Below are 115,343 nucleotides of genomic sequence, written 5' to 3'. Positions count from 1 at the left end.
GGTATTGCTATTATCGTTATGACGATTTCGATTAAATTAATCATGTCATTTGTGCAATACAAGCAATTCTTGTCTCAGGCAAAAATGAAGGTGTTAAAACCAGAATTAGACGCTATTCGTGAGAAGTACAAGGACAATAAAATGAAAGCGCAACAAGAAACCTTAGCCTTACAAACCAAGGCAGGCGCAAGCCCAATGGCAGGATGTTTACCAGCGTTAATTCAGTTACCGGTATTCTATGCGTTATTCCAGTTCTTCCCTTCGGCTTTCGATTTACGTCAAAAAAGTTTCCTTTGGGCAGAGGATTTATCGTCTTACGATACGATTTTAGAATTACCATTTAAGATTCCATTTTATGGAGATCACGTAAGTTTATTCCCGTTATTAGCGTCTATAGCAATTTTCTTCTATATGCGTTTAACTACAGGGCAGCAAGTGGCAACACAACCACAACAAGAGGGTATGCCAGACATGGGTAAAATGATGAAATATATGATGTATTTCTCACCAATCATGATGTTATTCTTCTTTAATAACTATGCGTCAGGATTAAGTTTATATTATTTTGTGTCTAACTTAATTAGTATTGGTATTATCTTAGTGATTAAAAATTATATTCTTGATGAAGATAAAATTCATGCTCAGATTCAAGAAAATAAGAAGAAGCCTAAGAAGGAAAACCGTTTTCAGCAAAAGATGAAACAAATGATGGAGGAAGCTGAAAAACAAAAGCAAATGCAACAAAAACGTAAATAATCATTTGTATAGATATTTTGAAAAGCTGTCATAATTTTATGGCAGCTTTTTTTGTTTGATAATAAGAGCAAAAAACAATACTTTCGTTTTTTTGTAGTTATTTCAATAACCCCAAAATCTACTATAATTAAATTTAGAATTATGAAATTATTACACTCTATCTTAGGTTTGCTTTTAACCTCAATTGTTTCTGCGCAAAGCATAAATCAGTTCGATGCCAATGGCAAACGCGATGGTGTCTGGAAGAAAAATTTTGAAGATACTAATGTGTTGCGCTACGAAGGTGAATTTAACCATGGTAAGGAAACAGGTCTTTTTAAATTTTACAAAAACATTAGAAGCAGAGCGGTTCTAACTGCGACTAAACAATTCAATCCTGAAAACAATATTGCAGAAGTAAAGTTTTATGCCTCTACCGGAAAAGTGATTAGCGAAGGCAAAATGGATGGTAAACTCTATATTGGCGAGTGGAAATATTATCAAAAAAACAACGATAACCTTTTAATTCTGGAGCATTATAACTCTAAAGGAGAATTGGATGGCGATCGTATTGTTTATTATAATAATGGTAATATGGCTGAAAAGGAAACCTATAGGGCAGGTAAACTTGATGGAGAGTCGTTGTCTTACGCAGAGAATAATAAGTTAATTAGTAGAGCTAATTACCTAAATGGTGAAATGCACGGTAAATACGTGGTTTATTTCTTAGATGGCACTCCTGAAGTAGAAGGGCAGTTTAAGAACGGACAAAAATCTGGAGTTTGGAAGTATTACGAAAAAGGAGTTTTAAAAGAACAAAAGAATTTCGATTAAAATACAAAAGCCCCTTCGTAATGAAGGAGCTTTTTTTTGATAATATGTTTTATTATCTCATCTATTAATCAAATTGTATTAGTTTAAATCAGGAAGTATCACATTGTCAATAACGTGAACAACACCATTGGTAGCCTGTATATCGACTAACGATGTTACAATATTACTCACACGACCGTTTGCATCGGTTAAGGTAAAGGCAGAGGCATCAGCTGTAATATCACCTCCAATTGTAGAGACTGTGCCACTCACCAACTGAGAAGATTGTACGTTCGCATTTACAATATGATGTAATAACACCGCATCAACAGTTTCCGTTGGAATATCGGTTAGAGCAGAAACTTTTAAGAAGTCTAACAAGGAAGTAAAAGCATCGTTAGTAGGTGCAAAAACCGTGAAAGGTCCAGCTTCTGGGTTTGATACGGTTTCAATATATGGTACAGTCGGAGTTCCGGTATCGGCATAAGCTAAAACATCAACTAGTGTCGATAATGCTGCATTCGATGTCGCGAATGTAGCTATTGTTGGTAAATCTATTACAGCATCAACAACATGAATAATACCGTTAGATGCAACAATATCTGGAACTGTAACCGTAGAGCTTCCGTTAAACATAACTCCTGATGTGCCGTCATAATACAAACTTAATTTTGTGCTATTTGGTCCATCCGCTAGAGTGTTCGTGTATCCCATGTTTCCTATTAGGGCAGAAGACGTAATATTTGCTCCACCTATAACATGGTTTAATAGAATTTGCGTTAAAACATCGTTCGGAACTTCCGATAAGCTAGCAAACCCTTTGGCATTTAAAAATGCTGAAAAGGCAGTGTTTGTTGGTGCCATCACGGTCATTTGACCATCTGCAGATAAGGCACCAACTAAATCTGCTTGAATAACTGCTTCAACCAAAAGACTTAATTCTGGTGTGTTCTGAGCAATTTCAACGATGTTTAATTGTTCTTGAATGTTGTCATCATCGTCGTCACTACACGATGAAAACACCACAACAGCCAGTAATAACATAAGTACTTTTAATGTTTTTAAATTTCTCATTTTCGTTAGGATTTTGGATTTGTTTAACAAATATAAGAAATAATTAAACAAAAAATATTAATCTAGTTTAATTTTTATGTGTAAAAGTTAAACAAAATGATTTTCACAGACTTCATGAGAATAATAATTGGCTAAAGAAATTGATTATTATGCGTATCTTTGTGCCTTCATTTTTTGTAAATGATTTTAATAGGTTTTCAACCTTGAATATTATAAGTTAATTTAAAAACGAATGAAACGAGTTATTATAGGGCTTTCTGGTGGTGTAGATTCAAGCGTTGCTGCGTATTTATTACAGGAGCAAGGTTATGAAGTTATTGGCTTGTTTATGAAGAATTGGCATGACGATTCTGTAACCATATCTAACGAATGTCCTTGGCTTGACGATAGTAATGATGCCATGCTTGTAGCAGAGAAATTAGGTATTCCTTTTCAAACGGTCGATTTAAGCGAGCAGTATAAAGAGCGCATTGTCGATTATATGTTTCAGGAATATGAAAAAGGTCGTACGCCAAACCCAGATGTATTATGTAACCGTGAAATTAAGTTCGATGTTTTTATGGATATCGCCCTTGGTTTAGGTGCAGACTATGTGGCAACCGGACATTACTGTAGAAAAGGCACCATTGAAAAGGATGGAGAAGAAGTTTACCAACTTCTTGCTGGAGTAGATAATAATAAAGACCAGTCCTATTTCTTATGTCAGCTGTCGCAAGAGCAGTTGGCAAAATCGCTGTTTCCAATTGGGGAGTTAACAAAACCTCAGGTACGTGAAATCGCTACCAAATTAGATTTGGTGACGGCAGAAAAGAAAGATTCACAAGGATTATGTTTCATTGGTAAGGTGAAGCTGCCCGATTTTCTTCAGCAGCAATTAAAGCCTAAAGAAGGTGTTATTGTAGAAGTGCCTAAAGAGCAGCCAATATTCAATGAGGAGATACCAGAGTTTCAGTCGGAAGAAGAGAAACTAGAGTTTTTATCTCGTAAATTAGATTATAAAGTAGACTACGGAAAAGTGGTTGGTAAGCACCAAGGCGCACATTACTTCACCAAAGGGCAGCGTAAGGGCTTAGGTGTTGGTGGTACAGTTGAACCATTGTTTGTTATTGATACCGATGTAGATGAAAATGTGATATATACAGGTCAAGGTAAAGCGCATCCCGGGTTATTAAAAAAAGCCTTATTTGTTTCCAATGAAGAATTACACTGGATTCGTAAAGATTTAGCTTTAAAAACCGATGAAACGATGCAGGTGATGGCTCGTATTCGTTACAGACAGCCGTTACAAAAAGCTACATTACATAAAGTTGATAGTGGACTGTATGTTGAGTTTGAGGAATTTCAATCGGCAATTACAGAGGGGCAATTCGTAGCTTGGTATTTAAATGATGAGTTGGTAGGTTCTGGGGTAATTTCGTAAATTGCAGTAACTAAATTACTGCTACAATGAAAAACTACCTACTATTTCTGCTGTTTTTGGGCTATTCATTTACATCATTAGCTCAGCAGGATGCGTGGGTGTATCTTAACGATAAAGCCAATGTACAGGCTAGTTTAGATAATCCAATTTCTATACTTACCCAAAAAGCAATTGATAGAAAGAACAGGCATGGTGTAGCTATAGATGAGCGCGATGTTCCTGTTAACGAAGCTTACATTAGTCAGCTTAAAAGTGCTACCGGAATTACCGTTATGGCGAAATCGAAGTGGTTTAATGCGGTTCACGTTCGTGGTAGCCAAGCCGATATTAATAATTTAATTGACCCAATAGCATATCCTTTTGTAGAATCCATAGATTTTGCCGATAAAAGTCTGAATACTTCAAAATTGGCTAAAGAAAAAACAACAAGTAAGTTGGAGTCTATGTCTACAGCTTTTGTTTACGGAAATTCATCCAATCAAGTAGAAATGATTAATGCCAATAACCTACATTTGGCAGATTATACAGGATCAGGCATGACTGTGGCTGTTATGGATGCCGGGTTTCCTGGAGTGAGCACTATTGGTGGATTCCAGCGGTTAAGAGATGCCAATGGCATTTTAGATACTTACGATTTTGTTGAAAGAGATGTAGATGTTTATACGAATACATCAAGTAATCATGGTACTTTAGTACTAAGTACAATGGCAGGTTATCTAGAAAACCAGTTTGTAGGTACAGCTCCTGATGCTTCCTATTATTTGTTTATTACCGAAGACGGGCCCAACGAAAACCCTGTAGAAGAAAGCTACTGGGTGGAAGCTGCGGAACGCGCGGATAGTTTAGGAGTTGATGTTATTAATACGTCCTTAGGTTACGGCGCCTTTTACGATAATATAAATTATAATTATTCAGCAGCTGAATACGACGGACAAACTATTTACATTACTAAAGGTGCAACTATAGCTTATGAAAAAGGGATGTTATTGGTAAATTCTGCAGGGAATGAAGGTTCTGCTGGAGTAAATGCACCAGCTGATGCACCAGGTGTTTTTACAGTAGGAGCTGTTGATGGTTCTGGAACGATAGCTGATTTTAGTTCCGTTGGAAGCCCTGTGCAACCTACCCAAAAACCCGATGTTATAGCACAGGGGCAAGGAAGCGCTGTCATTACGGAAAATAATGCTTTGGCGAGTGCTAGTGGTACATCTTTTAGTTCACCCATATTAGCTGGAGGATTAACCTGTTTATGGCAGGCCTTACCTGATAAAACGAATGCTGAGATTATGCAAATGGTTCGTGAGTCGGCATCTCAATATAACAATCCTAATTATCAATATGGTTACGGTATTCCAGATTTGTATGAAACCTTAAATAAAGTGTTATCCATGCATGAGGACGATGTTAACCAAATAAAGATTTTTCCTAATCCGGTTCATAATAAGTTATTTGTACAATTACCCTTAAACAATCAGGTGTGCGCGGTTTCCATCTTCGATGTATTAGGGAAACTAGTGTTGGAAACCTCAGTGTCTTCAAATAACAATCAAATTGATTTGTCTTCAATATCAAAAGGGGTTTATGTTATGAAAGTAAAAGGAGAAGAAAAAAGCATCACACTTAAAATAATCAAGCAATAATGTCAAATAGAATTACCGAATTATTCCAAGTTAAATATCCAATAGTTCAGGCTGGAATGGTGTGGAACAGTGGCTGGCGACTGGCATCAGCGGCTAGTAATGCAGGAATTTTGGGTTTAATAGGGGCAGGGTCGATGTACCCTGAGGTATTGCGTGAGCACATTCAAAAATGCAAGCAAGCTACCGATAATCCATTTGGTGTAAATGTTCCTATGTTATATCCCAACATAGAAGACATTATGAACATAATTGTGGATGAAGGTGTAAAAATCGTTTTTACTTCGGCTGGAAATCCAAAAACATGGACGTCCTGGTTACAGGAACGTGGCATTACTGTTGTTCATGTGGTAAGTAGTGTAAAGTTTGCTTTAAAAGCTCAGGAAGCCGGAGTAGATGCTATTGTTGCGGAAGGTTTTGAGGCTGGAGGCCATAACGGAAGAGATGAAACGACAACCTTAACGTTAATACCCATGGTTAAAGAACAAATAACCATTCCGTTAATTGCAGCAGGAGGCATCGCAACAGGAAAAGCCATGTTAGCGACCATGATTTTAGGAGCCGATGGAGTACAAGTGGGAAGCCGTTTTGTAGCCAGTGAAGAAAGCTCGGCACACCAGACATTCAAGCAATTGGTGGTTGATGCCAAAGAAGGAGATACGCAACTAACCTTAAAAGAATTAGCACCGGTACGTTTGATAAAAAACAAATTTTATAACGATGTACAGGAGTTATATAAGCAATCACCAACAGTTGAAGATTTAAAAACGTTATTAGGACGTGCCAGAGCTAAACGCGGTATGTTTGAAGGCGATTTGGAAGAAGGCGAACTGGAAATTGGTCAGATCGCCGGACTCATTCATGATATAAAACCTGTCGCTACTATTGTAAATGATATTATTTCAGAATTTGAAGAAGCTAAACAGAACTTAAATAATATTTAAATTCAATAAAAAAGGGAAACGAGAGTTTCCCTTTAATATATTGAAACGTGAAGTATTAAATTTTTTAAATCCCAATAAAAATAAAAGCTAAATGTTTCAATATGCTGTAAATTCTTAAGTGAGAGGTCCTGTTAAGGAGCTGCTAATTTACGAAATAACAGAGGTTTACACGTAAAAAAAGACTTGTAAGTTATTAACAAATGTTAATAAATGTCTTTCCTAAAAATCATTTTTAAAAGTTAGTCTATGCTGATTGTAAAGATTATTTTTGCCGTATGAAATTAGTAGACTATACCAAGGAGTTTAAATACAACTGGAAACTGGCGGCTCCCGTAATGCTAGGTATGCTTGGGCATACCTTTGTAAGTTTTATAGATAACATTATGGTTGGTCAGTTAGGAACAGCAGAACTGGCAGCTGTATCCCTTGGAAATAGTTTTATGTTCATTGCCATGTCCTTAGGTATTGGTTTTTCTACAGCTATCACACCATTAATCGCAGAAGCCGATGCTGCCAAAAATTTTGTTGATGGAAAATCATCATTTAAACATGGTTTGTTTTTATGTACGGTTATAGGGATTATATTGTTTTTGCTGTTACTTTTAGCAAAACCGCTTATGTATCTCATGAAACAACCGGTTGAAGTAGTAGAACTGGCTATTCCGTATTTAGATTTAGTAGCCTTTTCGTTAATTCCTTTAATTGTATTCCAGGGGTTTAAGCAATTTAGTGATGGCTTATCCATGACCCGCTATCCTATGTATGCCACGATAATAGCAAATGTGGTTAATGTCGTTTTAAACTATCTCTTAATCTTTGGTAAATTCGGTTTTCCAGAATTAGGCATTGTTGGTGCGGCTTATGGAACCTTAATTTCCAGGTTTGTTATGGTTGCTTACATTTACCTTTTATTAAAAGGGAATGATAAATCTAAAGGATATGTGACTCAAATCAAGTTATTTGTTTTAGATAAACTGGAATTGAAGAAAATATTGAATCTGGGGGCACCCAGTGCCATGCAAATGTTTTTTGAAGTTGCCATATTTACAGCTGCAATCTGGCTAAGTGGTCTTTTAGGAAAGAATCCGCAGGCAGCAAATCAGGTAGCTTTAAATTTATCGTCTATGACGTTTATGGTGGCGACTGGATTAAGTGTGGCGGCTATGATTAGAGTAGGAAACCAAAAGGGATTAAAGCATTACATCGATTTACGTCGTATTGCTTTTTCTATCTTTTTATTAGGAAGTATACTTGCGTTCTGTTTCGGACTCATGTTTTTCGCATTACACAACCATTTGCCAAAATTGTATGTCGATTTTGATGATGTAAAAAATCTGGCCGACAATACCGAAGTAGTCTCCATAGCGTCAAAACTATTAATAGCAGCTGCCATTTTTCAAATTAGTGATAGTGTACAGGTGATTTTTTTAGGAGCGCTGCGAGGCTTACAAGATGTTAAAATACCGACGATTATAACGTTCATATCGTACTGGCTTATTGGATTTCCAATAAGTTGGTTTTTGGGTAAGGAAGATGTTTATGGTAGTTTTGGAATCTGGCTAGGTTTATTAGCTGGATTAACTACAGCCGCTATTTTATTATATATTCGGTTTAATTATTTAACGAAAACCTTAATTTTGTCTAATAACTAAAAATATACCATGTCTCTACCTAAATTTATACTTGGCGATAATACAGAATACCCGAATGCTATTTTTGTAATTCATACCGAATTTCCTAGATTTATCATAAATCTGGAGAATGATGAAGTTGAGTGGTTCGAAGAGTTTGATGCCGAAGATCAAAAAGAATTAGAAGCTGAAACAGAAAACGCTATTAAATTAGCTACCGATTTTTACGACAACGAAATTGCTAAATACGAAGAATAATCGCGTTAAGGGTAGCAGTCGTATCCTTTACTTTTTCAAGTAGCCATGCTTAATATCAAGCTAGGGATAAAGGATTGCTTTAAAACTAAGTTTCGGGGTTTTTAGATCTCGATTGTCGAGTAAAGATTACGAATGCCCAAACCAATGCGAAGTATTAGTAACAACCCAAATACACATTAATGATCGATAAACTTGTACAGTTAGACACCGAGTTATTTTTATTTTTAAATAATTTAGGAACACCAGCTTGGGATGCACTTTGGTTAGCCATTACGGCTAAATTAACCTTTGTACCGTTGTATGCTATTCTATTGTATTTATTATATAAAAAGTTTGGCTTGCGTTCGTTATTAATCTTCGTCGTGGTAATTGCCTTGATGATTACCTTTACCGATCAGGTGACTAATTTATTTAAACGTACCTTTGAGCGCCCTAGACCTTGTCGTGCCGATGGTGTTATTGATCAAATGAGATTTATTGCCGTACGTTGTGGTAAGTATGGTTTCTTCTCCGGACATTCGTCAAATTCTATGGCAGCAGCTGTTTTTGCTGGCTTAATGCTTAGAACCTATTATAAAAACTTAATTTTTATTCTGTTGTTTTGGAGCGCCATCGTAGCCTACAGTAGAATTTATGTAGGCGTACATTATCCGTTAGATATTATTTGCGGATTGGCCTTTGGTGCTATTTCAGGATTTATGTACTATAAGTTGTCTCTTTATTTACTGAAGCGTTTTGGAAAGACTGAAAACTAATTTTTAGTCTTAATATTCAAGATATATTCGGCGGCGGCAAAGGGTGTTGTTTTGTTTTGCTCAATCAGTTTTAACTGTTGTTCTAATTCCTTTTTTACGGTTTCATTATTAAAGAACGTACTAGTTAATGAGTTTTTTATAGTTTCCGTAAGCCAAAATGTATTTTGTTCGTTTCTTTTTATAGTGAAAAAATCATTTTTGGAAGCTACTTGAAGATATTCCTGAATAATTAACCAAACGTTTTCTATACCTTTGTTTTCAATAGCACTGCATGTGCTTACTTTGGGTATCCATCCCGAAGGCTTTTCGCTGTATAAATGAAGTGTTTTTTTAAAATCTGAAGCTGTAGATTTTGCCAAGTTTAGGTTTGCCCTGTCGGCTTTATTGATAATTACAGCATCAGCCATTTCAAGAATACCACGTTTCATACCTTGCAATTCGTCGCCTGCTCCGGTAAGTTGTAAAAGCAGAAAGAAATCAACCATGCTGTGAACGGTAGTTTCACTTTGTCCGACGCCTACCGTTTCAATTAAAATAACATCGAAACCTGCAGCTTCACAAAGAACAATGCTTTCTCTAGTTTTTCGTGCAACGCCTCCCAGTGTGTCGCTTGCAGCCGACGGACGTATAAATGCATTTTTGTTTTTTACCAACGTTTCCATTCGGGTTTTATCACCTAAAATACTACCTTTATTCATACTGCTACTCGGGTCTACAGCCAATACAGCCACACGTTTACCAATTGAAGTTAAAAATGAACCAAAAACTTCAATAAAGGTACTTTTGCCAACACCGGGAACACCGGTTATACCAATTCTAATAGACTTATTGGCATGTGATAAACATTTTTTTAAAAGTTCATTGGATTTTTGAGCGTGCTCAGGGAGGGTGCTTTCAATAAGGGTAATACTTTGGCTTAAACTCGTAATATCGCGGTTTAAAATACCCGATAATAAAGAGTCTACATCAGTAGTGTTTTTTCGGTTGCTTTTAATTTTAGCAATAGCAGAAGCATTAGTAATTTCAGAATTTGAAACTCCTTGATTTTCTTGTAACGCCGATGTTTTGTGTTTTACCAAAATTGAACAATTAAGGTATAAGTTACAAAAAGGGAATCAATTTTTGAGAAATTATTCTTTTAAAGGGACCTGTATTTTTACATCATCCCAGGCCATAGTTAAAAACAGGTTGTCGGTAGAATTATCGAAGGCAATTGTAAATTGCTCTACAACAGAATCAAGATTTTTTACCGGAACATCAATATTAATCACATCGTAATTAGGGTCCCACATGGGTTTCATTTCAGAATTTACACCCCATGAATATTGTTTCGAATTGAAAATAACAGTCCAAACACTGTCTTTTGGAACAGTCCATAAGGTATATTTTCCTGCGGGTAATGAAAATCCATCTACATGCAAAGCTGCGTTAGTTTCAAAAGTGGTAGCCTCATTTGCACCTGTACGCCAAACCTGATTGTAAGGTACTAAGGCACCAAATATATCACGTCCCTTTTTATACGGTCTGTTATAAAACACTTCTAATTCTAAATCGTTAAGTTTAAATTCTACTGTATCTTTAGGACTCAGACGTTTAGCGAAAATATTTTCTACAAATACAGTGTACAGAAGTAAACCTAGGGCAATAATCGAAAAAAGAATTAAAACGCGTTTTAAAAAGATGTTCATGAAATAAATTGTATTTGAAAATCAAATATACTTTAAAAAGTAATAATTAATAAAAATTAAAACGCACATTTCTGTCTTTTAGTTTTATTTTAAGAAAAATATTTAATGTTTTTTGCAACACTTTAACTTTTTAGTCGTCTTTATAAATGAACTAACTTAAACCAAAAGTCAAAACTAGCATGTTTCAAGCCGATATCATTGAACAATGCAAACAAAACAATCGTAAGGCACAACTGCAGTTGTACAACCAGTACTGCGATGGTATGTATATTGTTGCCAAACGATTTTTAAAAGATGCTAGCGATGCTGAAGATGTGGTTCAGGAAGCTTTTATAAAGGCTTTTTCAAAATTACATCAGTATAAAGCAGAAGTGACTTTTGGTGCATGGTTAAAACGTATTGTCGTAAATAAGAGTATCGACTTTTTAAAATCTAAGAAACAACAATTGGTTGAATTAGAAGACGTCCATTTAAAAGTAGTTGATGCTCCGCAAGACGACAAATGGTTCGTAGACGACGCTATTACATTATGCGATGTAAAACGCGCCATTAGCAATTTACCGGATAAATACCAGTATGTGGTGATGCTTTACTTGATAGAAGGATATGATCATCAGGAAATTTCAGAGATTTTAGATATATCCGAAGTAGCATCACGAACACAACTATCCAGAGGAAAAGTAAAATTACAAGAACTATTAACACTTAAACAAAATGGCACGAGACATTAGAGATTTATTTAGAGAAGAAGAGGTTGTAAAAACGTCTATGCCTGAAAATCACGAGGCTCGCTTTTTAGAAAAGTTAGATCAAGCTATGCCAGTATCAAAACCTAAATACAATTGGTTTGGTATTGCAGCCAGTGTTATTGTTCTGTTAGGCTTCAGTTTCTTGACGTTTCAGATTTATAATTCTAATGAAATACAAGTTGAAAATACTCTCGAAACTATGGTGAGTTCAACAACTACAGAAGTTAAAACTTTGGGAGATGTCTCACCAGGTCTTAAAAAAGTAGAGGACTATTATTTAGCAAGTATCAATTTAGAGTTGGCAAAAATTAAATATACACCAGATACTAAAGAACTTTTCGATGGTTACGTAAAACAATTGGAAGAGCTCGATAACGAATATCAGCGCTTGTCTGAAGAATTAACCAATTCTGGTCCGAGTGAATTAACCGTTAATGCGCTAATTGATAATTTAAAATTTCGTTTAAACCTGTTGTATCGACTTAGAGCACAGTTACAGGAATTAAACTCATCAAATGAATTTGACAATCAAAATCAATCCATCTAAAAATCAAAAAATGAACAAATCAATTATAAACAAGGCGCTTTTCCTATTAAGCTTTTTTATTGCAGGTCATGTGGTTGCTCAGGAAAAGCAGACCAAGTTATCGCAATCCATTAATGTCGATAAAGACGTTACAGTGAATTTAAATACCAGTTACAGTAATATTATTATTGATACCTGGAATAAAGATGTTGTAGAAATTGAAGCTTATATTGAAGGAGAAAAATTAAGTAAGGAAGAGTTAGCAAAAGCTTTAAAAGCTTGGAATGTAGATGTAGATGCAACAAAAAGTGAGGTTACCATTTCGACCAAAGGAAATGCGCCTCAGGTGTGGGCATACAAATACAGTACAGGAGATGACAATGAAGCCATTCATACCGTAATTAAAGAATTAAAATTCGAGCTGGCAGATATGCCGGAAGTTCCAAAATTTGTGGTTATACCAGAGATTCCGGAAATTCCGCCATTACCGGAGATGCCTGAAATGCCTGAATTACCAGTATTGCCAGAAGGTGTGGGTAAAGTACATTTCGATTATGAAGCTTATAAGAAAGATGGCGAGAAATATTTAAAGGAATATACCAAGCAGTTTGAAAAAACATTCGGAAAGGATTATGAAAAGAAAATGGAAGCATGGGGAGAAAAATTTGAAAAAGAATGGGGAGAAAAATATGCGAAACAAATGGAAGAATGGGGAGACCGTTTAGCTTTAAAAATAGAACATGAAGTTAATAGAGAAGCTCTTAACGAAGAACGCCGTGTTATTATAGAAGAACGTATTAAAGAGCGCGAAGAGCATATGAAGGAGAGAGAAAAGCATATGGCCGAGCGTGAAAAACATTTGCAGGAGCGTGAACGATTGGCTGACGAAAGACGTGTGGTTATAGAGAAAATGGTGACCGATAAAAATAGGTCTGGTGTTAAAAAAACTATAAAAATTAAGTTGCCTAAAAAAGCAAAATTAAAAGTTAATGTTAGACATGGTGAAATTGAGTTTGCTTCGGCAGTAGATAATTTAAAAGCGAATTTAGAATATACCAAATTTAAAGCTAATAGCATTAATGGAAGTCAAACTTCCATTAATGCTTCTTATTCGCCTGTTGTGGTTACGGATTGGAATGTTGGTAACTTAAATTTAAATTATGTGAAGAAGGCTAGTATCAATAATGCGAAGCAATTGGTGATAAATTCAAACTCATCTAATGTGGTTATCGATAATTTGGAAGGTAGTGCTATTATTAACGGATCGATTGGAGATTTAAAGATTGTTAAAATTGATGATTCCTTTTCTAATTTAAATGTAATGCTTCAAAATAGTGATGCCACAATTGTGTTGCCCAACGTAGAGTATAGTTTGCAATATGTTGGTAATCATTCACGATTTAGTCACCCCAAAAAAACAACTCCAAACAATGTATCTAGCTTCTCGACAGGAAACCTAAGTAGCGGAAAAAATATTGTTGTTAATGCGAAGTACAGTACTGTAGATATGAAGTAAGACCTACTTATTCTTCCATTTCCTTTTCACAAGAGTTTATAATTTGTTTTACATCGGTTTTATAATCAAACCACAAGGCATTTTCGGTTTTTTTAAACCAGGTAAGTTGTCGCTTTGCAAAGCGTCTGCTATTCTTTTTTATCTCAGAAACAGCAAAGTCTAAATTCCATTCACCTTCTAAATAGTTGAAAATTTCTTTATAGCCAACGGTATTTAAGGCGTTTAAATCTTTGTACTTTAATAGATTTTTAACTTCATCCAATAAGCCTTCTTTCATCATAATATCAACGCGTTGGTTTATACGATCGTAAATAATTTCTCTATCGGCAGTTAATCCAACGGTGATGGTTTTAAAAGGTCTTTTGTTTTTTTCTTTATTTAAAAATGAAGAGTAGGGTTGTTCGGTACCCATGCAAATTTCCAGTGCTCGAATCACACGGTGAGGATTATCAATAGCAATAGTATTATAAGCAACAGGATCTAATAATTTTAATTGTTCCTGTAAAGTTTGCAGACCTTTAGTTTCTAAATCAGTGTTTAGTGATGCTCTAATGGAAGGGTCTACATCCGGGAAATCGTCTAAGCCTTTTATTACGGCATCTACATAAAGTCCAGAACCACCGACCATAATAACTACATTGTGCGTTTTAAAAAGGTTTTCTAAACAGGATAGAGCATCTTTTTCAAAAGAACCAACACTGTAATTGTCTTGAATGGATTTATGATGGATAAAATGATGCTTTGCAGCGGCCAATTCTTCTGAGGTTGGAGCCGCGGTACCAATCTGCATTTCTTTAAAAAACTGCCTAGAGTCTGCTGAGATAATTTCCGTATTAAAATGATTAGCCAGTTTAATACTTAGTGCGGTTTTCCCAATGGCTGTCGGCCCGATTATAGAAATTAAAAATTTACTCATCGTTTAATTTATGACCGCAATGATAACAAAATTCGGCGTCATCTCTATGGTTTTCTGTAGAGCAGTTTTCACAAACTTGTGTGTTTAAGTGTAAAGGGGTTTTTACTTTATCTTTCTCTTTTTTATCTTTTTTACTTTGACTGGTGTATTCGGCAGAAACAATTCCGGTTGGTACAGCAATAATGCCATAACCCAAAATCATGACCAGAGATGCAATAAATTGCCCAAGAGGGGTCTGTGGTGCAATATCTCCAAAACCAACTGTGGTAAGCGTTACAATACACCAATACACACTTTTAGGGATATTTGTAAAGCCGTTTTCCTCACCTTCAACCAAATACATTATTGTGCCAAGAATAATTGCAATAATAACAACTGTAAATAGAAATACAGAAATTTTAGCACGGCTTGAACGTAATGCAGAAAGTAAACGTAAGGAGGCTCCTAAATAGCGCGCTAATTTTAAGATTCTAAAAATACGTAATAGACGCAATGCTCTTAAGGCCGCCAAGGCGTGAATGCCTCCAAAAAACAGTGAAATATATTTTGGGATGGTGGATAACAAATCGATGATACCATAAAAGCTAAAAATATATTTAAATGGTTTTCTAACGGTTATAATTCTGGCTATATATTCAATACTGAATAATATAGTGATAATCCATTCTGAGATATTTAGGATATTATGGTATTTACTATCAATACTTTTAACACTTTCCAGCATCACCAATAAAATACTCGCCAGAATAACAATGAGTAAAACCACATCGAATAGTTTTCCGGCAGGCGTATCGGCTTCATATATAATTTCATGAAGTTTGGTGCGCCATTTTTTATCTTGTGGTTTATCCATAGAATTAAAGATAAGAAAAGAAAGTTTATGATTTTTGTAATAGAATCATAGTGTTCTTTTGAGTGTTTACAATTTTATTCATGAATTCTTTTAAATACGGATAGTATTCGGTAGGGTAAAATGAGGAATTAAAGTTTAATCTCATTAACATATGAACTTCATTATTAAATACTTTTGATGATAAATTTAATCGGCCAGAATTATTAGGTAGCGCTACATTAATATCGTCGGGCAATTCTACTAAATTATAATTGTCGCCTATATTGAGTTTAAGAATATACAAATAACTGTCCTTAAATCCAAAGTCAATAGGGTAGGTGCGTTCCTGTAGTTTAAAAGGGTTTTCATTAAAAAAGGCAATGATAAACGGATTTAAATAAATTGAATTCTGAACTTGATCAAAACCGTATTGCAGTTTAAAGTTTTCTGAAAAATTCATTCCATTAATATCGCCATCTTCAACATTAAACTCTGAAATTTCCATATCGGCCAGCTTATTTTTTAAATTGCTTTCGTAGCTACTTTTGTTAATGAAGAAGTCTTTTTTAGAATTTAGAGCATAATATCCCGTTTTTTTAATTTTAACATCACCGCTCATGGTCTCGTCCGGGTTTAATTGCAGGGATACGCTGTATAAAATTGAGGACGTGTTTTCTTCATTAATATCAATCCACTTGCTACCATTTTCAAAATCTAATAAACGCCCATATTGATTTAAACACCTAAAGGGTAGTTGCCCGAAATATAAGTACTTATCGGTAGCGTCCAGTAAATAAGTCTTGCCATTTATTTCGGCCTGAACAATTAGGTAATTGAAATCTGAAATCACCGGATATAGTTTGGTGGCAAATCCATTATTTCTTGTAGAAAGTAATACAGGTTTTACCGAAATACCAGCTGTTTCCAAAAGGTTATGTAATAAAATGTTTATTGACGACACATTTCCCGATTTTTCTTTGATGAGCTCTTTTACCGAAACATTTCTGAAAATTTTATAATCGCCGTTCCAGGTATATTGCTCCTGAACGTAGTCGTAAATGGCCTTTGCTTTTAATGAAAGGTTAGTCTCATTAATAATATCCTCACTAAGTAAGTTTTCTACATCTACCGATTTTAGAATTTGACGACCAATATTTTTATCAGTTTTTAGTTCATCATCAACTGTTTCCCAGGTTTTAGAGTAATCAGATGTTATACCTCTAAAGTCTTCAAATGTTTGTAGTTCGTAATCGATTCGAGCTAGATAGTTCGACTTACATGTCATATAGTCCTCTTCAATAAAGGCAGGTATATTTTTCATGGCGTATTTCGATACTGAGCAATCGGCTTGACCACCATTACCGCCACTAAGACAGTCCTTTTTTATGTCAGATTCGTTAACAAATAGTTTTTCGCTTCCTACCAATTTTATATTATACTTCCAGTTTGCAGGAATACTGGCATTATATTCACTGTACAATTTAGGTAAATCCCCTTGAAATTCCCAGCCATGGTATTTAAACATAAAAGGAGATACGGTAGTATAGCTATAAGTTATTACCGACCCGACTTTTACATTAGGCAGTGTAAATTTCGCCAGGTGATGGTTTTCATCGTATTCAATCTTGTGAATGTCCTTTTTGTTTAGTTTAGTGGTAATTACCTGATCGCCATCTAAAGTATAGGTAGTCGCAATTATATCCTCAACCTGTTCAAAACTATTCCTGTCGCTGTGGTATAAGTTAATAGTGATATTTGCATGATCAAATCCTTCTTTATTGAAGATTTTTATTTTGTGCTTTTCTTCTGTATATAATTTATAATCACTAGGGCTTACGTAACTTTTTCCTGATTCGTACAATACCAAAGCGTTGGCTGTAGAATCTTGAGGATAAGCAGTCATTTTTAAATCTTTTAGAGAAACTCTGAAAACAGAAGTATTATCGGTATTTTGAGCAAATGTAGCAGAGGAAAAGATAAAAAAAAGGAATGAACAAAGGATAATTCTAGTCATGAATGTCGTTTAAAGATATAGGGTGTTTTTGTTATTTTAAATAAAAAGAAAGATATTTCTTTAAATATTATTAATCAAAATTTACAACCTTTAATTTCTTATTTTTTCTTAAATAACTTTGAATTATGTGTTGGGTATCTCTATTATTCTGCATGGGCGTTATAATAGATTGAAGAATTTCTATATTATTTATCTGGTAGTTTAGATTAAAAAATCCAATACCTTTAAATACTCCGTTTTCAATTAAAATAGCACTGCGTTCATCAATATCACGGCCTCTGTCAATGATGACCATATTTTGGTTAGCATAGCTGTTTTTTGTTATTAATTTAGAAACACGTTCGTTATAACTTTCAGGTGATTCTTTACCTATACAAGCACCGTTACATGCTTTAATATCGTAATTAAAACAACTGGTTTTAGTTTGGTAAATTCCGGTTAGTTTTTGGCATAGATTGTAGTCTTCAACCGCATGATTGATAAAACTTTTACCGCTATCCCTGTTGCTAAATGTAGTAATAGGTTTTTTGCGACCATCGGCAATATCAATTTTTAGGTTGATGTAGCCGTTATCATCTGTAAAACTATAAAGCGCATGCGTAAAACGGGTTCGACGAAGCGCCCGGTTAAATTTAGGCTTGATGGTTTTTATCGCTTCACTTTCCTTTAAAAGCGCAACGAGTTCACTACCGGTAGTTTCGTAACTTACCGAATCGACTAAATTCTGTATTTGTTTAGATTTACGATTGGTGTTTGTAAAGTGCTGATTAATCCGCTTTTTTATGTTTTTACTCTTTCCGATGTAAATAATGTTACCCTCAGCATTATGAATGTAGTACACTCCGGTTTCAGAAGGTAAGTCGGCTAAAATATCTAAATGACGTGGTTCGAGCTGATGCTTAGGATTTAGTTTAATAGATTGCTGAATAATACTTTTAGAGCTGTCTTTATCCAGCAATAATTTGAAAAGTTTAAGCGTAGCCAGTGCATCACCGGATGCTCTGTGACGATCGCTTACCGGAATCCCCAAAGACCTTACTAATTTACCTAAACTATACGAAGGTTGCCCCGGAATAAGCTGTTTAGAAAGTTCTACAGAACACAGAGACGGACGAATGTAGTCGAACCCTAAGCGTCTGAACTCTGTTCCTAAAATGCGGTAATCGAATTGCGCATTATGAGCCACCAGAATGCAATCTTCGGTAATTTCCACAATACGTTTCGCTATTTCGTAAAACTTTGGCGCGTTACGCAGCATGTTGCTATTAATACCTGTAAGGTTAACGACGAAAGGTTGAATTTCTCGCTCCGGATTTACAAGACTTATAAATTGATCGACAACTTGATGACCATCGTATTTATAGATTGCAATTTCGGTAATGCCTTCCTCATTATACTTACCGCCAGTAGTTTCTATGTCTAATATCGCGTACAAATACTCTCCTTAAGTTTTAAGCTTGAAATGTCTTAGTTGTAGTTTCGTTCTCCAAATATACTACTTCCAACCCGAATCATGGTACTTCCGCAGTCAATTGCTAATTTATAATCGCCGCTCATGCCCATACTAATGATTTCTAATTTGCAATTTGGTGCCTCAATAGTTTTTAATTCATTAAAAGTTTCTTTTAAGCTGGTGAATTCTTTTTGTATTTGGGCCGTGTCATCGGTAAATGTGGCCATACCCATAACACCAACAACTTTTATATTTTGTAATTCTGAAAAAGCTTCCGATTGTAATATTTCCGACGCTTCCGTTGCCGTCATTCCAAACTTACTATCTTCATCAGCAATTTTTATTTGAAGTAAGCAGTTTATGGTTCGTCGGTACCTGGCCGCTTGTCGGTTTATTTCATTAAGCAGTTTAAAATTGTCTACACCGTGAATTAAACTAACAAAAGGTGCCATGTACTTTACTTTATTACGTTGTACATGACCAATCATATGCCATTGAATATCTTTAGGCATAACGTCGTGTTTTTCGACCATCTCCTGAATTTTATTTTCACCAAATATGCGTTGTCCTGCATTATAAGCCTCCATTAAATCAGGAACAGGCTTGGTTTTCGATACTGCTACAAGGGTAACGTGTTCAGGTAAACTCGATTTTATATGATTTAAATTTTGTGGTATTGACATTTTTAAAACAATAAATTATTTTGAGAATTGTGCCGATATGGTTTCGGCCTTTTTGCTTTGAGAATAATCGTAAAATCCTTCACCAGATTTTACACCCAATTTTCCGGCACGAACCATATTCACTAATAATGGACATGGCGCATATTTCGGGTTTTTAAATCCGTCGTACATGACATTTAAAATGGATAAACAAACGTCCAGTCCGATAAAGTCGGCCAATTGTAATGGCCCCATTGGGTGTGCCATGCCTAACTTCATAACGGTATCAATTTCAGAAACGCCAGCAACACCATTATATAGTGTTTCTATAGATTCGTTAATCATGGGCATTAAAATGCGATTAGCTACAAACCCAGGATAATCGTTAACTTCAACAGGAGTCTTTCCTAAATTTCCTGAAAGTTCCATAACGGTTTTGGTTACAGAATCACTAGTGTTGTAACCGCGAATCACTTCAACCAATTTCATAATAGGTACAGGATTCATAAAGTGCATACCAATAACTTTATCTGGTCTTGATGTTACTGCAGCAATTTGAGTAATAGAAATCGATGAGGTATTGGTTGCCAGAATTGTTTCTTCCGCGCAGGCGTCATCTAATTGTTTAAAAATGTTAAGTTTTAAGTCGATGTTTTCAGTCGCCGCTTCAACCACTAAATCGGTTTGTTTTACGCCTTCTTCAATACTTAAAAAGGTGGAGATGTTTGATAACGTTTCACTTTTTTCACCTTCAGAAATAACGTCTTTAGCAATCATTCTGTCTAAATTCTTTGAAATGGTCGTTAAACCTCTTTCTAAGGAGGCTTTATTGATATCTATAAGATTAACTTTATAACCGTTTTGAGCGAAGGTGTGTGCAATACCATTGCCCATAGTACCGGCACCAATAACTGCAATATGTTTCATTTTTAAAGGGTTTGTTATCTGTTAAATACATAAATAGTTTGATATTAATAATACCAAACTATTTATGATTATAAGAACGATGCTTAATTAAAAACAGTTTATAATTTGAGTTGCCACGCGCAATGCTTCGGTGCCATCATGTAATGTTACAATCGGTGCTCTGTCATTATTTATAGCATCGGCGAAGGTATTTAGTTCGTCTAAAATAGAATTGTTATTATCAACATGAGGATTGTCGAAATAGATTTGCTTTTTCTCGCCTTCGGCATTTTGAAGCACCATATCGAAATCACCCGGATGTTCCGGGGCGTCTTTCATTTTTACGACTTCACATTTTTTCTCAAGAAAGTCTACTGAGATATAAGCATCTTTCTGGAAGAATCGTGCTTTACGCATTTTCTTTAGTGAAATTCTACTTGCTGTTAGGTTAGCAACACAGCCGTTTTCGAATTCTATACGGGCATTGGCAATATCAGGGGAATTGCTGATCACTGCTACGCCGCTGGCACTAATATGTTTTACTTTAGATTTTACCACACTCAAGATGATGTCGATATCGTGAATCATTAAATCTAGAACCACAGGTACGTCTGTTCCTCTTGGGTTAAACTCCGCCAAACGATGTGATTCAATGAACATCGGAGCGTTAATTTCATCTTTAACGGCTAAAAAGGCTGGGTTAAAACGCTCTACGTGTCCTACCTGACCTCTTAGTTTATTTTCAGCTAAAAGCTCGCGGATATGCTCGGCTTCTTCAACTGTATTGGTAATGGGCTTTTCTATAAAAATGTGCTTACCTTTAGCAATGGCTTGTTTGGCACAGTCGTAGTGAGATAGGGTAGGCGTTACAATATCGACCATATCAACTGCATCGATTAGCGCATCGACAGAATTGAAAAATTTATATCCGAATTCGGCTTCTACTTTTTTGCCGTTTTCTTCGTTGGCATCATAAAAACCAACAAGTTCATATTTATCTGATTGATTTAGAAGTTTTAAATGTATTTTTCCTAGGTGACCAGCACCAAGTACACCGGCTTTTAGCATAATAGTAATAGGTTTTCAACAAAAATAAGATAATTAAAGTATGAATATCATTATTCGTGGCTAAAATTTTCTTCTGAATTATTTCAGGGGAAATTCTATAAAAATAATTTTCAGCTTTAAAATGTTTGACTAATTTTAGCCTTGACAAACACCAGCAAATATTGAACGATACTTTTAGACATAAGGGATTACGCCAGCAATTGGTTAATGTATTAATAGACAAAGGAATAAAAAACGAAGCCGTTTTAAAGGCTATTGGTAAGATACCGAGGCATCGTTTTATGGATTCTGGTTTTTTAGATCATGCTTATGTAGATAAGGCCTTTCCTATTGCTGCTGATCAAACTATTTCACAACCTTATACGGTAGCCTTTCAAACCGAATTATTGAATGTAAAGCGAGAAGATAAAATTCTTGAAATAGGTACGGGTAGTGGGTATCAAACCGCTGTATTACTGGAATTGGGAGCACGTGTTTACACTATTGAGCGCCAAAAAGAGTTGTTTAAAAAAACCAGTAAGTTTCTGCCTGAATTGGGCTACCGCGCCAAGAGTTTTATTTTTGGAGACGGTTATAAAGGTTTACCTCAGGAAGCGCCATATGATGGTATTATTGTCACGGCTGGAGCACCTTTTGTACCAAAACCATTATTGAGTCAGTTGAAAGTAGGAGGCAGGTTAGTGATTCCTGTTGGTGAAGATGTTCAAATTATGAATTTGTTTATTAGAAAAGGTCCCAAAGAGTTTGAACAGCACGAATTTGGTGAATTCCGTTTTGTGCCATTATTAGAGGATAAAAACTAGATATAAAAAAGGCTGTTAAAATAAGTTTTAATAGCCTTTTTTTTATACTTGTCGAATTCGATTAATGTGCTGTGGCAGTGTTAAAAGTATCAATACCACCAACAACCGGTAATGTTAACGTTGTTCCATCTAAGTCAACTGTTAATTCAGTACCTGGTTTTGGGTGCAATGTAAATTCTTTATCACTTGAGAATATCATTAATCCGATTTGCTGCCCAGCTCTGATAATTTGGTCATCGGGCATTAAATCGAAAGTTACTTCGTAAAACTTCCCCGGTTTTAACGGCTTACTTTCTCTAATAGATTTATGGTTCTGAGGGTCTGCCCAACCACGGGTAATAATGTTATCTGTAATTTTTACTTTTCCTTCATCCCAGGGTAATGATACCAGCCAAACCGATAAATTTGCAGCAGGTTTACTACTCGCCAGTTTAACGGTAATTTCTGGGACACCTGAAATGTGAACGTCTTTAGTTAGTTTCGGAGTAACGTAAAGCAAACGGTTTTTAGAGCTTTCAGCTTTTGCTAATGAGGCGCCATCAATATTAACATCGTCAATTAAAGTTTCTTTACCTTGTTTTTTTGAAGAGTCGGCACTTAAACCTCCTTTAGAGGGATTACCCTTTACTAAATGCAAAGTTACTGGCTTAGCTTCCGGATTTGGAAAATCGGCATACGACGTAGGTGCAGATTGTTTGTCGTTTTCTCTAACAATCCATGCTTTATTAGTTTCCTGTTCCACACCATTATCAATACCGAATAAATAATGTGTAAACCAACGGTTCATCATCTCTACAGGAGGTGGCCCACCATGCCCGTTTTGATGATAATAGATTTGGGTTTCCAAGCCCATGTCTTTAGCCTTTTTATAAATTCGGTAACTATGCTCAGGCATCACGTTCCAGTCGTTAAATCCGTGAGACATTAGTAAGGCAGCTTTCATTGGTTCCATATCGTTTAAATAATCACGACCAGCCCAAAAATCGTTGTAATCACCGGTTATTCTATCCTGATATTTTCTAAGAATAGAATCTCTAACAAATTGATTGTTATGCGCTCTTTTGGCTTCATCACCACTGTGAATAAATTCATAAAGCACATCAATATCTTCACCTAAATAACCTCCTGGTGAGCGTACAAGTCCGTTAGAACGGTAATAATGATAGTATGATGTATTCGGTGCTACAGGAATAATAACCTCTAAACCTTCAACACCTGTTGTCGCAGCCGCTAAAGGAAGGGTGCCGTTATATGAAGTTCCGGTCATACCAACCTTTCCTGTTGACCAGTACGCTTCAACGGTTTCGTTTCCATAAGGTTCGGTATAGCCTTTTGCACGACCGTTTAACCAATCGATTACTGCTTTAGGGGCTAAGGACTCATTGTCGCCACCAACTGTTGGTGAGCCTTGTGATAAGCCGGTTCCAGGGGATGAAGAGTGCACTACAATGTATCCACGAGGTACCCAGGTTCTAATCTGAGAGTTCGATATGACAGGACGTTCACCAATTCTGGTAACTACCGGATGAACATGATCTTTTGGGGTTTCACCTAACTCATGGTTTACATCCCAAAAAATACCGTCAATATCAGGTGCTACACCGGCATAATATGGGCTGGACTCATAAATAACGGGAAGTTTTAATCCTTCGGTTTCTGTTTGAGAAGGTCTAGTAACATCTACATGCATACGGTCAAGTTTACCATCACCATCGGAGTCAAAAGTTGTTTCTACCCATAAATCGTGACGAATCCAATTACGAGGGTTGCTAAAAGCTTCATTAATTTGAGCTTCACCATCTTTAAAAACAGGTTCAGCTTTTTGACCATAAGTCAGAGATGCCGAAAAAAAAATGCTCATAAGGATAGAGCATTTTAAGGCGTTGTTTAATTTCAACATGTATTAAGATTTTTGTTTTGGTAAGTATGTTCTTGGTATTGGTGTTCTTCGGGTTTCTTGTGCCCAGTATACATTTAATATCCACCAGCGCTTGCCATCATTGTATAACTGAATGCTGTTAATACCTCTCATAAAAGGCTCTTCGTCTTCCTTGCTTTTAAAGGCTTCATAGGTGCTGAACACCTGAGACATATTGCCGAAGGTATTTGAAGTGCGATGAATTTCTCTTTCATGAAAACCATGTTCCACCATCCATTTTCCTGAGTTTTTTATGTAGTCTCCGGGATTCATATAATTCACCATAGCCTCACGCATTTGGTTTTTACCTGAGGCGATTAATTTCGCATTAGGGTAGAATAAGAATTTAAAAAGATCCCAGTTGCGTTCTTCACCTTGGTCTCCTGAAATGACATCGTATAAAGTACGTACAATATTATCTATGGTTTGTACATTTTGAGTGTAATCAGGGGCTGTGTTTTCTTCTTCTGAAGCTTCGTCTTGAGCAAATAATGAAATGGATAGGGCGCTAAAAAGAGCGAACAATATGAGTTTTTTCATTCTATTGGGTATAAAATCAAGCCTAAATATAGACCTTTGGTTTTTAATATGTTGTTAAACGCTTCTTAAAAGTTTTAAGTACTATCTAAGTGGTTTTTACTTATAAGCTTTCTTAATTCTATCTAGATTACGCTTATTATCACGGTCTTTAATGGTCTCGCGTTTATCGAATAGTTTTTTACCTCTGGCAAGGGCGATATCCATTTTAGCAAAACCTTTGTCGTTGATGAACAAACGCAGCGGTACAATTGTAAGTCCGGTGCTTTGAACTTCTTTTTGTAGTTTCTTTAGTTCGCGTTTATTTAAAAGTAACTTACGTTCTGCTTTTGGTCTGTGATTGTAATAGTTCCCAAAGGCATATTCTTCAATGGTCATATTAATAACAAAAAGCTCACCACGATCGTTAAATTCGCAAAAACTTTCAGCAATAGAAGCTTTGCTGTTTCTAATAGATTTTATTTCGGTACCCGTAAGTACAATTCCTGCGGTGTACTTGTCCAGTATTTCGTATAGGAAACGGGCTTTCTTATTTTGTATGTTAATCTTTTTCTGCATCACGCACAAAACTACATAATTTTACTTGAAAAATGTGATAAGAAAAGGCATCAAAGATTACCAAAAGTATAAATTATATTATCTTTTTTATGGTATCGATTTATGAAGAAGTGTTCTATTAAGAATTCATTGTAAAACCGACTTTTAAGGTTACTTGCCACATGGCTACCTGTCCGTCTTCTATGTTCCCTCGTGTCTCAATAACTTCAAACCATCTTAAATTATGTATTGATCTTGAAGCTTTTTCTAAAGCATTTTGTATGGCATCGTCACTCGATTTATCTGATGTACCAACGATTTCTATCTTCTTGTAGATATGTGCATCCATGATTATTTATTGTTTTAAGATTATCTATATAAGATACAAAAAATGAACGAATCAATTGCTTTATTAAGTATTGTTACTTAATTGATACTTAGTTTTTATTAAGTTTTGTTTGAATAAAAGTAGTACAGTTATTGTTTTTTTGAAATATTGATAATTAGTGTTATAAAAATGATAAAATCACCTTATAAAGGATTGTTTTTTATTGTCTTCCCATAAAACATTTGTACTTTTGTTTCTCGACTTTTAAATAAACGATTATCAAAATAATTTTATGAATTCATACGATGTAGCCGTTATCGGCTCGGGTCCTGGAGGATATGTTGCAGCTATCCGTTGCGCACAATTAGGCATGAAAACTGCCCTTATAGAAAAGTATAGTACATTAGGCGGAACTTGTTTAAATGTAGGTTGTATTCCAAGTAAAGCATTATTAGATTCGTCTCATCACTACGAAGATGCGATTAAGCATTTTGAAGAGCACGGTATTGAAATCCCTGGAGATGTCAAGGTGAATTTAGAGAAAATGATTGCGCGTAAGCAAGCAGTTGTTGATCAAACTACAGGAGGTATTGATTTCTTAATGAAGAAAAATAATATCGATGTGTACCATGGTTTAGGAAGTTTTAAAGATGCTACGCATATCACTATTGCTGGCGAAGAGCCTACTGAAATCGAGGCGAAAAACAGTATCATCGCTACGGGAAGTAAGCCGTCAAGCTTACCATTTATCAATATCGATAAAGAGCGTATCATTACCTCTACCGAGGCTTTAAAACTTAAAGAAATTCCAAAACACTTAATCGTTATTGGTGGTGGTGTTATTGGTTTAGAATTAGGTCAGGTATACAAGCGTTTAGGTGCTGAGGTATCTGTGGTTGAGTTTATGGATCGTATCATCCCAACTATGGATGGTGGTTTATCGAAAGAACTGAACAAAGTTTTAAAGAAACAAAAATTCAAAATCAATACCTCTCATAAAGTAAAATCTGTAGAGCGTGTTGGCGATGAGGTTATCGTAAAAGCAGATAATAAAAAAGGAGAAGAAGTTGAATTTAAAGGTGATTACTGTTTAGTATCTGTTGGACGTCGTCCATATACAGATGGATTAAACGCTGAAGCTGCAGGCGTAAAATTAACAGACCGCGGACAGATAGAAGTTAACGATCACTTACAAACCAGCGCTTCAAACATCTACGCAATTGGAGATGTTGTTAAAGGGGCGATGTTAGCGCACAAAGCTGAAGAAGAAGGTGTATTTGTTGCTGAAACATTAGCAGGACAAAAACCACATATCGATTACAACTTAATTCCTGGTGTAGTTTACACATGGCCGGAAGTTGCTGCTGTTGGTAAAACAGAAGAGCAATTAAAAGAGGCAGGTGTAGCGTACAAAGCAGGTTCGTTCCCTATGCGTGCTTTAGGTCGTGCCAGAGCAAGTATGGATATCGACGGATTTGTTAAAGTATTAGCCGATAAAGAAACCGATGAAATTCTTGGGGTACACATGGTAGGCGCTCGTGCAGCTGATATGATTGCGGAGGCCGTAGTTGCTATGGAGTTCAGAGCATCGGCTGAAGATGTATCTCGTATGTCTCATGCACACCCTACATTTACAGAGGCTATTAAAGAAGCGGCTTTAGCGGCGACTGAAGATAGAGCCTTACATATGTAATTGTATAGTTATCAATATAGATTAAACCCTTTTACGTTTTAGTGAAAGGGTTTTTTGTTTTAAAGACAGTTTACAGCCTCTTAAAATTAAATAAATAGTTTCTCACAGTTTGTGTAAGAACAAGGTGTGGTAAATTGATATATGTCAACAGATAGGTGAAAAAGAAAGCGACTTTTATTGAGGTTGCTTTTTTTTTGTACTTTTTTTAAAAAAATGTGACTTATCTGTTTGGGTTGTGTCTCAATAAAAAAGAAAGTAATAAAATAGCAGCAAGCATACCTTGAAAATCACCAATATTAGTACCGGTTTATCTGATGAGGATCTTGTTAGCGCCATTGTTAAAACCAATGACACCCTATTATTTGAAGTGCTCTATGATAGATATGCGATGCTAGTTTATAATAAATGTTTAAGTTTTTCAAAAGATGAAGATGAAGCAAAGGATTTAACCCAGGATGTATTCTTAAAGCTTTTTGTAAAGTTGTCTAGTTTTAAAGGAACCGCAAAATTTTCGACCTGGTTATATGCTTTTACCTATAACCATTGTGTAAATTATGTAACGAGAAATACGGCTAAAAAAATAGAGAAGCAGGCAGTAGATCATTACGATATTGAAAATATTACCGATGATCACTACGATGAAGACTTTAGTCAGTTAAAAGTAGATAAACTAAAAGATGCATTGAACTTAATTTCTCCTGATGAGAAAATGATTTTACTCCTAAAATATCAAGATTTTTTAACCATAAAAGAAATTGAGAGTGTATTAGGAATTGGTGAAAGTGCGGTTAAAATGAGAATTAAACGTGCCAAGGAAAAGCTTTTAACAGTATATAATAACCTTTGATAATGGATAATCCGTTTCAATATATTAACAAGCCCCTAAAGGAAGTCCCCCCAGAACTCAAATCTAAGGTGATGAATGATATTGCCGTAGCTAAACTACTTATGGAAATGGCGAGTTTGTTCTCTTTCGATATAGCGAAGGTTATAGAGCATACCGTAAAACAACGTAAAAAATAATGTAACAAACATAACACCTAAAAAACCTAACGCTAAAAATAAACATGGATAAACTAATGGAATGGAATGATAATGTGATGCATTCATTATCGACTATGACAAACGAAGTAGCCAAGGTGGTGCCTAATTTACTTGGTGCTCTTGCGGTTTTAATTATAGGATGGTTAAGTATAAAATTAATCGTATTTGTAGTTAGACGAGGACTAAAGTTTGCTAAAGCTGATAAATTAGACGATAAACTAAACGAAATACAATTTCTTGGAAACAGTAGCCTCAATTTCGATGTTATTAATATCATTACCAAATTCGTCAAATGGGTGATGTATTTAATTATCGTTATCGTCATAACCGATATTTTAAATCTTACCATTGTTTCCGAAGAGATTAGAAACTTTTTACGATACATTCCGCAGTTATTTTCTGCATTAATCATTTTTACCATTGGGCTTTTACTGGCTAATTTCATAAAAAAGGGAATTCAATCCTTTTTTGATTCTATGGATCTGTCGGGGGCGAAGTTCATCAGTCAGGTTGTGTTTTTAGTGTTATTGGTTTTTATATCTATTACCGCTTTAAATCAAGCTGGTGTAGATACCGAGATTGTAACAAGTAATATTACATTAATATTAGGAGCGTTTTTACTGGCATTTGCTATTGCTTTTGGTTTGGGGGCGCAACGTGTAGTAAACGATTTACTAAGGGCTTTTTATGCCAGAAAAACCTATGAAGTAGGGCAGGTAATAGAATTCAACGATATAAAAGGTGAGATAGAGCGTATAGATAATACCTCAATCACGCTAAAAACATTAACAGGGAAATTGGTTATACCAATAAAAGATATAGTAGAGAGTCAAGTAAGAATACGGGAATAACTTTAAGTTAGGGTTAAAATTTGGTTGGTTACTTTTCTGTAATCCGAACGTTCTTTGCTTATCCCTTTCCATTTATTTGGAAAGGGATTTTTTATTGGTATTAATTAGTAAATTAGCCTTACTATTTATGTATATATGAACAGGTCGTATTTAGAATTGCATATAGCTATTGTATTAGCAGGATTTACCGGGTTGTTTGGTAAGTTAGTAACACTAAATGAAATGTTACTGGTGTTTTATAGGGTTTTATTTTCTTCTGTAGTGTTGTTGGTGCTTTTAAAGTATATCCAACGCCATAAATCCACGGTGTCATTCTGGAGTAAAACAAACGGTCTGATGTTGGCTAATGGTGTGTTGCTAGCCTTACACTGGGTATTCTTTTTCGGTAGCATAAAAGCCTCTACAGTGTCCTTGGGGATTTTGTGTTTCTGTCTGACCAGTTTTTTCACAGCGTTGTTAGAGCCTTTGTTGAACAAAAAACGTTTGTCTATTCGGAATCTGGCTTTGAGTGCTTTGAGTTTAGTAGGTATTGCGTTAATATTTGGTTTCGATAGTTCCTACCGCTTGGGCATTGCACTTGGGGTTATTTCTTCGGTGTTTATTTCGTTGTTTACAATTTTCAATGAGCGTTTCATTCACAGGCACGATACCATAAAAGTCACTACTTTTCAAATGGTTGGAGGGGTAATAGGGCTGGGGATCATTATGCTTCTGTTTTCACAGTTTACAGATTTTGTATTTCAATTACCAAACACGTCAGATTTAGGTTATTTACTAATCTTGTCGTTGTTCTGTACGGTACTCCTGTGTTTATTGCTTAATAATGCCTTACGTCACATCAGCTCGTTTACGGTTAACCTGAGTTTTAATTTAGAGCCTATTTACACGATAATTCTTTCCGCGATTCTGTTTAATGAAGCAGCCGATTTTACGCTCTCTTTCTGGTTTGGTTTAAGCCTGATACTTTTATCTATTGTTTTGCAAACCCTGTTTGCCAGAAGGCATCGTAAGCGTATTAAATCTGAATCTTTAGCTAATATTTCAAGCTGAGGTATTTTGTTTTAGATGCTGTTATTTGTTTTTCTACGTATTAATTACGTATTCTGTTGGTTTTTTATGGGCTAAATCTATTGTTTTTACTGCGTTTTCGCAGGTCTTTCTAATTTTATACTTAAAAAATATTTAATTTATCTTTGTTTCTAAGTAAATATACTTATATATTTGCTTCCGTAACGTAATAATTACGTATTTCTGTTTTAGGTTTTAAAATACATTGGTATGAAAGTGACACAAGGCGCAAATAAAACGTTGTTTATTAATACTCTGGCATTTACATTTTGTTTTGCAGCGTGGCTATTGAATGGTATTCTAGTAACGTTTCTCGCAGATAATCAGGTGTTTGATTGGAGCGCTGTAGAAATAGGATGGTTAATAGGTATTCCGGTGTTAACAGGGGCTATTTTTCGTTTACCGGCAGGAATTTTAACAGATAAGTTAGGTGGCAAGCCTGTGTTTGCCGGCTTACTTATTATTTGCGCCATACCAATGTATCTTCTGTCTTATGCCAATGGGTTTTGGTCGTTTGCCTTATGTAGTCTTGGATTTGGAATTACAGGAGCTAGTTTTGCTGTAGGAATAGCGTTTTCCTCTATCTGGTACCCAAAAGAAAAACAAGGTATTGCTTTGGGGATTTTTGGAGCAGGTAACGCAGGAGCTGCCATAACAACACTTATAGGACCTAAACTATTGAATTATTTAACCGACGACAAAACCAATCTGGATGGATGGCGTATGATGCCAAAACTGTATGCAGGGTGTTTGGTGCTCATGGCTATTATTTTCTATTTATCAACAACCAATAAGAAGCCGGCATCCAGTACTAAGAGTTTATCAGGCATGTTACAGCCATTAAAAAGTGTTCGTGTATGGCGATTCGGGTTGTATTACTTTTTAGTCTTTGGTTGTTTCGTAGCTTTTGCTGGGTGGCTCGTACCATATTATACAAACGTATATGCTTTAGATTTGGCTACAGCCGGATTGCTGGCCTCATGTTTTAGTTTGCCCTCAGGTGTGATTAGAGCCTTTGGTGGGTGGCTATCGGATAAGTTTGGAGCAAGGAAGGTCATGTATTGGGTGTTAGGTACATCGGTGGTGTTAAGTTCGGCATTAATTATACCCAGAATGGATATATATGCTGCAGGAAAAGGTATTATGGCAAAGGCATCGGGTGAAGTTACTGAAGTTACAGATACGTATATAAAGGTAAATGATAAGACTTATCCTGTGCGTCAACGTAGCAATGGGTTAGCAGAGGAGAATGAAGCCTTTCATGTGTTTCCTGTAAAGGAATCGTGGCAACAGGTGCGAGTAAAAGCAGGTGATCAGGTGAATAAAAAAGAATTGTTAGCTGAAGGAAAAACCCATATTTACTTTCAGGCTAACGTTTGGATTTTCGCAATAGTAGCTATTATAATAGGATCGGTTTGGGGTATAGGCAAAGCTGCTGTGTATAAACACATTCCAGATTATTTTCCTGAGGAAGTTGGCGTTGTAGGCGGTATGGTTGGCGTGCTTGGCGGTTTAGGCGGATTCTTTTGTCCAATACTGTTTGGTTATCTTTTAGAAGGTACAGGGCTTTGGTCGAGTTGTTGGATATTAATGTTAGTCTTGTCTTCGGTATGTTTAATATGGATGCATAATGTAATACGAAAAATGACAAATAAAGCAACACCATCATTGGTTAATAAATTTGAGAATAATGTAGATTAAAGTTGTTTCTGGTGTTGCGGAATAAAAAGTCATCTTGTTGGGTTAGTCCAAGATGGCTTTTTGTGTTTTGTGCTTTTTGTTCCTCGACTGGGCTCAGGGTGACAAAGAGGAGAGAGGGTTATTCATTAAATTGTAAACGCTGTTTGCTCATCTAATATCAAATGCTTAGGGTGCTTGTAATAATGATATCATGTGATCCTGAAACAAGTTCAGGATGACAAGGTGGTTGTGTTTTTTTAGAGATGGCTTTTTGTGTTTTGTGCTTTTTGTTCCTCTACTGCGCTCAGGGTGACAAAGCGGCGAGAGGGGTATTCATTAAATTGTAAACGCTGTTTGCCCATCTAATATCAAATGCTTAGGGTACTGGTAATAATAATATCATGTAATCCTGAAACAAGTTCAGGATGACAAGATGGTTGTGTTTTTTAGAGATGGCTTTTTGTGTTTTGTGCTTTTTGTTCCTCGACTGTGCTCAGGGTGACAAAGAGGAGAGAGGGGTATTCATTAAATTGTAAACGCTGTTTGCCCATCTAATATCAAATGCTTAGGGTGCTGGTAATAATGATATCATGTGATCCTGAAACAAGTTCAGGATGACAAGGTGGTTGTGTTTTTTAGAGATGGCTTTTTGTGTTTTGTGCTTTTTGTTCCTCGACTGGGCTCAGGGTGACAAAGAGGAGAGAGGGGTATTCATTAAATCGTAAACGCTGTTTGCCCATCTAATATCAAATGCTTAGGGTGCTGGTAATCATGATATCATGTGATCCTGAAACAAGTTCAGGATGACAAGGTGGTAGTGTTTTTAGAGATGGCTTTTTGTGTTTTTAGGAGGTTTAAGAAGTGTATTGCGTATCTGATAGCTCACATAAAATAAATAGCCGTTTCTTATTCAAGAAACGGCTATTAAGTTCTGTTAAGTATAGTTTGTTTAAAAAATATCGTTTAAGACTTTGGCTAAGCGGATGCCAGCAATTTGTAACTGACTTCTAACGGTTGTAAAATGATTGTAAGAGTAGCGGTATCTTAAGTTTTCGTTAGGTTCTACTGAAGCATAAACCTCTTTGGTGATGTCATGCGTTTCGTTTACCCAGTCTACAATAGAGCCTTCTTGAATGGCTTTTATTTGTTTTTTAGATAATACATCTGCATTATCGGCAAGTTCATCATAGCCCATATTATATTCTTCAATCATATCAGAATCCCAAACGCGGTGTAGGTTGGTATCTTTGTAAAACCATTGTAATTTAACATCATTTCCGCCTTTATCTTCAGCTAAACCAACATGCATAGGCTGGTGTAAATCTCCCATTAAGTGAATAAGCATTTTTAGGTGGAAGGCTTTATCTTCATCAGTAGCATTTTTATCTAATAGCACCGCTTTACAGGCTTCAATTCCTGTTACTAAGTCGCCTTCCGGATTTTTTTCTGAAGTTTCATAGCTTTGGTCGAAAGGCATATTTACATAATGCCAGGTGTAGTATTTGTTGTAGGCTTTATCAGATTTAATTTCATCCCCATAGGTAGAAGCAAAAGCCAGAGAATGTTGTTTTAGCAGACGTTTTACTTCTCGTTTGGCTTTTCCTTTTAAGTATTTCTGAGCAATTTCTCCAACCACACGGTGACCGGTAGCTCCCCAGTCATCAACAGTTGAAGCATTAAGGTTAACTGTATGCACGCATAGTATTGCGGTAATAAAATAAAGAGCAAGGGATTTCATAGATATCTGGATTTTGTATTGTTATTTGGGTTTATTCTGGTCGCGTCGGTCTTCAACATCTGATAGATGTAAACCTTTTTCACGTATGTAATAGTTGTTTTTAGGGCTTCCTATAATTTGTGACGCATATACTCCCGAATGTCCGGAGAACAGGTATGCTGTGCTACAGGCTAAGGCAATAAATACCCCAGATTCGATTCCGAAAAGTTCTATACCCATTATGGTACACGCAATAGGGGTGTTGGTCGCTCCGGCAAATACGGCTACAAATCCCATACCGGCCAGTAAGCCCATGGGCAATGGAATAAACCATATTAAGGCATTACCAAGCGTAGCGCCTATATAAAATAAAGGGGTTACTTCTCCGCCTTTAAAGCCAGCGCCCAGTGTGAACGAGGTAAACAGGACTTTTAACAGGAAATCATATGAGTTTAAGTCGACACTAAAGGCATCTACAATGGTTGGAATACCTAAACCAATATATTTTGTAGTTCCCATAAGGTAAATGGCAATCGCTAATACGATACCACCAATAACCGGACGTAACGGCGGATAGCTAATATATTTTTTAAACAGGTCTCCCCAGAAATGGGTGGATTTGGAGAATAACATGGCTACCAGCCCAAATATAATTCCTGCTAACAAGGCCCATAAAAGGTTTAAAGGTGTCATTTCGGCAACGCTATCTATATGATAATGCGTGTGGGGTACACCCCAGACACGACAAAAATAATCGGCAAAAACGGCAGCCATAAAACTGGGTATGATGGCATCTAAGCGTAAACGCCCTAAAATAAGGACTTCCAAAGCAAAAATACCACCTGCTAAAGGTGTACCAAATACCGAAGCAAAACCGGCACTAATACCGGCGATTAAAATTATTTTTCTATCGCGTTTAGAGAGTTTTAAAATTTTAGTGAACTGGTCTGCAATCGCGCCACCAATCTGTACAGCGGTTCCCTCGCGACCGGCCGATCCACCAAATAAGTGGGTAACAATGGTCCCGAAGAGTACCAAAGGCGCCATTTTAAACGGGATAATTTTTTTTGGGGTATGGAATTCTTCCAATAAGAGGTTATTGCCTTTTACCACGCTGCTGCCAAAAAGGTGATAAGACAGTCCGATAATGAATCCACCCAAAGGTAATAACCAGATAATCCATAGATTCGATTCTCTGTAATTGGTAGCCCACTCTAATGCGGTGAGGAAAAAGGCTGAAACACTACCGGCCAGCGCTCCCAGAACCAAACAAATGAATAACCATTTGATAAGATAGAGAAGCGAAGGAATCTGTTCGAAGGCAAAAAGCTGTTTCTTAATATGGGTTAGGTTCATACGTTGCAATAAGACACAAATATAAATGAAATAATACATTATTATAAACCAAAGCAGGTTAGGGTTTTTATTTATTTCGGTTAAAGCACTGTAAAAATGTAATTTTTGTTGGTTTTGTTCATTTTTGTTGAATTTGTGCATAATTGTTGTTTTCGTGCATTTTAGTTGATTTTGCGTTTTTTATCCAGTTTTGTCAAATGCTGTGTTTTTAACACGGCCATACTTTAAGGTGGGCTTTGCTACGCTTTAACTACGGCTTTGCTATGCCTTTGATAGCATAAATCGCGTAATCGTGAGGTGTGAACTGTGAGCGGTTATGATTAAGAATTGGTTATGGAGGACTATTAATTGAAATGCTTTGTTATGAGTGCTTTATATTTTGAAATACTCTCTTTTAAGCAAATCAAAAAAGAAGGGTAGTTAACCGTTAACCAGATAGTTATGGTTAAGACATATGGCTTTTAAGAGCGTAAAATCTTAGTTTTTGCGTTTATTTGTAGGATTTTACATGTGTAATTAATCGTTTACAGGGGTTTGATTCGGGTTTCCTTCGGGAATAGTTCGGGTTTTCTCCGTAAAATAAGGGTTTTACCGAAGGATTCCCGAAGGAATATCGAACATGACTCGAAGGAAACCCCTAAAATAGGTTTTCAATTGAATGTGTATTTTCTTAAAGAAAAGTGCTTTTTTGTAGGTATTTATATATATTTGATTGTATGTTGGCAATAATTATGAAAAGAACAATAATCATAATAACATTACTTTTTAGTTTTTCTTTAATAGCTCAAGAAAAGCTTGTTGGAGAATTTTGCACAATTCCTATTGGCGAATCTAATGTAGCTTGCTATAATTTTATCGAAAACAACAATTTCGAATTCATGGTGTCTGGTTGTTTAGGAATATCAACTTATGGAAAAGGAAAGTATATATTAAACAACGATAAATTATTACTCAATTTTGATAGCGGAAAAGGAATTGAAAATAGCAGTATAACTTTTAAAAACTTAAGTGAAATTTCAAAAGACTCTGTTACGGTAAAACTAAAAGTTACCGACCTAAATGGCATAGGTATTGCTGCAAAAATTTATCCGAAAGAAATGGATTTAATGGATTTCGACTTTGAAAAAAATTACGCCGATGTTGACGGTAATTGGATTTTGAAAGATAAAAAGGGCAATGGATTAAAGTACTTTGTAATTTCAGAGGTTGGGTATGTTGAACTTGAATTTGCAATTGATATGGCAAAAAGTCAAGAAATCAACATTGTACTAGCTCCACCAAGTCCAGATTCAATTTCATCAAAAGAATTATTCAAAAAAATCAAAATTGTAGATTCAGATATTCTGGAAATTGACGGAATAAAATTTAAAAGAATAAAATAAGTATCGTTAACAAAGATTTATAAAAATAATTGCTCAATTTTAGGCTTAACCAAAGTTCGTTTCGAGTTTACTATTTCTGATTTTCCTGCGGAAAATCCTCGGACTCAAAACCGCACTATTTTTATACAAACACGTAGACAAACGTATGAAAAACAACTACTTAATCATATTATTTCTAATCCCAATCATTGGATTTTCTCAAATACGAGAACGCTTAAACTCAACTGATTTAGAAAAACACGGACTTACTGGAAAAGTGAAAAAAGTAATTCATAAAGAATATGAACCAAGGTTTTCAAATGACTCTACTTATACGCTTGAACTGTATGATTTTCTTGCTCCTCATAATTACAAACTAGAATTTAATTATAATGGAAATTTAAACATTAAAACAGAATTACGAAAAGAGAATGATTCTTTAAAAACTGTTGCTATTTGGAAGTATAAATACGATTATAATAATCGGATTTTAAAAGAAAAACGAATATCATTTCAATATTCAAAAGACACGATGATATGGAATTATGAGTATAAAGGAGACTCTATCATCAATGTTAACCAACTTGACAAAACTTATAAAATTCTTTATTACAGTTATAAACAGGAAGGAAATAAGGAGTATTTGAATCTCGCAAATTCAGATAGTTCGCACATCACTAAAAAGCTCTTTACATACGACAAACAAAATCGAATGACTCGCTATGAGGATTATGCAGACAAAGATTATATACAAGATTTAAGAATAACAACCTATAAAGACACAATTTAAAAAAATAAGTTCACAGAAATAATAGTTTGGACTAAATATAATAGTAGTTTCTATAATGAATTTGAATATGACGAAAATGGAAATGTTATCACGATGAAAATTGGAAATTTCATTGGTAAAGAACCATCAATCAACAGATATGAATATGTTTATGATAAAAAGGGAAATTGGATTGAGAAAAAACATATAGGATGGAGAGGAAAATTATCAACTGTATTCCGAAGAGAAATTGAATACTATGAATAAATATAATATGGATAAAATAGTTAATGATTTCTCAATTGGACTTTTTATATGGCAAGCTTTAATTGTATTATCAATTGGGCTTTGGATTTATTGCTTGATTGACATTTTAAAAAATAAGTTTGCTCAAAATGACAAAATAATTTGGGTTTTAGTAGTTATTTTGATTCCATTTGTAGGTTCGTTATTGTACTTATTTATTGGAAGAAACAAGAAACTGAAATTAGACTAAAAAAAGCACTAAAAGCTAACACTATATAACCGCAATTACGGCGGATTCGACTACCCTTCGACTACGCTCAGGGCAGGCTAGAATCCACTCGGAATTGCTAACACCAATGCTAAACCGAAAAACAGAGTAAACCAAACCAATACAGACAGTTATACAAACCTTTATGTAGTGTTTGACGCAACGTTTTATATAAAGAAGCATCTACTTAATAAATATAAAGTATGAAATCAAAAAATTTAATTTTAATCGGACTCATGTTTGTCATTCTATCATGTAACAACGATGATGAAAGTCAGCAGGCTGAAATTAATGGAGAATACGTTGGAATTTTTGAACGAGGCGATAATAATTCTAATGTTGAATTAACTTTTAATAATGGAAATTGGAGTGGTGAAAGTGAAGTTGTAAAATTTCCAGCTTTGTGTAATGGCACGTATTCAAGCTCAGGAAATGTAATTGCCTTTGAAAATGCCTGTCCTTGGACTGCTGAATTTGATTGGAGTCTGATTTTAACTGGTGAATGGAATTATAGTCTGGATGGAAATTCGTTGATTTTGACAAAGACAAATGGCGATAAATACACTCTGACGAAACAATAAAAAATGCACTACAACAATGCTAACGCCAGTGCTAAACCGAAAAAATAAAGTAAAACAAATCAATACAGACGGTTGTGAGAGGCGTTGGTAATAATTATGAAAAGAACAGTCCTATATATAGTCTTTTTGTCAATAAACATTGGTTTTTGTCAATATCAACAAAAGGCTGGACAACCTTATGCTGAACCTGACTTGTTATTATGGAAAAATGATACAATTCAAATTCAAACCTTCCCTCTATATTGTTGGTCTAAATTTGACCAAAACAAACTTTTTGGTAGCGAAAATGTAAAACCAGAGTGTTGGGGCTGTTTGAAAAATTATACTGCGGAATGGAAAATAATAAATGACAAGCTCTACTTATCAAATATTTATAGTTTCAACTTTAAAAGAGACAATATAAAAGCTGATTTAAACAAACTCTTTCCTGATAAAATGGAAAATAATTTGGTTTTAGCAGACTGGTATTCTGGAAATCTTTTTGTTCCAAAAGGGAAAAATATTTGGATGAGCCAAAGTCCTGGTTTCCCTATTTATGAGTCAGAATGGAATTTGACTTTCAAAAAAGGAAAAATGGAAAATAAGGTTTTTAAAACTGGTAATTATCATAAATCAATTTATTCTCAAGACCCAAAAGAAATTGTGAGTTTTATTGATAATAAATTAGACCAAGAAACGAGAACTAAATTGAAAAACAAACGGATTTCAATTCTATTCAAAACTGGGAAATCAAAAAACGATTACTCTGTTTTTATAAAGGGTGTTGATGATAAAAACTTAGAAGCTAAATTAATTAACACATTAAAAATGTTACCGGATTTTGACTATTATTATAGACATGGAGAAGAATTAAACTTGACTATTCCTTTTACCTATGTAGATAATCGACATTAGTAAATACGCATGCTTAAGCCGTAAAAATATAATGCGTAGTTCATTGCTTCTGACTTTCCTATCCGAAAGTCTTCGCAAATTTGCTATCTTCGGTTTACGGCGGAAAATCCTTGCGGATTTTCACGTAACAAAACCATAACCCAACCGTTGGGGGCGATTTGACCCAACAATTTTTAAATCATAGAACAACAAACTAATTTAATTCAATGAAACTTAAAAATATAATTCTATTCTCAATAGTCTTATTGCTTACATCTTGTGCTTTAAAACCGATTACCTCTAATTACACTTTTATCAAAACTGACTTGGAAAAAGTTCAACTTGATAATTTAGGAAACGGAACTATACTCATATATAACGGGGCCGACATTTTACATAAAATTGATAACACAGCAAGATTAAACATTTGGATTGACGACAAGGCTTTAGGACAAATTAGACCGAGTGAATATGTTATTATTAATCTCAAAACGGGAAAACACCAATTTAAAGCCCTACATATTGACCTTGTAAATATGAGAAGTGAACACGATGTTGAAATTGACGACAAAACTAAAGTTATTAAAATTAAACCGAATATTACATCTAACCGATTGACAGTAACAAATGAATTACCAGAGAAATTCGAAAAATTTAAATATGCTGAAAAAAGATAATTAAAACTACATCCAACACCGTAAAAATATAATGCGTAATTTAGTAGACAACTACACTATTGTTAAACGAGCCCTTATGGTGTATTCCGCGTAACGAAACCATAGCACATCCGTTGTGAGCAAACTCTAAAACTCAATTGACGTAAATTATATCAATTATGAAAAAAATAATATATTTCTTTTTAGCTTTTACTTTTTTGACAAACTGCAAGTCTGATGATGATAACGGTTGTGGAGCATTATTTGGATATTGTTGTGAAGATTGCAAATTTGTTAATCTATTGGATTCTTGTGACAATACTTCAAGTAGAAGGATTGAAATATCTTGTAATGAATTTGAAAGACTTAAAACTATTAGACAGAATAATACAACTGCATGCATTGCAATTTCAGTTAATCCTGCTGATGGAGGAGAAGCAATTGATGGATTTGGTAGAGATTGGTTTTTTGACTGCGATTAATAATACTATAATTTTAAAAACAAAAAAGTCAGCTCACAACACCGGCAATAGTTCATTGCTTCCGGATTTCCCTTTCGGAAAGTCCTCTCAAATTTGCTATATTAGTTATTTAATTTCAATAGGATACAGTGCTGTGCAAGGTGTATCTTTACAATTAGACTTAATCTTTTAAATATTGACCAATATGGCATTCTACAACAAGTTAAAGTGGATACTCGGAATTTTAATGATTTTTGTTTTAATCATTGCCACTAATTTAATTGATAAAAACAATTTTATTAGAGTACGTGATTCAGTCGTTACAATTTATGAGGACAGATTAATCGCTAACGATTTAATTTTTGAAATGCTAAAGTCGGTTCAGCAAAAGGAATTAGCTGTATCATTATCAGATTCTACGTTCTTTCAAAATGAAAATGCTCTGGTTAATGATAAGTTACAATCTTTAATTTCTAGATTTGAGCAAACTAAATTGACATCGGAAGAGGCGAAAGTTTTTCAAGATTTAAAACGTAATGTTCAGTTGTTAATAACGGCCGAAAACGAGTTTTTAAATTCCGATTATAGCGATAATTCTCAAATGGTTAATCACATTGAAAGTTTAAAGTCTAACCTTAATGACTTGTCCAAAATTCAGCTTACCGAAGGCAATAGACAAATGTCGATAAGCAAACGCGCTGTTGATACCGTTGAGTTATTTACACAAATTGAGATTTTTATACTGGTTTTCTTAGCAGTTTTAATTCAGATTATAGTGATGTATAAGCCAAAAGAAAAGGCTTAATGTAATATCCGCTTGGTTTTTGGGAAATGTCCCTTAATGAACATTCGACAGACTTATGAAATACATCTCAATATTAGCTTTTTTATTCATATTGGCGAACTGTGAAGCTCAGGAAACGAAACGTCTTCTTCGTCAAGAATTAATATCTGATTTATCAGAAACACCTATTTATAACAGGTTAACAGAAAATGTAAATGGACAAATTGAATGGAAAGGAAATTACAAATATTTAGATAGTATTGAAATATATAGAATTACATATTTAAGTGATGGTTTAAAAATAAACGGGCTTATGGTTAAGCCAAAGAAACAGGGAAAATATCCTTGTGTAATATACAACCGAGGCGGAAATAGAGAATTTGGTTCACTTAAAATGGCTCACGGTGCAATTACACTTGGGCAAATTGCAAAAGAAGGTTATGTTGTAATTGCAAGTCAATATAGAGGAAATGGAGGAAGCGAGGGACAAGAGGAATTTGGTGGTAAAGATGTTAACGATATAACGATTCTACCCGAGGTATTAAAAGAAATAGAAGTAGCTGATACCAATAGAATTGGAATGTATGGCTGGAGTCGTGGCGGAATGATGACATATATTGCATTAACTAAAATGGATAAAATAAAGGCTGCAGTAGTTGGTGGAGCAGTTTCAAATAGTTTTAGTACTATTAAAGACAGACCAGAAATGGAAACAGGTGTTTTATCAGAGCTAATCCCAAATTATATAGACAATAAGGATGCTGAATTGGAGAAAAGGTCGGCAATAAAATGGGCTGATAAATTTCCTAAAGATGTTCCCATATTAATGCTACATGGAAATTCCGATTGGAGAGTAAAACCAGAACAAAGTCTAAACCTTGCTTTGGAATTTGAAAAATATAGAATTCCTTACAGACTTATAATGTTTGAAGGTGGCGACCACGGAATTTCTGAACACAAAGATGAAGTTAACGAGCAGGTTTTAAAATGGTTTGATAAGTATGTAAAGAACGATGAACCATTGCCGAATATGGCATATCACGGAAGATAAATACGGGATGCAACAGAATGAATAGTTTATTGCTTCCGGTTTGACGCATCGGAAAATATTAGCAAATTTGCTATCTTCGGGTTAAAACATGATTTTTCAAACTGGTTTGTAATTAGAGTAATGGGAGATAATGACCATAACATAGATATTGAGTTTTTAGACCACGTAGCTATTCGGGTTGCCGATTTAGAGGCCTCAGCAAAGTGGTATGAACATGTGTTAGGACTTAAACGCTATCAACTTCCTGAATGGGGAGATTATCCTATTTTTTTGCTTTCAGGTAAATCGGGCATCGCCTTGTTTCCTGCCAATGTTAGTCACCCCAAACTGGAGCCGACATCAAAGAATGTAAAAATTGATCATTTCGCGTTTCGGGTGACCAATGAAAATTTTGAAAAGGCTAAAAAGAGATATACCGAATTACATCTTGAATTTAATATACAAGACAACTATTATTTTGATTCAATATATACCAAGGATTTAGATGGTCATACCGTGGAATTAACAACGCTTAAAGTTAACGAGAACGAATTTTATAAATAAAACACACTTCACTTTTGCTAAGAACCAGAGTTACAAAAGGTAATCTCAAAACACACGAACCAGAAGAAAAGACATGGATTTTGTAAAACATAATAAACAAGCCTGGGATAGTTACGTTGATAAAAACGACCGTTGGACTGTTCCTGTATCTCAAGAGGAAATGGAACACGCAAAAGCAGGTGACTGGAATGTTGTTTTAACGCCTGCAAAACCTGTACCTCACGACTGGTTTCCTGATTTGAAAGGTTTAAAAATTTTGGGATTGGCCTCAGGGGGCGGACAGCAGGGACCAATTCTTGCGGCTCAAGGGGCAGATGTTACTATTTTTGATAATTCAGATAAACAGTTGCAACAAGATCGGTTAGTAAGTGATAAGTATGATTTGAATATAAAAACGGTTCAAGGTGATATGAGGGACCTTTCGGTATTTCCAGACAGTACATTCGATTTAATTTTTAATCCGTGCTCTGTACTGTTTGTTGATGATGTTTTGCCTGTTTGGAACGCATGTTATAGAGTTTTAAAGCCAAATGGAATTTTAATGACAGGTTTAATGCATCCGCTTTCCTTTCAGTTGGACGAGGATAGTTTGAAACTAATTTATAAGCAACCATTTTCAGATCTACATTCATTACCAAAAGATAAATTGGAAGAATTGATGAGTAATAACGAAGCTTTGGTGTTCGGACATAGTTTAACAGACCAAATTGGTGGTCAGCTAAATGCTGGTTTTAATATAACAGACATGTACGAAGACAACTGGAATGGGGAAAGTATAATGGATGATTTTTTCCCTGCCTTTATTGCTACAAGAGCGGTAAAAGTAATATAAAGGAAGAATTGGGCTCGTATGATAGAAATACTAACATTTTAAATTTTTAAACAAACCATATAAATTGAGTTAATAACCTATACCTATATTGTCTACCACAGATTCTCTAATCGCAATAACCCCGCCTATTAGAACTACGGGTAGAGCTATACTTTGAATTAGCGAACTTGTTTTATCATAAAGTTGTACTTTTTTTACATCATTGGTGTCTATCAATATATTACTGAATTCATTTTATTACATTTTAATTCAGGTAAACGACCTTGGTGCAAGCACACGAGGTATAAAAAAAATCAATTTTTAATCTCGAGGCCAGCCTCTAGATTATGTAAATTTCGATGATCGAGTAAATGTATTAAAAACAAAGAACTCCATTAAATTCTATAGCAGGTAACTTAAAAGTCTTTTACTTTTTTTACCTTTTACCCTTCGTTTAATTTAAATGTTTTTAATACCCTTTATGAAATCTGTAATAAACCTGTTAATTCTTTTTCTTGTCGTGTTTGTGACTTCTTGTAAATCAGATAAAAAAGAAAGCAAACCCAATGTAATATTAATTATGGTAGATGATATGGGTTATGAATGCATCGGTGCTTATGGCTCTACATCTTATAACACCCCTAATATTGATGCTCTGGCATCAAATGGCGTGTTGTTTTCAGACTGTGTATCGCAACCTTTATGTACGCCTTCAAGAGTGAAAATCATGACAGGTATGTACAATTACCGTAATTACGATTATTTCGGGCACTTAAAAAATTCTGAATATACTTTTGGAAACCTTATGCAGGATGCTGGTTATGAGACTTGTATCGCCGGGAAGTGGCAATTAAACGGTTTGTCTTATAAAGATGAAATTAATGATTGGAATGACAACACCAGACCACAAAAATTTGGATTTAAAGAGTATTGTTTATGGCAACTTACCAAAGAGCGCAAAGACGGCGGACGTTACAGCGACCCGTTAATAGAGCAAAATGGTAAAATTTTAGACCGGAATCCAGACGATTACGGGCCAGATATTTTCTCTAATTATATTTTAGATTTTATTGAGCGTAAAAAAGACCAACCCTTTTTCGTGTATTACCCCATGGTATTGGTTCACGATCCCTTTGTGCCAACTCCAGACTCACCAGAATGGGAAAACCGAGAAATTCGTTATAAGAATGACACGGCTTACTTTAAAGATATGGTAGCCTATACCGATAAAATTGTGGGTAAAATAATGAATAAGTTAAAGGCTTTAGATCTCGAAGAAAATACCCTGGTGCTTTTTACAGGCGATAATGGTACACACCCCACAATTACATCTAACATGGCGGATAATGAGACTATTCAAGGCGCCAAAGGAAACACCATCGATGCGGGAACGCATGTGCCTTTAATCGCTTATTGGCCATCAAAATTAAGAACCCCTAAAGTGTTTAACGATTTAATAGAATTTAGCGACTTTTTTCCAACTCTAGGGGATATGGTTCAGGCAAAAGTTAATAGCGACGGACAAAGTTTTTACCCTGTTTTAACCGGCGAGGAGCATACACCTCGAAAGACTGCTTTTGTACATTACGATCCGAGATGGGGTGAAAATGTGAGTAAGCACAGAGATCAGTTCATAAGAACACTGGATTATAAATTATACCAGGACAGTAGCTTTTATGATCTTAAAAACGATAAATTAGAGGAAGCGCCTTTGTTATTAGATGTTCTTGATGAAGAGGAACTTAGCATAAAGGCAACCTTGGAGCGTGAGTTTGAAAAACACCCTAAATGGAACTAGTTTTATAGTTAATATATAATTTTTATGAAAAAACCTATTTATGTCGCCCTATTGTCCTTTGTAGTTTTATCGTGTAAAACCAAAGAGGTGGAAATAAAGGAAATTACTTTTGAAAACCGCTATAAGTTCAGTGAAGATATTGAAAATAGTGTTCAAGGGTTAGAGCCATTAAATCCAGATTACCAAGATTCTTCAGTCGATTATTCATATGTTGTTAATCATGAAAAGGCATTGGAACATTGGGATTTAGCAACCAATGCACAGCCTAAAGAACATAAACAAAAGCAATTAGATTCTGTTCGTAATCTTTACAAGGTAAATGACGCAAAAGACTATATTTTAAGTCAGGCTGATCATGAAAAAATTATAATGATAAACGAAATGCATTATAATGCTACGCACAGAATTTTCACAGAAACATTGTTAAAAGATTTGTATGCCAAGGGGTATAAAAATTTATGTTTAGAAGCTTTAAATAATGATGGATCAGATACTTTATTGAATGCTTTGAGGTATTCAAAATATGAATTTGGAACGTATTTATGGAATCCACAGTTTAGCAACATGATTCGCGAGGCTTTGAAAATTGGCTTTAAAATACATGCCTATGAAACTAAAGGAGATATTGGAGGGGAGGTGAGAGAAATAGACCAGGCTAATAATATGGCTAAAATTATTGAGGAAAATCCTGATGAGAAGTTTTTAATTCATTGTGGAAGTGGTCATGCTCTCGAAGGAAATATTAAGTTTTTCGGAGGTGTAGCATTAGCAGGTAGGTTGGATCAAATGACAGGGATAGATCCTTTTACTATTGATCAGGTGTTTTATTCAGAAAAATCTAAAAGAGAAAATAGTAACATCTTTTCTCAGGCATTTAATTTTGAAAACTACTCAATTTTATTTGATAAGAATTCAAAACCATTTGGTTACAAAAGGGGAAAAGCTTGGATGGACTTAGTGGTGTTTCACCCAATTACTACTTATATAAATAAAAGACCAAACTGGGTTTTCGAAAGGGGAAATAAAGATGTTGAAATAAACATGGATAAGATAAATCTAGAATTTCCTGTTATGGTACTTGCATTTAATAGCAATGAGGAGTTGCAAAAGGCTATTCCCATTGATATAACAGAGGTGGAGGATAAAGATGCAGGCTGTCACCTTGGGTTGCCAAAAGGAAATTATAATATTGTTGTAACAAATAAATCGGAATCCATTTTGTTTAAAAAGGATGTTTTGTAATTTGGTTTAAATCTGTAGGTTGTTGAAGGTGAATGTTTAGTATCTTAGATAAAAAAGTATAAACATGTTAGGACTTCGAACAACCATTTATAAGGTTAGTAATATTGAACAGGCTACCGATTGGTATAGCAAAGCTTTTGAAACTGAGCCGTATTTTAATGAACCTTTTTATGTAGGATTTAATATAGGTGGGTTTGAATTAGGACTTCAACCCGAAGAACAACCGGTTTTAGATAAATCTGAAAGCGTTGTATCCTATTGGGGAGTTGAAGATATTCATGCAACCTACAATAGGTTACTCGATTTAGGAGCAACAGAGCATGAAGCACCTTTTAATGTTGGAGGCGAACTCATGACGGCTACAGTAAAGGATCCTTATGGAAATATAATAGGTATTATTTATAATCCGTATTTTAAAATGGAGCAGAGTCAATAACATCACGTTTACTATCTTCGTTTTATAGTTATATTTCCATGAAATTAAGTTATACATTAGGTAAAGCAGACTTTTTAGAGTATCAGTTGTATGCTTCTTCAAAATCGAAATCGCATAAAAGCAGACGTTTTCGTTCCCGTATCATTATACCGGTTATTTATTTGGCTTTAGGAGGGTACATTGGTGGTATTGACGGCAATCTTTTTGCAGGTGTAATGTTCGCAGGCATTGGTGTGGTTTGGTTTTTATTTTATCCGAAATACTCAAAATGGCGTTATAAAAAGCATTTTCAAAAACATATAAAGGAACATTATCAAAATCGAATTGACAAAGCCGTTGAATTAACAATAGAAGATGGCCATTTGCTGACTAAAGATTTTACAGCTGAAACCAAAGTGAATGCCAGCGAGTTGAAAGAATTGATTGAGTTACCAAGACATTTCTTAATCAAGCTAACGACCGAATTGGCATTAATTGTTCCGAAACAGAAGATTAAAGATTTAGAGGCATTTAAGAATGAGATTTTAGAGTTAGGAGGAAGTTATATTGATGACACGCAAAGGCAGTGGAAGTAAACGTCTAAAAAAGAGAAAATAAATTATGACTACAAAAATAGCACTAGTAACAGGAGGAAGTCGAGGTTTAGGAAGAGATATGGCTATCAATCTGGCTAAAAAAGGGTTGGATGTTATTATCACTTACCATAGCAATGAAACAGCCGCACAAGAAGTTGTTGGTATTGTAGAAGGTTTAGGGCAAAGGGCCAAAACGTTTCAGTTAGATACAAGTTCTATAGCAGGATTTGATGCTTTTTTTAAAGAGGTAGCCGAATATCTTAATGAGGTAAATGGTAATCCTAATTTCGATTTTCTAATTAATAATGCCGGAACAGGACTTTATGTCCCTTTTGAAGACACCACCGAAGCCCAGTTTGATGAGATGGTTAATGTGCATTTAAAAGGTGTGTATTTCTTAACGCAAAAAGCGGTACCTTTTTTAAATGATAAAGGTGGTATTGTGAATATATCTTCAGGATTGGCACGATTTACCTTGCCCAAATCGTCGGCTTATGCTTCTATGAAAGGCGCTATAGATGTGTTTACACGTTATCTGGCAAAAGAACTTGCCTATAAAAAAATAAGAGCAAATGTTGTGGCGCCGGGAGCCATTGCTACCGATTTCGGAAATGGAGAGAATAAAACTAACGTAGAAAAAAGAAAACTACTTTCCAGTGTCACCGCTTTAGGTCGTGTGGGCGAGCCAGAAGATATTGGTAGTATTGTAGCCTTTTTATGCACCGATGATGCCGGCTGGATTAACGGACAGCGTATTGAAGCCTCAGGAGGCGTGTTTTTGTAATTGACTCCTACTATAATTATAAATCTCTGTTTAAAAATAATTATGTAGTTTGCGGGCGTTTTAACCCCTAATCTAAAATAATGAAATCAGTTTTATTTTTCACCTTCCTAACAGCAGTCGCGAAATCAGCAGTTATTGCATGTATAGGGCTTTTAGTTAAAGATCATTTTATAGCCTTTTTAACCTTAATTACCAGAAAAGCTATTCCGGAAAGCGAAGTAGAATCTGTAAATTCTGAAAAGTTTAATAATGTATTAAAATGGATAGGCATTGCTATTATAGCTTTAGGTGTATGTATGACTTTAACAGCTTTTGCAAGTTTTATTGCTGGTATTGAAATGTCTTCAAACCGATTAAAACTTAATTTCTAACCCTACCAATGAAATATCCTCATATCATAGTGGTATGTCTTCTTTTAGTACTATCCTGTAAAAAGGAAAAACACACCATGATTGAAATCGAAACAGAATTAGGAACTATTATTGCAGAACTATATGTTGATAAGGCTCCAAAAACTTGTGCTAATTTTTTAAAATATGTCGAACAAGGTGCTTACAAAGATGCCCGTTTTTACAGAACAGTCCGTTTAGATAACCAACTGCAAAGTGAAGTGAAGATAGAGGTTATTCAAGGAGGTACAGATTCTGAAGATGCAATGTTCGAGCCTGTAGCACATGAAAACACTAATGAAACAGGAGTTTTACATGAAGATGGTACCTTGTCTATGGCGCGTTATGAACCCGGAACTGCAACTACTGAGTTTTTCATTTGTTTAGGCAACCAACCGGAACTGGATTATGGCGGAAAACGTAATCCTGATGGACAAGGTTTTGCGGCCTTTGGTAAAGTCGTTCAGGGAATGGATATTGTTAAAGCTATTCAGCAGTTAAAAGATGAAGATCAGATGTTGATTGAGCCAGTGTCCTTTAAAATTGTATCTGTGAAATCTACAATTGGTTACAAGACTTTATAGACCAGCGAAAGGGTAGTTTGTTTTTTAAAAATGATAATCGTTGTTTTTCTTTTTGTTTTAATTTTTTACGGGTTTGCATACCATTATAAGAACACTATACGTCCAAGAATTATAGGAGCTCGAGGAGAGCAGGAGGTGTCAAAAAAATTAAGCAGGCTTAATAGACGAAAGTACCTGGTTTTAAATGATATTTTATTGAAATACGGAGATTCTACGACACAAATAGATCATATTGTTATTTGTGAGGCTGGGATTTTTGTTATTGAAACCAAAAACTATAAAGGCTGGATTCACGGACATGAAAATGCCGAATACTGGACACAAACGATTTTTAATTACAAGAAGAAACTTAGAAATCCTATTAAACAGAACTGGGTGCATGTGTTTGCATTAAAGGAAACTTTAGCTGAATTTGGGTTTATTGAATATTTTCCAGTTGTTGTATTTGCAGGGAGTGGAAAATTAAAGAATATCAAATCCTGGTTACCTGTTATTAAGACAAAAAAACTTCGCAGAACTATAAAGAAAGCAAATCAATCGCAGTATTTATGCAAAGACACCATGAAACAGATTGTAGAAACTATAGAAGCATGTAACATTGAGGACAGGAAGGCAAATAAGAGGCACATTAAACGGGTAAAAAAACAAGTTAGAGAAAAGAAGACCCTGGAAAAGGGAAAGGTTTGTCCGAATTGCAGTGGAAGTCTTGTTATTAAAGGCGGAAAGTATGGTAGTTTTTACGGATGTTTAAATTTCCCAAAATGCAGATATACACTTAATTTTTAATCATCTGAATTGCGAATAAGTAACATGAACAAAAAATCCCTGTTCAGTATTTCGAACAGGGATTTTTTATTACTTTCTTTTGTTCCTTTTGTTATAGTTTTTATCGCCTCGTGTTTTCGGCTTTTTATATTTTTTAGCGATTTTAAATTTGTATGAGCCTCCTAAGTTTTCTTTTTGGTTTTTGGCTTTCTTTTCATGAAATGCGGGACCAGGCATATCTTCCTCGCTACGTTTGGTCGGGTTATTGCGCTCTTTTACTTTGGTGCGTTCCTCTTCTAAAAGCTGATCGGAAATTTCTACCATTTCAGGTAATTCTAAAACAGGAATTTCCATATTCATTAAACGCTCGATGTTTTCACGGGCTTCCTGTTCTTTTTCAGTCGATAATAGAATAGCCTCTCCTTTACGTTCGGCGCGCCCAGTTCTACCAATACGATGCATGTAGTTTTCCGGGTAATCCGGGGTGTCTAAATTAATTACGTGACTTACGTTTTCAATGTCCAGACCACGAGCCATAACATCGGTGGCAACTAAAATACGGTTCTCTCCATTTCTAAATTGCTCGATACTACGTAAACGATAGTTTTGGGTTTTGTTAGAGTGAATGACACATAATTCTTCTTTGAAATGAAGGTCTAATTCCTCAAACAGTTTATCAGCAATCTTTTTATTCGATACGAATACAATTACCTTGTTAAAGGTTTCTGTATCATTTAGAATATGCACTAGCAGGTTGACTTTGGTAAAAAAGTTAGGGACATTATAACGCGTTTGCTGGATGTTTTCTAACGGCGTTCCTGAAACAGCAATTGATACACGTTCTGGAATGGTAAAGAAGTCGTTTAATAAGTCATCGACATCTTCTGTCATTGTAGCTGAGAACATAATATTCTGACGCTTTTCCGGAAGGATATCAAAAATATTAATCAGCTGGTGTCTGAACCCTAAATCCAGCATCACATCAACTTCATCAATCACTAACTTTTGAATTGATTTCAACTGTAATACGCGACTTAAAGCTAAATCATATAAACGCCCAGGTGTAGCGACTAAAATATCTAAACCTTCGGCAACAGCCATTTTTTGAGTGTTAATGTTGGTGCCACCATAAACACCAAGTACTCGGGTATTGATATATTTGGTTAGTTTTTCAATTTCTTCAACGACCTGAACCACCAATTCGCGTGTAGGCACTAAAATGAGTACACGTGGATTCTCCTGTTTAGAGAATTTTAAATTCTTTAAAATAGGCAGCATGTAAGCAAAGGTTTTACCAGTACCAGTCTGAGCAATACCAACAATGTCTCTCCCTGAGCTTACAATATTAAAAGCTTCGGCCTGAATAGGCGTGGGTGTTGTGAAGCCTAAATCGTCTAAGGCGTTATATAGCGGGGTGTTTAAATTTAAATCTCTAAAAGTCAAATCGTATCATTTATAGTGGGCAAAGTTACGCTTATTATTCTACTTACACTAAATGCGTGTTGTGTATTTCTATGCTATAGCTTGCTGTAAAATTATTTTTAGGATCTAATTTTAAAATGCCTTCCTTTGTTTTAAAATCCTGATTATGGTTCACACTGTCGGCAATCCCTAACCAAGGTTCAATGCAGACATAGTCTCCTGTAGGTTTAGCCCAAATACCTAAATATGGAAAATCATGATACGATACCGTTAAGATATCACCGGAATGAACACTGTTTAATGTAATGGTTTTAGACTTTAAGTCTTTAAAAATTAAAGCATCCTTATCGAAAAGGTTGTGTTTAAGTTTTATGGTGTCTGCATTGTTTAAAAGCGGTGCGGTTTCATTTAAAATAAGGCCGTCTGAAAGACTAACCATATGCGTTTCTGAATGTTCTGAATGTTCAAAAACTAAGCTGTAATCTTCATAGGTTTCGTTGTTATAAACAGGGCATTTAAATGCCGGATGTCCACCTAATGAAAAATACATGGGGGTATCGTCTAGGTTGTTAATCGTATGAATAACGTCTAAGGTGTTTTCGGTAAGTTTATAAGTAATGAGGAATTCAAATTTAAAAGGATAAACTTTTAGGGTTTCATCGTCATAGGACAGTTTAAACGTTAAACTATCCTTAGATTGCTCCACTAATTCTATGTTTTCATTGCCCCTAATAAAACCGTGTTTCGGTAATGTATAGGCTTTATTATCCAGAATATAAGTGTCGTTTTTTAAAGCGCCTATAACAGGAAACAGGTTAGGTGCAAAGCCAGCCCAAACATCGGGGTTGGCATCCCACATAAATTGGGTTTGGTGTTTTACAGAACTAATTTCGCATAATTCGGCGCCGGTGTTTTTAACGCTAATTTTTAGTAGGTCGTTTTCTAGTGTAAACATGAATAGAATATTTAATCTAATATACAAAACTTGTGAATTTTTAAGGATTCTACCTAAATTTGCGCCATAAATTTTTCACTTGAGAGTAGTACAAAATCACCATATCGAAGACATTCAGTTGTTTAAGCAGAAATTATTATTGTGGAGTCAGCAATTTGAAGATGTTGTTTGGCTAGATTCTAATAATTACAGGCAACAATACGGACAATATGATGCCGTGTTGGCGGTTGACGCGTTTACTAGTATAAAAACCGATTATACCCAGGCTTTTGAGCAATTAAAAGATTATCAAACACAAACGAAGGACTGGATTTTTGGGTATTTAACCTACGATTTAAAGAATGCAGTAGAACCTTTAGAGTCGAAGAACTATGATGGCTTAGGGTTTCCTGACTTGTATTTTTTTCAGCCAAAACGTTTATTCTTTATAAAAGAGAATGAGGTTGATGTTCAGTATTTAAATATGGTTGATGATGAAATGGAATCCGATTTTGAAGATATTCAGTCGGTAGATATTTCTGAAAAGCAACAACAGAGAGACCAGATAAAAATTCACCTTCGCATTCATAAAGACGCCTATCAGGAGAAAGTTGGTGCGATGTTAGAGCATATTCATCGTGGCGATATTTACGAGGCTAATTTTTGTCAGGAATTTTATGCTGAAGACACTCAGATTCCGCCTTTGGAAATTTATAATAAACTCAACAATATATCGAATCCGCCGTTTGCTACGTTTTTGAAATGTAACGACAAATATTTATTGTCAGCATCACCGGAGCGTTACATAAAAAAGGAAGGTAATAAGGTGATTTCTCAACCCATTAAAGGGACAGCAAAACGAGCTTTAGATGTAGCAGAAGATGAACAGCTGAAAAAAGAGTTGTTGGAGAATGAAAAGGAGCGTAGTGAAAATATCATGATTGTGGATTTGGTGCGTAACGATTTGTCTAAAACGGCCATTCGGGGTAGTGTTGAGGTGGAGGAATTGTGCAAGATTTACACCTTCGATCAGGTGCATCAAATGATATCGACAGTGAAGTCGCTAGTAACACCCGAAACACACCCGGTAGACATTATTGAAACCACATTCCCTATGGGGAGTATGACAGGGGCACCAAAGTTTTCGGCTATGAAAATTATTGAGACTTTGGAAGAAACTAAACGCGGACTTTATTCTGGAGCTGTTGGCTATTTTTCCCCAACAGGAGATTTCGATTTTAATGTGGTGATTAGGAGTATCCTTTATAATGAAACTAAAAAATACGTGTCCTATTCCGTTGGCGGCGCTATAACAGCTAAAAGCGATCCTCATAAAGAATATGAGGAATGTTTAGTGAAAGCAAAAGCTATGCGACAAGTGCTTGAAGACTAGTCTAAATTGGTTTCAAAACTCTTTTTAACCCAGTTAATAATATTCTCGATACGTTGTTCTTCAATTTGTTTTATTGCAGCAATATCGGCAATAGGTAATTTACCAAAGACGTATAAATCAATAATATTGGAAACGTTAATTGGTAATCTGGTGTAAATATTTCCGATAACCTGTCTTGAGACATTGCGTTTAGAAGCTTTTGTGTTAAAAGCATTTAAAATAGAATGGTTATTGTCATCGTAAAGAAACAGTTGCTTGTCATGTCCGTTCTGTTGGTAAGAGATATCATTCAGATCCTCATTCATAATATAATCAAAACCATCATCAATGGTATATTTCTCTTCCAGAGCTGATAGTTCTTCTTCTAGAAACTTGCGTGTACTAATGGTGTTTTTATGAAAAACTTCTTTTTCATAAATATTATCCAATTGTGAATTAACCATTTTAAAGAGTTTGAGTTTTAAGGTGTTGTTGTCTATATCTAAATCATAACCCTTTTCATAGAAAGCAACAATTGTGTCGTCTACTACACCATTTGAAGAATACATTTTTCTTGGAATAATACCTTTAGATTCTGCAATATAAAGTCGGTGCTTTACATAAGGATGTAGTTGTTGCGATGCGGTAAGTATCTTTTTATTGAAGGCTACCTGTGTTGCTTTATCGTTTAATTTATCAATGGTGCTCATGGTCCTCATCTATTAAAATTACAGTTATAAGATACTAAATTCTCAGATTTTAAACTAGTATTTTATCTCATTTTAAATAATTGTAGGATATCATTTTCAAAAGGCATTGTTGTATATTTGAAGCATGCTAAAAGAATTTCAAGATCATTTAGAATCTCGTTTATCGTTCTTAAAGGACAGTAAATTACTTATTGCTATTTCTGGCGGAATTGACAGTGTTGTACTTACACATTTATGTTGTAAAAGTCAATTACATGTAGCTTTAGCGCATTGTAATTTTAATTTACGTGGAAAAGAAAGTGATGCCGATGAAGACTTTGTGCTGCAGCTGGCAGAGGATTTAGATCTAGAAGTGTTTGTAGAAAGTTTTGATACTGAAGGGTATGCCGAAGAAAACAAACGTTCTATACAGATGGCAGCGCGCGAATTGCGGTATAATTGGTTTGCGGAATTATCAGAGCAGTTGCAATTTGATTATGTCTTAACCGCACATCACGCCGATGATAACTTAGAAACCTTTTTAATCAATTTTACACGTGGAACGGGGCTTGAAGGTCTAACCGGAATTCCGGAAGTGAATGAGGTGTTTGTTCGTCCGTTATTGCCTTTTTCTAATGAACAGATTGCAAATTTTGCGAAATATAATGATATAAAGTGGCGAGACGATAGCAGTAACAAATCGACCAAATACCTGCGTAACAAATTACGCCATGACGTTATCCCGATTTTAAAGGAGATTAACCCAAGCTTATTACAGAGTTTCCAAAGTACATTGAGTCATTTAAACGATACATCCAATATTGTTGAGTGTGCTATGGAAACGTTTTTAAAAGAAGCAATCATAAACGTGACCAATCAGGAAACAAAATATAAGGTTGAAACTTTTAAAAAGCAGAGTGCACCCAAAGCGTTTTTATATGAAACCTTCAAAAGTTATGGGTTTACACAATGGGAAGATATTTTAAACCTACTAACGGCACAACCCGGAAAATACGTGGCTTCAACGACGCATCGCTTAATTAAAGACCGCGATGTGTTAATATTAACGGGTAATACTAGCGAAATATTTCCTAATGAAAGTATAACAGTTTTAGATACTAATGCGACTTTAAAAATTCCTTGTGGTTATTTAGAGTTTTCTGAAGTTGATGTTTTAGATACAGAGCATCATGAGAATTGCATTTACATCGATAAAGGACTTTTGCATAGTCCGCTTACCATACGACAGAAAAAACAAGGCGATGCCTTTTCCCCATTAGGGATGAAAGGCAAAAAGAAAAAGCTGAGTAAGTTTTTTAAGGACGAAAAGTTTTCGTTGGTAGATAAAGAGAATACCTGGTTGTTTTGTAGTGATGATAATATTGTGTGGGTGATTGGGAAGCGCGCTGATGACCGATTTAAAGTGACTGACAAAACCAAGCATATTATAAAAATAGAATTAATTCAATAATGACAGTATTACAAGGGCAGATTGTCGACATAGTAAACCAACGTATTTTTAAAGGTGAAATAACCATTACAGATGGAGAAATCGCTTCAATTGAAGAAAAAGAACATGATGTAAATCATTATATTCTTCCTGGTTTTGTTGATGCCCACATACATATTGAAAGTTCTATGCTGGTGCCTAGTGAATTTGCTCGGTTGGCGGTTACTCATGGCACGGTGGCTACGGTTTCCGATCCGCATGAGATAGCCAATGTACTTGGTGTGAAAGGCGTGGAATTTATGATTGAAAACGGAAAAAAAGTGCCGTTTAAATTTAATTTTGGAGCGCCTTCCTGTGTGCCAGCGACTACGTTTGAATCCGCAGGAGCTGTAATTGATTCCGATGCTATTAAGATCTTACTTGAAAACCCGGATATCAAGTATCTGGCAGAAATGATGAATTATCCTGGTGTCTTGTTTGATGATGAAGAGGTCATGAAGAAACTCGCCTGTGCAAAGCATTATAAAAAACCTATTGATGGCCATGCTCCCGGATTACGAGGCGATGATATTACCAAGTATATAAATGCCGGAATAACAACAGATCATGAGTGTTTCACTTATGAAGAGGCTTTGGAAAAGCTTCAAAAGGGAATGAAAATTTTAATTCGTGAGGGGAGTGCTGCTAAAAATTTTGAAGCCTTAATCGATTTGGCTTCGGAACATTACCAAAACATGATGTTTTGTAGTGATGATAAACATCCAGACGATTTGTTAATCGATCATATTAATAGGCTTTGTGCTCGAGCCGTATCAAAAGGTATCGATGTATTTAAAGTGTTGCAAATGGCGTGTGTTAATCCTGTAAAACATTATAATTTAGATGTTGGATTATTACAGGTTGGTGATACTGCCGATTGTATTGTCGTAGAGGATTTAAAAGATTTTAAAACCCTTCAAACCTATGTTGATGGAGTCTTAGTTTTCGATCAAGGGAAATCGTTGATTAAACCTGTAGATTTTGATAATCTGAATAATTTCAATTGCGATAAAAAAACAATTGAAGAATTTAAAGTAGCATCTGCTGCTAAGCAAATTCGTGTTATAGAAGCTTTAGAAGGGCAGTTGGTTACCAACGAATTAATTGAAGATTCTAAAATTGAAGACAACAACCTCGTTTCAAATACAGAAAAAGACATACTAAAAATGTCGGTGGTTAACCGTTATCAAAATCAGAAACCATCCATCGCTTTTATTAAAAATTTCGGATTAAAAGAAGGTGCTATAGCCTCTTCGGTTGGTCATGATTCCCATAATATTATTGCTGTTGGTGTTTCAGATGAAGACATTTGTCGAGCCGTTAATTTACTCATCGAGAATAAAGGTGGTATTTGTGCGGTTTCTGAAACTGAAGAACAGGTTCTGCCGTTACCTGTAGCAGGAATTATAAGTGATAAGGATGGGAAAACGGTTGGTGAGGCTTATGCGAAGCTCGATGCCATGGCAAAACAATTGGGTAGTAGTTTGTATGCGCCTTATATGACTTTGTCCTTCATGGCTTTGCTGGTTATTCCCTCGTTAAAATTGAGTGATAAAGGCTTATTTGATGGTTCCCAATTTAAATTTACTACATTAGACGTTAATTAATTATGCCAGTATTACACAGTACATATAGTCCCTTATTTGTTTTTAGAAATGGGTTTGTTTCAACCGTATATTCGGGGTTAATCCGTTCAGTTAAACTTGAACAGGAACGCAAGCGTATTGAACTTAGAGATGGTGATTTTCTAGATTTAGACTGGAGCTATGCAGGGTCTAAAACCGATAAGCTTATTTTGTGTTTCCACGGTCTGGAAGGCAATGGGCAACGTCCATATCTCACGGCAACGGCAAAATTATTTAATGAAAATGATATCGATGCGATTTGCGTGAATTTCAGAGGGTGCAGTGGTGAGGATAATTTAAAGTTTAGAAGTTATCATTCCGGTGCTACAGAAGATTTAGAAGATGTTCTTCAGTATGTGTTAGATTTAAATAGGTATTCTGAAATTTACTTGTACGGAGTTAGCCTTGGAGCCAATTTGATTTTGAAATATTTAGGGGAACGCAATGATGTCCCAACGCAGGTTAAGGCTGCTGTAGCGGTATCGGTACCTGCAGATTTAAACGGATCATGTTTGGAATTGTTAAAACCTAAAAACAGACCTTATGCGAACCGGTTTTTAAATCATTTAACGAAAAAACTCATAAACAAAGCGGTTAAATACCCTGACGATTTATCATATGAGGAATTCTGTACCATAAACACGCTTCGGGATTTTGATGAGGTGTATACCGCAAAGGCTCACGGCTTTAAAGATGCTTCCGATTATTATGAGAAAAGCAGTTGCTTACAGTTTCTACCTAATATAAAAACGCGAACACTCATTATTAATGCATTGAATGATTCTTTCTTATCACCAGAGTGTTATCCTGTAAAAGAGGCTAAAGAAAATCCGAATCTGTTTTTAGAAATGCCAAAAAATGGAGGACATGTTGGTTTTATTGATAAACGCAATGTGTATTACAATGAAAAGCGCGCTTTAGAGTTTGTTCTGAAATCTTAAAAAAGTCTTAAAATCATATAACAAGTATTCTTTTTTGTATTTTTAAAGGAATTGGTTTTAGTCAAATTACTGTAAAACCTTCTTTTAACTTAATACAAATTAATATGCCTGAGTATAAATTACGCATTAACGGAACTTCTCATAATGTTAATGTAGACGACGATACCCCTTTGCTTTGGGTATTGCGAGATGAATTAAAGCTTCTTGGAACGAAATTCGGATGTGGTATTGGCCAGTGTGGAGCATGTACTGTACATTTTGAAGGTGCTGCCGTACGTAGTTGTTTGATTGCCGTATCGACCATTGGAACATCAGAAATTACAACCATAGAAGGTTTGTCGGAAGAAGGCGATCATCCGGTACAAAAGGCTTGGTTGGAACATGATGTTCCGCAGTGTGGCTATTGTCAGAGCGGACAAATTATGAATGCGGCTGCTTTGTTATCAGAAAACCCAAAACCAACAGATAAAGATATCGATAATGCTATGAGTGGAAATATTTGCCGTTGTGGTACTTATGTAAGAATTAAACAAGCTATTAAAACCGCATCTAACCAATAAAAGCAGGCATTATGACAAAGATAAAAACACAATATAATCGTCGTTCATTTTTGAAAATATCTGCTGCTGCAGGAGGAGGTATGCTCATTGGGTTCAGCTGGCTAACCGGATGTGTTTCCGAAGGAAAAACAGAGAAAACTCTGGCCATACCAAACGAATGGTTTGAAATAAATGGCTACATAAAAATTGGAGATACAGGCTTGGTTACCATTTATTCTCCCAACCCGGAAATTGGTCAGAATGTAAAAACCTCTATGCCAATGATAGTTGCGGAAGAGCTGGATGTAGATTGGAAGCATGTTATTGTAGAGCAGGCGCCATTAAATACAGGTTTTTATAATAATCAGGTTGCAGGAGGGAGTCAGTCCATTAGAAGAGGGTGGCATCCCTTACGAATGGCCGGAGCTACAGCCAGAAGAATGTTGTTAGAGGCTGCGGCAAAAGAATGGGGTGTTGAGGTTGTTGCTTTAACTGTTGCTAATGGTGTTATTAAAGAAATTGAAGGGGAACGAACTATAGGCTATGGCGATATTGCTGAAAAAGCTGTTGGGATTACCGTGCCAGAAGAGGTAGAATTAAAAGACATTAAAGATTTTAAGTTGATATCTACAAGTGTTAAAAATGTAGACGGTAAAAATATAGTTACTGGTAAACCTTTATTCGGGTTAGATTTTCAACGAGAAGGGATGCAATTAGCAATGATACAACACCCGCCTGCTTTCGGGATGAAGGTGAAAGATTTTAATGAAACAGAAATTAAGTCAATGTCGGGGGTTAATGATGCTTTTGTTGTTGACATTACAATACCTGATCCAGGTTATTTCGATGAGAAAGGCTATTTGCAACTAGTTGCTATTGTTGGAGAGTCAACCTGGCAATTAATGAAGGCGAAGAAGGCATTAAAAATTAATTGGGAACAGGTTGGTGAATTGGAAGATTCAGAAGTGCATATGAAACGAATGGAAGCCACTTTAGCTTCTGGTGAGATGAGTGAGAGTCGAAAAGACGGCGATCCAGAGGCGGCATTCAAAAAAGCATCTAAGGTTATCGAACGCACATATAGTTCGCCATTTTTACCGCATAATACTATGGAACCGATGAACTTTTTTGCTCACGTAACAGAGACATCGGCAGAACTCGTAGGACCAACCCAAACACCACAAGCCTTAGAAGGATCGGTATCTAAATTATTAGGATTGCCTATTGAAGATGTTACCGTAAATATGACGCGTATTGGTGGAGGTTTTGGTAGACGATTATATGTGCATTTTGGAGTAGAAGCGGCGGCTATATCAAAACACATTGGAGGTCCCGTAAAGTTGATATATACCCGTGAAGACGATATGACTCAAGGTACTTACCGACCAGCATATTTAGCGACTTACAAAGCCGGATTAGATGAAAATAATAATTTAGTCGCTTTTTCCGTGAAAGGAACAGGTTTGCCGTCAAGCCCAGTGTTTGAACATCGTTTTCCGGCAGGTACGGTAGATAATTATTTAGCGGAAAAGGCCAGCACTCCTACGAATATAACTACAGGAGCATGGCGCGCGCCCAGATCCCATTTTACGGCAGGAGCCGAACAATCGTTTTTAGATGAGGTGGCTGAACTGGCAGGAAAAGACCCCATCGAATTCCGTTTAGAATTGTTCGATCGGGCTATTTCAAACCCCGTAGGAAAGCGAAACGATTATGATGCTAAGCGTTATGCAGGTGTTTTAAAGTTGGTAAAAGAAAAATCCAATTGGGGACAGTCAATACCAGGAATTCACCGTGGTGTGGCAGCCTATTTTTGTCATAATAGTTATGTTGCCGAGGTCATTGATATTGCCATGGAAGACGGTAAGCCAAAAATCAAGAAAGTCTGGTGTGCTGTAGATTGTGGTATTGTAATAAATCGTGATGCAGCTAAAAATATGGTACAAGGTGGTGTTGTTGATGGTATTGGTCATGCCATGTATAGTCAGTTAACGTTTAAAGAAGGAATGCCACAAGAAAATAATTTCAATACCTATCGATTAATACGTCATTCGCAGGCACCAGAAGCTATAGAAGTATTTTTTGTTGAAAATGATATAGATCCTACAGGTCTTGGGGAGCCGGGATTACCGCCGGCTGTTGGAGCTTTAGCAAATGCACTTTATCAGGCTACTGGCGAACGTTATTATCATCAACCATTTATGTCATTAAAACCTGTAATGGGATAATAGTCAGAATTAACAACAAAACAAACTATGACACACGAATTCAAAACACTTGTTGAAACTGCTATTGACTGGAAAAAGGAAAGTTTACAAGTTGTATTAGCAACGGTTGTGGCTTTAGATGGCTCATCTTATAGACGTCCTGGAGTTAGAATGTTGTTAAACAACAAAGGGTTCTGGAAGGGCGCTGTAAGTGGCGGTTGTGTAGAAAAGGAAGTATATCGCGAATCACAAAGTGTTTTTGAAACAGGGCAGCCGAAAATGATGAGCTATGATGGGCGTTATCGCTTGGGTTGTGAAGGGGTGTTGTACATTTTATTAGAGCCTTTTAATCCTGATGAAGCATTTAATGAAGCGTTTTTCAATAGTATTAATGAAAGGAATCCCTTTACGATTTCCTCGTATTATGAAAAGCAAGAAGGGGAATTTAAAGGAATGGGCTCTGTAGTAGAATTAAATAAGGAGTTGTTTTCAATTAGTGGGAGTGAAATATTAAGTCAGGAAAAAGGGCAGTCAGCAGTTTTTAAGCAAGATCTGTCACCTTGTTTTAAACTCCTTATTATTGGAGCCGAACACGATGCTGTTAAATTATCTAAATATGCATTGTTAACGGGCTGGGAGGTTACTGTTGTTGCAAGGTCTAATGAGTTGAAATCGGCAGAGCATTTCTCTGGTGCTCATTTTGTGCAAATCATGGCACCTGAAAATATTAATGCGATGCAAATAGATCAGCAAACAGCTGTTGTGTTAATGACACATAATTTTGCAATAGACTTAAGGTATCTGGTCGCCTTAAAAGAAACAACACCCAATTATATTGGTTTATTAGGATCAACAAGACGTCGCGACGACTTATTATCGCAATTTATTGAATACTGTCCTGAGGTTACCGATGAATTTCTAGATGTTATTTATGGACCTGCTGGGATTGATATTGGTTCGGAAACTCCAGAAGAAATAGCTGTCTCAATAGTTTCAGAAATTTTAGCAGTTAATAGAAATAGAGAAACGTATTCCCTTCGAAAAAAATCAGGAAAGATTCATTCAAAGTCCAAATAAGTTAATGAATCCATCTTCTCAAATAGCTATGGTAATATTGGCTGCAGGGGCTTCTAAGCGAATGGGGGAGCCAAAACAATTGTTACTATGGGGAGATTCCACTTTGTTAGAGCACAGTATTGAAACGGCTCTTGATGTAAGTGCTAATCATGTTTACTTGGTTTTAGGAGCAAATTATAAAACATTAAAGAGTAAGATTGAAAGTCGTCCTGTGGAGATTATTTATAACCCCGATTGGGAAAAGGGATTAGGAAAATCCATTTCAAAAGCAGTAACTCATTTAAAGAATTCTAATTTGAAATTTGATGGCGTTTTGTTTTTGTTAGCTGATCAACCTTTTATCACTTCAGATTATTTAGAGCAAATGATAGGGGCATTTAAACCTAAAAAAGAACAAATTATAGCGACATCGTATGTAGATGGAGAAAATGGTGTTCCTGTTTTATTTGATGCTGTTTATTTTACAGAATTAGAAGCTTTGAATGAAGATAAAGGCGCTAAGCAAATTCTAAAACATCATAAACAGAAGGTTGAAATTTTATTTAGTGGGACTAAAAACATAGATTTGGATACACAAACCGAATATGTACACGCTTACCAGGCGAAATTTAAAAAGTAATATGAGTTCTTCTCCTCAAGATAAAGCTAAAACACCGGAAACGTTTTCAAACTTAAAAGTAAAAACGCCACCAAAAAATAGTGCTGGAATACCAGGTTTAACTTCAGTAATTGGTCAGGTTTCAAAGTACATGAATTTCGCTGATGCTTTAAAGGTGTCTCGTAAACTGAATCAGAAGGGCGGATTTGATTGTCCGGGGTGCGCCTGGCCTGATCCTGATGATGAACGTTCTATGTTGGGGGAATACTGTGAAAACGGTATGAAGGCTATGGCAGAAGAAGTTCAGAATAAAACCATTGGTGCTGATTTCTTTTCAAAATATTCTGTTGATGAACTGGCAAGTTGGAGCGATTTTGAAATCGGGAAATCCGGTCGCCTGGCAGAACCGATGTATTTACCGGAAGGTGCGACACATTATCAGCCCATTTCCTGGGAAGAAGCGTTTGCCAAAGTAGGAGCTCATTTAAACACTTTAGATTCACCAGATGAAGCGGTTTTTTATACTTCAGGAAGAACGACTAATGAAGCGGCTTTTTTATATCAGTTATTTGTTCGTGAGTTTGGAACAGCTAATTTACCCGATTGTTCCAATATGTGTCACGAGGCTAGTGGTAAAGCTTTATCCGAAACTTTAGGTATCGGTAAAGGTTCGGTGACTTTAGATGATTTATATAAGGCAGAATTAGTGATGGTTGTTGGTCAAAACCCGGGAACGAACCATCCAAGGATGTTGACGGCTCTGGAGAAATGTAAAAAAAATGGCGGTAAAATTATTTCTATAAATCCGTTAGCTGAAGCTGGTTTAGTGCGATTCACCGATCCGCAAAACCCTTTAAAATTGTTAACGGGAGGGACTAGGTTAACCGATGTTCATGTTCCGGTAACTATAAACGGTGATGTTGCGTTTTTCAAAGCTGTTTTATTAAAATTATTAGAAGCCGAAGAGCAGACAGGAGATGTTTTTGATAAAGCATTTATAAATGAATTTACTCATGGTTACGACAGTTTTATTGAAGATTTAAAACAGTATAGTTTCTCCGACTGTTTACAGATATCAGGAGTATCTCGGGATGTTTTTGATGTTGTTTTCGATTTAATATTAAATCGCGATAAGATTATTGTGTGTTGGGCTATGGGCTTAACGCAACATGAAAATGCGGTAGATAATATTCGGGAGCTTGTTAATTTATTATTGCTAAAAGGAAGTATTGGTAAAGAAGGTGCAGGTACTTGTCCGGTACGTGGACATTCCAATGTACAGGGCGATAGAACCGTGGGGATTTGGGAGGCGGCGCCTCAAAAGTTTTTAGATAAAATTGAAGCAAAGTATGGTTTTAAACCAACAAGTGAGCACGGCTATTCGGTGATCGAGGCTATTAAGGCGATGTACGAGAAGAAGGCCAAAGTCTTTTTTGGTTTGGGCGGTAACTTTATTTCTGCTGTGCCTGATACTTTATATTCTGCAGAAGCCTTGTCAAATTGTAACTTAACAGTTCATGTGAGTACCAAACTAAACCGTTCGCATTTGGTTACGGGTAAAGAAGCTTTGATATTACCGTGTTTAGGGCGAGCCGAGAAGGATTATCAGAAAACTGGTGTGCAAATTCAGAGTGTCGAAAATTCTATGGGTGTGGTGTCGTCTACCAAAGGCATTTTAGAGCCATGTTCCAATGCCTTGATTAGCGAAGTTGCTGTGGTGTGTGGTGTGGCGCATGCGACCCTTAAGGAAAAGTCAAAAATTAACTGGCTACAATATCAAGATGATTATAATTTGGTACGTTCTGATATTGAGGACGTCGTCGATGGTTTTGATGATTATAACAGCAAGCTAAAACAACCATCTGGTTTTTATTTGCCTAATGGTGCGCGTATAAGACAATTTCATACCAAAACAGGTAAAGCAAATTTCTCTATAAATAAATTACCGTCCTGGGAATTAAAAAAGGATCAGTTAATAATGATGACCATACGTAGTCACGATCAATTTAATACCACTATTTATGGTTTAAACGATCGATATCGCGGTATTTTTAACGAAAGACGAGTGATTTTAATGAACCGTGAAGATATGAGAGTTAGAAACCTTCAGGAACAACAAGTGGTTAATATCCAATCGGAATTTAAAGGAGTCATACGTAAAGCAGAACAGTTTAAGGTTGTGGGTTATGATATTCCTAAAGGCTGCTGTGCTACGTATTTTCCGGAAGCTAATATGCTAGTGGCTTTAGATAGTTTTGCCCATACAGCGAAAACACCGGCATCGAAGAGTGTCATCGTAACTGTCCAGGCAAATTAAAAAACTTCATTCTTTATTAACACAATCCAAATTATTTTAATTAATACGTAGAAAAATGTATTTCAATTTGTGAATTTATCAATAATTCACACAATAATGGATTTTCGTAAATTAAATTAAGTATTATTACGTAGTTTTTACTTATGTTTGTAATGTAAAATACGTAGTTATGAAAAAAATAATTGTTGTAGGTAACGGAATGGTGGGTTACAAGTTTTGCGAAAAGTTTGTAGCTGAAGCCGAAAGTCAAGCTTATAAAATAACGGTTTTTGGAGAGGAACCAAGACCCGCATACGATAGGGTGCACTTAAGTGAGTATTTTGAAAACCAAGATGCCGATGCTTTAGAGATGGCACCAAGAGCATGGTATGAAGAACATGGTATTGAATTGATAACGGGTGAACGTGTTGCTGATATTCATAGAGCGAAGAAAACCATAACTACGGCTAAAGAGCGAGAGTTTGAGTACGACTACTTAGTTCTTGCGACAGGGTCTTCACCTTTTGTGCCACCCATCAAAGGTGTTGAGAAAAAAGGGGTTTTTGTTTACAGGACCATAGAGGATTTAGAGGGAATGCTGGCTTATGCAGCAGAGTTAAAAGCTAAAAACCCAGATGCTAAAGCTGCTGTTCTCGGTGGTGGATTATTAGGGTTAGAAGCAGGTAAAGCGGTCTTAGATATGGGCTTGGAGCCTCATATTGTAGAGTTCGCTCCTAAATTAATGCCAAGACAGTTAGATACCAGAAGTAGTCAGGTTTTAAAATTAAAACTGGAATCGATAGGTTTAAACATTCACCTCAGTAAAGCGACGAATCAGATTTTGGGAGGTGATGCGATTACAGGAATGGAATTCGGAGAAGATGATGTTTTAGATGTCGATATGTTAATTATTTCGGCAGGTATTCGACCAAGAGATGAACTGGCAAAAACCTGTGATTTGGAAATGGGTGTTCGTGGTGGTATTGTTGTCGATAATAAAATGAAAACTTCCGATCCTAATATTTATGCTATTGGAGAAGTGGCTCTTTATAATCAAATGATTTATGGATTAGTGGCTCCTGGATATGATATGGCGGGAATTGCTGTAAAACAGATTTTAGGAGAAACAGAATGTTTAATGCCGGCAGATATTGATATGTCTACGAAGCTTAAGTTGATTGGTGTAGATGTAGCCAGTTTCGGTGAACCCTTTATGCCTGCTTCAAAAGGACATTCCATTATTTTTGAAAATAAAACACAGCATTTGTATAAACGAATTAATGTAAGTCTCGACGGTAAATCACTTCTTGGAGGTATTCTTGTAGGTGATGCCGCCGATTATAACATGCTACATCAGATTTACCTAAACGGGATGAAAATTCCTGAAGATCCATCCCAATTGATTTTACCAGCCAGTGAAGGTGGAGCTTCTTTTGGAAGCGTGATGGACTTGCCAGATACAGCGCAGGTGTGTTCTTGTGAGAGTGTAAGTAAAGGGGTTATTTGTTGTTCGATTACAGAAAACGGTAGTAATAATTTAGGTGATGTGGTTACTGAAACTAAAGCAACTACAGGCTGTGGTGGATGTAAACCAATGGTGGTCGATTTAGTAAACGAAACACTTAAATCTTTAGGAAAAGAGGTTAAAGAGGTGATTTGTGAGCACTTTAGTTTTAACCGTCAGGAATTATACGATTTAGTGAAAGTAAATCAGGTGAAAGATTACGATGAAGCTTTAAACCTGTTTGGTGACGGTGATGGTTGTGAGGTTTGTAAACCGGCCTTAGCCTCGATTTTTGCTACGATTACTATGGAAACACCTAATAAGCAATTCGCTATTCAGGATACTAATGATAGATTCTTAGCAAATATTCAGCGTAACGGGACTTATTCGGTTGTGCCAAGGGTTGCCGGGGGAGAAATTACTCCAGATAAATTAATTGTTTTGGGGGAAGTTGCCAAGAAGTATGATTTATACACGAAAATTACTGGAGGTCAACGTATCGATTTATTCGGAGCGCAAATTCATCAGTTACCACTCATCTGGAAAGAATTAATTGATGCCGGATTTGAAAGTGGTCATGCTTATGGAAAGTCACTTCGAACAGTTAAAAGTTGTGTGGGGTCTACTTGGTGTCGCTATGGTATGCATGAAAGTGTCACCTTTGCTATCGAGATTGAAAATCGATATAGAGGACTGCGAAGCCCACATAAATTAAAAGGAGGCGTTTCTGGTTGTATTAGAGAATGTGCTGAGGCCCGAGGTAAGGATTTCGGATTGATTGCTGTTGATGGCGGCTGGAACCTATATGTATGCGGAAATGGAGGGGCAACACCTAAACACGCTATTTTATTTGCCGAGAAGTTAGATGATGAAACTGCTATTAAATACTTAGATCGATTCTTAATGTTCTATATAAAAACGGCTGGTCCGTTAGTAAGAACGGCGCCATGGTTAGAAAAGTTAGAAGGCGGTATCGAGTATTTAAAACAGGTGGTGATTGAAGATTCTTTAGGTATTGCAGACGATTTAGAAAACGAAATGCAAGGTTTGGTAAATAAATACGAGTGTGAATGGAAACAAGCTATTGAAGATCCTAATATTGCTAAGCGTTTCAAACATTTCGTAAATTCTGATGATACAGACGATAATTTGGTGTTTGTTCCAATGCGTGAACAAAAAATGCCGCAAGCGTGGTAATTATTAAATTTTAAAAATATAGAAAAATGCAAGATATACTTAGTCAATATAATTCAGTGACCGAAGCCGATGTTACGACGTGGTTTGAAGTAGGAACAGTGTCCGATTTTCCAGAAAACAGTGGCGCATGTATTAAGTACAAAACCAAGCAAATAGCGGTTTATAATTTTGTAAGAAAAAATAAGTGGTATGCCGCGCAAAATCTTTGTCCGCATAAAATGGAAATGGTGCTGTCGTTAGGAATGATAGGAGATAAGAATGGTATTGCTAAAGTGGCCTGCCCGATGCACAAAAAGAATTTCTCGCTGGAGGATGGTTCGAATTTAAATGGCGATGATTTAAAAATTGCGACTTATCCTGTTAAAATTAAAGACGGAAATGTGTATATTGGCTTTTCAGACTAACATACACTTGACTTAAAATGGAACCAACAAGATTTGAAATAGCAATAGCTTTAATAGATAAAAAAAATTCAGAAGACCCTAACGTATATCACAGCCACGGGGTAGATTTTCCAAAGGAGTTGTTGTACTCGCAACGTATGTCTCAAAAACTATTACAGTTTAAACCGAATGCGTCAAGGGCCTTGCAGTTAGCGGCCAGAGCACAACATATTTGTCGTTGGAAAATTGCAAGAGACGAGTATCCAATGGATCGCGTAGGGTATTTAAAATGGCGTGAAACACTGAAAAAAATGCATGCTGAACTAACAGCGGATATTTTAAAAGAAGTAGGGTATGATGATGAATATATAGATCGCGTTTCCTTTTTAATCAATAAAAAATTAATCAAGAAAAATGAAGAGAGTCAGACAATTGAAGATGTTATTTGTCTGGTATTTTTAGATTATTATTTCGAAGAGTTTGCGGCAAAGCATGAAGACGAAAAAGTGATCGATATTCTTCAAAAAACATGGGTTAAAATGTCTGAAGAAGGGCATGAAGAAGCTTTAAAAATTAAATTTTCAGAAAAAAGTTTGGCTCTGGTAAAACAAGCGATTTCTTAAACCATATTAAAACATGACAAATAACGGTAATTCATTAGATCAGCGTACGTTTGATAAGTTAAGCCGTTTATACATTATAGCTTTAAGTACCATTGCTCTTTCGGTAATTATAAGCCAGATTCTTATTCGTAAGCATTTAAATGCGCAACAAAGTGACTCAACGGTTATCAATGTTGCGGGTAGACAACGTATGCTTAGTCAGAAACTTACTAAAGATATTGTAACACTTTCTACTGAGCGGGAATTAGAAGAGCGTATTTTGCTTAAAGATAAAATTAAAGCAACATTAAAACTTTGGGAAACCTCGCATTATGCCTTACAGGAAGGAAATGATAGTTTGGGGCTTCCTGGAGAGAATAGCGACATTATTGCTAATAAATTCCAGAAATTAAATCCAACATTTAATATCATAAGTAGTGCGGCGAAAACGATTATAGAAGATATCGAAAATGTGCCGCCGTTACCTAATTCCGCCTTTTCGGAAGATATAAAAAAGGTAAGGCATAATGAAGGTGAGTTTTTGTCTGTCATGGACGAAATTGTAAATCAGTACGATTTAGAAGCGAACGAAAAGGTAAGCTGGTTGCGACGTTTAGAGATGTTACTTACCATATTAACACTTATTATTTTGCTGGCTGAATTTTTATTCATTTTCTGGCCAACAGCAAAGTCGGTGAGAGCTACTTTAGCCGAGTTATTATTTGCCGAGCAACGTGCCAAAAAAATGGCAATTGATGCCGATGAATTGAGCGCAGCCAAAGAAAAATCGATGCGTGAATTACGAGCCTTAAATCACGCTATGGATGAAACCTTATTATTCGCTAGAATAACTCAAAATGGTAGCGTTGTTCATATTGGAAAACGATTTTCCAGACTGTTTAAGTTTTCTGGGTTTAATATCACGACAAGTTTCTCAGAAGTGATTTCTATTCATGAAAAGGAGCAGTTAGCTTTGGAGGGTATCATTTCAAAAAGTAAAAAAACAGGTTGGCAAGGTGAGGTTAAAGCAACAACTAAAGATCATAAAGATATTTGGTTAGAGATGGCAATCATTCCCTTTAGTCCGACGGATGACCGTTCAGAATTGTTGATTATAGCTTCAGATATTACCACTCGAAAAGCTGCGCAATTAGAAATTGAGCGCTTAACAAAAGCAAGTTTTGAAGAGAAGATAGATCAACAGAAAATCATTTCAAGTAAAATTATTGAAAACCAGGAAAAGGAACAGAATCGTATTGCTAAAGATGTTCATGATGGTATTGGTCAAATGCTTACAGGTTTAAAATATAATTTAGAAAGTATTGATATTTCTGATATCGAGAAAACAGCCACTAAAATAGAGCATTTAAAAGAGTTGACTTCAAATATTATTAAAGGGGTAAGGACGGCAACATTTAATTTAACACCACCTGAATTAACAGATCATGGTATAGTGCCGGCATTAAATAAGTTAACGCATGAATTGGCGAAACTAACCGGCAAACATATTGTGCTTTTCAATAAGACAGATTTTAATCAACGTTTAGATTCTCTGGTTGAAATTAATATTTACCGTATTGTCCAGGAGGCTATTAATAATGCGATTAAATATGCTGACTCTACGCATATTTTAGTGTCTTTATCTCATAGCCAAAACATTTTAAGTATTGTTATCGATGATAATGGAAAAGGTTTCGACCCAACCAAAGTAAAAAAGGTGAAAGAAGGTGATGGCGGTATGGGAATGACCTTTATGAGGGAGCGAATCAAGTATATAGAAGGACGTTTCTTTATTCATTCAGAGAAAGATAAAGGCACCCGTGTAACTTTAAATATTCCTATTAAAGAGTAAGTATTTTCACTTAAAATTTATATTTTTGCTACGTAGGTTCTTTGTACGGTTAAAGCTGTTTTAAGGAAAACTTTTAAAATTTTAAAATATCACTACTGTGATGAAATAAATAATATTATGAGTGTTATAAATGTAGTTTTGGCTGATGATCATGTTTTAGTTAGAGATGGTATTAAGGCGCTTTTAGAAGATCAGGACGGTATTCAGGTAATTGATGAAGCTTCAAATGGATTAGAAGCTCTAGAGATTATAAAAAAGCAAAAACCTCATTTGTTAATTGTTGATATACGTATGCCAGAAATGAACGGTATTGAGGTGGTTCAAAAAATAAAAGAGGAACAGGTTAACGTAAAAACACTTGTACTGTCCATGCACGATTCTGAAGAATATGTGGTAAAGGCTATTCAGGCTGGAGCTGATGGTTATTTGCTTAAAGGGGCGAGTAAAGAGGAGTTCTTAAAGGCTTTAAATAGTATCGCTGGTGGCGGTAAGTATTTTACAGGAGATGTATCGGCTATTATTATGAATAATTTTGTGAGTGGTAATGCTACAGCAACGACTCCTAAAGTAAAGAAAAAAACTAAAGATCCATTTAACTTAACGAAACGTGAACGCCAGATTCTTGAGCTTGTTTTACAGCTAAAAAATAATAAAGATATCGCTGAAGAGCTTGAAATTAGTAAGCGAACAGCTGAAGTTCACCGTTTTAACCTAATGAAGAAATTAGAGGTTAAAAACCTTATGGAGTTAAGTAATAAAGCCAAAGAATATCAGCTGGTATAACCTTGTTTGGTTTTAAAAGTTTGTCGATAATTTTATATTGACACTTTATTATATTCAATTTTTATCATATTCCTAAAAACTTATTTTATTCTTTAATAATACTTTATTTGTTTTTAAATACGTATTTTTAATTTTTTAAATTAAGTATTTATACTTAATTTTGTACGTATAAGGGTGTTGTTTTGTTGGTATGAATTTAAATAATTCAATAGCAAATCATCTTTAAAAACACAAGTTAGGGTTCGTTGTATTAATGAATAGTGAATGGAAAGATGTTCTTTTTAGTATATTCTTAATAATGACTGCAGCACGGCTTTGTGTTTCAAAATTGTTTTAAATTAGTGTAAAACGCAGTGGTTTATGTTAAAAAATGAAGTGAAAACAACGTGTTCGTATTGCGGCGTAGGGTGCGGTATTATTGTAAAAAAAGATAGCAATAATAAAATTTATGTAGAAGGCGATAAAGAGCATCCAGTAAATAAAGGGATGTTGTGTTCAAAAGGTATGAACCTGCATTACGTGGCGAATGATACAAGTGATAGAATTCTATACCCCGAAATGCGTTGGAGTCGTTCGCATCCTCGTGAGCGTGTTAGTTGGGACGATGCATTAGACCGAGCTGCTAGTGTTTTTAAATCTATAATAAAAAAACATGGCCCAGATAGTGTAGGGTTTTATGTGTCAGGACAAAGTTTAACAGAAGAATATTATATAGCCAATAAGTTAACTAAAGGGTTTTTAGGAACCAATAACATCGACACCAACTCACGTCTTTGTATGAGTTCTGCAGTGGTTGGGTATAAGAAAACGTTTGGGGAGGATAGTGTGCCAATTTCGTATGCTGATATTGAACTGGCAGACTGTTTTTTAATTACAGGCGCTAATCCTGCATGGTGTCACCCAATTCTATTTCGTCGACTGGAAAAACATAAAGAGGAAAATCCAGATGTGAAAATTATTGTGGTGGACCCTCGTAAAACCGATACGGCTAACTTTGCCGATATTCATCTGCAACTCATTCCTGGTACCGATATTATTCTATATAATGCCATTGCGAGAAGTATTTTTGAGCGTGGATTGATGAATGAAGAGTTCATAAATAATTATACTGAAGGTTTTGACAAATACAAAGAACAGTTAGGAGAAACCACGGTTAAGGAGGCTTCAAAATTATGTGGTGTTTCTGAAAAAGATATCAGAAAAGCAGCCGACGTCATTGGTCTGGCTAAAGGCTTTATTAGTATGTGGGCCATGGGGCTTAACCAAAGTGTTGTTGGAACCGATAAAAACTTTGCCTTATTAAACTTGTCTTTAATTACTGGTCAAGTTGGAAAACCGGGATCTGGACCGTTCTCGTTAACGGGGCAGCCAAATGCTATGGGGGGACGTGAAGTAGGAGGTATGGCTAATTTGTTGGCGGTACATAAAGATTTAATGAATGAGGAACACCGTCGTGAAGTAGCGCAATTTTGGGGAGTTGATAAAATTTCCCCTACCCCTGGATTAACTGCTACGCAAATGTTTGATGCTTTAGAATCTGGAAAGCTAAAGGCTATCTGGATTGCTTGTACAAATCCTTTAGTAAGTTTGCCTAATACACATCGTATAGAAAAAGCCATGAAGAATGCAAAGTTCGTTGTGGTTCAAGATATTTCTTTTAAATCTGATACAGTAGCTTACGCCGATTTGGTGTTGCCAGCAGCTGCCTGGTTGGAAAAAGAAGGAACCATGACGAACTCTGAGCGTCGCATTTCCTATTTACCAAAAGAAATTAATGCACCGGGTGAAGCCAGACCAGATGTGGAAATTTTCTGTGATTTTGCACAGCGTATGGGCTTTAGAGGGTTTAGTTACAATAGTGCAGAGGAAATTTATGACGAATATGCGGCAATGACGAAAGGAACTAATATTGATGTTTCCTTTTTAAACTACGACAGATTAAAGAACGAGGGGACTTTTCAATGGCCTGTTTCTGAATACAGGCATCCGGGAACACCAAGATTATTTCAGGATAAAAAGTTTTATACACCTTCGCAGAAAGCCATCTTTAATATTCCTGCAGGTATTGCAAACACATCACTTCAACCCAACGAAGCGTATCCGTTAATTTTAACTACTGGTCGTGTTCGTGATCAATGGCACACCATGACTAAAACCGGTAAGGTGTCTCGTTTAAAAACGCACTATCCAAGACCTGTTTTAGAAATAAACCCCGTAGATGCGTATTTATCTAAAATTAAGGATGGCGATATCACGGAAATAAAAAGTGAAAATGGTACCGTTCGTGTTCGTGCAAAAGTTACCGAAAACATTGGTAAAGGCGTGGTGTTTTTACCTATGCACTGGGGTAAGCAATTACAAAGTGACTTAAACCGTGCTAATAATTTAACCAACACCCATATCGATCCGCAGTCTAAGGAGCCAGACTTTAAGTTTACTCGTGTATCGGTGTCAAAGTATAAAAAACCGGTAGAGAAAATAATTATTGTAGGCGCAGGGGCGGCAGCATTTAGGTTTGTTCAGAATTATAGAGAAAATAATCAGGCTGATGAAATTCATGTGTTTTCTAAAGAGCCAAACCTGTTTTACAATCGGGTATTGCTTCCGGAGTATGTTACTGAAGAGTTGACCTGGGAACAACTTTTAAAAATTAAGCAAACCGAATTAAATAAACTGGATATTAAAATTCATCCGGAAACGTTAATCGATAAGATAGATTCTGAAAATAAGGTTGTTATCGATAGTCATGGCGAACAGCATACATTTGATAAGTTAATATTGGCAACAGGTAGCCGAGCTTTTATTCCGAAGGATGTTCAAATTAATCTTCCTGGTCGTTTTACTATGCGAAATAAAGGTGATGCCGATAGCTTTAAAGCATATCTGGATGCCACTGGATTACCTCCAGAGGAGCAACACATCGTTATTGTAGGGGGAGGTCTTTTAGGGTTGGAGCTTGCAGCCGCTATGAAGCATAAAAACGTGAAGGTTACTATTATCCAACGTGCATCACGATTAATGGAACGTCAGTTAGATGCTATTTCAAGCAAATTATTGGCTTTAGATGTTCAGGAACGTGGTATTCAGATTTATTTTGATAATGAGGTGAGCACCGTCTTTGATGATGAAGATACAGGAGAGCTAAACATCACGTTAAAGAGCGGTAAGTTTATTACAGCTAACGCCATTGTCTATGCTATTGGTACCATACCAAACGTTGAAATTGCTCGTGAAAACGGAATTGTTTGTGGTCGTGGTGTTAAAGTAAATCAGCACTTGCAATCGTCACATCCGGATATTTTTGCCATTGGAGAAATTGCAGAATATAACAATCAGTTATTCGGAATTACCTCGGCGGCTGAAGAGCAAGCCAATATCCTTTCAAATTACATTGCAGGTGATATTAGTGAAGCTTACAACGGTTCCGTGTTAATGAATATTTTAAAGTTTAATGATCTTAATTTATGTAGTATCGGCGAAATAAAAGTCCCGGAAAACGACGATTCTTATGAGGAAGTCATTTTTACGGATATTTCAAAACGATACTACAAGAAATGTATTGTAAAAGACGATTTACTAATTGGTGCGGTTTTAATGGGGGACAAAAATGAGTTTGCCGAATTTAAAACCATGATTGAGAGTAAAATTGAAATGGCCGATAAACGCGATACTTTACTTCGAGGAGCTTCAAACGATGTGCCTGTAATCGGTAAATTGGTGTGTTCATGTAGTCAGGTAGGAGCAGGAAATATAGAGGAAACCATAAGTAACGGCTGTACAGATTTTACAGAACTTTGTAATAAAACCGGAGCTGGATTAGGTTGCGGAAGTTGTAAAACGGAGGTTAGGGAAATTTTAAACAGTACAAAGGTTTTAGCATAGTGATTATGAAAAATAAGACAAAAGAATCATACCGATTAAGAATTAACGGCGGTGTACTTTCGCCGGGTGAGTTGAAATATATTTGTGAAGCTGCAGAGAGTTTAGGTTTAGATGCGATTTCATTTGGTTCGCGTCAGGATATTATTTTTCCTGAGGAAATTGATAAATCAATGTTCAGTCAATTTGATAAAATTCAGTTTATCAAGCCTAAACGAGACGGGATGGAAAATATCGTATCCTCTTATGTGTCAGCCGATATATTGCCAAGCACTTCCTGGTTAACCAGTGATCGATACCTTTATGTTTTAGAGCAGTTTAAGCATAAACTAAAACTACGTGTTAATATTACAGACCCGAAACAGCGGTTGGTACCTCTATTTACCGGAAATGTAAACTTTGTAGCTTCAGAACATGAAGATTACTGGTATTTATATGTGAGGCTTCCGGAATGGAAAAAAACAGTCATGTATCCTGCTCTGATTTATAGCTGGGATATGGATAAAATAGAACTGGCCATTGAAAAGGTTTTAATTGAAGAACCCGAAAATATAGAAACCCTTTTTGAGTTGGTTAGTGATGCTGTAGATAGCAATAACAGAACAGTAGATAGGCCATTGGAAGTACCGTTTTATCCGTTTCCTTATTATGAAGGGATGAACCGTTTTGGAGATAAGTATTGGTTAGGATTGTATTGGAGGAATAATCGATACGATATTAGGTTTTTAAAGGCGATGTGCGATTTATGTGCCGAGAATAAAATAGGAAAAATTTCCATCACACCATGGAAATCCTTTATAGTTAAAGGGATTCCTATGAAGTTTAAATTACAATGGGAACGCTTTTTAGGAAGCTATGGTATTAATGTGCGCCATTCTATGCTGGAATTAAACTGGCACTTGCCGGTTTTTGATACAGCGGCATTAAACCTTAAGAAGTATTTAGTAACTAATTTCGATCAGAATGATATTAGTACCTACGGACTTACTTTTGGTGTGGCCAATTACGAGAGTAAAACCTATCATTTTACTTCTATTGTTATTGAAAAAAACAAACAGCCGGAAAATCTGGGAGACTTCATTATCCGTGACACCTATAATCTGTTATATGCTAAAAATTTCGATCCAAACACACGTGAATACATCATGCATGTTCAGGATGTTGATAAGGTAGAACTTCCTGGTTTGCTTATGGAGCTCAGTAAACTGTATTTTGAACAATTGGGTATGGAACGTGAGGAGGAAGCAGAAGTAAATGTTGTTAAGGATGTAAATGAGGAAGAAGTGTATCAGTGTAAAGATTGTTTAACAGTTTACAATGAATCTTACGGCGATCTTACGCAGGATATTTCGCCAAATACACCTTTTGATAGTTTACCGGAAACTTACGAATGTTCTATTTGTGAAGCTCCTAAAAGTAGTTTTGAGCAAAAGGTACTCGTTAAATAATAAAATTTTAAATCCATCCGTCTATACTTTTTTACCATTCGTCTACACTTAATTTAAAATAAACGAAATCAAATGCAGTTTGGACTAATTAGTAATATTTTTGAAGTTCATTTTGATTGGATTTATTCATGAACAACGTGTTGAACATATTACTAATTGAAGACGATGCCATTGAGGTGATGAAATTGAACAGAGCAATTTCGTCTTTAAATCTAAATCATAATATTATTGAAGCAAATAATGGTGAAGATGCACTTGAGCTTCTAGAAAAAAACGAAAACCTTCCGGATATTATTTTGTTAGACTTGAACATGCCAAAAATAAATGGTGTGGAGTTTTTAACTATTCTAAAAAATAATGAGGTTTTAAAATATGTTCCAACCATTATTCTTACCACATCAAGCAATCAAAAAGACTTGTTAGAGTGCTATAAAATCGGTATAGCAGGGTATGTTTTAAAACCATTGAAATACGACGAATACGTTTTAAAAATTGAAAACCTATTGAACTATTGGAGCATGAATGAGCTTATTAAGGCTTAATTTATAATTCTCATTTTCAGTATCTAACCCAATAACAATACCGTTTATAAAGTAAATCCTACGTTTTTACTTTCAATTCTCATCTAATAGTCGTTACTTTACTATGAGAAACAAAAAGCTCGTACCCTAATTTTAATACCAAGTTAATGAGTCAAGATATAATTGACATATTAAAACAGCAATTAGCTGAAGAAAAGGCTGCGCGTATTTCTTTGGAAAAGGAACTTTCTGAAGCTAATAAAAAGTTAGAATATATTAACACCAACTTGCAGGATGGTTACGATGGGATTGTTGATGCTTTCCTGATAATGGATTTGTCGGGAAACATTCTTAAAATGAATGAAAGTGCCCGAAATATTCTTGATTTTAAAGACGATGGTATTGGGTACAACCTGATGTCTATGGTAAATCCGGAGGATTTAGAAATGGTAAGTACTTCATTTAAGCAACTCTTAAATGAAGGGGTTATAACAAACTTCGAACTAAAGATAAAAACACCTTTACAGAACTATAAGGTTGTTCAAATTAACGGAAATATACTTTACGAAAATAATAAGCCTGTTGCCGCACAAGGTATAATTCGTGATATTACAAAAAGTAAAGAAGCTGAAGAAAAACTTAGAGAATCTGAGAATCGTTTAGCTACGGTTGTTTTAAATTTAGATAAGGGTATTTTACTAGAAGATGAAAACAGAAATATTATTGTAACAAATACTAAGTTTTGCGAATTTTTTAATATTCCCTTGCAACCCGAAGAGCTTGTGGGGAACGATTGTCAATCTGCAGCAGAACAGGTAAAACATCTCTTTAAGGAATCTGATGGTTTTGTAAACAGAATCAATAGTATTATTCAAAGTGAAGAAGTAGTTGTAAGTGAAGAACTTGAGATGGTAGATGGTCACGTATTAGAGCGCGATTATGTACCTGTGTTTAGAGATGGTAAAATCAAAGGCCATTTATGGACTTACAAAGATGTTACATTAAGACGCCAGTTTAGAGAAAATTTAGATCAGGAGCGTTTAAAGTATAGAAATGTCATTACTAAAATGAGTTTAGGTCTGGTTGAAGTAGATATGAACGACCGGATTACCGTTGCTAATGAGAACTTTTTGAGAATGTCTGGATATTCGGCCGAAGAACTCATTGGGTCAGATGCTAAAAAGCTTTTTAAATATGAACAGGAGTTCATGGAAGAGAAGCGTGAAAACCGCGATCGGGGTATGGCGGATTCCTATGAGCTTAAAATGGTTAATAAAAGTGGCGAGGAACGGGATTGGTTAATTAGTGTGGCACCAAACTACGATAACAACGGAAACATTATTGGTGCAATAGGCATTCATTTAGATATTACGAACGTGAAAAGTTTAGAGCGAGAGAAGGTAAATCTTCTGGAAGCTTTAGAGCGCAGTAATAACGAATTACAGGAGTATGCACATATTGTATCACACGATTTAAAATCTCCCCTGCGTAGTATAAATGCTCTGGTTAGTTGGATTAAGGACGATAATAAAGGAGCATTAGACGCTCCAACTATACAGAATTTAGGGCTTATTGAAACCACATTGGAGCGTATGGAACAATTGATATCCGATGTGCTGTTGTATTCAAGTATTGGTTTTTATGAGAGTGAAAAAGAACCTGTTAATGTACAGGAGGTAGTACAAGATTTATTGCACATTTTGTTTATTCCTGAACATATAACCGTGTATATATTGAAACCTCTCCCCGTTGTTTTTGGGCATAAAACTAAAATACAACAGTTGTTTCAAAACCTAATAAGTAATGCCATTAAGTTTATAGATAAAGAGAAAGGCTTGATTTATATATCCTATGAGGAACAACCTGATTGTTATCAGTTCTCAGTACAAGATAACGGTATGGGAATTGAAAAGAAATATCACGATAAAATATTTAAGGTGTTTCATGCTTTAAAGAAGAGTAACGATTCAACTGGAATAGGACTTTCTATTGTTCAAAAAATTGTGGAATTACATAACGGAAAGATATGGCTGGAAAGTAAACCAAATAAGGGGACAACCTTTTTCTTTACATTAAAAAAAGGACCAAATGGAGCAGCCTAACTTGTCATACATTCAAAGCATGTCTGGGGGAGATAAAGTCTTCGAGCAAAAGCTTATAGGTATTATTAAGCGCGAATTTCCTGAGGAAAAGGAAGTCTTTTATGAGAATCTAAAAGTTGGAAACTACCTAAAGACGGCAGACAATGTCCACAAACTTAAACATAAAATTCTTATTTTGGGACTCGAAAAAAGTTATCATACAGCGGTGGCATTTGAGGATAATTTGAGAGAAGGAAAAATACATTTAAGCGCTGATTTTGAAGCTATTTTAATAAGCCTAACTAATTACTTGAAAACAATATAATCGAGCTCTATGAATTGTATAATTATTGACGATGAGGAAACTGCAAGAGCAATTATTAAACAAATGTGTTCTTTAACAGGCGACTTAACTGTTTTAGAAGAATTTCCGAATGCAATTCAGGCTATGAAATATTTAAATCAGAATGAGGTCGATTTAATATTTCTTGATATTCATATGCCCGAATTTACTGGCTTCGATTTTATTCAATCGTTGAAAAATCCGCCGAAAATAATTTTAACAACATCCGATTCTAAATTTGCTATCGATGCTTTTGAATACGATTGTATTATAGATTATTTGGTAAAACCGGTGTTACCAGCCCGTTTTGAAAAAGCTGTTTTAAAAGCTAAAAAGACAGAATTAAAGCAAGAAGCGGTTACCGATTCAGAGCCCAAAGAACAGACTACTTCCGATAACGATTTGTATGTTAATATAGACAGGCGCTTGATTAAAATAGATATTCCGAGTATTTATCTCATTGAGGCGAAAGGCGATTACATTAACATAAAAACGCAAACTAAAAACTACACCGTCCATTCTACGTTAAAGAAGATTGAAGAAAAATTACCAGCCGATTTGTTTTTAAAAGTACACCGTTCGTATATTATTAATATTGGTGAAATTGTTGATATTGAGGATAATAGCGTGCTTATTAAAAAAGATGTGGTTCCTGTTAGTCGTTCAAACCGGCCTGAATTAATGAATCGTTTAAATCTTCTTTAAGGGTTTAACTTAAGATTTCTGTCATTCGTCTAAACAAAATTTTCATTCAGCGAAAAACAAAAGACAACTCTGTTTCTTGTAAATATCTTTGCTACAGGTAAATAACAGTGGCGGGTTATTTTTAAGTGTTTTAACTTTTCATATTTTTTTAAGTTGAGTTATTTACCTAATAATGTGTTATAGTATGGGTGAGTAGTCCATGCGCAGGTAAAAATAGAGGGACATTTATGTTTGAATGATTAATAGCAAAACTTCTATTTATAAAGGCAAAAACGAAAGTTTTTGCCTTTTCTATTTTATCTAAAACAGTATTAAAGGCTTTTAGCTGAAGGTGTATTGTCAATATCACACTTATCAAATTTATGTTTCAACTAAAGGAAATTACCATTCGTCTACAGTAATCTGAATTCTGCCTAAATTTTGATCGGTATTACCTAGTAAAATAACACATTTGTTATAGATAAAACCCAATGTTTAATGAGATTAGCCATAATTACAAATTACCCGATTAGCCTGGACAGACTGGGTGATTATGCTTATCGTTTAATTAAACATTTTAGACAAAACGAGTCGATTTCTGAAATTGTTTTGTTAACCAATGATGCATTGGAAAAGAAGGGTTTGTTTTTTAAAGAATCGGGTTGTAAAATACAAGTGAAGCCTTGTTGGGTGATGAATGGCTTGTTGAATGTTTTTACAATAAATAGAGCTATAAAGGAAACTAAACCAGATGCTGTGCTGTTCGATTTTAAAAAATCGATGTTTGGAGATAATAAAGTAGCCAATGGCTTAGGAATGGCATTACCGTTTTTGTGTAGACTTAAGAATATATCGAATATTGCTGTTTGGCATGAGGTTTATGATGAAGATCAATTTAAGTCTGTTACAAAATTTTTTGTCAGACGATTAAATAAATTAATGCAATTGGCTGATGGTATTGTTGTAACCAAAGTTTCTCATGAGCAATTGTTAAAAGAAAAATATAACGCTAAACACATAACTTTTGTACCTCAAAATATTAATATCCCCGAAGCGCAAGAAGTCTCTCAACTAACTAAACTAAACCAAATTTCGAACTTCGGGGATATTATTGAGTACACAACAACAGAAGAATTAAGTAGGGAAACAAAGGAGTTGATTTCGATTAATAAAGTGGTTGATGTTTGTATGGATATGTTTCAAAATATAGCAAAAGAGAAGGCATATTTATACGAAAAAAAGGTGAAGAAATTCATCTTGGAAACAAGTTAGTGTATTTAAGGGTTACTCTCTCAATATTTGGTTAAAAACCAAATTTTAACCCTGTCTTCGAGGAAGTCTTTTTGGGCTTCCTTGATTTGTTTAAATGAATTATCCGCCTATAGTTATCATGCTACGGTTTTGATTATGGCGCTCTGGCTCTTGCAGTTTCTCTAAAGTATTCATACCACCACGTACTTTAAATTTAGCTTTTACGGCCTTTTCAATAATAGGTTCTATTGGTTTTCCTGCACGTAGTGTTCCTAAAATATCAGATTCTGTAGCCGAAAACAAACAATTTTTTAATTGTCCGTTGGCTGTTAAACGCAGTCGGTTACAAGAATCACAAAAAGGGTTAGTAACCGAACTAATAATGGCGAAACTACCAGTAAAGTCTTTTATTTTGTAGTTTTTAGAGGTGTCGTTGGGAGCATCTTGTAAGCGTTCAACAGAAGTTTTAGGAAACGATTCGTAAACATGATTCATAATATCGCTGTAAGATACCATTTTACTCATATCCCATTTATTACCATCAAATGGCATAAATTCAATAAACCGAACTGAAATTGGTAAGTCTTTTGTAAAATGAATAAAGTCGATGATTTCATTATCGTTAAAACCTTTCATTAAAACCACATTAACTTTTACGTTAAAACCTTCTTTTATTAAAAGTAAAATGTTGTTGTAGACTTGGTCAAAATTATCACGACGTGTAATTTCTTTGAATTTATCACGATTCAAGGAATCTAAACTGATGTTTAAACTTTTTACGCCATTGACTTTGAGTACATCGATAAATTTATCAATAATAACAGCGTTTGATGTGATCGAAAGTTCTACGGGCAACGACGCCAGTTTTTCTAAAACCACATTGAAATCTTTTCTAACGAGCGGTTCCCCTCCGGTTAATCTAATTTTTGATACGCCATGTTTTACAAAGGTTTTGGCAATATCATAGATTTCTTCGTAGGTCATTAAGTGGCTTTTAGAAGACAATGGCACACCTTCTTCGGGCATGCAATATGAGCATCGTAGATTACAGCGCTCTATTAACGAAATGCGCAAATAGGCATGGTCTCTGCCAAACTTATCTTGTAATATGTTATTAGGGGTTGTACTCATTTTAAATCTCCAGCAATAAGGCTTTTTAATAAAGTTACAAATAAGCCTTTCAATATTCAATGAATTTCAAATATATAATAGATTTTACAACTGCAGCAGAGGATTATAAGGAAATATGAAATTTAATTGAATTTGGTTGTTTTCTTCTGTAAAATAAAAAAAGCCACAATAAAAATTGTGGCTTTTTAACAAAATGAAAATGACTAGCTCAAGTCTACTCTAAGAACTTATTTCTCAACTTAGAAATAGCTGTAGAATCTAAGCCTATTTCGGTTTCAAGGTAGTTTTGTACTGAGCCATATTCGGCTTTTAAGATATCCATACCTGTTTGTAAATACGAACGTTTTACCCCCATTATTGGTCTTAAAATACGTTGATCGATACCGTAGAATTTTGCAGCTTTTTTTATGGTTTCTTCACTACTGTCGTATCTAAAGTAGTTTGATAAGGTATACTCATTATAAATGGTTTCCTCATCAACACCCAAAGCGGTTAAAATTAATGCTGAGGCGTGTCCTGTACGGTCTTTACCTGCAGTACAGTGAAATAATAACGGTGTTTTGTCGTTGTTTAATAAATCGCGGAACATTGTTTTAAAGGCGTCTTTACTTTTCAATAAGTCTTCAGAGATATTTTCCATTAGTTTGTCGCCATTAAAGGTTTCAGGGTCGGCTTCTCTAAGTTTTTTAAACATTTCTTTCATGTTACCATTCCCCATATTTCCAACAGGAACATGAAACCATTGTACACCGTTAGGATACATATCTGGTTTTTCTTCGATTTCTTCGTTGGTTCTAAAGTCTAATATCGATTTAATATCGATAGTGCTCATATAGGCTAAATCCTCTTGGGTAAGGTCTGATAATTCACCAGAGCGGTAAATAAGTCCCCATTTGGTGTGCTTGCCATCTTGGGTTGGAATACCTCCTAAATCTCTGAAATTCACGCTGTTTTCTAAATTGATTTCACGTTCAGCCAAGTGTAGTGTATCTTTACCGTTAACCGCAACAAAAGCCAAACGCTGGTTTGGTGTGTTGTTTTTAAAAGTTACAGTTCTCTTATCGTTTGAAAGCTTTTGAGGAGCGTTCCAGTTGATGGTTTCAAAACTGTTTCCAGAATATACTTCCCAGTTTCCTTCGCTTTTTAATGTTAGTTGATAATTCTTTTCGGGTAATTTATCGACGTATATTACTTCCTTAAGGGTGTACGATGGTCTTTCGGGTTTGTTGTACTCTGCACAAGCTACAACTCCGGTAAGGCATACCACACTTAACAGCCCTTTTATATGTTTTTTTGTCATAATGATTTAGGTTAAAATATCTGGTAGTTAATTCCGAATAGACCTCTTATAGAGTAGTACTCGGTTTGTTCAGGTCTTTCTGAAACGCCTTGGTAGTATCTTAATGGTTCGTTTGTTAAGTTGTTAAGCTCTACGTAAACTTTCATGTTTTTAGTTAGGTTTGCCGATGCTGTAAAATCAACAGTTAGGTTTTTACCGTACCAACGGTAGTTTTCCGGGTTTCCTTGAACCATAGCTAAAGAGGCATCTTTGTAGTTTCCAGCTAGACGGAATGATAAAGGTCCTTTTTCGTAAAATAATGATGCGTTAAAGATGTGTTTCGACTGACTTGGGATTTTTTCAGTCGTTGTTGTTACTTCAACTTCACCAGTAGATTCGTTAGTGTTGTACATTGGTACTTCCATTTCAGAATCGGCGAACGTATAGTTTGCTTCAACGCCTAATCCGCCTAAGATACCCGGTAAAAAGGTTAAACGTTTAGATAAGCCTAATTCGAAACCTGCTAACCATCCTGTTTCAGAGTTTTGAGGCTGTGTAACCTGAAATAAATTACCATTAATAGTTTGGAAGCTTCTACCCTTATAGATTACATTTTCTAAGGCTTTATAGAAGGCACCCCCACTTAAAATCCCGACGTTATCGAAGAAGTATTCTCCAATTAAATCGAAGTTGTTTGAGTATGTAGGCTCTAATTTAATATTACCACGACTAATGGTGTTTGGTGTTGTTAATAAGCTAATCGTCTCGGTTGGATTAAGTTCAGAGAAGTTTGCACGCGCCATAGTTCTTGTGTAAGCAAACTTAACGTTTAAATTATCCTGAGCCTGATATTTTAAATGAACCATTGGTAAAAGTGAACCAAAATCGTTGTTGTTCTTTACTTTTTCAATAGTTGTATTGTCATCAGCATCGGTTACTACAGAATGTCCTTTGTACTCTAAATTCGTGTGTTCGTAACGTACACCACCAATAACTTTTAACTTGTTGGTTAAGTCGTAGTCTGCCATAGCGTAACCAGCCATGACCTGCTCGTAACCTGAGTAGAAAGACCCTGCAGATGATGGGTTGTTTTCATCAAATTTGATGTTGTAGAATAACGGATTAGCATCCATTTCATCGTTGAACAAGTTGTCGATTTGATCTAAACGCATGGTGTTTTCAACTAATACGTTATCGTATGGACTTCCTATTTCAGATAAATAACCACCTCTGTAAGGGAATGTTCTGGTTTCGAAATCACTCATAGCAATTGGAGCACCATAGTTGTTTCCTAAGTATAAGCTGTACGTGTATGGCGTACCACGCTCTAAGTTCATTCTTTTAAACTTACCACCAACTTTAAGTTTTAATTTATCGTTAGCGTTGTATGTTAAATCTAATTTAGCAGTGTAATCATCTTCTAAACTGAAGGCGGGATAGGCCATTTTGTTGTTTAGGAATAACTGATCTGCTGTAACAGGAGCATCTAAATATGGTTGAATATTATCGTAGTGATCACCGATATATCCTGCAGGCGAATCGATATCTAAGAATTTGTATCCGTCGCTTGTTAAGTTGTTGTAAGTAACAGGTGCTGAAAATGTAGCCATCAGGTAGGCATCTGTATTCGCATCAGAACCTTTTACTTTTTTGTTACCCATTTCAGCAGAGTACGTCGATAATTTCCAGTCTAAATTAAACTTTCCATTATTGAACTTGTGGTCACCACCAAACTCGATACCGTGCATGTTAATATCAACAATACCATGTCTCACACGTACATCCATATCGCTGTCTTCAAAGTTAAAAATGTGCTCTACAGCAGATTCTTCATCTTTAAAGTTGGTGTAAAGACTTCTTAAGTATAACGTGTTATTGTCGTTTGGTTTAAATTCTAACCCTGTGTTTAATCCTGTGGTTGTTCTCGCTCCTAAATAATCGCGTAACTGTAGGTTGTTAATGGCTTGGTTATCCTGATTGTAAACCAACTCGTAGTTGTCTGTACCCCAGTTTCTGTTCCAGTAGGTTCCAGATACCAAGAATCCTATTTTTCCATTAGCAACACGGTCTCCATAAACTAAAGATCCACTCTGGATTGGTTTTTGAGCCTGGTTGTTGTAGCCGTAACCTAAGTTTACGTTTAAGGTTTTTTTAGAAGGGGCTGTTTTGGTAATGAAGTTAACCGAACCTCCAATCGCATCACCTTCCATGTCAGGGGTAATCGCTTTAGAAAGTTGTACATATTTAATCATTTCTGAAGGGAAAATATCTAAAGGCGCCGAACGTGTTCCTCCGGTATTATCTGATGTTCCTTCGGTTGAAGGCATACGGTCACCATTCATTAACGTCGAGTTCCAAGCGATTGGTGTACCACGTACAATAACGTAACGGCCTTCACCGTGATCACGTTCAATAGAAACTCCAGAAACACGTTGTACGGCTTCAGCGGCATTCCTGTCTGGTAATTTACCAATAGCATCAGAAGCTAAAACCTCCATAATAGCAATAGAGTTTTTCTTGATGTTTAAAGCTTTTTGTTGATTTGGTAAGTTGTTACCCTGAATAACAATCTGGTCTAATTCATTTCCACTGCTTAATGCAATGTCTCCAATATTTACAGGTTCGTTTGTTCTGGCAACGACTTCAACTTCCTGAGTTTTATATCCTATATATGATACAACAAGTGTTAATTCTCCTGGGTTTACATTGGTAATGTTAAAATGCCCGTCGAAATCTGTGTTGGTACCATTAGTAGTTCCTTTAACAATAATGTTTGCACCAGGAAGTGCTCCCAGTTCATCTTTTACAGAACCTATAATTTCTGCATTTTGTGCCATAGCACTTCCACTTAAACAAAAGACTAATAATAGTCCGAAATAGTTTAAAAGTGTGTGTTTTGTTTTCATTTGAAAATTGGTTTTGATTAATTTTTGATGCAAATATTATATCGATACCAATGAAAAAGGTTTGCTGTACTTGAGAAGGACGTTTTAAACGTACGTCTTAAATAATCCGAACTAGTTTGTGTTTTATTTTGTTGGTTTTGAGTGGTTTGTGTCTTGTTAAGAAATTTGATGTTCTTCATTAACAAAAAGTTAACTCGCTAAAAAAAGGGTTTGTTTGAACGATTTTGGTGTTTGTCCGGTTACTTTTTTGAAGTAGGTGTTGAAGGTAGATTTAGAATTAAACCCACAACTAAAAGCAATATCTATAATGTTTTCATTTCGTTTGGAATTTGATAGTTTTTGAACCACCGCATTCACGCGATATTCATTAATAAACTGGTAGAAATTCTTATTGAAGCCTGTATTTAATACCTGAGTAACGTGATGTTTTGGAATGTCTAATCGTTTAGATAATTGCAGAAGTGTAAGTTCAGGATCTAAATAAGGTTTGTTAGATTTAAAATAAGATTCAATTTTAGTCTTGTAATTATTTAAGTCGGTGTCACTAAGGTTTGAAGTCGAGTATTTTTGCTCTTCTATTTCGTTGGTTTTTGCTGTGGCTAATACATATTCAGGGTTTTGATAAGTTTTAATTTTGAAAAGAATTACACTTACCGTCGTTGCAAGGAAAAATACATAGGTTAATCTGGCGTTGATGTAAAATCCGAATTGCGATAAAACCATAATGATGAAAAACAAGGAAACCAGTGCTACAAAAATGTAAGACAACACCTTTAAAAACTTAACACGTTCTTTGTCTATAGTCTCATTATAGCTTGTGAGTTTTTTTAGACTTAAAACTGGATAAATAGCTAAAGAAGCAATTTCAGAAAGCACAAAGACCTCATAAATATCTAAAAATCCGTGGTTGTCGTAGAAGCTAATTTGAATTAAAATAACAATGAAACTAATTGTTGAAATGACAAACGGACTAAAATGTAATAATATAGATTTTAGTGTTATTTTTTCCTTTAATGATGTTGTCGCCAGATAGAGTATAGGGCCGTAGGCAAAACTAAAACTGGTTGGCACATTGTAATAAATGGGATTGTTTTCAAGAAATACTAAAAAGGTTAACTTAGTAGAAAGGTGTAAAGAAATAAAGAACATGTAAAGCGAAATAAGTTTTTCGAACGTATCTTTATTTCTTTGTGATGCCAAAAGGATAAATGAAAATATAGCCTGAAAAACTATAATGCTAATTAGGTAATTCATTAGGAAAAATTTAATCCATAAAATTACCTTTAAACAAACCAAAGGTATTTAACCTGAAGTTAATTTTAGTTTACCCTCAGGTTAAATATGTGTAGGTTTAATCGTGTCTGGCACCTCTTAATACTCCAAAAATGTGTAAAATGGAAGGGAACACCGCATCCATCGATTCTTTAGCGCCGTTTGTGGAGCCTGGTAAGGCTAATATTAATGTGTTTTTTATAGTTCCTGCAACACTTCTGGAAAGCATAGCATAAGGTGTTCTGTCCTGGCCGTAATTTCTAATCGCTTCTTCAATTCCAGGAATACGACGGTCTAAAATAGGAATTAAGGCTTCGGGGGTGACATCACGATTTGAAAGTCCTGTACCACCCGTGTAAATCACTAAATCAATTCCGGCTTCCTGATAGGCTTTAGCTTTATTTTGAATGATTTCCAGTTCATCTGGAATAATAATATAATCTTCAACTTTTACGTTGCTGAATTCTAACTTTTCAATAATAGCTTTTCCTGCTTTATCTTCTTTTTCGCCTGCCGAAATGGTATCGGAGCACACAATAACAGCGGCTTTAATATCGGTTCTAAATCGGTTTTTAAAATCAGATTTGCCGCCTTTTTTGTTGAGTAATTTGATGGCGTGAATTTCAATGCCTTTATCGATAGGTTTAAGCATATCGTACATATTCAACGCAATAACACTAGCGCCGTGCATGGCTTCGACTTCTACACCGGTTTTGTAAATAGTTTTTATAGTAAAAAGGATGGTGATTTCTAATCCGTTCATTTCGTATTCTACACCCGTATACTCAATAGGTAAAGGGTGGCAATCAGGTAAAATATCAGGTGTACGCTTTACGCCAAGTAACCCGGCGGCTTTGCTCATAGCTAAAACATTACCTTTCGGGACTGTGTCATTTTTTATTGCTTCAATAGTTTCAGGTTTACTTACTTTAACAATGGCTTGAGCCGTAGCAATGCGTAGCGTGGTATTTTTATGTGTAATATCAACCATAGTTGGTTTGTGCTTTTTTGTAATTAACTATTTTTCTTCCACTGATGTGTCTCGTCTTCAAAAATTTCCTTTCCAAAAACGGGAACATGTGCTTTTATTTCTTCAACAATATATTCTAAAGCTTTAAAAACGACTTTTCGTCTTGGTGAAGAAACAAAAACAAACAGACAGATTTCACCGGCTTTTACCGTACCTAAACTGTGATAAATATGCATGCAGGTTAAATCGAATTTTTCAAATGCAGCTTCGCGAATTTCATGGAATTTTTCGTTGGCCATATCTTCATATGCTGTGTATTCAATTGCGGAAACTGTTTTGTCATCAATAACATCGGCACGGACTTGTCCTAAAAATATATTATGAGCGCCAATGCTGGTTTTTGTTTGATGTTTAGCAATAGAATTCCCAATAAATTCTGATGAAATTGCACCTTGCTGAAACACATTTTTTATTTTTTTATCTGTCATTATTCTTGATTTTGATGTATTAAGTACTCAATAATGTCTGGAGCCCCTTCTTTAAGGCTGAAGCAGTTTTCTATGTTTAAATCCTGTAATATGGAAACCGCTTTTTTACTTCGCATACCTGACTGGCAAAAAATATATTTGTCTTTATCAGGTTGAATTTGATTGAGGTGCTGGTTCAATTCGCTTAAAGGAATAGATGTGACTGTTATGCCTTCAACTTTTGGCGTTTCATGGGTTTCTCGAACATCGATGAGCTGAATATTATTTAGATGTAAAATATCTTCAATTGAAACGACTTTAGGGGGTATTTTACAAAACACTTCGGTAGATTTTGATGTAAAATGGTCTTTGTTTTTCAAAACCTTATCTATTTCATTATCGTTTTTAGAAATATTTAAAACGGTTGTTTGGCTATTAAGTGCATTGAAGCAAAGTAGTTTTTCGGAAAGTGTATTTCCAATTCCTAAAACAATTTTTAAAACCTCGTTGGCTTGCATCGTACCAATAATTCCTGGCAGAACTCCTAAAACGCCAATCTCTGAGCAATTTGGAACCGAGTTTTTTTCAGGAGCTTCGGGAAACAGGCAACGGTATGTTGGTCCGTCTTGATAATTAAAAACCGAAACCTGGCCTTCAAACTTATAAATAGCCCCGAAAACCAAAGGTTTATTGGTAATCACACAGGCATCGTTGATTAAATAACGCGTTTCAAAATTATCGGTGCCGTCCACAATAATGTCGTATTGCTTAAAGAGCTCTAAAGCGTTTTTATGAGTTAGCTTCTCTTGGTAAGCAATAATGGAAATGCTATCGTTTAAATCTTCCAGACGTTGTTTTGCTGCTAGCGCTTTGTTTTGACCAACTGTGGCGGTACCAAAAAGGATTTGACGTTGCAGGTTGGTAATATCGACCACATCGAAATCTACAATACCAATTGTGCCAATGCCTGCAGCCGCAAGATATTGCAGAATAGGGCAACCTAAGCCGCCTGCACCGATAACGAGAACTTTTGCATTCGAAATTTTGTCTTGACCACTTTGGCCAATTTCAGAAAGTATAATATGTCTACTGTATCTATTCATAATTTTTTATCCACCAGCAAATGGGGGTAGTATGGCTATTTCTTCACCGGTTAAAATGGTTTCGTTAGAAACCAATGCTTTGTTTTGAGCTACTTTAAAGTCTTCTTGTTTTAAAGCTGGGTATTTTAATGTGAGTGATTTTATAAATTCGGAAACGGTTGCTTTGTCGTGCTCAATCGTTTCTTCTTCAATTTGAGTCACTTCAGCAATTTGTCCGAAATACTTAATATGGATTGTCATTTTTAATTGTTTTAATTCTTCAGGAGTGTTTACATTCATAACGCTTTTGGACCATTCTAAAGGTAATGTTACGGTTTTTACCTTGCATTGGTTTACAGCAAATCGTAAACGGCGTTCATCTTCATTTAAAAGTTTAATGAATTTTTCTTTACATGTTGATTTGTAAAGCGCCACTAAAGGCATCGTTTTTCCTTGGCTTTCAACTTGGATAATATCAAATTCATTTGTTGCGTTATCGATAAGTAATTGTAAAACTTCAATTGTTATTAATGGGATATCACAACTTAAAACTAAATTATAATCTGTTTTTGAGGCTTTTAATCCAGAGGCAATGCCAGCAACAGGACCAGCATCTGTGATGATATCTTGAATTCTACGCTCATTAAAAATATCGTAATCGGAATTATTTGAAACGATAATGATTTCAGAAACCAAAGGTCTTAAGGCTTGAATAACATGTTGCACAAAAAACTTGCCGTTTAGGGAGAGAAAACCTTTGTCGGTACCCATACGACTACTTTTTCCACCGGAAAGAACAATACCTGTTATGTTATTTTTTGTTATCATATTAGGTAAAGAACAGTTTAAAACACGCAATAACCAATACAAATGCTAAAATATAACGAAGGGCAGTGTTGTTAATTTTTTTACTTCCAAAGTAACCACCTAATATGCCCCCGATAAGCGCAATGGCAACCAAAATAAAAGATCCTTTTTCTAAAGTAACGCCGCTGCTAAGTTGACCGATAAGCCCGGATGCTGAATTTACCCAGATAAAAAGGGCTGAAACCGCTGCGGCTTCTTTCATTTTTCCCCAGTGTAAGAGCAAAATTATCGGTGTTAAAATAATACCGCCACCAATACCTATAAGCCCTGAGAAGAATCCAATAATACCACCAACTAACAATCCTTGCCAAAGTTTGACTTCTTTTGTAGTGTCATTTTCTTTTCCGAATATATTCAACATTTTTAAAATCGCGAATACTAATAACACGGCTAAAATCCTTTTGTATATGGACGCGTCAATTTCAATTGTTCCGCCTAAAAAAGCCAATGGAATAGAAGTAATAGCAAACGAGATAAATAGTTTTTTATTAAAAAAACCACCACGATAATAGTAGTAGAAGGATATGCCTGCTACAAACAAATTTAATAGAAGGGCGGTGGGTTTCATGGTTTCTGGCGCAAAGGAAAATAATGCCATTAAAGCCAGGTAGCCACTGGCTCCACCATGTCCTACACTAGCGTATAAAAATGAAACTACAAGTAGTAGAAATAAAAAAGCGTATATGTGTTGGTTGTCCAATAGCATATGAAGGAAGTGCAGATTAAAGGGATTTAATTTTTTCTAACTGAAGATCTAAAAAGTCCCAACAGTTTTTATTAATATCGTCAAACACATTAATTAGTGATTTACCATATTCGGTTAGTTCGGCACCGCCACCACCTTTACCGCCAATACTGTTTATGGTGACTGGTTGCTTTGCAGATTTGTTTACCGAATCGATTAAGTCCCATGCTTTTTTATACGAGATATTTAAAGATTTGGCTGCTTTTGAAAGCGAACCGGTATCATCAATAGCCTTGAGTAACTGTACGCGACCTTCGCCTAATAAAACGCCATTTTCATGCTCAATCCAAATACGACTTTTTATCTTGTAACTCATATTAATCGACTTTTAAACAGGAAGTAAGATGACTTCAACGAAATCTCCAACTTTTATTTTAGAAAGTTCTTCTGGTATAAATACTAAGGCATTGCAAATAGCATAGGTTTGTAGCATAGATGAGCTTTGACCTTCTAATATGGTAACCGAATTCCCGTTGTAGGTAGCTTTTAAAAACTGAGGACGATCGCCATGCTTTTTGAATAATGATTTAGATTTCGCCTGAATTCTAGGTAATTTATAGAACTCGTTACCCATCAATCGTTGAAGGGCTGTAAACACATAGATGTAGAAACAGGTTAGTGAAGCCGCTGGATTACCCGGTAAGGCAAACACATAAGTGTCGTTTTTAGTTCCGAAGAAAAGAGGTTTCCCTGGTTTTTGTTTCACTTTGTAAAAGTGCTCTTCTACCTGTAAAGCATTTAAGGCCTGGCCAACAAAATCGTAATCTCCAACTGAAATTCCTCCGGAAATAATAACCAAATCATGTTCTTTAATGACTTTGTCCAGCGTGTTAAGTGTTTCGTTATAATCGTCTTTTACTTTGTAAATATTTACGTCGTAGAATTTTAAACTATACAGAGTGCTCAAAAGCATTTTCGAGTTGCTTTCATAGATCTGTCCATATTCTAGATGTAATCCCGGTTCGATTAATTCGTTTCCTGTTGTAAGAATGGCGATTGTAGGCTTTTGATAAACTTTAACCTCTTTGATGCCTAAAGAACTTAAATAACCTATAGCTGCTGGGGTGAGTTTGGTGTCTTTAGCTAACGCTAGTTGACTTTTTTTAACTTGCTCACCAATAGTTCTAATATTTGTGTAGATTTCAACAGAATCATCGAGTTTAATAGTATTGTCTATACTTGATACCTTTTCCTGCATAACAACTGTGTTAGCAGTATCGGGAACCGGAGCGCCGGTAAAAATTCTTACGGCTTCTCCCTTTTTTAAGATGGGCTGATGATTGTCCCCAGCCTTTATTTCTCCTATTACCGTGTAAGTGAGCTTATCGTGCCAGTTTAAGGCGTAGCCATCCATCGCTGATTGTCTAAAAGGAGGCATGTTAATAGGAGCATAAATATTAGTGCTTAATTTGTAACCACCTGCTTTTTCCAAAGGTTTGGTCGTTTCTTTAAGTAGTGGTGAGCATTTGGTTTTTACCAAATCTAGTGCTTCGTTAATTGCTATCATAAGAAGTCGTTATGTATAAACAAATATAACGAATTTTTGAAGACAAAATAAAAAATACTTAATTTTTGTTTACAATTAAGTATTAATACTTATATTTGTTTTCTGGAGAAGTAATAAAATAAGATTAATTAATAGTTTTTAGTTGGAAACCACCATTCTAAGACATAAAGTTTCAACCACAACCCGTAAGAGTATGTCATATAATACGTCGTGTCATATCTGTGATAATTACAATTGCTTAATTAAGAGCAATATGTCGGCATTGGAAAGTGTTGATTTAGCTGTAAAAAAGAATAATCTACGTTGTAAAAAAGGACAACAGTTTATAATAGAAGGCGCTCCGGTTAATGGGTTGTTTTTTGTTTTAAAAGGAAAGGTTAAGGTTTTTAGAACAGGGATAAATGGTAGAGAACAAATTGTACGTTTTGCAAGAGAAGGTGAAATTATTGGGCATCGTGGATTTGGTACTGAAGAGTATTATTCAATAGGTGCTATAGCTTTAGAGGATACAGTATTATGTTATTTTTCTAAGCATATGCTTCAGGAGGTTTTAATGAGTAATCCAAAGTTTGCTTACGATTTAATGCTGTTTTATGCTAATGAGTTGAATAAGAGTGAATCCAAAGTAAAGTCTATTTCGCAAATGACGGTTCGTGAACGTGTTATAGATACCTTATTGTATATAAATAGAAAATTCGGGGTAAATAAAGGGTTTCTAGATGTTTGCTTAAGTAGGAAAGAATATGCTGATTATGCTGGGACTACAGAGGAACAGGTGATTAGGGTATTTTCTGCTTTGAAAAAGGAAAAATTAATTAGCGCCAGAGGAAAAAAAATAGGAATTAACGATATAGGTCTATTGAAAAGGGAAATAAGTGAGCATAATTTCTTTTTAGATAGTTAGAAGAGTTTGTTTTAAGTGCTTTACCAACTTTATTAGTTATTGCCATACGTATTTTACGTATGGCTTTTTTGTTCTTATGCTATAAGGTTTATAGGTGTTTTGAGATAATTATGGTTTTTAGCAGATTTTATTCTGATGAAAAACTGTTGTGGTTGTGTTATATGTCATTGAATAGTAAAGAAGCTACGTATATATTTGAATTTAATTTAAGTATTAGTACGTATTCATTTTTAATTAAGATAAACTAACCAAATAATAATGAAAATTATGGAGCAGAAAACAATCACTTTAGTTCAGGAGTCTTTTGAAAAGGTAAAGCCAATAGCGGCAACTGCCGCTGAAATATTTTATTCTAAGTTGTTCGAGTTAGATCCGGCTTTAAAACCATTATTTCCAAGTGGAGATGAAGCTATGAAAGTTCAAGGCAATAAATTAATGACAATGTTAGGAGCTGCGGTTGTTGGATTAAGTAATCTGGAGGCGTTAATTCCTGTGTTACAAGATTTAGGAAAACGACATGTTGGTTACAATGTAACGCCTGAGCATTACAGTACAGTTGGAGCGGCTTTATTAGACACGCTTGCAACTGGTTTAGGAGATGACTTTACGTCTGAAGTAAAAGAGGCCTGGGCTTCGGTATATGGAACCATGTCTACGGTCATGATTGAGGCTTCTTATTAATTTAATTTAAAGGGAATTATGAAAACAAAATTATTGTATAGTATTTTAAGAGTTTTAGCAATTCAGGTAATTGTATTGAGTTTAGTGGCTTGTGGAGGTGTGGCTGAAGAGTCTGCCGTTGACGGTGGAGAAGAAAATGTGTTTTCTGTAGATGAGGTACTGGAAATGGTTGCGAAAGAAAATGATGTGACCAGAACTTTATATACAAAAGCAATTGTAGGTAAAGGGAAGTTGCAGGGTATGAAGTTCGATGAAGACTGGAGAAAGGATGATGTGGAAGCAGGGCCATTACCGGCTTTATTTTTGAGAGGGGTAGCAACTAGTATTAGAAAAAGCCCTGTACCTTTAGGGTTGTATTTAGGTTCAGATCACCCAGTTAACAAGGCTAATAAATTTGAAGGTAAGCAAGCTGCACTATTTGAAGAAATTAAAAAAGACCAAAAGCCTCAATATTTTTATGATGAAGAGCAAAAGCTGCATACCGCTATGTTTGCCGATTTGGCAAGTGCCGGAGCTTGTGTAAGCTGTCATAATGCACATCCTCAAACCACAAAAAGTGATTGGAAGCTTGGAGATGTTATGGGGGCAACAACTTGGCAGTACCCAAAAGATTCATTGTCTTATAAAGAAACTGTAGCGGTATTAAATTCTTATTCAAAAGGTACGATTGATATTTATATGGAGTATCTCGATGAAATCGCAGCGTTCAAAGCAAGTGAAAAGCCTGAGATTGGTGATAAATGGCCGGCAGATGGTAATTATTTGCCAACAGCTGAAGTCTTTCTTGATAGTGTGAGAAAGTTGGCTTCATATGAAACCATGAATAAGCTGTTAGCAATGAAATAAAAAGCAGCAGGCTTATTTGTAAATTATAAATACTTCTTGTAGATATCCTATTTGTAATGAATCTGAAACAAAAACCTACTCTTCTCGGACTTGTGTTGCTCGTGCTTTTCTTTATTCAGTTTGTTTTTAAACTGGAATGGAAATGGTTACTGGAGCTGCAGACGGGAGAAATGTATAAACGTTGGACGGGGTTAATTTTAGGGTTGTTCATCACTTTTCAGTGGGTGTTAACTCTAACCAGAGTTATCAAGCGGTTTAGGAAATTTTCAGTTAAAATGACTCAAATTCATAAATGGATTGGGGCGTTAAGTCCACTGTTTTTCTACATCCATAGTATTGCGGTGGGGTATGGGTATTTAGCTTTGTTAACCTATTTGTTTTTTGCAAATGCCTTGTTGGGATATCTTAATTTAGATGTTATTAAAAACAATGGTGATTGGCTGTTTAAAGGTTGGATGATTTTCCATGTGTTGTTTTCAGTAATCATTACTGTACTTATGGTATTTCACATAGGAGTTGTTTTTTACTATAAATAATAAAACATGAAATTATTAATAAAGGATATCATAAAGGAGACTGACGATGCGATGAGTGTCTGTTTTAAAAATGGTAACATATTTAGTAAGTTAAAATATAAACCCGGACAATTTTTAACAATACACGTACCTATAAATGGTCAAATATATAAACGTGCTTATTCTTTTAGTAGTAGTCCATATATAGATAGAGACCTAAAAATAACCATTAAAAGGGTTGATAAAGGACTTGTATCCAATTTTGTTCATGATAATTTAAAGGTAGGAGACAAGCTGGAGGTTGATAAGGCTATGGGGTCTTTTTTTGTTGAGCCTAAAAAGGGTGAGGCAAAAACCTATGTGTTTTTTGCCGGAGGAAGCGGGATAACTCCGATTTTCTCTATTATTCAGTCGATTCTTGTTAAAGAGGTAGATTCAAAAGTGTTGCTTTTTTACGCGAATCAAACGCTATCGTCTATAATCTTTGCGGAAGATATAAAGCAATTATCTAATATATATCCAGATCAATTTAAGGTAGAACATATTGTTTCTGATTTAAATTTAAGGGCGGAAAATTATCACCAAGGTTTTCTTTCCGATGCTATTTTAACCAGTGTTTTTTCAAAGCACAAACTTGAGTTTGATAATCATGTTTATATGGTATGCGGGCCGTTTGGTTATATGGAGAAGGTAAAAGAGCTTCTGAATTTGAATGGAATTACCAGGGAGAAAATTAAGGTAGAGGTGTTTAAGTTGCCAAAGGTGAAAGTTACGGGTAAAGATTTGCTAAGTAATGTTACTATTAAAATAAAAGATCAATCATATGGTATAAAGGTAAGAGGTGATAAATCTATTCTTCAGCAGGCAATGTCTGAGAATATTGCCATACCATATTCTTGTAGATCTGGTATGTGTTCTACCTGTAAAGCGACTTGTGTTTCTGGAGATGTTAAAATGGTTGCAGGGCATATTCTGGAGCAGAGTGAAGTTGATCAAGGTAAAATATTAACCTGTGTGAGTTATCCGGAAAGTGAGTCGGTTGTTATTGAATTTTAATATTTAAAATATGTTTAAAGTAAATCCATTAAGAAAAAGACAAATAATAGGCGGTGTGTTCGGACTTGTGCTGGGTGGATTTATTTTCTTTGTGTTAACTCTTGATGCTTCAGAAGAGTATGTATCTATAGGTCCTATGAATACCGGGCATAACGATATGTCTTGCGTGGTTTGTCACGCCGATGCTAAAGGAAATCTTTGGCAGCAGGTGCAGTCCAATATTTCACATAGTTTTGGTTTTAGAAAAACAGGCGTCGATTTCGGAACAAAGGATGTAACTGTTGATAATTGTTTACAATGTCATGACCGACCTAATGACAGGCATCCATCATATCGTTTTTCAGAACCTCGATTTAGTGACGCTATAAAGGTTATTGATGCAACAACCTGTATTACGTGTCATTCGGAGCATCACGAAGAAAGGGTTTCAGTTGCAACAGCAGATTATTGTATGAATTGCCATCAGGATCTTGAAGTTGAGAACGATCCTTTAGATGTTAGTCATGCCATGCTTATAGCAAAAGAAGAATGGACAACCTGTATACAATGTCATGATTTTCATGGTAATCATAAATATGAAGTGGCTACCAGATTAAAAGATACTATACCTATGCTAACTATTGAGAAGTATTTTCAAGGAGGGGTAGATCCATATGGTGATGATAAAAAATATATAGGTTTATCGGAGTTGGAATGGTTGGAGCAATTTAAAAATAAATAAAATCAACAAATAAAAGTGATGTTTTAATAAGTGTTTTAGGTCTTAATTTTTCTTTAATCAACACTTTTGTATTAAATCCGCTGATTTTCTAAGTAAAATTAAGCGGATTTTTATTTTTTTTACGTATGGTATGTATTTGTAATTACGTATTATGTTTTCTTTATATTTATTTGAAAATAAGGTATTTGTGTTGATTTTATGGTTTTTAGCAGGTTTTGTTATGTTTAAAAAGATAATATTACATGTGATATGCCATTGAAGGGTTGAGTAACTACGTATATATTTGCTAAGTAAATAAGTACTAATACTTAGTTAAACTAAAAATCCTTCAATATGAAATCAGTATTAAAAAAATCAGCATGGGCATTATCAGTTTCGTTACTGCTATTTTCTTGTGGTGGAAAAGATTCTAAAAAGAAAGCGGTTACAGAAGACATCGCAGCGAATGTATCTAAAACAAAAACTTTAGATATAGAGAAACCTCAGTTAACCTTTGGTTTTATAAAATTAACAGATATGGCACCTTTAGCCATTGCTAAAGAAAAAGGCTTCTTTGAAGATGAAGGTTTATTTGTGTCTGTAGAAGCACAGTCAAACTGGAAAAATGTATTAGATAGAGTAATAGATGGTCAGTTAGACGGATCGCATATGTTGGCTGGGCAGCCAATTGCAGCAGGAGCTGGTTTTGGTAGACAAGCAGAATTAGTAACGGCTTTTTCAATGGACTTAAATGGTAACGGTATTACAGTATCTAACGATGTGTGGTCTAAAATGAAAGCTAATGTACCAATGGGAGAAGATGGTAAACCAGTTCATCCTATTAAGGCAGATGCCTTAAAACCTGTAATTGCGGACTATAAAAATAGTGGGAAAGCCTTTAAAATGGGAATGGTATTTCCGGTATCTACACACAACTACGAAATTAGATATTGGTTAGCAGCAGCGGGAATTCACCCGGGAATGTATACAGCAGAAAATGTACAAGGACAAATTGATGCAGAAGTATTATTATCTGTAACACCTCCGCCACAAATGCCTGCAACCTTAGAAGCAGGAACAATTTACGGTTATTGTGTAGGTGAGCCATGGAATCAGCAAGCGGTATTTAAAGGCATTGGAGTACCAGTAGTTACAAACTACGATATCTGGAAAAACAATCCTGAGAAAGTATTTGTAATGACTAAAAAGTTTGTTGAAGAAAACCCAAATACAGCAATCGCGGTAACAAAAGCATTAATTCGTGCAGGAAAATGGTTAGACGAACCAGGAAACAGAGCAGAAGCAGTAAAAATATTATCTATGCCTCAATACGTAGGAGCTGATGAAGTGGTATTAGCAAATTCAATGACTGGAACGTTTGAGTTTGAAAAAGGAGATAAACGTGAAATGCCAGATTTTAATGTATTCTACAAGTATAATGCAACCTATCCTTTTTATTCAGATGGTATCTGGTTCTTAACTCAAATGCGTCGTTGGGGACAAATTCCTGAAGCTAAGCCAGCTGATTGGTATGCTGAAACAATTAAAGATATCTACAGACCTGATATCTGGAAAAAAGCAGCTACGCTTTTAGTTGAAGAAGGATATATTCCAGCTTCAGATATTCCTCAAACCGATGGTTATAAGCCGGCAACTACAGACTTTATTGACGGAACATCGTACGATGCAAAAGATCCAATAGGGTACATTAACAGTTTCAAAATAGGAAACAAAGACAAATAAGATATTCAATATTGAATTTAGTAATCATAAGGTTGGTCAGAATAGAGAAGTTATTAACCAAAACGATTCTGGCGAATTCCATAAGACCACTTTAAATAAATAAAAATAAACAGATGAAACAGAGCATAACATTAGATAGAGTGACCAAATTTATGGGGCTTGGATTTTTAATCACTTTAAAATCCTTATTTACCGGAGATTTAGATAAAGAAGGCTTTAGAAACTTCTTGAGAAAAGTAGTCGTGCCAATCGCTTCCATATTCTTATTTATCGGCTTATGGCACATGGGCGCTAAATCTTTGTACAATATAGAAGCAGATTATAAGATTGAGAAAGCTTTAACTGAACAAGGTCAGGAGGCAGCAGATGCCATGAAAGCTTGCATTGCTTCAGGAGATGTGAGTTGTCAGCCAAATACATTGCCGTCTCCTGCGCAAGTTTGGGAATCTTATAAATCTCTTTTAAGAGATCATCAAATTATTAGTGCAGATAAAGCTGCGTTTGCAGAGAAAACAGCTGTTATAAATGCAAAGCGTATTGCAGAAGGAAAAGATCCTATTACCTATACGGGAAGACCATCATTCGTAGATCAGATTTTAACCAGTTTAAAAACGGTATTTGCAGGCTTTTTATTGGCCTTAGTCATTGCTGTGCCAATTGGAGTTATCATAGGGTTGAGCAAAACGCTAAGAAGTTCAGTGAACTGGTTGATTCAAATTTTTAAGCCAGTATCTCCAGTAGTATGGTTGTTATTAGTGTTCATGATTGTAAAAACGATGACTAAAGATTCTAATTCTGATAGTGCCTTTATCATCTCCTTTATTAGTGTGGGCTTGTGTTCTATGTGGGCAACTTTAGTAAATACAGCTATGGGGGTAGCGTCGGTAGATAAAGATTATATCAACGTGGCTAAAGTTTTAAAGTTAGGACCAGTTCAAAAAATATTTAAAGTGATTTTACCTTCATCTTTACCATTAATATTTACAGGGTTGAGAATTACATTGTCTGTGGCTTGGATGGTGCTTATCGCTATCGAATTATTAGCGCAAAGTCCAGGATTAGGATCGTTTGTATGGGAAGAATTCCAGAATGGTGCTATCGATTCGAATTCAAAAATTATTGTTGCCATGTTTGTTATAGGTGGTATCGGTTTCTTATTAGATCGTATCATGTTAACCATTCAAAATACAGTATCATTCAATAAAACCAGCGGAATTTAATAAGTAGCATATTAATATTTAAAACTTAAAGAAAATGGCATACTTAGAATTAAATAACGTATACAAAACCTACGGACAAGGCGATCATGCAACCGAGGTGCTTTCAAATATCAATTTATCAATCGAAGAAGGTGAGTTTGTGGCGATCGTTGGGTTTACCGGAAGTGGTAAAACAACATTGGTGAACCTGATTAATGGTTTATTGCAACCCACACGAGGTGAGGTGCTTTTTAAAGGCTTACCCGTTTTAGGAACCAGTCATGAGCGTGGTGTGATTTTTCAGAATTACTCACTATTACCATGGTTGACTGTTGGTCAAAATATATACATGGCTGTAAAAGAAGCTTTTCCGAAAAAAAGTAAAAAAGAACTTCATGAGATCGTTTCAGAATACGTAGCGATGGTGAATTTAACGCCGGCCATTAATAAAAGACCTAAAGAGTTGTCGGGAGGGATGCGACAGCGTGTAGCTGTAGCCAGAGCATTAGCGATGAAACCAGAGATGATTATTATGGACGAACCACTAGGGGCTTTAGATGCGTTAACGCGAGGGAATCTTCAGGATGAAATTTTAAATATCTGGGGAAAGGAGAAGCGAACTGCTTTATTGATAACTAACGATGTAGATGAAGGGATTTATATGGCAGACCGCATTATTCCTTTACGTCCGGGGCCAAAAGCGACTTTAGGCCCTGAATTTAAAATTGACATCGATCGCCCAAGAGATAAGACAGAACTTAACGATAATGCGAATTTTAAAGAAACGAGAAATGCGATTATCGAATACTTAATGGATATAGGAAATGAGCGTAAATCGGTAGAACAGGAAGTTTATGAATTACCGGATTTAACCCCAAAAAGCTTTGTCGGACACTTTTAACACGAAAAACTATGATTACAAATACAGGACATACAGATATAGTAACTGAAAACGGTATAGCTTTTCATGAAGATGTGATGTTGGATTTGAAACATCTGAAAAAAGTATACCCAACGCCTAAAGGTGATTATGTGGTTCTTGAAGATTTAAATCTTCAGATTATGAAGGAGGAGTTCGTAACCATTATAGGGCATTCAGGTTGTGGTAAAACAACCATGTTGTCTATGATTGCAGGGTTGAACGAAATCTCAGGAGGAAACATATCTGTTTTAGGAAATCACATAAAAGGTCCAGGGCCTGACAGAGGAGTAATTTTTCAAGCGCCAAGTTTAATGCCTTGGATGACTTCACTTCAAAATGTGATGTTGGGTGTGAATCAGGTATTTCCGCATGCTACCAAAGCACAACGTACCGATATTGCTAAATACTATTTACAAAAAGTTGGCCTGGAAGATGCCTTCCATAAAAAAGCATCCGATCTATCTCAGGGGATGCAGCAACGTGTAGGTATTGCTAGAGCTTTTGCGATAAAACCAAAAGTGTTGTTGTTAGATGAGCCTTTCGGGATGTTAGATTCTTTAACACGAGGCGAACTTCAGGATATTTTAATTGAAATCTGGAATAAAGAAAAAATTACAGCGGTGATGATTACGCATGATGTTGATGAAGCAATCTTTTTAGCAGATCGCGTGGTAATGATGACTAGTGGTCCTAAAGCTAAGATCGGAGATATTTTAAATATCGATTTTGAGCGTCCACGAACCCGAAAAGCAGTTTTAGAGCACGACGATTATTATAAATACAGAAAACATCTTATTGATTTCTTAGAGCATTAAAAACAAAAAAACAAACCAAATAAAAACAAACTAACCAATTTTTAACTTAAAAACGAACACATGAAAAAACAATATGTAATTCTAGGGCTATTATTAGGGTGCTTACAATTTGTGCATGCGCAATTTACTTTAGATGGAGAATTCCGACCAAGAGCTGAATACCGTCATGGATTTGGGAGTCTTATTGCTGATGATGCCGATGCAGGTTTTGGTATATCGGCAAGAGCTCGACTAAATGCAGGTTTCGCAACTGAGTCTTATAAATTTTATTTAAGCTTACAAGATGTTATGGTTTGGGGGGAAAACAGACAGATTTTACCTTACGATCAAAATAACTCTTTCGCGGTATTTCAAGCTTGGGCAGAACTTAATTTAGGTTCAGGTTGGACGACTAAACTAGGGCGTCAGGTATTATCTTATGATGATCAGCGAATTTTAGGTGGATTAGACTGGGCGCAACAAGGACGTAATCATGATGCTGCATTGTTAAAATATAAAAAGGAAAAATTTGCATTGGATGTAGCATTTGCTTTTAATCAGGATTATTCGCACCCAACAGGATTTGTAAATGTAGGAACAGGATATAATACAACAGGTTTTTTCTCTTATAAAACCATGCAAATGGCACATTTAAGCCAATCTTGGGAAAAATTATCAGGTAGTTTATTATTTATGAATAATGGGTTTCAGGAATTCGACGATACCGATGCGCCAGACGGAACAAGTAATCTTCAAACCTTTGGAACACATTTAGATTACAAAGCAGGAGGTTTTGGAGTCGCTGCAAATGCATTTCTTCAAACCGGACAAAGACAAGGAGAAGTTGATGTAAAAGGTGCGTATTTAGTAAGTCTTGATTTGAGTTTTAAAGCATCTTCAAAAGTAGGTTTAGGTGCAGGTCTTGAAATTATAAGTGGTAATGATGGTGATGCCGGGGAAACTGGAGCGTTCTTTCCCTTATACGGAACCAATCATAAATTTAACGGATTCATGGATTACTTCTACGTGGGGAATCATGCAAATTCAGTGGGATTATTCGATGTGCATGTAAGCGCAAACTTTAAGCTGAGTGAAACCTCAAGTTTACTAGTGAAAGCTTTAAATTTTAGCGGAGAACAAGATTTACCAAGTGGAGATAAAGCATTAGGAACAGAAATAGATTTAGTGTTTAAAAAGCAATTTAAAGGTTATGCTTTGGTTATGGGGTATTCGCAAATGTTTGCTGCCGATGGCATGTATGAGCTAAAAGGTGTTTCTGAAGATGCTGCTGCCGATGGTCAAAACTGGGCATGGGCCATGCTAGTACTTAAACCTAAATTTTTAAACTAATAAAAATAGTGTCTATATAAATTGAGAGAATAATTTTTATTGACCCTAACGGAATCCCGCTATTATGCGGGATTTTTTTGCTAATTCTTGTTTTAGAATTATTTAAAATACTTTTCTTACATTTATAGGAGAAAATTGTCATATATGCTGAAAAAAGTATTTGGAAGTGCCGTGTTTGGTGTTGAAGCCACGACAATCACTGTTGAGGTTAATATTGATTCAGGTATTGGTTACCATTTGGTGGGTTTACCAGATAATGCGATTAAAGAGAGTAATTACCGGATTGCGGCTGCGCTGCAGAATAACGGTTATAAAATCCCGGGTAAGAAAATCACAATCAATATGGCGCCTGCCGATTTGCGAAAAGAAGGCAGTGCCTACGATTTAACCTTGGCGATTGGTATTCTGGCAGCATCCAAACAAATTAATGCAGAAGATTTAGATAAATATTTAATTATGGGGGAGCTTTCATTGGATGGAAGTTTACAACCTATAAAAGGTGCACTTCCTATCGCTGTTAAAGCGCGAGAAGAAGGTTTTAAAGGATTTATTCTTCCTATTCAAAATGCAAAAGAAGCGGCTATAGTTGATAATCTTGAGGTTTACGGTGTAGAGAATATCAAGCAAGTGATTGATTATTTTGATAAAGGTGAGTCGCTTGAGCAAACTGTTATTAATACAAGAGATGAGTTTTATAAAAACTTAGAATTCCCTGAGTTTGATTTTAGTGATGTTAAAGGGCAGGAAGGTATTAAACGCTGTATGGAAATAGCTGCTGCGGGAGGGCATAATATTATTTTAATTGGTCCGCCTGGAGCGGGAAAAACCATGTTGGCAAAACGTTTACCTAGTATTTTGCCGCCTATGACGCTTCATGAAGCTTTAGAAACTACAAAAATACATTCGGTTGTTGGTCGAGTTAAAGACAGCGGATTGATGGCACAACGCCCTTTTCGAAGTCCACACCATACTATTAGTAATGTGTAAGTTTTAATTGTGTGGGTGTGTTTAAATAGTTACATTTGATTTGTAATCAATTAAACGAAAACATTATGTTGGGTATTTACACACGTCTAAGTAGAGAAGATGATGAATCTAATTCTATTAGTAATCAAAAAAGGGAAGCTTTACATTACGTAAATGAAAACAATATACAACACTATAATATCTATGATGAAGGTCAAGGGTTTTCTGGAACTTTAAGAATTCAAGAAAGACCAGAATTAAACCGTATGATTAAAGATATGGAATCTGGTAAATTGACTTCTGTTTGGATGCGGAAACAAGATAGATTGGCAAGGTTGGGTATAACAGTTATGATGTTTGCTGATGCGGTTGTTAAAAATAATATAACCCTAATATTTGGTGATAAGGGTAAGGTTGATTTAACCGACCCAATTGAAATGTTTCACTTAACAATTATGGCAGGTGTTGATGCATTAAAACCAGCACAACAATCTAAAGCAACAAAACGAGCATTAAAAGATAATGCAAAAGAGGGTAAAGTTTGGGGTGTCATACCATATGGTTACAGAACTGATGATAATATGATGCCATTTATTCATAAAGAAGAAGCCAAAATCATTAATAGAATATTCAATGAATATTTATCTGGTAAGGGTGTAAGAACAATTGCAACTGGATTAAATAACGATAATATACCAACAAAATATGGTAGGGACAATGACAAATCAATTAAATTAAGAAATAAGTACACTAAAAAAGTAATTGAAAGACCAAGAAAAAATATTAAATGGTCTGAAAAAACAATTAGTGATATTCTAAAAAATACTTGGTATGTGGGTGAAAGAATTTATTCTGGTGAAAAATTACCTACACCAAAAATTATTGATGATATTCTTTTTGAAAAGATTCAAAGAGCAATTAATTCAAGAAAGGGGGTAAGAACTTCAACACCGAAATATAATTATCTTCTAAAAGGGTTAATCAGATGTAATGAATGTGGTAGAAATTATTATGGCAGATTCAGACCATCAAAAAATGATAATTTCTATATGTGTTCAAGTAAAAGAAGTGCTGCAACTAATTGTGGTAATAAAGCTATTAACATACCAATGCTTGATTCTTTTATTATTAAACATCTTTTCAAATCCAAGGACTTATTAAAGATGATGGAATCTATATCTAATAATAATTCAGTATTGAATGAGTTAAATGCTGAAATTAAACAATTGGAAGATGAAATTATTAAAACAAAATCAAGAGTAAATAAATATGCCAAATTATTGGGTGATGAACTGCAAGATGATGAAATCATTATTCAACAATATACGAATGCAAAAACCAAATTAAATTCAAATGAACAATTATTAAAAAAATTAAAGATTGAACAAGCCGATTTAACCAATTCAGAAGCATTAAAAAATTATAATAAGGAATTATTAACTATTAATGATAAAAGTGATTTTAATACTATTAAAATGGCGGTTAATAATATTATTGAAGATATTAAAATTGAATCCTTTGATACCAAACAACCTTCATATATGATAACTATTGCATATAAAGGATTTAATGATTATACCATATGGAATACTGAACTACCTTATGAACATTGGTTTTGTGCATTAGATACACATAATACCTTTAATGAATCTTGTGGTATTCCAGCAATATATTCATTGAATGAAGTTCGTTTATTTAAGAATGATATAGTTGAATTTAATTAATTTTTATTACTAACATATATTTTAATTAACCTAATATTAGTATTTTTTTCCTACTTTGTAATTTGTTAAAAGTTAATTTCTTACATTTAACTTCCCTTTATTAATTAATAGTAAAATTATATGTTTTTGTAACTAATCAATTTTATTATATAATTATGAGAAATTCACTTTTTTTATTAGTTCTAATTGGCTCATTCCTTGCCAATGGACAAGGTCGGGCAGAGATTAATGAGCAAAAAATTTCCTTTATTACTGGAATTGGAGCAAGTATTCCTTTTGGTAAATTATATCAAAACCCTGTTGTTGATTTAAGCACAAAAAATGTAATCATAGAGGAAGCACAGAGTTTTAAATCAAATATAAGTTTTGGAATTGCTTATACAGCAAAAACTTTATTATTACAGAATGGTACAAGAGTCCCATTTGGGTGGTCAGGAATTGCATTTATAAACCCTATTTCATTAAGTTCCACAGGGGAAAATGAAGGTTTTTTCAAAAATATAGATTTTGGACTTGGGGTTGGATTTAAATTTGCTGGTGGATTTTTAATTGCTGTTACAGCAGAATGCTTTAATGTAAGACAACCAAATAAATGGTTTGTTGATAAATATGAAACAAATGATAAGCAATTCTTGATTGATGGCTCTCCTCAAGTTTCTTTTGATGTAAATGACAATAATATTTTTAAAAATAAAATGGTTATTACTGGAGGACTTAAATTTTGCTATACATTTGATATAATTAAAAGTTATAGAGATAATAGTAATAATGCGTACGAAAGAAGTCAAGAGAGTATAATTAATGCAAATGGAGCAGGAGCAGGAAATGGAGCAGGAGCAGGAAATGGAGCAGGAGCAGGAAATGGAGCAGGAGCAGGAAATGCAGCAGGAGCAGGAAATGCAGCAGGAGCAGGAGGAGCAGGAGGAGCAGGAAATGCAGCAGGAGCAGGAGGAGCAGGAGGAGCAGGAAATGCAGCAGGAGCAGGAAATGCAGCAGGAGCAGGTGGAGCAGGAGATGATGCCCCAGATAAATAAAATTAATATTCATCTAAATATCATAAAACCTCGATTTTAACACAGAATCGGGGTTTTTGCTTCTCATACCCCATTCTGAACAATGTTCCAAATATATTATAAGATTTTTCTTTATGTTAAAATTTAATATTTGTATTATTGAGTATTAATCAACCTAACAAAATAATAATGCAAGAATTAGTATTTGACTTAACTTCAACAGAAGGTATTAAACAATCAGAAATACAATTATTAAAATTGAATAAAACCTTTGCAGACTCGTTCGGTAAGGTGGCAGCATCACGTATAGCGGATGATATTAAATCCATATTCAACTCATTTTTCGGATTTTTAAACGAAATGATAAATAATGTATTAGATATCGTTAATGATAATAGACACACTGAAAGACAAATGAAGCTTGCTCAAGACCTTATATTAAAGGCAAGGGAAATGGGGGCTAAAAAGGTAACGATTATCATTGATAAGAATAATGATGCGTCAATTAAAGCTTTTATAAAGGAAGTTGATGCAAATATTAAAGCATCAAAGGATAAAGGTGGTAAAATTGAATATGTGGTAGAGTTTAATTAAATAATTTCATCTAAATATCATTAAACCTCGATTTTAACACAGAATCGGGGTTTTTGCTTTTCATACCCCATTCTGAACAATCCTAAAAACAATATAAACACAAAACATTTCACAGATATAATCAGCGTTCAGTATTAAGAACAATCAGAAGATAAAAAGAAACCATCACCAATAAAATAAACACCAAGTACATCATATTGGAATAATAACAATAAACACCGAACAATAAAATACAGAATGGTATAAAAGAAACCTTCAAGCATTTAAGAAACTTACTAATGTACATCTTCATCTTTTCATCTGATGGTAATATCAAATGCTGATAACGTTTAAATACAATAACACATAAATCACAGAATAATGTAACAACTAATAAAATCAATTCTAATTTAAAACTCATAACTAATAAAAATTAAATTCTTTAACTCTAAACGTGAAATATAATTTACTGTTACACTTTTGTTATTTACTATTTCACATTTAAGTGTATTCAAAGATAATAAAAATATATAAGGCAATAGATTTCATTTATTAAGTAGTTATTAACAATAGTAAAAAACTATTAAACTGTACAACTCATTTATGTGTATTAATATATTATAATTGTAATCTTTAATATTTTGTAAGAATACACTTTAGATGTAATTGTTGATAACTTATAAATTATTCAACTTAAATGTAGGGTATAATAAAAGGGTATGGTATCATAATTTAAAATACCATTAAAAGTATACGCATCACGCATAAATTAGGACCCCCAGACCCCATAGAAGTGCATCGGGTAGGGGAGAGGTTCAGCGGTGTATATATGTGGTTGGTGATACAGAAAATGAAAGTTTCAGATGGGTAATTATAGGGTATATAAAATGTCTATTTTACATAATCATATTTATAATGCAAAAATTTGTAGGAGTAGTTTCTTATAAAAATGAAGTGGTTTTTATTATAGGGAAGTGGCTTTTATTTCTAATAATTTCTGAAGATATTCTATAAATTTTGTATTTGTTCATCAGTATATCCAGGTAACATTCTGCAATGGTCAAACCTTTTATTAGGATTTAATTTTTTCCAATTTTTAAAGAATTTAATATGATATTTTATTCTAAGGTTTTGTGCAAATGCACTTGCTTCAGTTCTTACCAACCAACTTTCTTTATAGTAAAAACTTTTATGATGGAAATGCATTAGGTGTCTTACAAATCTTTCAAACGCCCAACCTGATTCTTCCATTTTCTCTTTCTCTACATTTTCTGGATGCTTATAAAATTCTAACTGTTTTTCCTCTGTATCTATACTTTCTAACAGTTCTTGCGTTATACTAAAGGAATGTTTAATGTTTAAAATTGATTTTTTATACTCCTTTAATAATTGGTTATATTGTTTCTGATTATCATCATACGATAATAACTCCTTTAACAAAAGTTCATTTGAATCCATATTATATTGTATTTTAATTCTAAGATATTCATAAATACCTGTTTTTATTACGTATTATACGAAAATTGAGAAACCTAAGTTTTAAAAAAATAGGGGTGAACCACTACCCTTATATTCGTTTGATTAAGTATTCTGTTTTCTTCATCTTAAGTTTACCAGAATGTGCATTGCCATATCTTATTATATTATCATCTGGTATAATAACATCATCAATATCATAATCAGTTAGCACACCATCAATCACATCAAATAACTGTTTGGTTATATCTAGCTTAAGTATAATATCATTGTATTGTTTCTTGGTCCAATTGGTACTTATAATGCTATTATGGAATACATCATACAGTGATTGAAGTATCTTATCATTTGCACGTTTATAATGGTTAAAACGTTGTTTAAATGCGTGGGTTAATACATCACTATTCTTTATCATATTCTTCACCACACCTTCAACAAACAGTGAATCATATACATCGGTTAAATACATATAATCATCATCTTTAACCAGCTGGTTATACTTAGATATAAGAAGATATTCAAGGTTAAATCTTGGTTGTTCTAATGTGAATGTATTTGGGTATGGTGTATTGGAATCATATAATACATTATCCTTATACAGTATTTTATATTTGGTGTATTCATCACCAGTGAATGTTAATTGGTTATTGGTATCAACCACGTGTGATAATATGAAGTTTATATTATTAATTGCAAGTCTTGGTAATTGGTTAAAATCGGTTGATTGTTCCATTGGTGGTAATACTTGGTATGGTGCAAAGTTATTGATTCTGGACCATAAAAAAACCACCCATATGATACTTCATATAAGTGGTTTTAGTACCCTCAATTATGTTGGTGGTATTATCTTGGTGGGTGTAGTTTTGATTCCATTTCTTCATTCGCTCGATATATTTTATCAAGTCTGGTATAAACAACAAAATAATCCCAACTCGAACCATCAGAACTACAAGCAATAACATATTCTTTATCTTCAATTTCTTTAATATAATATTCACCACATACTTTAATTCCATTACTCACAATGATTCTGCCAATTTCAGTAAATTCAGTTCCTCGTGGTGACCTCCAACTTTGGGAGTATGTTTGTTCATCTGTAATAACACTACTGCTTTCAGAATTTGAACCAACTATATAAAATCCTACAAAACAAATTATTCCAATTAGAATGAATGTTCCACAGCCAAATCCACCCTTTTTCATTTTGTTTCCGCAATAAGGGCATTTGTCAGCCTTACTACTTATTTCTTGTTTACATTCTGAACAATTGATTAATGCCATTGGATTTTGATTTAAGGTTTTTCTTATATCATAAATATAAGAAAAACCACCTAAACATCACCATCAGCTTATTCTTATTTATGGTTTATTTTAAGTGGTTCTTGAACCCTCAATTATACTAGTTTCTTCTACGTTTATCTTTATTTGAAAAAATGGTTAATTCAAAAATTTTATAAATTAAATCTGTTGTTCCATAACCACTCAACCCTTCAATTTCAATATTATCGTTTTCGTAAAAATACTGTAAATAAATAGTAGGGGTACCTTTGTAGAAGTCTAAAAACAGATAAGTGGTATAATCATAAATACCTAAATCAGCAAATTCATTTAATACCGACATATTCCAAACGGTACATTGTCCTGTTTTGGATTCATATCCAGACATATCAAATCTTTTGTGTTGTTTCTCAGGTAACTCAGTTTTCATATATCTCATAGAACCTGTAACACCTTCATCAAATCCTAATCTTTGCCTTATGAAATCTTTTACTTCTTCTTTTTGTAATTTTTGTAATTCTTCAGTTGTCATCCTTTTGTGCTTTATTTTAAGATATATATTTCGGTTTAATTACTCCTTAGAATTATAACAATTTTCAATCTAGGTAGATTTGTATCGGGATTAATAGATTTACTTTGATACTCAAGTTTAATGTTGATTATCTCATATTCAATTTTATATTCTGATAAGTCATCTTCCAGTTTGTGTTTTTTTCTAATTTCAATTGCCCAAGTTGATTGAGATAAATATATTTTATCACCAATTTCTAAACTATAAATATCTACATCATCAAAGTGATATTTAGTATTGAGTGTGTTTTTTAAATGTTCGTTGAAAAATGCCTCTACACCTGTATAATGGCTTGTTTCAAAGGCGTCTTTTTGTCCTTCAATTTTAGTGTCGATTTCTATAAAATCATTGACATATCCTTGTTCTTCGTTATTCATATTATTTAAATTAATTATTTTCACGTATAAATTCAACACTTACATCATCAGTTCCATCACCATCTTCATCCCAGGTATAGGTTAGTTTTTCAACACCCATTTCAAAATTATTAAGTTTTTGAACTTGTTCACCTTCATCAGTGTCAGTGAATGTTAAAGTCATAATTCTTTCAGCACCATCAAATTTAAAAGTACCTATATCTGTATCTTCTGGTAAACAATCAGTGCCATTTGAGGAATAATAATAAACCCTTTCAAAGGTTCCATCAGAATTGAATTCAATATAACCTTGCTTTTCACAATCAGATAAAGGATTTGAAACACCATTAAATGTTTGTTTTTCTAAATACCATTTGGAACTAAATGGTGCTGTTTCATCAATTTCATCAGAATCAGAACAAGATATTAAACATAAAGTAAATGTTGTTAGTAGCACTGTAATAAGTTTTGGTTTTCTCATTGTGATATGGTTAGTTAATTCTATTGTTAGAATTGTAAATATACATATTATTCTTACATCATTGATTTGATTTGATATGGGATTTTTAAATGATTGATGTAAGATTTTGTTTATATTTGAATGCTAACCAAATATTAGTTTAATGTTCGATTTAATTAAGTCTGTTTTTGATACCAGTAAAGAAAGAATGAAGAATCCTTTTATAGCTTCATTCGTTTTATCTTGGATTGTTTTAAACTGGAAACCTCTTGTGTATTTTATTTTTTCAGATGCAAAGGTTGAAGATAAAATATTACATATAGATGATTCATATAATTGGATTAATTGCACTTTATGGTATCCTTTATTCTTTGCTTTATTTTATGTTTTAGCAATACCATATATTATGTGGGGTTTTGAGGAATTATATTCATTAGCAAATAGAGAGCGAATTGATAATTTAACAGAGCTTGAAGGGCATAGGATTGAAAAACAGATTACTCTGGCAGGGAGTAAATTGAGGTTGGAAAATGTTAAAGCCGACCATAAAGAAATATCTGAATTAAATGATAAAATTGCTGATTTGGAAAAGGAATTATTGAAAACCCAAGATAAGGTCAAGGAGGTTGAAAAGGAGAAATCAAAATTAAATTCACAATTGAAATTAAATGATGCAGCAATGAAGGAGTTAAATAGACAAAATTTAAATGATGAAGAAAAATTAAGGTATGATGCTGATTATTTATTTTTTAAGTCAAACCCAAAATATTTTGAATATTTTGAAAATATAGCTTTTTATATTAAAAAATCTAAGGGAGAATCCATTAATAAAAATATTCCTTTCGAGATTAATAATGTATTATTAAATGAAGGAATAATTTATAATTATAAAGATTCTTATTTATTTACTAATAAAGGAGAATACTTTTATCAAAAATATTTATCTGAAAAATTTTTAAATGAATATAATACAGAACTAAATAAAAGCTAAATGTTTAATTAAAGTAATGAATGTCAGTTATTTATTCTATTTTGTTGTGTAAGTGTTTCCTGTAAAGATTGGAACAGGAGTATGAGTCATAGTCCATTGATTTGCCATAGCTAATGCAATTCCATCAAAGGTTTTACTTCTAAGTGTACTCCTTTCTTCAGGTGTTTTACTCTTTTTTAAAGCTTCATAATACCAAAGAGGTTGTCTTGTTTTTTTTCCTGTTTTTTTATTTGTGAATTCAATGAATTCCCCTTTTTCTACTATTTTAGTAGGTTCCAATTTTGGTAAATTTTTAAGCCATAAACAAGTGCTTTTTTGAGCTTTATCACCAAACCAATAAGGTTGAATGATTTGGTCTGGTTTTCTGTAACAACTACTCATAATTCCTATTGGGTTTTCAATTGCAATTTTATCGCAATCTGCATTAACTATTGACATAAAGAAGTCTATAGCTTTTTGTTGTCTTCCATCTGCTCGCTTTTTTGCAAAATGTCTTGCTCCAGATGAAGCTAAGTGAGTACAGGGAGGAAATGCAATAATCATATCCCAACTATCATTGATAATATTCAATGTATCTTCTTTGATATGCCATTCAGGATGTCCACCTGAACAGTTTAATAAGTCATTACTATAGGCTTCGTGGCCTAATTTTCTTAATTCCATTGTTACTTTTTGTGATTCTTCACACGCTACTAAAATTTTCAATTTATCATTTGTTTTTTATTTGGGTTGATGCTAGTGCATCAGTGTTATTTTGTAAGAAAAAAATTTCTGAATTTTCTTGTCCTTTTCTGAATCATCATTTTGACATACATTGCAAAGTATTGATATTTAAAGGGGTTAACAGGTGTTAGTGGTTTCTTTAAATCAAAATTTTTGAAAGTTTTAAAAAAACTTTGGTACACATTGTTAGATGCTTTCAAAATTTAATAACTCATTAAAAAAAGTAAACGTTATGTTTAAATTTAATAGTAGAATTATCAAAATGGAAGTGCCATCAAAAAGGTTGGAATGGTGGCAAATATTGTTAATCTGTATATGCCTTTTAATTACCATCCTAGGCATCCTATACATTTACGGTAAATTCATATTACCAAATTTTGTAGAGTTCGCAAAAGTGATGAAGGGTACAGTTTGAATACATTTTTACCAATCCACCATTTTAGATTTATTTGC

At 35.0% G+C, this 115,343-nt stretch carries 110 protein-coding genes and 1 pseudogene (1 of these 111 running past the window's edge); 74 read left to right on the top strand and 37 right to left on the bottom strand.

Annotation, left to right across the window (positions count from 1 at the left end; all coding sequences use genetic code 11):
- Both yidC and RBH94_RS15665 read left to right on the top strand, forming a co-directional pair.
- Positions 1 to 756 carry the end of a membrane protein insertase YidC gene (gene yidC / locus RBH94_RS15670; RefSeq protein WP_307881751.1) on the top strand. 1,140 nt of this gene lie to the left of the window's left edge, so only the last 756 of its 1,896 coding nucleotides appear in the window; its start codon lies beyond the left edge, outside the window; its stop codon occupies positions 754 to 756.
- A gap of 141 nt (positions 757 to 897) precedes the next feature.
- Positions 898 to 1,569 (top strand): toxin-antitoxin system YwqK family antitoxin, encoded by a 672-nt coding sequence (locus RBH94_RS15665; protein WP_307881750.1) that lies wholly within the window; start codon positions 898 to 900, stop codon positions 1,567 to 1,569.
- Between the two features lie 78 nt (positions 1,570 to 1,647).
- On the opposite strand, the gene RBH94_RS15660 is transcribed toward RBH94_RS15665, so the two are convergent.
- Positions 1,648 to 2,622, bottom strand: a complete 975-nt coding sequence (locus tag RBH94_RS15660; protein ID WP_307881749.1) for a fasciclin domain-containing protein — start codon at positions 2,620 to 2,622, stop codon at positions 1,648 to 1,650.
- Between the two features lie 232 nt (positions 2,623 to 2,854).
- On the opposite strand from RBH94_RS15660, the gene mnmA reads away from it, so the two are divergent.
- The 6 genes from mnmA (at position 2,855) to RBH94_RS15630 (ending at position 9,267) form a co-directional block, all read left to right on the top strand.
- On the top strand, positions 2,855 to 4,042 hold the full coding sequence (mnmA, locus tag RBH94_RS15655; RefSeq protein ID WP_307881748.1) for a tRNA 2-thiouridine(34) synthase MnmA: 1,188 nt from the start codon (positions 2,855 to 2,857) through the stop codon (positions 4,040 to 4,042).
- 26 nt (positions 4,043 to 4,068) lie between these two features.
- Entirely contained in the window at positions 4,069 to 5,682 is a 1,614-nt protein-coding gene (locus tag RBH94_RS15650; protein WP_307881747.1) for a S8 family serine peptidase, read from the top strand.
- Positions 5,682 to 6,623 carry a nitronate monooxygenase family protein gene (locus RBH94_RS15645; RefSeq protein WP_307881746.1) on the top strand — a complete coding sequence of 314 codons (942 nt, stop codon included), beginning with the start codon at positions 5,682 to 5,684 and terminating at the stop codon, positions 6,621 to 6,623. Before RBH94_RS15650 ends, RBH94_RS15645 begins: the two co-directional genes overlap by 1 nt.
- A gap of 275 nt (positions 6,624 to 6,898) precedes the next feature.
- Positions 6,899 to 8,275, top strand: a complete 1,377-nt coding sequence (locus tag RBH94_RS15640; protein ID WP_307881745.1) for an MATE family efflux transporter — start codon at positions 6,899 to 6,901, stop codon at positions 8,273 to 8,275.
- 9 nt (positions 8,276 to 8,284) lie between these two features.
- Positions 8,285 to 8,512 (top strand): hypothetical protein, encoded by a 228-nt coding sequence (locus RBH94_RS15635; RefSeq protein WP_307881744.1) that lies wholly within the window; start codon positions 8,285 to 8,287, stop codon positions 8,510 to 8,512.
- A gap of 179 nt (positions 8,513 to 8,691) precedes the next feature.
- Positions 8,692 to 9,267, top strand: coding sequence for a phosphatase PAP2 family protein (locus RBH94_RS15630; RefSeq protein ID WP_307881743.1), 576 nt, complete (start codon positions 8,692 to 8,694; stop codon positions 9,265 to 9,267).
- Here RBH94_RS15630 and meaB read toward each other — a convergent pair.
- Positions 9,264 to 10,346 (bottom strand): methylmalonyl Co-A mutase-associated GTPase MeaB, encoded by a 1,083-nt coding sequence (gene meaB / locus RBH94_RS15625; RefSeq protein WP_307881742.1) that lies wholly within the window; start codon positions 10,344 to 10,346, stop codon positions 9,264 to 9,266. The two genes, RBH94_RS15630 and meaB, sit on opposite strands and share 4 nt — an antisense overlap.
- A 51-nt stretch (positions 10,347 to 10,397) precedes the next feature.
- A complete protein-coding gene (locus RBH94_RS15620; protein ID WP_307881741.1) occupies positions 10,398 to 10,955 on the bottom strand; it encodes a DUF2911 domain-containing protein in 558 nt (185 codons plus the stop codon).
- Between the two features lie 179 nt (positions 10,956 to 11,134).
- On the opposite strand from RBH94_RS15620, the gene RBH94_RS15615 reads away from it, so the two are divergent.
- Genes RBH94_RS15615 through RBH94_RS15605 form a run of 3 tightly spaced genes read left to right on the top strand, consistent with a single transcriptional unit; the run spans position 11,135 to position 13,746 of the window.
- Positions 11,135 to 11,686 (top strand): RNA polymerase sigma factor, encoded by a 552-nt coding sequence (locus RBH94_RS15615; RefSeq protein WP_307881740.1) that lies wholly within the window; start codon positions 11,135 to 11,137, stop codon positions 11,684 to 11,686.
- Positions 11,670 to 12,251: a hypothetical protein gene (locus RBH94_RS15610; protein WP_307881739.1), complete on the top strand. Its 582-nt coding sequence runs from the start codon at positions 11,670 to 11,672 to the stop codon at positions 12,249 to 12,251. Before RBH94_RS15615 ends, RBH94_RS15610 begins: the two co-directional genes overlap by 17 nt.
- Before the next feature lie 10 nt (positions 12,252 to 12,261).
- Positions 12,262 to 13,746 carry a hypothetical protein gene (locus RBH94_RS15605; RefSeq protein WP_307881738.1) on the top strand — a complete coding sequence of 495 codons (1,485 nt, stop codon included), beginning with the start codon at positions 12,262 to 12,264 and terminating at the stop codon, positions 13,744 to 13,746.
- A 7-nt stretch (positions 13,747 to 13,753) separates the two neighbouring features.
- On the opposite strand, the gene miaA is transcribed toward RBH94_RS15605, so the two are convergent.
- From miaA to RBH94_RS15570, 7 genes are all read right to left on the bottom strand, one after another.
- Positions 13,754 to 14,662 carry a tRNA (adenosine(37)-N6)-dimethylallyltransferase MiaA gene (miaA, locus tag RBH94_RS15600; RefSeq protein ID WP_307881737.1) on the bottom strand — a complete coding sequence of 303 codons (909 nt, stop codon included), beginning with the start codon at positions 14,660 to 14,662 and terminating at the stop codon, positions 13,754 to 13,756.
- Positions 14,655 to 15,515 (bottom strand): ion transporter, encoded by an 861-nt coding sequence (locus tag RBH94_RS15595; protein WP_307881736.1) that lies wholly within the window; start codon positions 15,513 to 15,515, stop codon positions 14,655 to 14,657. Before RBH94_RS15595 ends, miaA begins: the two co-directional genes overlap by 8 nt.
- Positions 15,516 to 15,540: 25 nt before the next feature.
- Entirely contained in the window at positions 15,541 to 17,508 is a 1,968-nt protein-coding gene (locus RBH94_RS15590) for a DUF3857 domain-containing protein (RefSeq protein WP_307881735.1), read from the bottom strand.
- A gap of 70 nt (positions 17,509 to 17,578) precedes the next feature.
- The gene (locus RBH94_RS15585; RefSeq protein WP_307881734.1) at positions 17,579 to 18,943 is read right to left on the bottom strand and encodes an exonuclease domain-containing protein; all 1,365 of its coding nucleotides are present in this window, start codon (positions 18,941 to 18,943) and stop codon (positions 17,579 to 17,581) included.
- A gap of 32 nt (positions 18,944 to 18,975) precedes the next feature.
- Complete coding sequence (locus RBH94_RS15580) at positions 18,976 to 19,644, bottom strand: YggS family pyridoxal phosphate-dependent enzyme (RefSeq protein WP_307881733.1); 669 nt, start codon at positions 19,642 to 19,644, stop codon at positions 18,976 to 18,978.
- Between the two features lie 15 nt (positions 19,645 to 19,659).
- The gene (locus RBH94_RS15575; protein ID WP_307881732.1) at positions 19,660 to 20,550 is read right to left on the bottom strand and encodes a 3-hydroxybutyryl-CoA dehydrogenase; all 891 of its coding nucleotides are present in this window, start codon (positions 20,548 to 20,550) and stop codon (positions 19,660 to 19,662) included.
- 87 nt (positions 20,551 to 20,637) lie between these two features.
- Positions 20,638 to 21,597, bottom strand: a complete 960-nt coding sequence (locus RBH94_RS15570; RefSeq protein ID WP_188222340.1) for a Gfo/Idh/MocA family protein — start codon at positions 21,595 to 21,597, stop codon at positions 20,638 to 20,640.
- Between the two features lie 161 nt (positions 21,598 to 21,758).
- On the opposite strand from RBH94_RS15570, the gene RBH94_RS15565 reads away from it, so the two are divergent.
- Positions 21,759 to 22,400 carry a protein-L-isoaspartate(D-aspartate) O-methyltransferase gene (locus RBH94_RS15565; RefSeq protein WP_307881731.1) on the top strand — a complete coding sequence of 214 codons (642 nt, stop codon included), beginning with the start codon at positions 21,759 to 21,761 and terminating at the stop codon, positions 22,398 to 22,400.
- A gap of 61 nt (positions 22,401 to 22,461) precedes the next feature.
- Here the strand turns inward: RBH94_RS15565 and RBH94_RS15560 are convergent, their stop codons facing one another.
- From RBH94_RS15560 to RBH94_RS15545, 4 genes are all read right to left on the bottom strand, one after another.
- Positions 22,462 to 24,261 carry a Xaa-Pro dipeptidyl-peptidase gene (locus tag RBH94_RS15560; protein ID WP_307881730.1) on the bottom strand — a complete coding sequence of 600 codons (1,800 nt, stop codon included), beginning with the start codon at positions 24,259 to 24,261 and terminating at the stop codon, positions 22,462 to 22,464.
- 42 nt (positions 24,262 to 24,303) lie between these two features.
- The gene (locus tag RBH94_RS15555; protein WP_307881729.1) at positions 24,304 to 24,858 is read right to left on the bottom strand and encodes a hypothetical protein; all 555 of its coding nucleotides are present in this window, start codon (positions 24,856 to 24,858) and stop codon (positions 24,304 to 24,306) included.
- 96 nt (positions 24,859 to 24,954) lie between these two features.
- Positions 24,955 to 25,413: an SsrA-binding protein SmpB gene (smpB, locus tag RBH94_RS15550; protein ID WP_188222336.1), complete on the bottom strand. Its 459-nt coding sequence runs from the start codon at positions 25,411 to 25,413 to the stop codon at positions 24,955 to 24,957.
- Between the two features lie 118 nt (positions 25,414 to 25,531).
- Positions 25,532 to 25,741 carry a dodecin gene (locus tag RBH94_RS15545; RefSeq protein ID WP_188222335.1) on the bottom strand — a complete coding sequence of 70 codons (210 nt, stop codon included), beginning with the start codon at positions 25,739 to 25,741 and terminating at the stop codon, positions 25,532 to 25,534.
- Between the two features lie 271 nt (positions 25,742 to 26,012).
- Between RBH94_RS15545 and lpdA the strand changes: the two genes are divergently transcribed.
- The 6 genes from lpdA (at position 26,013) to RBH94_RS15515 (ending at position 32,077) form a co-directional block, all read left to right on the top strand.
- The gene (gene lpdA, locus RBH94_RS15540) at positions 26,013 to 27,413 is read left to right on the top strand and encodes a dihydrolipoyl dehydrogenase (RefSeq protein ID WP_307881728.1); all 1,401 of its coding nucleotides are present in this window, start codon (positions 26,013 to 26,015) and stop codon (positions 27,411 to 27,413) included.
- 280 nt (positions 27,414 to 27,693) lie between these two features.
- Complete coding sequence (locus tag RBH94_RS15535; RefSeq protein WP_194420794.1) at positions 27,694 to 28,260, top strand: RNA polymerase sigma factor; 567 nt, start codon at positions 27,694 to 27,696, stop codon at positions 28,258 to 28,260.
- Positions 28,261 to 28,262: 2 nt separating this feature from the next.
- Positions 28,263 to 28,436, top strand: coding sequence for a hypothetical protein (locus tag RBH94_RS15530; protein WP_188222332.1), 174 nt, complete (start codon positions 28,263 to 28,265; stop codon positions 28,434 to 28,436).
- Positions 28,437 to 28,480: 44 nt separating this feature from the next.
- A complete protein-coding gene (locus RBH94_RS15525; protein ID WP_307881727.1) occupies positions 28,481 to 29,308 on the top strand; it encodes a mechanosensitive ion channel domain-containing protein in 828 nt (275 codons plus the stop codon).
- Between the two features lie 135 nt (positions 29,309 to 29,443).
- Positions 29,444 to 30,358 (top strand): DMT family transporter, encoded by a 915-nt coding sequence (locus RBH94_RS15520; protein ID WP_307881726.1) that lies wholly within the window; start codon positions 29,444 to 29,446, stop codon positions 30,356 to 30,358.
- Between the two features lie 228 nt (positions 30,359 to 30,586).
- A complete protein-coding gene (locus tag RBH94_RS15515) occupies positions 30,587 to 32,077 on the top strand; it encodes a nitrate/nitrite transporter (protein ID WP_307881725.1) in 1,491 nt (496 codons plus the stop codon).
- 928 nt (positions 32,078 to 33,005) lie between these two features.
- On the opposite strand, the gene RBH94_RS15510 is transcribed toward RBH94_RS15515, so the two are convergent.
- Together RBH94_RS15510 and RBH94_RS15505 are read right to left on the bottom strand one after the other, a co-directional pair.
- Positions 33,006 to 33,794 carry a S1/P1 nuclease gene (locus RBH94_RS15510; RefSeq protein WP_307881724.1) on the bottom strand — a complete coding sequence of 263 codons (789 nt, stop codon included), beginning with the start codon at positions 33,792 to 33,794 and terminating at the stop codon, positions 33,006 to 33,008.
- Positions 33,795 to 33,815: 21 nt separating this feature from the next.
- Positions 33,816 to 35,129, bottom strand: a complete 1,314-nt coding sequence (locus tag RBH94_RS15505; protein WP_307883175.1) for a voltage-gated chloride channel family protein — start codon at positions 35,127 to 35,129, stop codon at positions 33,816 to 33,818.
- Between the two features lie 731 nt (positions 35,130 to 35,860).
- Here RBH94_RS15505 and RBH94_RS15500 point away from each other — a divergent pair.
- The 19 genes from RBH94_RS15500 (at position 35,861) to RBH94_RS15410 (ending at position 50,127) form a co-directional block, all read left to right on the top strand.
- Entirely contained in the window at positions 35,861 to 36,511 is a 651-nt protein-coding gene (locus RBH94_RS15500) for a hypothetical protein (RefSeq protein ID WP_307881723.1), read from the top strand.
- Positions 36,512 to 36,656: 145 nt separating this feature from the next.
- Positions 36,657 to 37,280, top strand: a complete 624-nt coding sequence (locus RBH94_RS15495; protein ID WP_307881722.1) for a hypothetical protein — start codon at positions 36,657 to 36,659, stop codon at positions 37,278 to 37,280.
- A gap of 238 nt (positions 37,281 to 37,518) precedes the next feature.
- Complete coding sequence (locus RBH94_RS15490) at positions 37,519 to 37,755, top strand: PLD nuclease N-terminal domain-containing protein (protein ID WP_307881721.1); 237 nt, start codon at positions 37,519 to 37,521, stop codon at positions 37,753 to 37,755.
- A gap of 221 nt (positions 37,756 to 37,976) precedes the next feature.
- Positions 37,977 to 38,354 carry a hypothetical protein gene (locus RBH94_RS15485; RefSeq protein ID WP_307881720.1) on the top strand — a complete coding sequence of 126 codons (378 nt, stop codon included), beginning with the start codon at positions 37,977 to 37,979 and terminating at the stop codon, positions 38,352 to 38,354.
- A gap of 96 nt (positions 38,355 to 38,450) precedes the next feature.
- On the top strand, positions 38,451 to 39,248 hold the full coding sequence (locus RBH94_RS15480; RefSeq protein ID WP_307881719.1) for a hypothetical protein: 798 nt from the start codon (positions 38,451 to 38,453) through the stop codon (positions 39,246 to 39,248).
- Positions 39,249 to 39,553: 305 nt separating this feature from the next.
- On the top strand, positions 39,554 to 39,904 hold the full coding sequence (locus RBH94_RS15475; RefSeq protein ID WP_307881718.1) for a hypothetical protein: 351 nt from the start codon (positions 39,554 to 39,556) through the stop codon (positions 39,902 to 39,904).
- Between the two features lie 158 nt (positions 39,905 to 40,062).
- Complete coding sequence (locus RBH94_RS15470; protein ID WP_307881717.1) at positions 40,063 to 40,365, top strand: hypothetical protein; 303 nt, start codon at positions 40,063 to 40,065, stop codon at positions 40,363 to 40,365.
- Between the two features lie 184 nt (positions 40,366 to 40,549).
- Positions 40,550 to 41,149, top strand: coding sequence for an MCP four helix bundle domain-containing protein (locus tag RBH94_RS15465; protein WP_307881716.1), 600 nt, complete (start codon positions 40,550 to 40,552; stop codon positions 41,147 to 41,149).
- 55 nt (positions 41,150 to 41,204) lie between these two features.
- The gene (locus tag RBH94_RS15460; RefSeq protein WP_307881715.1) at positions 41,205 to 42,179 is read left to right on the top strand and encodes a S9 family peptidase; all 975 of its coding nucleotides are present in this window, start codon (positions 41,205 to 41,207) and stop codon (positions 42,177 to 42,179) included.
- A 120-nt stretch (positions 42,180 to 42,299) separates the two neighbouring features.
- On the top strand, positions 42,300 to 42,722 hold the full coding sequence (locus RBH94_RS15455; protein WP_307881714.1) for a VOC family protein: 423 nt from the start codon (positions 42,300 to 42,302) through the stop codon (positions 42,720 to 42,722).
- A 73-nt stretch (positions 42,723 to 42,795) separates the two neighbouring features.
- Positions 42,796 to 43,554: a class I SAM-dependent methyltransferase gene (locus RBH94_RS15450; protein WP_307881713.1), complete on the top strand. Its 759-nt coding sequence runs from the start codon at positions 42,796 to 42,798 to the stop codon at positions 43,552 to 43,554.
- 460 nt (positions 43,555 to 44,014) lie between these two features.
- Positions 44,015 to 45,331, top strand: coding sequence for a sulfatase-like hydrolase/transferase (locus tag RBH94_RS15445; RefSeq protein WP_307881712.1), 1,317 nt, complete (start codon positions 44,015 to 44,017; stop codon positions 45,329 to 45,331).
- 24 nt (positions 45,332 to 45,355) lie between these two features.
- Positions 45,356 to 46,573, top strand: a complete 1,218-nt coding sequence (locus RBH94_RS15440) for a hypothetical protein (RefSeq protein WP_307881711.1) — start codon at positions 45,356 to 45,358, stop codon at positions 46,571 to 46,573.
- A 64-nt stretch (positions 46,574 to 46,637) separates the two neighbouring features.
- Positions 46,638 to 47,009: a VOC family protein gene (locus RBH94_RS15435; RefSeq protein ID WP_307881710.1), complete on the top strand. Its 372-nt coding sequence runs from the start codon at positions 46,638 to 46,640 to the stop codon at positions 47,007 to 47,009.
- A 38-nt stretch (positions 47,010 to 47,047) separates the two neighbouring features.
- On the top strand, positions 47,048 to 47,584 hold the full coding sequence (locus tag RBH94_RS15430) for a YcxB family protein (RefSeq protein ID WP_307881709.1): 537 nt from the start codon (positions 47,048 to 47,050) through the stop codon (positions 47,582 to 47,584).
- A gap of 25 nt (positions 47,585 to 47,609) precedes the next feature.
- Complete coding sequence (locus RBH94_RS15425; protein WP_307881708.1) at positions 47,610 to 48,368, top strand: SDR family oxidoreductase; 759 nt, start codon at positions 47,610 to 47,612, stop codon at positions 48,366 to 48,368.
- Between the two features lie 80 nt (positions 48,369 to 48,448).
- The gene (locus tag RBH94_RS15420) at positions 48,449 to 48,739 is read left to right on the top strand and encodes a hypothetical protein (protein ID WP_307881707.1); all 291 of its coding nucleotides are present in this window, start codon (positions 48,449 to 48,451) and stop codon (positions 48,737 to 48,739) included.
- Between the two features lie 8 nt (positions 48,740 to 48,747).
- Positions 48,748 to 49,341: a peptidylprolyl isomerase gene (locus RBH94_RS15415; protein ID WP_307881706.1), complete on the top strand. Its 594-nt coding sequence runs from the start codon at positions 48,748 to 48,750 to the stop codon at positions 49,339 to 49,341.
- Between the two features lie 30 nt (positions 49,342 to 49,371).
- Positions 49,372 to 50,127: a nuclease-related domain-containing protein gene (locus tag RBH94_RS15410; protein ID WP_307881705.1), complete on the top strand. Its 756-nt coding sequence runs from the start codon at positions 49,372 to 49,374 to the stop codon at positions 50,125 to 50,127.
- 69 nt (positions 50,128 to 50,196) lie between these two features.
- On the opposite strand, the gene RBH94_RS15405 is transcribed toward RBH94_RS15410, so the two are convergent.
- Entirely contained in the window at positions 50,197 to 51,549 is a 1,353-nt protein-coding gene (locus tag RBH94_RS15405) for a DEAD/DEAH box helicase (protein WP_307881704.1), read from the bottom strand.
- A gap of 43 nt (positions 51,550 to 51,592) precedes the next feature.
- Positions 51,593 to 52,483: an aldose 1-epimerase family protein gene (locus RBH94_RS15400; protein WP_307881703.1), complete on the bottom strand. Its 891-nt coding sequence runs from the start codon at positions 52,481 to 52,483 to the stop codon at positions 51,593 to 51,595.
- A gap of 79 nt (positions 52,484 to 52,562) precedes the next feature.
- On the opposite strand from RBH94_RS15400, the gene pabB reads away from it, so the two are divergent.
- The gene (gene pabB, locus RBH94_RS15395; RefSeq protein ID WP_307881702.1) at positions 52,563 to 53,855 is read left to right on the top strand and encodes an aminodeoxychorismate synthase component I; all 1,293 of its coding nucleotides are present in this window, start codon (positions 52,563 to 52,565) and stop codon (positions 53,853 to 53,855) included.
- On the opposite strand, the gene RBH94_RS15390 is transcribed toward pabB, so the two are convergent.
- Positions 53,852 to 54,544: a hypothetical protein gene (locus tag RBH94_RS15390; protein ID WP_307881701.1), complete on the bottom strand. Its 693-nt coding sequence runs from the start codon at positions 54,542 to 54,544 to the stop codon at positions 53,852 to 53,854. The two genes, pabB and RBH94_RS15390, sit on opposite strands and share 4 nt — an antisense overlap.
- A gap of 124 nt (positions 54,545 to 54,668) precedes the next feature.
- On the opposite strand from RBH94_RS15390, the gene tilS reads away from it, so the two are divergent.
- The 20 genes from tilS (at position 54,669) to RBH94_RS15290 (ending at position 81,844) form a co-directional block, all read left to right on the top strand.
- Positions 54,669 to 55,994 (top strand): tRNA lysidine(34) synthetase TilS, encoded by a 1,326-nt coding sequence (tilS, locus tag RBH94_RS15385; RefSeq protein ID WP_307881700.1) that lies wholly within the window; start codon positions 54,669 to 54,671, stop codon positions 55,992 to 55,994.
- The gene (ade, locus tag RBH94_RS15380) at positions 55,994 to 57,619 is read left to right on the top strand and encodes an adenine deaminase (RefSeq protein WP_307881699.1); all 1,626 of its coding nucleotides are present in this window, start codon (positions 55,994 to 55,996) and stop codon (positions 57,617 to 57,619) included. The genes tilS and ade overlap by 1 nt, the downstream gene beginning before the upstream one ends.
- A 2-nt stretch (positions 57,620 to 57,621) precedes the next feature.
- Positions 57,622 to 58,578: a YheT family hydrolase gene (locus tag RBH94_RS15375; protein ID WP_307881698.1), complete on the top strand. Its 957-nt coding sequence runs from the start codon at positions 57,622 to 57,624 to the stop codon at positions 58,576 to 58,578.
- Between the two features lie 104 nt (positions 58,579 to 58,682).
- The gene (locus RBH94_RS15370) at positions 58,683 to 59,138 is read left to right on the top strand and encodes a (2Fe-2S)-binding protein (protein ID WP_307881697.1); all 456 of its coding nucleotides are present in this window, start codon (positions 58,683 to 58,685) and stop codon (positions 59,136 to 59,138) included.
- 11 nt (positions 59,139 to 59,149) lie between these two features.
- Positions 59,150 to 61,345: a molybdopterin cofactor-binding domain-containing protein gene (locus RBH94_RS15365; RefSeq protein WP_307881696.1), complete on the top strand. Its 2,196-nt coding sequence runs from the start codon at positions 59,150 to 59,152 to the stop codon at positions 61,343 to 61,345.
- A gap of 27 nt (positions 61,346 to 61,372) precedes the next feature.
- On the top strand, positions 61,373 to 62,401 hold the full coding sequence (locus tag RBH94_RS15360; RefSeq protein ID WP_307881695.1) for an XdhC family protein: 1,029 nt from the start codon (positions 61,373 to 61,375) through the stop codon (positions 62,399 to 62,401).
- Positions 62,402 to 62,405: 4 nt separating this feature from the next.
- Complete coding sequence (locus tag RBH94_RS15355; RefSeq protein ID WP_307881694.1) at positions 62,406 to 63,020, top strand: nucleotidyltransferase family protein; 615 nt, start codon at positions 62,406 to 62,408, stop codon at positions 63,018 to 63,020.
- Position 63,021: 1 nt separating this feature from the next.
- Positions 63,022 to 65,316 carry an FdhF/YdeP family oxidoreductase gene (locus tag RBH94_RS15350; RefSeq protein WP_307881693.1) on the top strand — a complete coding sequence of 765 codons (2,295 nt, stop codon included), beginning with the start codon at positions 63,022 to 63,024 and terminating at the stop codon, positions 65,314 to 65,316.
- 169 nt (positions 65,317 to 65,485) lie between these two features.
- Positions 65,486 to 67,996: a nitrite reductase large subunit NirB gene (gene nirB, locus RBH94_RS15345; RefSeq protein WP_307881692.1), complete on the top strand. Its 2,511-nt coding sequence runs from the start codon at positions 65,486 to 65,488 to the stop codon at positions 67,994 to 67,996.
- Positions 67,997 to 68,022: 26 nt separating this feature from the next.
- Positions 68,023 to 68,400, top strand: a complete 378-nt coding sequence (gene nirD / locus RBH94_RS15340; protein WP_307881691.1) for a nitrite reductase small subunit NirD — start codon at positions 68,023 to 68,025, stop codon at positions 68,398 to 68,400.
- 17 nt (positions 68,401 to 68,417) lie between these two features.
- On the top strand, positions 68,418 to 69,002 hold the full coding sequence (locus tag RBH94_RS15335) for a DUF4202 domain-containing protein (RefSeq protein ID WP_307881690.1): 585 nt from the start codon (positions 68,418 to 68,420) through the stop codon (positions 69,000 to 69,002).
- 13 nt (positions 69,003 to 69,015) lie between these two features.
- Positions 69,016 to 70,833, top strand: coding sequence for an ATP-binding protein (locus RBH94_RS15330; protein ID WP_307881689.1), 1,818 nt, complete (start codon positions 69,016 to 69,018; stop codon positions 70,831 to 70,833).
- Between the two features lie 117 nt (positions 70,834 to 70,950).
- On the top strand, positions 70,951 to 71,616 hold the full coding sequence (locus RBH94_RS15325; protein ID WP_307881688.1) for a response regulator transcription factor: 666 nt from the start codon (positions 70,951 to 70,953) through the stop codon (positions 71,614 to 71,616).
- A 360-nt stretch (positions 71,617 to 71,976) separates the two neighbouring features.
- Positions 71,977 to 75,498: a nitrate reductase gene (locus RBH94_RS15320; RefSeq protein ID WP_307881687.1), complete on the top strand. Its 3,522-nt coding sequence runs from the start codon at positions 71,977 to 71,979 to the stop codon at positions 75,496 to 75,498.
- A gap of 5 nt (positions 75,499 to 75,503) precedes the next feature.
- The gene (locus tag RBH94_RS15315) at positions 75,504 to 76,943 is read left to right on the top strand and encodes a rubredoxin (protein WP_307881686.1); all 1,440 of its coding nucleotides are present in this window, start codon (positions 75,504 to 75,506) and stop codon (positions 76,941 to 76,943) included.
- A gap of 128 nt (positions 76,944 to 77,071) precedes the next feature.
- Positions 77,072 to 77,485 (top strand): response regulator, encoded by a 414-nt coding sequence (locus RBH94_RS15310; RefSeq protein WP_307881685.1) that lies wholly within the window; start codon positions 77,072 to 77,074, stop codon positions 77,483 to 77,485.
- Positions 77,486 to 77,631: 146 nt separating this feature from the next.
- Entirely contained in the window at positions 77,632 to 79,566 is a 1,935-nt protein-coding gene (locus RBH94_RS15305; RefSeq protein WP_307881684.1) for a PAS domain-containing sensor histidine kinase, read from the top strand.
- Positions 79,567 to 79,585: 19 nt separating this feature from the next.
- Positions 79,586 to 79,870, top strand: a complete 285-nt coding sequence (locus tag RBH94_RS15300) for an Hpt domain-containing protein (RefSeq protein WP_307881683.1) — start codon at positions 79,586 to 79,588, stop codon at positions 79,868 to 79,870.
- A 9-nt stretch (positions 79,871 to 79,879) separates the two neighbouring features.
- Positions 79,880 to 80,593: a LytTR family DNA-binding domain-containing protein gene (locus RBH94_RS15295; RefSeq protein WP_307881682.1), complete on the top strand. Its 714-nt coding sequence runs from the start codon at positions 79,880 to 79,882 to the stop codon at positions 80,591 to 80,593.
- A 477-nt stretch (positions 80,594 to 81,070) separates the two neighbouring features.
- Complete coding sequence (locus RBH94_RS15290; RefSeq protein WP_307881681.1) at positions 81,071 to 81,844, top strand: hypothetical protein; 774 nt, start codon at positions 81,071 to 81,073, stop codon at positions 81,842 to 81,844.
- 99 nt (positions 81,845 to 81,943) lie between these two features.
- Here RBH94_RS15290 and moaA read toward each other — a convergent pair whose 3' ends face one another.
- From moaA to glp, 11 genes are all read right to left on the bottom strand, one after another.
- Positions 81,944 to 82,954 carry a GTP 3',8-cyclase MoaA gene (moaA, locus tag RBH94_RS15285; RefSeq protein ID WP_307881680.1) on the bottom strand — a complete coding sequence of 337 codons (1,011 nt, stop codon included), beginning with the start codon at positions 82,952 to 82,954 and terminating at the stop codon, positions 81,944 to 81,946.
- 214 nt (positions 82,955 to 83,168) lie between these two features.
- Positions 83,169 to 84,254, bottom strand: a complete 1,086-nt coding sequence (locus RBH94_RS15280; protein WP_307881679.1) for a tyrosine-protein phosphatase — start codon at positions 84,252 to 84,254, stop codon at positions 83,169 to 83,171.
- A gap of 11 nt (positions 84,255 to 84,265) precedes the next feature.
- Entirely contained in the window at positions 84,266 to 87,139 is a 2,874-nt protein-coding gene (locus RBH94_RS15275; RefSeq protein ID WP_307881678.1) for a TonB-dependent receptor, read from the bottom strand.
- A gap of 189 nt (positions 87,140 to 87,328) precedes the next feature.
- Positions 87,329 to 88,393, bottom strand: a complete 1,065-nt coding sequence (locus tag RBH94_RS15270; protein ID WP_307881677.1) for an AraC family transcriptional regulator — start codon at positions 88,391 to 88,393, stop codon at positions 87,329 to 87,331.
- A 97-nt stretch (positions 88,394 to 88,490) separates the two neighbouring features.
- On the bottom strand, positions 88,491 to 89,402 hold the full coding sequence (gene moaCB / locus RBH94_RS15265) for a bifunctional molybdenum cofactor biosynthesis protein MoaC/MoaB (RefSeq protein ID WP_307881676.1): 912 nt from the start codon (positions 89,400 to 89,402) through the stop codon (positions 88,491 to 88,493).
- A gap of 23 nt (positions 89,403 to 89,425) precedes the next feature.
- Positions 89,426 to 89,869 carry a molybdenum cofactor biosynthesis protein MoaE gene (locus tag RBH94_RS15260; RefSeq protein ID WP_307881675.1) on the bottom strand — a complete coding sequence of 148 codons (444 nt, stop codon included), beginning with the start codon at positions 89,867 to 89,869 and terminating at the stop codon, positions 89,426 to 89,428.
- Positions 89,869 to 90,951 (bottom strand): HesA/MoeB/ThiF family protein, encoded by a 1,083-nt coding sequence (moeB, locus tag RBH94_RS15255; protein WP_307881674.1) that lies wholly within the window; start codon positions 90,949 to 90,951, stop codon positions 89,869 to 89,871. The genes RBH94_RS15260 and moeB overlap by 1 nt, the downstream gene beginning before the upstream one ends.
- 6 nt (positions 90,952 to 90,957) lie before the next feature.
- On the bottom strand, positions 90,958 to 91,758 hold the full coding sequence (locus RBH94_RS15250; protein ID WP_307881673.1) for an NTP transferase domain-containing protein: 801 nt from the start codon (positions 91,756 to 91,758) through the stop codon (positions 90,958 to 90,960).
- A gap of 1 nt (position 91,759) precedes the next feature.
- Positions 91,760 to 92,503, bottom strand: a complete 744-nt coding sequence (locus RBH94_RS15245; RefSeq protein WP_307881672.1) for a sulfite exporter TauE/SafE family protein — start codon at positions 92,501 to 92,503, stop codon at positions 91,760 to 91,762.
- 16 nt (positions 92,504 to 92,519) lie between these two features.
- Positions 92,520 to 92,858 carry a winged helix-turn-helix domain-containing protein gene (locus RBH94_RS15240; protein ID WP_307881671.1) on the bottom strand — a complete coding sequence of 113 codons (339 nt, stop codon included), beginning with the start codon at positions 92,856 to 92,858 and terminating at the stop codon, positions 92,520 to 92,522.
- Between the two features lie 12 nt (positions 92,859 to 92,870).
- Positions 92,871 to 94,049 carry a gephyrin-like molybdotransferase Glp gene (glp, locus tag RBH94_RS15235; protein ID WP_307881670.1) on the bottom strand — a complete coding sequence of 393 codons (1,179 nt, stop codon included), beginning with the start codon at positions 94,047 to 94,049 and terminating at the stop codon, positions 92,871 to 92,873.
- A 253-nt stretch (positions 94,050 to 94,302) separates the two neighbouring features.
- Here glp and RBH94_RS15230 point away from each other — a divergent pair, with 253 nt between their 5' ends.
- The 15 genes and pseudogenes from RBH94_RS15230 to RBH94_RS15160 all read left to right on the top strand — a co-directional run bounded on the left by RBH94_RS15230 (position 94,303) and on the right by RBH94_RS15160 (position 109,056).
- The gene (locus RBH94_RS15230) at positions 94,303 to 94,953 is read left to right on the top strand and encodes a Crp/Fnr family transcriptional regulator (protein WP_307881669.1); all 651 of its coding nucleotides are present in this window, start codon (positions 94,303 to 94,305) and stop codon (positions 94,951 to 94,953) included.
- 267 nt (positions 94,954 to 95,220) lie between these two features.
- A complete protein-coding gene (locus RBH94_RS15225; protein ID WP_307881668.1) occupies positions 95,221 to 95,634 on the top strand; it encodes a globin family protein in 414 nt (137 codons plus the stop codon).
- Positions 95,635 to 95,652: 18 nt separating this feature from the next.
- The gene (locus RBH94_RS15220) at positions 95,653 to 96,480 is read left to right on the top strand and encodes a DUF3365 domain-containing protein (RefSeq protein WP_307881667.1); all 828 of its coding nucleotides are present in this window, start codon (positions 95,653 to 95,655) and stop codon (positions 96,478 to 96,480) included.
- 56 nt (positions 96,481 to 96,536) lie between these two features.
- A complete protein-coding gene (locus RBH94_RS15215) occupies positions 96,537 to 97,016 on the top strand; it encodes a hypothetical protein (protein ID WP_307881666.1) in 480 nt (159 codons plus the stop codon).
- A gap of 6 nt (positions 97,017 to 97,022) precedes the next feature.
- Entirely contained in the window at positions 97,023 to 98,051 is a 1,029-nt protein-coding gene (locus RBH94_RS15210; protein ID WP_307881665.1) for a ferredoxin--NADP reductase, read from the top strand.
- Between the two features lie 10 nt (positions 98,052 to 98,061).
- The gene (locus tag RBH94_RS15205; RefSeq protein WP_307881664.1) at positions 98,062 to 98,772 is read left to right on the top strand and encodes a cytochrome c3 family protein; all 711 of its coding nucleotides are present in this window, start codon (positions 98,062 to 98,064) and stop codon (positions 98,770 to 98,772) included.
- 333 nt (positions 98,773 to 99,105) lie between these two features.
- The gene (locus RBH94_RS15200; RefSeq protein ID WP_307881663.1) at positions 99,106 to 100,494 is read left to right on the top strand and encodes a CmpA/NrtA family ABC transporter substrate-binding protein; all 1,389 of its coding nucleotides are present in this window, start codon (positions 99,106 to 99,108) and stop codon (positions 100,492 to 100,494) included.
- 113 nt (positions 100,495 to 100,607) lie between these two features.
- Positions 100,608 to 101,714: an ABC transporter permease gene (locus RBH94_RS15195; RefSeq protein WP_307881662.1), complete on the top strand. Its 1,107-nt coding sequence runs from the start codon at positions 100,608 to 100,610 to the stop codon at positions 101,712 to 101,714.
- Positions 101,715 to 101,748: 34 nt separating this feature from the next.
- A complete protein-coding gene (locus tag RBH94_RS15190) occupies positions 101,749 to 102,594 on the top strand; it encodes an ABC transporter ATP-binding protein (RefSeq protein WP_307881661.1) in 846 nt (281 codons plus the stop codon).
- A gap of 11 nt (positions 102,595 to 102,605) precedes the next feature.
- The gene (locus RBH94_RS15185; RefSeq protein WP_307881660.1) at positions 102,606 to 103,430 is read left to right on the top strand and encodes an ABC transporter ATP-binding protein; all 825 of its coding nucleotides are present in this window, start codon (positions 102,606 to 102,608) and stop codon (positions 103,428 to 103,430) included.
- Positions 103,431 to 103,490: 60 nt separating this feature from the next.
- Positions 103,491 to 104,759: an alginate export family protein gene (locus RBH94_RS15180; protein ID WP_307881659.1), complete on the top strand. Its 1,269-nt coding sequence runs from the start codon at positions 103,491 to 103,493 to the stop codon at positions 104,757 to 104,759.
- Between the two features lie 144 nt (positions 104,760 to 104,903).
- A pseudogene (locus RBH94_RS15175) lies at positions 104,904 to 105,743 on the top strand (YifB family Mg chelatase-like AAA ATPase); the annotation flags it as partial.
- Between the two features lie 68 nt (positions 105,744 to 105,811).
- Positions 105,812 to 107,449, top strand: coding sequence for a recombinase family protein (locus tag RBH94_RS15170; protein ID WP_307881658.1), 1,638 nt, complete (start codon positions 105,812 to 105,814; stop codon positions 107,447 to 107,449).
- A 155-nt stretch (positions 107,450 to 107,604) separates the two neighbouring features.
- Positions 107,605 to 108,483, top strand: a complete 879-nt coding sequence (locus RBH94_RS15165; protein ID WP_307881657.1) for a hypothetical protein — start codon at positions 107,605 to 107,607, stop codon at positions 108,481 to 108,483.
- A 168-nt stretch (positions 108,484 to 108,651) separates the two neighbouring features.
- The gene (locus tag RBH94_RS15160; protein ID WP_307881656.1) at positions 108,652 to 109,056 is read left to right on the top strand and encodes a hypothetical protein; all 405 of its coding nucleotides are present in this window, start codon (positions 108,652 to 108,654) and stop codon (positions 109,054 to 109,056) included.
- 987 nt (positions 109,057 to 110,043) lie between these two features.
- Here the strand turns inward: RBH94_RS15160 and RBH94_RS15155 are convergent.
- The 6 genes from RBH94_RS15155 to RBH94_RS15130 all read right to left on the bottom strand — a co-directional run bounded on the left by RBH94_RS15155 (position 110,044) and on the right by RBH94_RS15130 (position 113,197).
- Complete coding sequence (locus RBH94_RS15155) at positions 110,044 to 110,493, bottom strand: hypothetical protein (RefSeq protein WP_307881655.1); 450 nt, start codon at positions 110,491 to 110,493, stop codon at positions 110,044 to 110,046.
- 109 nt (positions 110,494 to 110,602) lie between these two features.
- Positions 110,603 to 111,244, bottom strand: a complete 642-nt coding sequence (locus RBH94_RS15150; RefSeq protein ID WP_307881654.1) for a hypothetical protein — start codon at positions 111,242 to 111,244, stop codon at positions 110,603 to 110,605.
- A gap of 110 nt (positions 111,245 to 111,354) precedes the next feature.
- Positions 111,355 to 111,792 (bottom strand): hypothetical protein, encoded by a 438-nt coding sequence (locus RBH94_RS15145; RefSeq protein ID WP_307881653.1) that lies wholly within the window; start codon positions 111,790 to 111,792, stop codon positions 111,355 to 111,357.
- 118 nt (positions 111,793 to 111,910) lie between these two features.
- Positions 111,911 to 112,321, bottom strand: coding sequence for a hypothetical protein (locus RBH94_RS15140; protein WP_307881652.1), 411 nt, complete (start codon positions 112,319 to 112,321; stop codon positions 111,911 to 111,913).
- A 35-nt stretch (positions 112,322 to 112,356) separates the two neighbouring features.
- Positions 112,357 to 112,737 (bottom strand): hypothetical protein, encoded by a 381-nt coding sequence (locus RBH94_RS15135; protein ID WP_307881651.1) that lies wholly within the window; start codon positions 112,735 to 112,737, stop codon positions 112,357 to 112,359.
- Positions 112,738 to 112,747: 10 nt separating this feature from the next.
- On the bottom strand, positions 112,748 to 113,197 hold the full coding sequence (locus tag RBH94_RS15130; RefSeq protein WP_307881650.1) for a lipocalin family protein: 450 nt from the start codon (positions 113,195 to 113,197) through the stop codon (positions 112,748 to 112,750).
- Positions 113,198 to 113,339: 142 nt separating this feature from the next.
- On the opposite strand from RBH94_RS15130, the gene RBH94_RS15125 reads away from it, so the two are divergent.
- Positions 113,340 to 114,167 (top strand): hypothetical protein, encoded by an 828-nt coding sequence (locus RBH94_RS15125; protein WP_307881649.1) that lies wholly within the window; start codon positions 113,340 to 113,342, stop codon positions 114,165 to 114,167.
- A gap of 36 nt (positions 114,168 to 114,203) precedes the next feature.
- Here the strand turns inward: RBH94_RS15125 and RBH94_RS15120 are convergent, their stop codons facing one another.
- On the bottom strand, positions 114,204 to 114,872 hold the full coding sequence (locus RBH94_RS15120; RefSeq protein ID WP_307881648.1) for a hypothetical protein: 669 nt from the start codon (positions 114,870 to 114,872) through the stop codon (positions 114,204 to 114,206).
- Positions 114,873 to 115,343: the final 471 nt, after the last annotated feature.

This window comes from Aestuariibaculum sp. YM273 (assembly GCF_030908365.1).
GTDB lineage: Bacteria > Bacteroidota > Bacteroidia > Flavobacteriales > Flavobacteriaceae > Aestuariibaculum > Aestuariibaculum marinum.
The sequence above is the reverse complement of the archived record's forward strand: the minus strand, read 5'-3'. Positions and strand labels throughout refer to the sequence as shown.

Excerpts from the sequence above, each read along its gene's own strand:
- lpdA (WP_307881728.1), top strand. The coding sequence starts at position 26,013 with ATGAATTCATACGATGTAGCCGTTATCGGCTCGGGTCCTGGAGGATAT.
- RBH94_RS15305 (WP_307881684.1), top strand. The coding sequence starts at position 77,632 with ATGAGTCAAGATATAATTGACATATTAAAACAGCAATTAGCTGAAGAA.
- RBH94_RS15165 (WP_307881657.1), top strand. The coding sequence starts at position 107,605 with ATGAGAAATTCACTTTTTTTATTAGTTCTAATTGGCTCATTCCTTGCC.
- RBH94_RS15605 (WP_307881738.1), top strand. The coding sequence starts at position 12,262 with ATGAACAAATCAATTATAAACAAGGCGCTTTTCCTATTAAGCTTTTTT.
- smpB (WP_188222336.1), bottom strand. The coding sequence starts at position 25,413 with ATGCAGAAAAAGATTAACATACAAAATAAGAAAGCCCGTTTCCTATAC.
- RBH94_RS15445 (WP_307881712.1), top strand. The coding sequence starts at position 44,015 with ATGAAATCTGTAATAAACCTGTTAATTCTTTTTCTTGTCGTGTTTGTG.
- RBH94_RS15485 (WP_307881720.1), top strand. The coding sequence starts at position 37,977 with ATGAAATCAAAAAATTTAATTTTAATCGGACTCATGTTTGTCATTCTA.
- RBH94_RS15660 (WP_307881749.1), bottom strand. The coding sequence starts at position 2,622 with ATGAGAAATTTAAAAACATTAAAAGTACTTATGTTATTACTGGCTGTT.
- RBH94_RS15180 (WP_307881659.1), top strand. The coding sequence starts at position 103,491 with ATGAAAAAACAATATGTAATTCTAGGGCTATTATTAGGGTGCTTACAA.
- RBH94_RS15440 (WP_307881711.1), top strand. The coding sequence starts at position 45,356 with ATGAAAAAACCTATTTATGTCGCCCTATTGTCCTTTGTAGTTTTATCG.
- RBH94_RS15240 (WP_307881671.1), bottom strand. The coding sequence starts at position 92,858 with ATGAGTTACAAGATAAAAAGTCGTATTTGGATTGAGCATGAAAATGGC.
- RBH94_RS15650 (WP_307881747.1), top strand. The coding sequence starts at position 4,069 with ATGAAAAACTACCTACTATTTCTGCTGTTTTTGGGCTATTCATTTACA.
- RBH94_RS15590 (WP_307881735.1), bottom strand. The coding sequence starts at position 17,508 with ATGACTAGAATTATCCTTTGTTCATTCCTTTTTTTTATCTTTTCCTCT.
- RBH94_RS15630 (WP_307881743.1), top strand. The coding sequence starts at position 8,692 with ATGATCGATAAACTTGTACAGTTAGACACCGAGTTATTTTTATTTTTA.
- RBH94_RS15490 (WP_307881721.1), top strand. The coding sequence starts at position 37,519 with ATGAATAAATATAATATGGATAAAATAGTTAATGATTTCTCAATTGGA.
- RBH94_RS15460 (WP_307881715.1), top strand. The coding sequence starts at position 41,205 with ATGAAATACATCTCAATATTAGCTTTTTTATTCATATTGGCGAACTGT.
- RBH94_RS15615 (WP_307881740.1), top strand. The coding sequence starts at position 11,135 with ATGTTTCAAGCCGATATCATTGAACAATGCAAACAAAACAATCGTAAG.
- RBH94_RS15470 (WP_307881717.1), top strand. The coding sequence starts at position 40,063 with ATGAAAAAAATAATATATTTCTTTTTAGCTTTTACTTTTTTGACAAAC.
- RBH94_RS15520 (WP_307881726.1), top strand. The coding sequence starts at position 29,444 with ATGAACAGGTCGTATTTAGAATTGCATATAGCTATTGTATTAGCAGGA.
- RBH94_RS15135 (WP_307881651.1), bottom strand. The coding sequence starts at position 112,737 with ATGAATAACGAAGAACAAGGATATGTCAATGATTTTATAGAAATCGAC.
- RBH94_RS15275 (WP_307881678.1), bottom strand. The coding sequence starts at position 87,139 with ATGAAAACAAAACACACACTTTTAAACTATTTCGGACTATTATTAGTC.
- miaA (WP_307881737.1), bottom strand. The coding sequence starts at position 14,662 with ATGAGTAAATTTTTAATTTCTATAATCGGGCCGACAGCCATTGGGAAA.
- RBH94_RS15200 (WP_307881663.1), top strand. The coding sequence starts at position 99,106 with ATGAAATCAGTATTAAAAAAATCAGCATGGGCATTATCAGTTTCGTTA.
- RBH94_RS15280 (WP_307881679.1), bottom strand. The coding sequence starts at position 84,254 with ATGACAAAAAAACATATAAAAGGGCTGTTAAGTGTGGTATGCCTTACC.
- RBH94_RS15415 (WP_307881706.1), top strand. The coding sequence starts at position 48,748 with ATGAAATATCCTCATATCATAGTGGTATGTCTTCTTTTAGTACTATCC.
- RBH94_RS15245 (WP_307881672.1), bottom strand. The coding sequence starts at position 92,503 with ATGCTATTGGACAACCAACACATATACGCTTTTTTATTTCTACTACTT.
- RBH94_RS15635 (WP_307881744.1), top strand. The coding sequence starts at position 8,285 with ATGTCTCTACCTAAATTTATACTTGGCGATAATACAGAATACCCGAAT.
- RBH94_RS15370 (WP_307881697.1), top strand. The coding sequence starts at position 58,683 with ATGCCTGAGTATAAATTACGCATTAACGGAACTTCTCATAATGTTAAT.
- RBH94_RS15315 (WP_307881686.1), top strand. The coding sequence starts at position 75,504 with ATGAAAAATAAGACAAAAGAATCATACCGATTAAGAATTAACGGCGGT.
- RBH94_RS15230 (WP_307881669.1), top strand. The coding sequence starts at position 94,303 with ATGTCGGCATTGGAAAGTGTTGATTTAGCTGTAAAAAAGAATAATCTA.
- RBH94_RS15545 (WP_188222335.1), bottom strand. The coding sequence starts at position 25,741 with ATGGATGCACATATCTACAAGAAGATAGAAATCGTTGGTACATCAGAT.
- RBH94_RS15355 (WP_307881694.1), top strand. The coding sequence starts at position 62,406 with ATGAATCCATCTTCTCAAATAGCTATGGTAATATTGGCTGCAGGGGCT.
- RBH94_RS15425 (WP_307881708.1), top strand. The coding sequence starts at position 47,610 with ATGACTACAAAAATAGCACTAGTAACAGGAGGAAGTCGAGGTTTAGGA.
- RBH94_RS15645 (WP_307881746.1), top strand. The coding sequence starts at position 5,682 with ATGTCAAATAGAATTACCGAATTATTCCAAGTTAAATATCCAATAGTT.
- RBH94_RS15410 (WP_307881705.1), top strand. The coding sequence starts at position 49,372 with ATGATAATCGTTGTTTTTCTTTTTGTTTTAATTTTTTACGGGTTTGCA.
- RBH94_RS15610 (WP_307881739.1), top strand. The coding sequence starts at position 11,670 with ATGGCACGAGACATTAGAGATTTATTTAGAGAAGAAGAGGTTGTAAAA.
- tilS (WP_307881700.1), top strand. The coding sequence starts at position 54,669 with ATGCTAAAAGAATTTCAAGATCATTTAGAATCTCGTTTATCGTTCTTA.
- RBH94_RS15525 (WP_307881727.1), top strand. The coding sequence starts at position 28,481 with ATGGATAAACTAATGGAATGGAATGATAATGTGATGCATTCATTATCG.
- nirB (WP_307881692.1), top strand. The coding sequence starts at position 65,486 with ATGAAAAAAATAATTGTTGTAGGTAACGGAATGGTGGGTTACAAGTTT.
- RBH94_RS15390 (WP_307881701.1), bottom strand. The coding sequence starts at position 54,544 with ATGAGCACCATTGATAAATTAAACGATAAAGCAACACAGGTAGCCTTC.
- RBH94_RS15450 (WP_307881713.1), top strand. The coding sequence starts at position 42,796 with ATGGATTTTGTAAAACATAATAAACAAGCCTGGGATAGTTACGTTGAT.
- RBH94_RS15260 (WP_307881675.1), bottom strand. The coding sequence starts at position 89,869 with ATGACAGATAAAAAAATAAAAAATGTGTTTCAGCAAGGTGCAATTTCA.
- RBH94_RS15325 (WP_307881688.1), top strand. The coding sequence starts at position 70,951 with ATGAGTGTTATAAATGTAGTTTTGGCTGATGATCATGTTTTAGTTAGA.
- nirD (WP_307881691.1), top strand. The coding sequence starts at position 68,023 with ATGCAAGATATACTTAGTCAATATAATTCAGTGACCGAAGCCGATGTT.
- RBH94_RS15515 (WP_307881725.1), top strand. The coding sequence starts at position 30,587 with ATGAAAGTGACACAAGGCGCAAATAAAACGTTGTTTATTAATACTCTG.
- RBH94_RS15150 (WP_307881654.1), bottom strand. The coding sequence starts at position 111,244 with ATGGAACAATCAACCGATTTTAACCAATTACCAAGACTTGCAATTAAT.
- RBH94_RS15300 (WP_307881683.1), top strand. The coding sequence starts at position 79,586 with ATGTCTGGGGGAGATAAAGTCTTCGAGCAAAAGCTTATAGGTATTATT.
- RBH94_RS15480 (WP_307881719.1), top strand. The coding sequence starts at position 38,451 with ATGAAAAGAACAGTCCTATATATAGTCTTTTTGTCAATAAACATTGGT.
- RBH94_RS15620 (WP_307881741.1), bottom strand. The coding sequence starts at position 10,955 with ATGAACATCTTTTTAAAACGCGTTTTAATTCTTTTTTCGATTATTGCC.
- RBH94_RS15225 (WP_307881668.1), top strand. The coding sequence starts at position 95,221 with ATGGAGCAGAAAACAATCACTTTAGTTCAGGAGTCTTTTGAAAAGGTA.
- RBH94_RS15215 (WP_307881666.1), top strand. The coding sequence starts at position 96,537 with ATGAATCTGAAACAAAAACCTACTCTTCTCGGACTTGTGTTGCTCGTG.
- RBH94_RS15400 (WP_307881703.1), bottom strand. The coding sequence starts at position 52,483 with ATGTTTACACTAGAAAACGACCTACTAAAAATTAGCGTTAAAAACACC.
- RBH94_RS15270 (WP_307881677.1), bottom strand. The coding sequence starts at position 88,393 with ATGAATTACCTAATTAGCATTATAGTTTTTCAGGCTATATTTTCATTT.
- RBH94_RS15435 (WP_307881710.1), top strand. The coding sequence starts at position 46,638 with ATGTTAGGACTTCGAACAACCATTTATAAGGTTAGTAATATTGAACAG.
- RBH94_RS15350 (WP_307881693.1), top strand. The coding sequence starts at position 63,022 with ATGAGTTCTTCTCCTCAAGATAAAGCTAAAACACCGGAAACGTTTTCA.
- RBH94_RS15250 (WP_307881673.1), bottom strand. The coding sequence starts at position 91,758 with ATGATAACAAAAAATAACATAACAGGTATTGTTCTTTCCGGTGGAAAA.
- RBH94_RS15365 (WP_307881696.1), top strand. The coding sequence starts at position 59,150 with ATGACAAAGATAAAAACACAATATAATCGTCGTTCATTTTTGAAAATA.
- RBH94_RS15335 (WP_307881690.1), top strand. The coding sequence starts at position 68,418 with ATGGAACCAACAAGATTTGAAATAGCAATAGCTTTAATAGATAAAAAA.
- RBH94_RS15560 (WP_307881730.1), bottom strand. The coding sequence starts at position 24,261 with ATGAGCATTTTTTTTTCGGCATCTCTGACTTATGGTCAAAAAGCTGAA.
- moaCB (WP_307881676.1), bottom strand. The coding sequence starts at position 89,402 with ATGGTTGATATTACACATAAAAATACCACGCTACGCATTGCTACGGCT.
- RBH94_RS15330 (WP_307881689.1), top strand. The coding sequence starts at position 69,016 with ATGACAAATAACGGTAATTCATTAGATCAGCGTACGTTTGATAAGTTA.
- RBH94_RS15505 (WP_307883175.1), bottom strand. The coding sequence starts at position 35,129 with ATGAACCTAACCCATATTAAGAAACAGCTTTTTGCCTTCGAACAGATT.
- RBH94_RS15290 (WP_307881681.1), top strand. The coding sequence starts at position 81,071 with ATGAGATTAGCCATAATTACAAATTACCCGATTAGCCTGGACAGACTG.
- RBH94_RS15205 (WP_307881664.1), top strand. The coding sequence starts at position 98,062 with ATGTTTAAAGTAAATCCATTAAGAAAAAGACAAATAATAGGCGGTGTG.
- RBH94_RS15155 (WP_307881655.1), bottom strand. The coding sequence starts at position 110,493 with ATGGATTCAAATGAACTTTTGTTAAAGGAGTTATTATCGTATGATGAT.
- RBH94_RS15195 (WP_307881662.1), top strand. The coding sequence starts at position 100,608 with ATGAAACAGAGCATAACATTAGATAGAGTGACCAAATTTATGGGGCTT.
- RBH94_RS15360 (WP_307881695.1), top strand. The coding sequence starts at position 61,373 with ATGACACACGAATTCAAAACACTTGTTGAAACTGCTATTGACTGGAAA.
- RBH94_RS15185 (WP_307881660.1), top strand. The coding sequence starts at position 102,606 with ATGATTACAAATACAGGACATACAGATATAGTAACTGAAAACGGTATA.
- RBH94_RS15320 (WP_307881687.1), top strand. The coding sequence starts at position 71,977 with ATGTTAAAAAATGAAGTGAAAACAACGTGTTCGTATTGCGGCGTAGGG.
- RBH94_RS15580 (WP_307881733.1), bottom strand. The coding sequence starts at position 19,644 with ATGTCAATACCACAAAATTTAAATCATATAAAATCGAGTTTACCTGAA.
- RBH94_RS15530 (WP_188222332.1), top strand. The coding sequence starts at position 28,263 with ATGGATAATCCGTTTCAATATATTAACAAGCCCCTAAAGGAAGTCCCC.
- RBH94_RS15295 (WP_307881682.1), top strand. The coding sequence starts at position 79,880 with ATGAATTGTATAATTATTGACGATGAGGAAACTGCAAGAGCAATTATT.
- RBH94_RS15555 (WP_307881729.1), bottom strand. The coding sequence starts at position 24,858 with ATGAAAAAACTCATATTGTTCGCTCTTTTTAGCGCCCTATCCATTTCA.
- moeB (WP_307881674.1), bottom strand. The coding sequence starts at position 90,951 with ATGAATAGATACAGTAGACATATTATACTTTCTGAAATTGGCCAAAGT.
- RBH94_RS15640 (WP_307881745.1), top strand. The coding sequence starts at position 6,899 with ATGAAATTAGTAGACTATACCAAGGAGTTTAAATACAACTGGAAACTG.
- RBH94_RS15125 (WP_307881649.1), top strand. The coding sequence starts at position 113,340 with ATGTTCGATTTAATTAAGTCTGTTTTTGATACCAGTAAAGAAAGAATG.
- ade (WP_307881699.1), top strand. The coding sequence starts at position 55,994 with ATGACAGTATTACAAGGGCAGATTGTCGACATAGTAAACCAACGTATT.
- RBH94_RS15210 (WP_307881665.1), top strand. The coding sequence starts at position 97,023 with ATGAAATTATTAATAAAGGATATCATAAAGGAGACTGACGATGCGATG.
- RBH94_RS15500 (WP_307881723.1), top strand. The coding sequence starts at position 35,861 with ATGAAAAGAACAATAATCATAATAACATTACTTTTTAGTTTTTCTTTA.
- RBH94_RS15190 (WP_307881661.1), top strand. The coding sequence starts at position 101,749 with ATGGCATACTTAGAATTAAATAACGTATACAAAACCTACGGACAAGGC.
- RBH94_RS15575 (WP_307881732.1), bottom strand. The coding sequence starts at position 20,550 with ATGAAACATATTGCAGTTATTGGTGCCGGTACTATGGGCAATGGTATT.
- RBH94_RS15455 (WP_307881714.1), top strand. The coding sequence starts at position 42,300 with ATGGGAGATAATGACCATAACATAGATATTGAGTTTTTAGACCACGTA.
- RBH94_RS15430 (WP_307881709.1), top strand. The coding sequence starts at position 47,048 with ATGAAATTAAGTTATACATTAGGTAAAGCAGACTTTTTAGAGTATCAG.
- moaA (WP_307881680.1), bottom strand. The coding sequence starts at position 82,954 with ATGAGTACAACCCCTAATAACATATTACAAGATAAGTTTGGCAGAGAC.
- RBH94_RS15170 (WP_307881658.1), top strand. The coding sequence starts at position 105,812 with ATGTTGGGTATTTACACACGTCTAAGTAGAGAAGATGATGAATCTAAT.
- RBH94_RS15130 (WP_307881650.1), bottom strand. The coding sequence starts at position 113,197 with ATGAGAAAACCAAAACTTATTACAGTGCTACTAACAACATTTACTTTA.
- RBH94_RS15160 (WP_307881656.1), top strand. The coding sequence starts at position 108,652 with ATGCAAGAATTAGTATTTGACTTAACTTCAACAGAAGGTATTAAACAA.
- RBH94_RS15570 (WP_188222340.1), bottom strand. The coding sequence starts at position 21,597 with ATGCTAAAAGCCGGTGTACTTGGTGCTGGTCACCTAGGAAAAATACAT.
- RBH94_RS15420 (WP_307881707.1), top strand. The coding sequence starts at position 48,449 with ATGAAATCAGTTTTATTTTTCACCTTCCTAACAGCAGTCGCGAAATCA.
- RBH94_RS15145 (WP_307881653.1), bottom strand. The coding sequence starts at position 111,792 with ATGGCATTAATCAATTGTTCAGAATGTAAACAAGAAATAAGTAGTAAG.
- RBH94_RS15310 (WP_307881685.1), top strand. The coding sequence starts at position 77,072 with ATGAACAACGTGTTGAACATATTACTAATTGAAGACGATGCCATTGAG.
- RBH94_RS15220 (WP_307881667.1), top strand. The coding sequence starts at position 95,653 with ATGAAAACAAAATTATTGTATAGTATTTTAAGAGTTTTAGCAATTCAG.
- RBH94_RS15510 (WP_307881724.1), bottom strand. The coding sequence starts at position 33,794 with ATGAAATCCCTTGCTCTTTATTTTATTACCGCAATACTATGCGTGCAT.
- RBH94_RS15140 (WP_307881652.1), bottom strand. The coding sequence starts at position 112,321 with ATGACAACTGAAGAATTACAAAAATTACAAAAAGAAGAAGTAAAAGAT.
- mnmA (WP_307881748.1), top strand. The coding sequence starts at position 2,855 with ATGAAACGAGTTATTATAGGGCTTTCTGGTGGTGTAGATTCAAGCGTT.
- glp (WP_307881670.1), bottom strand. The coding sequence starts at position 94,049 with ATGATAGCAATTAACGAAGCACTAGATTTGGTAAAAACCAAATGCTCA.
- RBH94_RS15465 (WP_307881716.1), top strand. The coding sequence starts at position 40,550 with ATGGCATTCTACAACAAGTTAAAGTGGATACTCGGAATTTTAATGATT.
- RBH94_RS15595 (WP_307881736.1), bottom strand. The coding sequence starts at position 15,515 with ATGGATAAACCACAAGATAAAAAATGGCGCACCAAACTTCATGAAATT.
- RBH94_RS15665 (WP_307881750.1), top strand. The coding sequence starts at position 898 with ATGAAATTATTACACTCTATCTTAGGTTTGCTTTTAACCTCAATTGTT.
- RBH94_RS15375 (WP_307881698.1), top strand. The coding sequence starts at position 57,622 with ATGCCAGTATTACACAGTACATATAGTCCCTTATTTGTTTTTAGAAAT.
- RBH94_RS15495 (WP_307881722.1), top strand. The coding sequence starts at position 36,657 with ATGAAAAACAACTACTTAATCATATTATTTCTAATCCCAATCATTGGA.